Here is a 115343-nt window from a genome sequence, read left to right on the forward strand (position 1 = left end):
AAATAAACATTATTATTGAATATTTTCATGAAAATTTAAATAATAATTGAAAATATAATTAAAATTTTAAATTAAATTAAATTTTACATCTGGAATACAAGGTGTTAAGATAATTTATTTGTACATTTGCAGCAAACACAAGGATTATGAACATTATTTATTTACCAGCCGAAATATTTCGATACGATAAAATCACGGCTATTTAAACCACATTTTTTTCACTCCGTCTTTTTACAGAATTTTTGCAGACTCTATTTTCATAGATGCTTCCTGTAATATCTGTTACTTTTTGCGTAGCACAAATTAACCTTATGCTTATCAAAATAAGCTGTTAAAGCTTTTTTTTGCTATTCAAAGCCAATTCTGTATCAAAAAAACTAAATATCCTGTAAAAACACAAATTGTTCTAGAGAGAGCTAAGTTTAACATAAAATACACACTATGATCAAAAATCATTTCTTATCGATCACTTTTTTATTAATTACTTTAATTTGTAAAGCCCAGGTAGGGATTAATACAGCTACACCAGACAACAGTGCTGCACTTGATGTGTACAGTCAGAACAGAGGAATGCTGATTCCGAGACTGACAACAGCTCAAAGAAATGCTATTACCAGCCCTGCGAATTCTCTCCTGATTTATGACACTGATAAAAAATGTTTAAGCCAGAATATCGGTACTCCGTCTACCCCGGACTGGTTATGCATCAGTGGTAATTCGGTAAAAATGTTTTATATGCCGAGCGTTTCGTTTGATACTTCCAGAAATGCCACTGCCCAGACTAAGGACTTATATACCTTGTACAAAAATCAGTTTGGCTCTCCGAAAGCGAAAAGTACGAGCGCTCCTGCCTCTATTCCCTTCTTTCCATCCAATAAAGACCTTTATTATTATGTGACTGATGCTGATTCCAGTGTATTCAGTAATATTTCAATTTCTGATAGCGGTGTCATGACCTATGATGTAAAAGCAGCTGCTACAGATTGTTCTTTTATTAATATTGTATTTGTTGTGAAATAATCGGGTTATGATAGAAAGTATCTCAATGACAACATTCAAAAAGCTCTTGTTGACTGTAATGGTATTTATCTTTTCTCAAAGTATTACCGCACAGAACGAGCAGGGAACAGGTTATCCTTATTTTGTAAGTTTTACTCAGGGTTTACAGCCTCAGGAAGCTTATAAAGTAACGACAAGCGGGGTTCAAAATGATGCAACGTTTACCACTGACGGTTTAAGGCTTACGCGAAATGTAAACAATACTTCCGGAGGGGTTATTCTTGCAGACAGGATATTTAAAAGTGACCAGGGTATTAAATTTGAATTTGAATATGTCATCTACGGAGGCGGCTCCAATGGCGGGGATGGAATTTCTATATTTCTGGTAGACGGATCAATTCCCAAGCAACAGCTTAATCTTGGCTATTTTGGTGGAGGATTAGGCTATACTTTTGTGATGAGAAACTCAAGACAGGGAGGAAACCTTGAGGGATTGAGAGGTGCCTATTTAGGCATCGGTCTGGACGAATTTGGAAATTTCAAAACAAGATTTCGCCAGGGAGACAGAACCAGAAACGGACTTACGGATGTTTCAATAGCCAGCTGGCGAAGCAATGTAACATTGAGGGGAAAACGGGGAAATCAATATCTTTCATATTCTGAGCCGGCCGGATACAACGGATATCCGTTACTTTACAGTACTGCCACCAATACTTCTCCTGCGAGCAATAACCGATCTGTATATCTGGATGTTCAGACCGGGAAACATATTGGCACTAAAAGTCCTGATTTTAGCCAGTTTAACTTAGAAAGTGGCGGAAACTCCATCCCTCAGAATGATACTGATGCAAGATTCCGGAAAGCCTATGTGACATTGGTTCCAAATCCTTCAGGAGGTTATAATATTACCCTTGAGATACAGCATGGTAATGTTAAAGAAAAGATCATCGATAACTACTACTATCCCACTTCTTTAAAATACACGGAAAATGCAATGCAAAATAACCAGGTCAGAACGCTGGACACTAGTCCTCCTGCAACCTTCAGAATCGGATTTGCGGCATCTACCGGTGATGCCAGAAATATACATTTATTAAAAAATCTGGGGGTAAGTAAGCCCTATGCAGCTGAAGTAACGGATGATTTGTTTGCGGGATGTCCTAAAATAAAATCAATCTACTCACCATTGCTCAATGATGCTGCGTATTCTAAAAAAAATGGACAAAATCCTCCAACGGCTTCATATGATAATATCGATTTCAATTCGTTCCGGTTTTTAGATATAAACGGTAATCCGATCCCTAATATTGTGGGTGGAGTTTATACCAATAACGAAGGTACCTGGACTTATTATCCCGGTACCGGAAAACTTGCCTTTAAACCTGCTGACGGGTTTACGGGGGTAGCTCAGATAAGATATGACATTAAGGGCGGAGGCAGAGACGGCAGTGAGGTTCCGTACAACCAGGAAGATTACAGATCAATGCCGGCATTGGTGCAGGTTACTATTTCAAATTCCAACAATTGCAGCAAATCATGTGTCATTTCCAACAAAAATGTAACTCAGAAGATAAAGACTGAATAAATATACGCAGAAAATACACTGATAAAAGCCGGTACTGATCTGCCGGCTTTATGTTTACAGGATTCTATTTGAGTACAGGATTCAGTAAAAGCCTTATCAATAAATTTCTTTTAAAGTAAAGTAATCAATAGCGTCATGTATCGCCTTATCAACAGGTTGATACCGAACGCCAAGTTCTTTTACCGACTTCTGACCGGAATAATAATTATGAATCTGAAGGGCTTTCATATTGTGGGCAGAAAGATTGGTTTTAATGTTTGCTTTTCTCAATCTGTCTCCCATCCATCCCAGTAGATCCAGAACGGAATCAGGAATCGGGATCATGACCGGTCTCTGTCCGCTAATATTGTTTATTTTTCTGAAAAAATCTTTATAAGTGAGGTTTTCGTTTGCTAAAAGATATTTCTCTCCGTTCTTTCCGCCATCAATTGCTTTTAGTATTCCATCAGCTGCATCTTCAGCATGAACAAAATTTTTCCCGCCTTTCGGATAAAAAATTATTTTCTTTTTCCAGGCCCAGAAGATTATTTTTCCTGAGCTTGGTTTATGATCATATGCCCCGATCATAAATGTAGGACACAGAATAATAACTTCTGTATTTCCCTTTTTTGCAACACATAGTTTTCTGCCTCAAGTTTACTTTGAGCATACAATGATTGTGTAAAAGGATAGCGTGGAGGATTTTGCTCTTCTCCGGGTTTCTCCCTAGTCCCGTAGCCCAGCGTATTGGCCGAACTTATCAATATAAATCTTCTTACCCCAGAGGCCTCTGCCTGGGTAAACAATTTGATCACTGCATCATAATTTACAGTTTTGTACTCCTCATAATCAAAAAGATCCTGTCGGGTTTCTGCAGCAATATGAATAAAGCAGTCAACATCCGTAAGAAGCTCTGAGATATCCGTAAATAAGTCTCCTGTAATCAGTTTCAGATTTTCGTCCTTTTGGCCCAAATAGCTGCTTTCCTTGCGCACCAGAGCAATAACAAAATGACCATCTTTTAATAATTTAATAACAACATTAGCTCCCAAAAGCCCGGTGGCTCCGGTAACAAAGATTTTTTCATGCTTCTATTTCTTTTTTTATCGCCTGGGTCATCAACGGAAGTTTTATCCAGATGGGTAAAATTTTCATGAGCAACCAGCTGATTGGATTCATCATAATTACGGAATCTTTTTTAAATAACTGACGAATACTGTATGATGCCACATGATCCGGATCCAGAAGGGTCAGTTTGCCTAAAAAACCCTGCTTTTCAATTCTTTTACAGACATCTTTGTTTGTTTTCATAGCACCGGGATTCACCACACTGACAAAGACATTGGTGTCTTTTAATTCTTCATGCAAACCTCTGGAAAATGAGTGGATAAAGGTTTTGGATGCCGGATAGACCGTTTTGAATCCAATAGGAGAAAATGCTGCCATACTTGAAACATTTAAAATATACGCTTTGGGTTGTCTTAAAAGATTGGGTAATAACTGATGCGTAATCAATGAGGTTGCAGCTACATTAACCTGTAAAATGGTATTGATGTAATCAGGGGTTGCCTCTGTAAATTTTTTCGTCCCACCCAGACCTGCATTATTGATCAGAATATGAATATTAAAGGATTGATTGATCCATTTTGTAAGCTGCAGCACATTATCATTGACAGAAAGGTCCACTTCATAATAATGGGCCTTTATCTTGTAGTTTTCTTCAAGGTTCCGGCAAACATCCTCCAGACACTGCCCCGGAAGGCTTACCAAAATAACATTGATCTGTTTCTTTGCCAGGTTTTCCGCAAATGCTTTTCCTAAGCCCTGGCTTGCGCCCGTGACCACGGCATATGATTCTTTAGTCTCCATAAGATTAAATTTTATGGTACAAATCTATCATAATCCTTGTCTTTTTATGTTCCGGGTTATCCGGGCGAACTTATTTTTCACCCCAACAGAAATACAACCTAATCAAATGAATAACAATCAGTTAAAAATATCAAAAAGTTAAAGTTTATAAATCGGAACTTATTTTTTAAATTCAGAAGGCGTCAATCCTGTTACTTTTTTAAAAGTGGTATTGAAAGAGGTCTTGGAATTGAAGCCTGATTCATAGGCAATGCCCAGAATGGAAAGTTTGGAATCTGTTTTTAGTAATATTTTAGCATATTCTACTCTGAACTCGTTCACATACTGGAAGAAATTTTTATGAAAACCGGTATTGATTACATAAGACAGATGATGGGTAGAAACAGATAGCATTTCCGCCAGCTTAATGAGGTTCAGTTCGCTGTCGAGATAGGGTTTCTGCAGCACCATAATGTTTTCCAATTGTGTTTTAATCTTTAGTAATTCTTCGTCGGAAATCAGTTTACGCTTTACTTCTTCTTTATCAGAATCCGCATCGATAGAAATCAGCTCATTACGTTGTTGCTCTTCCACGGGGTAGATTTCTTTCTGCTTCAGAGAATAATAAGCTACAAAGTAAATCACCACCAGAAAAACTGCGTTAATGAAAAAATTCAAAGATTTGGGATCATAAAACAGATTATACAGTACGTAAATGATATTTACAATAAGAAGTACGAGAATGATATATTCCAGCCAGTTCAGGTTAATACCTTCCGTATTGGAAGAAAACTGTTGTATTTTCCGCTGATGTTTTCTAATTGTAATATAGGACAATAATGTATAAAACAGGGCCTGAATGAGTATCAATGCAATACTCAGATATTCAAACGGTTTTTCATATCCTAATGCGATGCCCCAAAGACAAATAAGAAATGTAAGCGGTAACAGTAAAAATTTAACGTCTGTAAGCTTAAATGTAAAAGAAGGGTTGGTAAAGAACAGGACACTGAAATAAAAAAATATGGGCGTCATGTACTGTACAAACCTTACAGGAAGCAGACTATGAACTTCAATCGCGGAGCCTGTAATTAAAAATAGAATCTCATCCAGCCAGAATGTAGACCATAAAAACAGGAAAAGTCCAAACCAGAAATTGGCTTTCTTATTTACCTGCAAGGGATTAGCCAACTTGAGTAGAGACAGCAAAACCAATGAACCATAGATAAGTATTACGATGAAACTGTTTAATTCTGATGTGTTCATTGGTTTTGATATTTTAGATTAAAAATAGTCTTTTATCCAATCCGTTTTCTCACAAATATTTCGTAGGCAAGATAAATTAACGGAAGTGACATGATTCCAATATAAAGTCCGTTATTCATTGCCAGAGCAGGCGCATTAATGATCGCATACAGCAGCCCAAGAAATGCACCTCCTAAGTGTGCCGCATGACCGATATTATCATGGGGCCTTGGATTCATCATCATGTATACGGAATAACCGAAATATACCAATCCGAAAATATATCCTGGTATTGCTATGGGAATAAAGAAAATATAAATTCCGATGTTCGGATACAATGCGATGGAGGCAAAAAGAATTCCTGAGACTCCTCCGCTTGCTCCGACTGCAGAATACCAGGTTTGCTTTTGGTAAATATACAGAGAAAGGATGTTTCCTAGCAATATGGATCCTATATAGACTATCAGGAATCCTAAATTCCCGAAATGCTCCATAACAATCGGTGCAAAGAAATACAGCGTCAGCATATTAAATACCAGGTGCATGATATCTGCATGCAAAAAACCTGATGACAGCAAACGGATGTATTCCTTTCTGTAAAGAATATCTCCGACACTGAACTTGTATTTCTCCGTAATTGCCGGATTATTAAAGGCGATAAAACTTATAACAGCAGTTGCTATAATGCACAATATTAAAATATTCATCTTATTTAGTTTTCAGGTTCATCACTCTGAAACAAATCCCCGATCATTCCTCCTTCATCATCTGAATCTCCTGTGCTCTCCGGTTCTTCATAGACCTCAGGTTCTTCTTCTACAGGTTCTGGAATTGTTATATTAATGGCTTTTACTTTGAATTTTGTAAACTGATTTCCAATTGCTTTTATTCCTTTTACGGCAATGAACTCGTCAATATTTACCGTTTCAGGTTCACGTTCTTTTCCTTTATCTTTTGCGAAGATAATTTCTGCAGTGACGTCATTGGCGACAATCACATTTTCTATAAATGATTTAGGATGTTCAGACGGCATAAAAGTCTGCACATTCACTGTATTTTCCAACAGGAACCTTTTGATAAAGTAAATATCTTTTTCTCCGTCGTAATAAATGCAGGTAACCGGTTGTGCAGGTCTCCATTTTTCCAATACCAGATACTCATCGTCAAAACGGTTACCCAGATCGAAAGATACCAGCTTCACTTCTCCGTTGGTATTGATCGTTAGAATTTTATCATCTCCTTTGAAGTTCCCCAGTAAGGTACCTCTTGCATCCGCATTCAGTCTTCGTACCGTATCATCAAACCAGATTTTCCTTGGGGCCAGTGTAGAAACCCCTTCCTCTTTCATATCTACTTTTTTCACCGCATACTTGGTCACCAGATTCCCTTTGGAATCACGTCCTTTGATGGCCAGATCAGAAAAATTAATTTCCATCTTATTTTTTCTGATTCTTGGATTAGGTTTTAAAAGTACCGTTACCGTTTCTGCCTCTCCATTCGGATTGGCTGAAAAATAGAGCATTTCTGATCCTTTTTTGTCTGAAGCCAGCGGATAATCGGTATTTCTTGTTACCCCGGTTACTGAGAAACGTTTCATATAATACGGTCCTTCTCTCCCTTCACGGTAGATCATATTGTATACCGTTCTTTTATCGTTTTTCTTCCAGACTGCCACATGGAGGATATCTTTTCCGATAAAGGTTTTAGCCTCCACTTTTACAACCTTCATGCTTCCGTCTTTTCTGAAGGTAATGATATCATCAATATCGGAACAATCGAAAAGATACTGGTCTTTTTCAGAGAGGTCCCGATGAAACCTTCTTCAAAGTTGGCATAGAATTTCTCGTTAGCCACCGCTACTTTTGTGGCATCAATGGTATCAAAGATTCTAAGTTCAGTTCTTCTCTGTTTATCTTTTCCGTACTTCTTCTGGATATTTAAATAATACTCAATAGCATAGGCAATCAGATTAGCAAGATGATGCTTTACCTGCTCTATCTTGCCTTCAAGGGCTGCAATATTTTCTTTAAATTTATCTAAATCGAACCTTGAGATCCTTTTGATCCTGATCTCTGTCAGTTTCAGAATGTCTTCTTCGGTTACAGCTCTTAAAAGATGTTTGGTATGAGGTTTTAGTCCGGCATCAATTGTTTTCAGGACGTCTTCCCATGTCTTTACCTCTTCAATATCGTGGTAAATCCTGTTTTCGATGAAGATTCTTTCCAATGATGAAAAATGCCAGCTTTCCTGAAGTTCATGAAGCTCAATTTCCAGTTCTTTTTTAAGGAGAGAAACCGTATGGTCCGTATTCATTTTCAGAATATCGGATACATTCATAAACATGGGTTTGTCACCTACGATCACACATGCATTGGGAGAAATGGTAACCTGACAGTCCGTAAATGCGTATAAAGCATCAATGGTCTTGTCGGGAGAAACATCGTTATGAATATGGACAAGAATCTCTACTTTATCAGAGGTATTGTCTTCAATTTTCTTAATCTTAATTTTCCCTCTCTCATTAGCCTTTAAGATAGAATCGATGAGATCGGTTGTCGTCTTGGAATAAGGAAGCTCGGAAATCACCAGCAAATGCTTGTCTGTCTGGGTAATTTTTGCTCGTGCTCTTACTTTTCCTCCTCTGTGGCCATCGTTATATTCTGAAACGTCAAGATAGCCAGCCGTTAAAAAATCGGGAAATATTTCAAATTTCTTTCCTTTTAAATAAGCAACGGAAGCATTGATCAGTTCATTAAAATTATGCGGAAGGATCTTCGTAGAAAGTCCTACTCCAATTCCTTCCACTCCCTGAGCGAGAAGCAAAGGAAATTTAACGGGTAAATCGATTGGCTCATTATTTCTTCCGTCATAAGATTTTGTCCAATCCGTTGTTTTAGGATTAAAGACCACTTCCAGCGCAAAAGGAGTAAGCCTTGCTTCAATATACCTTGCAGCAGCGGCAGAATCTCCGGTGTAGATATTTCCCCAGTTTCCCTGGGTATCTATCAAAAGTTCCTTTTGCCCGATCTGCACCATGGCATCGGTAATGGAAGCATCACCGTGAGGGTGATATTTCATGGTATTTCCTACGATATTGGCAACCTTATTATAACGGCCGTCTTCCAGTTCCCGCATAGAGTGCATGATTCTTCGCTGAACGGGCTTTAACCCGTCAAACACCGAAGGAATAGCCCTATCTAAAATTACATAGGAAGCATAATCCAGAAACCAGTCTTTATAAAGACCTGAAACCTTCTTCAAGCTTTCACCTTCATGCGAGTATTCTTCTGTCGTCATCTGTTTTTTTATCTTTTTTCTCTTTATTAGCTTTCACTACTTTATTCAGAGAGAGTTTTAAATCATTTACTTCTTTTCTGGTCAAATAAGAGATCTGGTACTTCAATATAGTAGAACCGTTATTCTTACTTGAAACGGTCACATATAATCTTTTCACAAAGAAGATACTGACCACATCATATTTTATCAGTTTGTATTTCGGAAATTCGTCATGAAGAGGCTTGCTTAAAAAAGGGATAATATTCCTGTTTTTAAAATTCAATGCTTCTCCGTCACTGTCATATTCAAAAATCTGCCGGCCGTTAAGATGAAATATAATCACCATCAATACGGGAACAATAATCATCAAATAACTTTCACCTCCTAATACATTAAAGCGGTATTTATTGGCTAAAAATCCTGCTATTCCAAATACCACCGCCATCATCAGTAATGTATTTATAAAATTATAAACTGATGCTTTATTACGATTACTTAGTCTCATTTTAAATTTTTGGGATTGTAAGTTTCGAAATCCTTACTTTCATCCAAATTGTGTTTTTGTCTACATCTGCCCTTCTTCTGTGAACGATGTTCTGATGCTAAGCTTTTTTAGTTTTCTATGTCGTTAAGAATTTCTTTTTTATCTATATCTGTATCATCTTCAACGACCAGGTTTTCAAGGATAAAAGTCTGCCTGTCCGGAGTATTTTTCCCCATATAGAACTCGAGAAGCTGCTCTATGGTCTGATCTTTTCCTACCACCACCGGTTCTAAACGAATATCTTTTCCGATGAAATGTTTAAATTCGTCCGGAGAAATCTCTCCAAGTCCTTTAAATCGGGTAATCTCAGGATTTTTGCCTAATTCGTTAAGGGCTTTTACCCTTTCTGCTTCCGAGTAGCAATATCGGGTTTCTTTTTTATTTCTAACCCTGAACAAAGGTGTCTGAAGAATATAAAGGTGCCCGTTTTTGATCAGGTCAGGAAAAAACTGCAGGAAGAACGTAATCATCAAAAGACGGATGTGCATCCCGTCGACATCAGCATCGGTTGCAATAATCACCTGGTTGTACCTCAGGTCTTCCAGACTTTCCTCAATATTCAGTGCGGCCTGAAGAAGATTAAATTCTTCATTTTCGTAGACCACCTTCTTGGTAAGACCATAGCAGTTCAAAGGCTTACCTTTCAATGAGAAAACAGCCTGTGTTTCCACATCTCTTGATTTTGTGATGGATCCTGATGCGGAATCCCCTTCCGTAATGAAGATTTGTGTATCCCCTTTTCTTTCGGCTTTCTGATCGTTGTAATGTTGTCTGCAGTCACGAAGTTTTTTGTTGTGGAGAGACACTTTTTTGGCTCTTTCTCTGGCTAATTTCTGGATTCCGGAAAGTTCTTTTCTTTCTCTTTCTGAGATCAGAATTTTTCTCTGGATCGCTTCTGCTATTTCCGGATTTTTATGCAGGAAATTATCTAGCTTGCTTTTAAGAAAATCGATGATAAAGGTTCTGACGGTTGGTCCGTTGGGACCCATATCATTCGATCCCAGCTTGGTTTTTGTCTGTGATTCGAAAACGGGTTCTTCTACATTGATGGAAATTGCAGCAATGATTGATTTTCTGATATCTGACGCGTCGAAAGTTTTATTAAAAAATTCACGGACTGTTTTCACATAGGCTTCACGAAATGCATTCAAATGCGTTCCTCCCTGTGTGGTGTTTTGTCCGTTAACAAAGGAGAAATAAGTTTCAGTCTGGGATTTATCAGAATGGGTAATCGCTACCTCAATATCTTCATCTTTCAGGTGTACTATCGGATAAAGGATATCACTTTCCAGCTCCTCTTCCAGAAGGTCTTTCAATCCGTTTTCAGAAAAATAGGTTTCTCCGTTAAAGAGAATTTTTAATCCGGGATTCAGATAAGCGTAATTGCGGAGCATTCTTTCGATATACTCTTTTCTGTATTTGAAATGCAGGAATATCTCCCCGTCAGGAATAAAGGAAATTTCTGTCCCGTTTCTATCCGAGGTTTCTTTTTCATCAAAACTTTCGGTGATGATCCCGCGCGAAAATTCCGCGACTTTCATTTTCCCGTCACGGAAAGAACGTACTCTGAAATAATCAGAAAGGGCATTTACAGCTTTGGTACCCACCCCGTTCAAACCTACAGATTTTTTGAAGGCTTTACTGTCGTACTTTCCTCCGGTATTCATTTTGGAAACGGCATCAACGACTTTTCCGAGGGGAATTCCACGTCCAAAGTCACGAATGGTAACTTTACCGTCGTCGAGTTTTATTTCAATTCTTTTCCCTGATCTCATCCTGAACTCATCAATAGAGTTATCCAGGATTTCTTTAAGCAGAATATAAATACCATCATCAGCGGAAGAACCATCACCAAGCTTCCCGATGTACATTCCGGGGCGCAAACGGATGTGTTCCTGCCAATCGAGGGTTCTGATATTATCTTCTGAATAGGTTGGATTTATTTCTTGTGACATATATGATTTCAGCAAACATACAAAAATACGAAATTGTCTAAAATTATCCGAATTTTTTCAAAGTGTTTTTTTTGAATTTCCTCTCCTATATTACATTCTTGTATTCCAAAGTATATCTTTACATTATTATTCATGGTCATGTGAAAAATTTGCTTATTTTTTTTTAATAACCACTGATATTTTCCTTTTATTTTCAATATTTTACGTCCGGATTCCGGATTGGTACGTTAAAAGGAAAATTCCGGATTGAATAGTTCGTAAACCTACACTTTAAACCAGGATTTCAACGGTTTATACGGGAAAAATGATTTTTATCTCTTCAAAAAAGTAGCTAAAACTAGAATTTAAAAACTGCAGGATAATTTTTATAAATGGAGACCAGTCCTGTACCTTACAATTAGCTGCCTTCAAGTTGCCCGATTATATTCTTAAGCATGGCCGGCACAATCAGTTTGTGGAAGGGTCGAACCGGTAAAAAATACAATACTCCCGTCCAATTGTGAAAGGTAACAGTCGTAGAAATTCTCAGGGAATTCTCTTCGTTGGGTTTTTTGGCTCTTATCAAATAACAGAGAAATCCTGAAGTCCAGGTGCTTATCATTTTCTCCAAGAACAATTTCATTACTGGTCTTGTCAAATACCTTGAAGAGGCCCACCCGATCACCGATTTCACATGTAAAATCTCCAATATTCTGATTTTCATCTGCTTTCAAACCGGTTTTCAATCCAAAAAGCGCCACTGCTTTATTCCTGAAGGCAAACATTTTTTTACCCCATTTCGGGCCGCTGGTAAAGAAAGCTTTTCCTATTTTCTCTATACAAATATTTTTATTTTTACCGGTAAATTCTCCTTCAAAACTATCAATATAGTCAAAATCTTTCTTTCTCTGTGCTAGAACGGATTGGTCCGGGAATTCAATTTTCTTAATTTTCATGGTATTGGATTTAAGTGGGTTATTGTTAAACAAATGTAGGTATCTTTCTCCGTATGTCAAGAAGAAATCAAACAAATGTTTATTTAAATTTTAAACTAATTCGACATTCCTTTGAAATATCAAATGGCTGTAAATGGTTACGCATTTTTTTTGTTCCGGTTATATTTTTTAAGCTTTTATCGATTAGAGCTCAAGCATTTTAAATATTTCATTAAATTCGATAGTTAGAAAAATGCTTTTATGATACAACTTCCTCTATCCAAACTTTCCAATGTGGGAACGACAATTTTCAGTCAAATGACCCAGCTTGCCAATGAAAACGAAGCCATCAACCTTTCACAGGGATTTCCTGACTTTATGCCGGATTCCCGGCTGCTTGACCAGGTAGATTATTTTATAAAAAAAGGATTCAACCAGTACGCTCCATTAGGCGGAATGATAGGTTTAAAGGAAGAAATTGTCCGCAAAATTGAAAACAGCCACCAGGCTATTTATCATCCTGACACTGAAGTAACGGTTACTGCGGGAGGTACTCAGGCCATATTTACGGCTATCGCGGCTTTTATAAAGAAAGACGATGAAGTTATTATTTTTGAGCCGGCGTATGATTGCTATGAACCTACTGTAGAGCTTTTCGGAGGGATCGTCAGACGATTTGAAATGAAGGCTCCCGATTACGAAATCAACTGGAAGACGGTAAAAAACCTGGTGAACGACAAAACCAAAATGATTATCCTCAATAATCCCAACAACCCTTCAGGGAAGATTGTAAAGGAAGAAGATATTCAGGAGTTGATTCAGCTGGTAAAAGGGACTTCTATTCTTATTCTCAGTGATGAAGTCTATGAAAATATTGTCTTTGACGGCAAACAGCACCTGAGCATTTGTAAGTATCCGGAGCTTAAAGAAAGAAGTCTTCTGGTCGCCTCTTTTGGGAAGCTTTTCCATGTCACAGGCTGGAAAGTTGGCTATTGTGCGGCTCCTAAAAACTTAACCGATGAATTCCGGAAGGTTCATCAGTTTAATGTATTTTGTGTAAACACGCCTATTCAGCTTGCTTTGGCAGAGTATATGAAAAATGAGGAGCATTATATCCACCTCAATCAGTTTTTCCAGGAAAAAAGGGATTTTCTAAGAAAAGGTCTTGCCGGAACCTCTTTCGAGTTGCTCGATTGTGAGGGCACTTATTTTCAGGCTGTAAAATATGATAAAATTTCAGCCAAAAACGACTTTGATTTTGCGACTGAACTGACGGTCAACCATAAAGTAGCCAGTGTTCCTTTTTCTTCGTTTTACAAAAACAGGCTCAATGAAAATGTAATCAGATTATGTTTCGCCAAAAAGCAGGAAACATTGGAGCGAGCGATTGAAAACTTATCTAATATTTAGAAATAGAATCGTTCACAGCATTATACTTTGTTGTACTGAAGTAATTTAAGGGTTGTTTTTGTATATTCGTCATATCGAATCCCCTAAAACAATACCTATGAAAAATCAATGCTTACCGCAAGGAAGAAAACTCAACAAAAGGAATTAAATACCATTAAAGGAGGACTTAAAATATGTATCCTTCCGGAAACCACGGAATGTGCTTTCTATGGAAATTTCTGCGGAGAGCCTGAGTGCAAAACAAGGCCTTGGTAAATACAGCTCTATTAAGAAAAAGAACTATCCTGCAAGGGTAGTTTTTTTATTGATTTATAACCACTGTATTTAAATTGTATCCAATCCAGGTGAAATATTTCAATTATTTTACATATTTTAGTGAAAATCAAACTAATACTATCAATCATGAGAAATTCTAATGTAAACAAAGGAAAAAAATTAAGTAAATCTGAACTGAAAATGATCCAGGGAGGTCTTGGTACTTATCCATGCGCCCCTAACGGTTATTGTAAATATATAGGCCCCGGGTGCAGAGAAGAGAAATGCCAGCTACCGGTACCTTTAGAACCAATTGATCCTGACGGCCCGATTGTACTTCCGGAGCCGGGAAGTTTATAATAAAAAAGAACCAGCAGTATTGTTGGTTCTTTTTTTCAGTTTTGTTCCTCATTTTATAAAAACATTCCTCCTGACGCTTCAATTCTCTGTCCGTTGATCCATCCAGCATCTTCCGTACACAGGAATGCCACTACACCCCCGATATCATCAGGAAGCCCTACTCTTCCTAATGCCGTAGCACCGGCAACCACCGCATTGATTTCCTTATTGTCTCTTACTCTGCCTCCTCCAAAGTCAGTTTCAATAGCGCCTGGCGCCACTACATTGGCCCTGATCTGTCTTGATCCCAATTCTTTGGCCATGTATTTTGTCAGCATTTCTACACCGGCTTTGATAGATCCGTACACCGATGATCCCGGAGTTGCAAATCTTGCCAAGCCTGAAGAGATATTGATAATACCGCCACCGTCGTTGATGAATGGAAGGACTTTCTGGGTTAAAAGAATACTCCTTTGAAGTGAATATCCACGACATCGTCAAGCTGCTCCTCCGTCACTTCAGCAATCGGTGAATACAAGGCCGTCCCCGCATTATTGATCAGGTAATCGATGTTTGTATTTCCTGTATTTTCCTGTAGATGGCGTGTAACGTCTTTTATAAATGCATCAAAACTTTTGAGATCTTTGGTATTCAGCTGAAAAGCAGCAGCCTTTCTGCCCATTCCATGTATTTCATTCACCACTTCTTCAGCTTCAGCTTTATTACTTCTGTATGTAATGATAACATCTAATCCTTTTTGAGCTATTTTAAGCGCAGAATTTTTTCCTAATCCACGACTTCCTCCTGTTACTAATGCAATTTTTGTTCTTGTTTCCATTTGTCTTGTTATTTTGATGGTACAAAGTTGCGGGATTTTAGAGAAGAACCGTTTGCCTGAATCAATCACATATTTGCAAAATTCAAATCATGACCGGAATTCTAACGGAGTAAATGAAGTTTTCCTCTTAAAGAAATTTGAAAAATGAGCAATTTCTTCGAAACCTAAGGCATATGAGATTTCGGAAACATTCCATTTGGTTTGTTTTAAAAGTATTTTGGCCTCCTGAATCACACGGTCGGCAATCAGTTCGGTAGTTGTTTTCTCTGTGTTTTCTTTCAATTTTTTATTGAGATAGTTCACGTGCACCGCTAATCTGTCGGCGTAATCTTTTGCCGTTTTCAATTGCAGCCTCTGGTTGGGCGATTCAATGGGAAACTGTCTTTCCAGGAGTTCTATAAATAAAGAAACTACCCTCATTGAGGCATCATTAGCCGTTGATATCCTCGTTGCCGGCTGTAGTTTTTGCCCGTAATGAATCAGCTCCAGGACGTAATTTCTGATCAAATCATATTTATACATATAATCTGAGTCTATTTCTTTTTTTATTTTTTTAAAAAGCAGCTCAATCTCATCAGCCAGCTCATCATTGATTTCAAAAACAGGAACTCCCCCGGTTGAAAAATGGGCAGATCTTCCAGATGATTGTAAGAAATTCCCCTGAAAAGAAAATCTTCTGTAAACACACAAAAACTTCCCGACTGATGAGGATCTTCAGGCACCCAATGATAAGGAACCCTGGGAGTGGCAAAGAGCAGAGCATTCCCTTTTATGGAGATGGTTTTATCTGCATACTCGGCTCTGTTGTTTCCCCTGATGAGGCTTATTTTGTAATATTTTCTCCTGTTATAGGGCATTTCAGACGTGAGCTTTGTCTTTTCAATCGTTTGGGCAATATCAAATACATTAAAGTGTCCGATATCCTTATGAAGGCCTTTGGGGAAAATGCTTTCCAGATCTTTTCCGAGCTTGGCAGCCATTTCTCTATAAAAATCCTCTAATGAAGAATGGGCTATTTTTTCCATAGCAGAAGTTTGTAAGATTCAAATATACAAAATGAAGTTTCATTTGAGACAATTATTAAAGGCAAGAGATGTATTCGCTTTATAAAATTATAAATTAATCAATATTCTATTAAAATTATTCTCATTTTTTCTATAAAAAGTGATATACGTTAATTTATTTTTATTACATTCGTTGTAACTAACTTACTAAAAATCAAAACTATGAAAAATCAATTTGCCCAATTCGGGAAAAAACTGAACAAAAAAGAAATGAAATCAATTACCGGAGGAATGTATGACTGTATGGTTCCTGAGCCTTGTGAGCCTTATCCGGGAACATGTGAATCTCATGCCGACGCCAACGGTTGTACCATGATTCACCCAAAATGCGGACAGGCTATTTGCAGACCATGATTTCATATTATCTTTTATAACAAACTTAAAATAAATCATTATGAAAAATCAACATCTAAACAAAGGTAAAAAACTGAATAAAAGGGAATTAAAATCTATCACAGGAGGATTGCTCAGATGTATCGAGCCTACCTACTGTCCGGACCCGCCATGTGAGGCCAGCGGCCGCTGTAAAATCACTTCTCCCTCGTGTGCAGAATTACAATGCAGACCGAACAGTCCTATAGAGTTTTAACAGATTAATAAAGAAGACCATGAACAATCGTATAGTAAACAAAGGAAAGAAGCTTAGCCACAAAGCCCTGAAATCAGTTACAGGCGGTCTGATCAATTGTGTAGATTTAACTACAGGCCGTTGCTATATTACAGGAACAATCTGTGCGGAACGTCAATGCCGCTATGTTCCTGATCCCCATCTTCCTGACTGAGAACTTTTCAAAAAACTACAAACTAATTTTAAAATCATCAAACCTTATGAAAAATCAAACTTTAAACAAAGGGAAAAAATTGAACAAAAAAGAGCTGCGAGTGATCGCCGGAGGAAAAGAAATGTGCTGGCTTGCTGAAAGGGTATGCAGTAAAATTTCTTTCAGTTGTGCGGAACCGCAATGTCAGCCGAGCATTGAAATTGAATAATATTAAGGCAAGCGCTTCTTCAGGAGGCGCTTTCTTTTTACCTGAAAACTAAAACCATTACCATGAAAAAACAGAACTTACATCAAGGAAAGAAGCTTAACAAAACGCAGTTAAAAGCTATTTCCGGCGGAGTAATGCGATGTCCCCATAGTGGCGGCGGATGTGCCCAAATTCACCTTTCATGCTACAAAAACAATGTCGTCCGGAAACAAATGAAGTAAGTATGGTTATTTCCAATACATGTATAAAAAAATCTTTTAGTTGCGTTGAGCTTCCATTCTGTCCGACTTAGAACCCACAATCCTATAATTACAATTGCTTTCTTCGGGAAGCGACTTTTTCCAATATAAAAAACGCTCCCAAATTCATGGAAACGTTTTTTATTACAAACTAACTTTAATATTTTTTCTTTTATACGTTGAATCTAAAGTGCATGATGTCACCATCCTGAACGATATATTCTTTACCTTCAACAGAAAGTTTTCCGGCTTCTTTTACTTTTACTTCAGATCCGTAAGTAACATAATCGTTGTATTTGATTACTTCTGCACGGATAAATCCTTTTTCGAAGTCTGTGTGGATCACTCCTGCAGCCTGAGGAGCCGTCCATCCCTGTCCGATAGTCCATGCTCTTACTTCTTTCACTCCGGCTGTAAAATAGGTTTGAAGCTTTAATAAGTCATAGGCTTTTCTGATCAGACGATTTACTCCCGGCTCAGTAAGGCCAAGTTCATCAAGGAAAATTTCTCTTTCTTCAAAAGTCTCCAGCTCGTTGATATCCGCTTCGATCTGTGCTGCTAAAACAACAACTTCAGCGCCTTCATTTTTAGCCATCTCCTCGATTTTGCCAATCCAGTCATTTCCGTTTTTAATAGAATTTTCATCTACGTTACAAACGTAAAGTACCGGTTTATTAGTCAGCAACTGCACTTCTCCAATGATTGATTGTGTCAAATCGTTTACTGCAAATTCTCTTGCATTTTTACCATCTTCAAGGAATTTTTGAAGGCTTTGCAGCGTTTCATACGCCAGGATATCTTCTTTTTTCCCTGATTTGATGAATTTTTTAGCTTTTTCAACTGCTTTTCCTACTGTTTCAAGGTCTTTCAGCTGCAATTCGATATCGATAATTTCTTTATCTCTCAAAGGATCTACAGAACCTTCAACGTGGACGATATTTCCGTTATCAAAGCATCTTAAAACATGGATGATCGCTTCACACTCACGGATATTGGCAAGGAACTGATTTCCTAAGCCTTCTCCTTTGCTGGCTCCTTTTACAAGACCTGCAATATCAACAATTTCAACTACAGCAGGTAAAACTCTTTCAGGTTTTACGATTTTTTCCAGTTCAAACAATCTCTGATCCGGTACAGAAACCGTCCCTAAGTTCGGTTCAATTGTACAGAAAGGATAGTTTGCTGATTGAGCTTTTGCATTACTCAAGCAGTTAAAAAGAGTTGATTTACCTACATTCGGCAGGCCTACGATTCCACATTTCATATTGTAAAATTCAAAGTTTAAGGTTTAAAGCAACTCAAGGTTGATGCCACGTTAAAAATTGTAGTTTTCATCTTGAATTACGAGTGTGCAAAGATAGTGAAATTTAAGGGAGTTTCATAATAAAAAAATCTGTCAGAAAACTGACAGATTTTCAAACAATTTTGATATACCGAATATATTTACGGATTATCCCCTGTTGCATTCTGAGCCAATGGCACATCATTAGGGGCTTCCTGTAAAGTTTTATCTAAAGTAAATAAAGATTCGTCTGTGGCACGGTCACCACCTGCGATTTTCAATTTATCAATCAGGTTCTGAGCCAGTGTCTCTTCCTCAATCTGTTCCTGTACAAACCATTGCATAAAATTCCACGTTGCCCAGTCTTTCTCTTCCATTGAAAGGTCTACAATTTTGTAAATGGCTGTTGTATTATCCACTTCATGTTTAAAAACGCCATCAAAACAAGCGGTTAAGGATTCCGGATCTGCTGGTGGTGCCGGAATAGCATCTACTTTTGGTTTTCCGCCTCTGTTCAGGATATATTCCATGAATTTAATCGAATGGTTTCTTTCTTCCTGTGCATGTCTGTACAGAAAGTTGGCAATGCCCTGATATCCTTTATCATCCGCCCAAATTCCATAGGATAAAAAAACATGAGATGCATGGATCTCTTTATTCATTTGGTCACTAAGTGCTTTTTCCATGTTAGCGGAAAGTCTTTTAGTATTCATAATGTTATATTTTGGTGATTATTGGGATAATCATGCAAAAATGGTTCCGATAAAGTTTTTATTTTAAATCAAAAGCTTAATTTTTCAGTTATACGAACTGATTATCATTGTTTTAAATTAATAATTTATAGTTATTCTAAAAAAGAATCTCAGGCCGGAACCGCGTAACAATACCTCCGGTTACTGATAACTGCACTTTCTTTGCATCGGCTTTATCATTCCCGGAGCATAAAAAAGAGGTTCAACTTTAAGTCAAACCTCTTTTATATTTATAGAATTTCCGGCAACGAATTATTTCACTTTTTTTGCCATATAATCACTTTCGTTTCCTAGTCTGTCGATCGCTTTAATTGCTAATGCACCAAGTTTTTTACCGTCTTTAAATTTTGGGATATCTTTAGACAGGGTATCGAGGGTCAGAATTTCGGTTTCCCAAACTCCGTTATACTGTTTAAAAAGAACCCATTGAAAAACATTACTCATATTTTTTGAGCTCCAGCTTGTCTGGGCAAAACTTCCGTTATCAGTAATAAACAGCGTTGGAGTCTGTAATGGAACTGCTTTGATCCATGGTGTCTTCGGAATTAATGCTTTTTCACTGTAAGGACCGTTTTTAAGGGCCGGTAGCATATTGGCATTTTTCGTTAATCCTGCAATACTCCAATGAATTTCGCCGGCATCTTTTTTCAGGATATTTCTGGAAATTTCGATCTGATTTTTAATTTCGGCAGGACGATCGGACACTTTGATCTCAACCGTATTCAGGCCTGGCCATAAATGTCTGTTCATAGTATTTTCAGACTGCCACCAACTAAGCAGAGATTCAAAGCCCTGTCCTTTAGAGTCAATCGGCCAGTATAGCTGTGGTGAGAAATAGTCTACCCATCCTTTATTCAGCCATAATTTAGCATCAGCATACAGCTCATCAAACTGAGAAGATCCTACAATTCCTGCAGGGTACCCCGGTTTCCAGATTCCAAACGGGCTGATCCCGAACTTAACGTGGCTTTTTTCAGCATGGATTTCTTTATAAATTCTTTCTACAAATTTATTCACATTGTCTCTTCTCCAGTCAGCTCTTGATAAGTTTCCACCGCTGCTCACATAGGCATTCCAGGTTGCGTTGTCAGGAAAATCTGCCCCTTTGTTATAAGTTGCGTAAGGGTAAAAATAATCGTCAAAATGGATGGCATCGATATCATATCTCTGTACAATATCTTTTACCACATTGGAAACGTGGCCTTGTGTTTTAGGATTAGCCGGATCAAACCAGTACATTCCGTTTTTTAACCTTACCACGATATCAGACAGCTTATTGGCCATTGAAAGACTGTTTACGGATCCTCCGTTGGTGTGATGAGCACGGTAAGGATTCAGCCATACGTGAAGTTCCAATCCTCTTTTGTGGGATTCGTCAATCCAAAACTGAAGAGGATCATAATTAGGGTAAGGAGCTGTTCCTGTTTCTCCTGTTAAAAAGTAAGACCATGGTTCGATATTACTTGTATATAGAGCATCTGCCGAGGGTCTGATCTGGAAAATAGCTGCATTGAAATTGTTATTTTTCAGCATATCAAGCATAGCAATGGCTTCTGCTTTTTGCTGATCTACCGTAAGGTCGTTTCTTGACGGCCAGTTGATGTTGGCTACACTGGCGATCCAGGCACCGCGGAATTCTCTTTTGATCTCAGGAAGATTTGTTCTGAACATTTCATCTGCAGCCGTTGGCGGTGTGACGGGAGTAGGTTTTGTAGTGGCTACAGGAGGTTTAGGCTGAGAAGTATTGTTGTTGGGTTTAGTTGTATTTTTAACAGGAGGAGTCTTGGTAGTATTGTTCTGGACAGAACATGAGGTACTGTAAGACGCAAAAACTCCTAATAAAACGATAAGTTTTAATTTATTCATTTTCATAGCCGCAAAACTACTTTAAATTATATTTTATTATTTGGAAAATTTTGTTGAAAAAATAAACATTTTTTTCAAGGTATCAGAAAAAAAGCCTCGAAAAATCGAGGCTTTGATTTTATCTGTTAGAATGTTATTATGCTTTTGCAGATCTTTCCACTCTTTTTCTTTCTTCTTCAGAAAGAAGTTTCTTTCTCATTCTGATAAAGTTTGGAGTTACCTCAATCGCTTCATCACCTTGGATATATTCCATACATTCTTCAAGAGAGAATAAGATTTTCGGAGCAACACCTGTATCTTTATCTTTTCCTGAAGCTCTCATGTTGTTCAGCTGTTTTGCTTCTACGATGTTTACTACCAGATCTCCCGGTTTGTTTTGTTCACCGATAATCATCCCTGCATAGATTTCCTCACCCGGATCAACGAAGAACTTACCTCTGTCCTGTAATTTAGCAATAGAATATTCTGTAGCAGGTCCCTGAGTTTTGCTGATCAGTACTCCGTTATTTCTTCCCGGAATAGCTCCTTTGAAAGGCTTATATTCTGTGAAACGGTGAGCCATAATAGCTTCTCCTGCGGTAGCTGTCAACATTTGAGAACGTAATCCGATCAAACCTCTTGAAGGAATTTCGAATTCCATGTGCTGCATTTCGCCTTTAGTTTCCATAATGTGAAGGTCACCTTTTCTCTGAGTTGCCAGGTCGATTACTCTTGAAGCATATTCTTCCGGAACGTCAACCACTAAAGATTCGTAAGGCTCACAGCTTACCCCGTCAATTTCTCTTAGGATAACCTGAGGCTGACCAATTGTCATTTCATATCCTTCTCTTCTCATCGTTTCAATTAAAACAGATAAGTGAAGAATACCTCTACCGAATACAAGGAATGTATTGGCGTCATCGGTTTGCTGAACTCTTAAGGCAAGGTTTTTCTCTAATTCTTTAGTTAATCTTTCCTTAAGGTGGTTAGAAGTAACGTATTTACCATCTTTACCAAAGAAAGGAGAATTGTTGATTGAGAATGTCATGTTAAGAGTAGGCTCATCAATAGCGGTTCTCTCCAATGGTTCAGGATTTTCAAGATCTACGAAAGAATCACCGATCTGGAAAGAATCGAAACCAACTACAGCACAGATATCTCCGGCTTGTACTTCAGTTACTTTTTTCTTTCCTAAACCTTCGAAAACGTAAAGTTCTTTTACTTTTCCTTTTACTACTTTACCGTCTGCCTGAGCAAGACCGATCCATTGAGATTCTTTGATCTCTCCTCTTGTTACTTTTCCGATAGCAATTCTTCCTAAGAAAGAAGAGTAATCAAGTGAAGTAATCTGCATCTGAAGATTTCCTTCAGTTACTTTCGGAGCCGGAACATATTGTAAAATTCCATCTAATAATGGTAAAATATCTTCAGTCTGCTCTAATGAAGTGTTGAACCAACCTTGTTTGGAAGAACCGTAGAATGTTGGGAAATCCAATTGTTCTTCAGTTGCATCAAGGTTGAAGAACAGATCAAATACCTGGTCATGAACTTCATCAGGACGGCAGTTTGGTTTGTCAACTTTATTAATAACAACTAATGGTCTTAAACCTAATTCCAACGCTTTCTGAAGCACGAATCTTGTTTGTGGCATTGGTCCTTCGAACACGTCCACCAACAGAATAACTCCGTCAGCCATTTTCAATACTCTTTCTACTTCTCCACCAAAATCGGCGTGACCAGGAGTATCGATTACGTTAATTTTTGTGTCTTTATAAGTAACAGAAATATTCTTGGATAAAATCGTGATCCCTCTTTCTCTCTCAAGATCATTGTTATCCATAATTAATTCCCCACTCTCCTGATTTTCTCTGAAAATGTTGGTAGCGTGGATGATCTTGTCAACCAAAGTTGTTTTTCCGTGGTCAACGTGTGCGATAATCGCAATATTTCTAATGTTTTGCATATAGGATTTTTACGGGTGCAAAAATAGTGATTTTAAATGAATTAATTAAAAAGTTTATGCAATATTTAACAATTTCATAATGAGAATTTTAGATAATTCTATTTTTACTGCACTAAAAAAATATAAGACAACACCTTGTGTGAGTATCCCAAATTCATCCTATTTTTAAAATAATTCCAAAGAATAGTTCATTTAACAATAAACAAGCTGTTCGACAGAGGTTCATGTCCTTTTATCAATGTCTTATTAAACGGTACAGCAATACCAAATCAATCAATGTGACTATAATAAATTTCGTCAGGAAAGATTTCTTGGAGATTTTATGGTTAAAAAAGATCATCCCTGAAGCCGCTCCTATTATTCCGCCAAACAGCGATATTCCCAAGAGCATATTTTCAGAAATCCGCCATTGATGTTTTCGGGCCTGCCATTTATCAAATCCAAAGGCACCAAATGCAATCATATTGATTATTAACAAAAAAGGGATCATTCTAAAATTATTTCCTGCAAAAATAGAGCTTAATTTAAAAACAGAAAGCCCCGGGAAGATTTATTCCATCATCAGCTGAAGATTTTTTACATTTGCCATCTTAAAAATATAAGCAATGACAGTACAAGATCTGGCCGGAACCTATTCTATCAAAGGGAGCAATCAGGAGGAATCTAACGATACTTCTTACGAAGGTATATTATTATTATCTGTTGATGAAAACAACCGCGTCGTTGCCCAATGGATTATTGGTGATCATGTGCAACACGGTACCGGATTTTATAAAGATCAGATATTAGTTCTCAACTTCAATTATGAAGGTGATGATCAAAAAGTTTATAAAGGAGTTGCTGTCTACAGATGTTTAAGTAAAGATATACTGGATGGCTTCTGGTCTGAAAAGCATGGTAATCCTTTATATCTGGGAAGTGAGTATTGCAGGCGCATCCAGAATTCATGGCTGTTTAATTAGTCCAACAATTTTTAAATGAATTTTTCAACACAATAAAAAAAGCCCGGAATCAATAATTCCGGGCTTTCCAATTTTTAATGTGAACTATATCCCTTGTTCTACATGTTTTCCTTCCTTGAATTCTTCCACCATTTTAGCATTAAAAGCAGGAAGATCTTTTGGGGTTCTGCTCGTTACCAATCCGTTGTCTACGACAACTTCTTTATCTTCCCAATGAGCTCCGGCGTTCATTAAATCTTTGCTGATTGAATGTACGGAGGTCATATTCCTACCATTCACCACTTCAGCGTTGATCAGGATCTGTGGTCCATGACAGATAGCCGCAACCGGCTTATTTTGTACAAAGAAATCCTTAACAAAGGAAAGCGCCTGATCATCAGTCCTCAACTTATCAGGATTAAGAACACCCCCGGGAAGCACCAACGCGTCATAATCTGAAGCCTTAACGTCACTCAATGTTCTGTCAACATTATATTCTTTTCCCCAGTCTTTTTCAGCCCAGGCTTTAATAGTACCGGATTCCGGGCTTACAATGTCTGCCGTCCATCCCTGTTGCTCCAGATATTCTTTTGGAGATTGAAGCTCACTTTCCTCGAAACCGTTTGTCGCAAGAATTGCAATTTTTTTTGACATAATATTATCTTTTGGTGTTATAGGGTTAAAAGAGAAAATATGATGCCGTGCTGTACAATAAAATGCTAAAAAAAGTTAAATAAATACCACAAAAAAAGCCGCCTTTCTCAAGGCAGCTTTATGAGTATTGAAAGTAATCTTCAATTATTTTTTTGCTTTCACATCGATAGCAATTTCGATATCTTTACTGATCATCCATTCTGCAGGATCAGCTTCAGATGTACCGAATTTAATTCCCCAATCAGCTCTGTTTACGGTAAACTTAGCCTGAATATCGGCCGAAGCATCTGTAACATTTACTTTTGCAGGGAAAGAAACATTCATTGTTTTTCCTAATAATGTCAGGTTTCCGCTGATTGTTTTATTAGCTCCTGCTACAGCATCTTTAGGTGCATCTTTTACATCTGCTACGCTTGTAATTTTAAAGTCTGACACCGGATTTTTATCCACTGCAAAGAAATCTGCACTTTTAAGGTGTGTTTCAAGGTCAGCCGGTTTTTTGTCTTTTTCAGTTACGGAAGCCGGATCAACTTTAATAGAAGTCATATCTATAGTAAAGCTTCCTGCTACAAGCTGCCCACCTTCAATATTCAGGTCGCCTGATTTTATGTTTAAGGTACCCCAACGAGGTGCAAAACCTCCTTTGTGGAAAGCTTTCCAGTTTACTACAGAAGTTACCGTATCTACTGCTAATGCTTCTCCTTTTCCTTCAGCAACAGACTGTTCAGTAGCTACTGCTGTATCGGTTGTTTTTTCTTTATTGTTACATGATACTGCCAGTAATCCTACTGCTACCAATGCAATTACGCTAATTTTTTTCATATTGAACTGTTTAAATAAGTTTGTTGAAATCTTTGTTGTTTTCGGTTACAAAAATAGAAAAACATTATTATTGACATCTTATCATATATCAAGAAATGCGATAAGACAGTTTATTTGAACTTATGAATAAAAATAATGTGATACTTAGAATCTTATATCATTTTCAAAAATTTATTATCTTCGTGATTAGTCACAGCCATTTTAATGCTTACAGAATCGTCTGATAAGTTGTGAATTGCTTTCAAAAATTATTATCTTCGTGATTAGTCACAGCAGGTAATCAAATGTATAGTTGAAGAAGGGGGTTGTGAATTGCTTTCAAAAATTATTATCTTCGTGATTAGTCACAGCATTTCTAAATCTCTCATTATACCGTCGACCGTTGTGAATTGCTTTCAAAAATTATTATCTTCGTGATTAGTCACAGCTTTGGAAGTTGGTAAATATCACAGATTTCCGTTGTGAATTGCTTTCAAAAATTATTATCTTCGTGATTAGTCACAGCAAACCTATTTTCTGGAAAATAGAAACTACTGTTGTGAATTGCTTTCAAAAATTATTATCTTCGTGATTAGTCACAGCAAACCTATTTTCTGGAAAATAGAAACTACTGTTGTGAATTGCTTTCAAAAATTATTATCTTCGTGATTAGTCACAGCACGCATCTCTCCTATCTGCTTTGCTTTTCTGTTGTGAATTGCTTTCAAAAATTATTATCTTCGTGATTAGTCACAGCACCATCGCCTGCGCCTGTTGGATAATATGGGTTGTGAATTGCTTTCAAAAATTATTATCTTCGTGATTAGTCACAGCCATAACATTATCGATTTCATTTTCTAATGCGTTGTGAATTGCTTTCAAAAATTATTATCTTCGTGATTAGTCACAGCTAGGTTCACGCGTGCTAATTCAGCCGCAACGTTGTGAATTGCTTTCAAAAATTATTATCTTCGTGATTAGTCACAGCACGAGATCGGATTCGATCTGGATTGACTTCGTTGTGAATTGCTTTCAAAAATTATTATCTTCGTGATTAGTCACAGCATTAGTCATCATTTCTACCTTAATCGCAACGTTGTGAATTGCTTTCAAAAATTATTATCTTCGTGATTAGTCACAGCAATATTGCTTCCAATTAGATGGCATTGTATGTTGTGAATTGCTTTCAAAAATTATTATCTTCGTGATTAGTCACAGCTATCGTTATCTAGTCGAATTAAGCGTTTTTGTTGTGAATTGCTTTCAAAAATTATTATCTTCGTGATTAGTCACAGCATTGTTTTTTCAGCCTCAATTCTTTTTGTTGTTGTGAATTGCTTTCAAAAATTATTATCTTCGTGATTAGTCACAGCGTGACTACAGCATTTAAATACCACATCACTGTTGTGAATTGCTTTCAAAAATTATTATCTTCGTGATTAGTCACAGCAGACACTTCCAAGGCATTAGCTATCTCTTGGTTGTGAATTGCTTTCAAAAATTATTATCTTCGTGATTAGTCACAGCAATTACACCTTGGGGACATTGGGCTGTTTCGTTGTGAATTGCTTTCAAAAATTATTATCTTCGTGATTAGTCACAGCTTACCTGTGACGTATCTGATATAATTTCATGTTGTGAATTGCTTTCAAAAATTATTATCTTCGTGATTAGTCACAGCAAAAGGTATTGCAGTTTGGTTAATCAGCATGTTGTGAATTGCTTTCAAAAATTATTATCTTCGTGATTAGTCACAGCTAAAGACAACATAAGGAGTTGCTACCTTCAGTTGTGAATTGCTTTCAAAAATTATTATCTTCGTGATTAGTCACAGCGAATATCCATTTTGAGCAAACAGCACTCCAGTTGTGAATTGCTTTCAAAAATTATTATCTTCGTGATTAGTCACAGCAAATTCGATATTTTGTCCCAACGTGGACTTGTTGTGAATTGCTTTCAAAAATTATTATCTTCGTGATTAGTCACAGCTCATCCAGACCGGAACTCATGAGCTTTTAGGTTGTGAATTGCTTTCAAAAATTATTATCTTCGTGATTAGTCACAGCGTTCTTCGTTTCGCCTTCCATGCTTCGAACGTTGTGAATTGCTTTCAAAAATTATTATCTTCGTGATTAGTCACAGCACGCTGTAGACAGATTTGTTTCGCCGCATGGTTGTGAATTGCTTTCAAAAATTATTATCTTCGTGATTAGTCACAGCGTAGCTTTTATGAAGTAGCACCCGGCGTACGTTGTGAATTGCTTTCAAAAATTATTATCTTCGTGATTAGTCACAGCCAGGCAAAATTTCCCTTAAAGCGTTGGGGTGTTGTGAATTGCTTTCAAAAATTATTATCTTCGTGATTAGTCACAGCCGAACTGTGATTGCTTACCTTCGTTGTTCAGTTGTGAATTGCTTTCAAAAATTATTATCTTCGTGATTAGTCACAGCCGTAATAAACGATACAACTCAATTCTATATGTTGTGAATTGCTTTCAAAAATTATTATCTTCGTGATTAGTCACAGCCACGAACGCCGTACGTTAGGGGGCAGCGCGGTTGTGAATTGCTTTCAAAAATTATTATCTTCGTGATTAGTCACAGCACTCGCCAGTACTTTTAATGCTCTCCCACTGTTGTGAATTGCTTTCAAAAATTATTATCTTCGTGATTAGTCACAGCCTGTGACTTGCTGGCCGCCTTTAGGAAATAGTTGTGAATTGCTTTCAAAAATTATTATCTTCGTGATTAGTCACAGCGGGGCTTTTGATTTCAAAACATATAATGGTGTTGTGAATTGCTTTCAAAAATTATTATCTTCGTGATTAGTCACAGCGATGGGCTAGATGAATATATATATTATACGGTTGTGAATTGCTTTCAAAAATTATTATCTTCGTGATTAGTCACAGCTTGCAACTGTATATCATGAGACAGGTGCTAGTTGTGAATTGCTTTCAAAAATTATTATCTTCGTGATTAGTCACAGCTGCCCGCAGCAATGAAGCTAAGGAACTCGGGTTGTGAATTGCTTTCAAAAATTATTATCTTCGTGATTAGTCACAGCTTGTTCCGGTTCTTCAGTATTGAAAAGCCAGTTGTGAATTGCTTTCAAAAATTATTATCTTCGTGATTAGTCACAGCCTCAAAAAACAATCCACTGAAAATCAGTAGATTGTTTTTGTTTTTTAGGATTTTAAATTTAGAATAATTCAAGCTGTTGAAAAGTTGGAGGAGGTTCTTCTTTATTTCTGGCAAAAAATATTTCAATATCTCCAAATTGTTTATCCGTAATACACATAATAGCAACTTTTCCAGCTTTTGGAAGCATAAATTTCACTCTTTTAATATGAACCTCAGCATTTTCACGACTTGGACAATGCCTTACATACATTGAAAACTGAAATAACGTAAAACCATCATCAAGCAAAGATTTACGAAACCGGTTCGCATCTTTCATGTTAGCTTTAGTTTCTGTTGGCAAATCGTATAATACTAAAACCCACATAATTCGATAAGCATTAAACCTTTCGGCATTCATATCAATTTAGGATAAGAGATCAATCGTTTTTCACCTGTATAGCATTTATATAGAGACATGGCTGTTGTTTTTACTGCAATCAATAATGGTCTGATTTTATCATCTATTTTCACATCTTTAGTCGCAATCTGTAAAATGAAAGCTTTAAATTCTTTAGTTAATTCTTCAGTTTCTGAATTACCAGCCAGCCATTGCATGACTAATAAATCAACAAAAGGACGATAAGGTTCCATCAGGTCATCGGCCAGACAGTAAGGATTGTATTTATTCTTATGGAAAATTCCGAGAACAGGAAGTAATCCTGTCTCAACAATCGCTCTTGCCACAATACTTCTCAAAACCGAATATCCGAAATTAAAAAACTGATTGGGTGAATCTCCAAAACGCTGTCTCAAAAAATCTAGACTAATAAGATGCTTCCAGTAATGCTGTGCAGCAATCCCTTCCATATTAGTAATATCTCCACTTTTCACATTATTCTGGTAATCGCTCATCGGTTCATAAAAATTTCCTAGGCGTTTTAAAACCTCTTTTTGATTTTCAATTTTACATTCAACAGTCTGTTTCCAAAGTTGTTTCTTGAGGGGTTCACTGGCTTCTAATTGATCTTTAATTCGGTCGGAATGTTCTGTATGTCCATAAAGCGGAAGCATAATTCCATGGGGTAAATGATGACCGTCACAACTTACCACTACTACATTATTTCCCATCATTTTCTGAATTAACTGATGTGAAATAGTAATTTGGAAGTGGTCCAACATCAGTAATCCCAAATCTTCCACTGGAACTTTACCTTTCATTTCTTTAGTGGAAGGTTCCAAAATATACATCTGTTCATCTTTAAGTTTAAGATGAGCCGGATTGCCGATGTAGATTGAGCGGGTGATCATAATTATTATTCTCCTATTTTGGTAATTTCTCCTAAATGATTCAATCTTACTTTTATTGGATTAATTCCAACTAATGCACCAACACTTTTAAATCTAAAATATCTTTTCGAATCTTTTGCTGTTGGGATATTTTTCAATTCCGTATTCTTTGTTTCCAAATGATGCCTGAAATAATAATCATTATTAGAAATACTCCAAACCAAATACAAATGTTTACTCAATAAGGATTTATCATTATTTTTTATGGCTTCATCAAATCCCTCTTGAGATAATCCCAAAATAAACATTTCATTTTGCTGCATACTGAATTTTAAATTAAGTTCATCAGCAGGTAATTTATCCAAAAATAAAACCGGAAGTTCTTTATCTAATAACAGACTCCAAACATCTGCTGAATTTTTAATAACAGCAGGTATATTATATTTCTTTCTTTCTACTGCATGCCAAAATGCACAACTGTGCTGAACCAGCTTACTATCTTTATCTTCATAAATGGCAATATGATGATTGTTCCCAGTTAAAACAAAACCAATATCTTTACCATTTTTATCTTTCTTAATTATCTGTAAATTATTAGCATCAGGACGGGCAAACAAACGAACTGTTATAATCGGAATTTGTTTTTCTTGATTAAACCAAAGAATGTCCTTGAAAGCTTCTTTTTCTTTACTTCCAAATTGAGTAAGTCTTTCTTTTACCAAAAATTTCACTCTTTCATCAACAATATCATCAACCTGATTTGCTTTAAGATTTTGCAATTTATATTTCAGTACTGTTGCATCGTTGTAACAAGATGCCTTTTCCAAAATTTCATTTTTTTCTTCGTTAAAAAAAATTGGATTTTTCTTTACTGTTGATAAAGCCTTTTTAGAATTATTTTCATTTTCAGAAAGCCTTGTTTCAACAAGATCTCTAATTCTGGAATTGACAATTTTATCTGGGTTTTCAAACAAATATTTTAAAGGCTTATCTTTTTCAATCACTTTTATTTTCCCGTAAACAGATTGTTCGTGTAAAGCACCTCTTGGAACAATCACACCTGTTTCTTTATTTTTACCCGTTGCTTTAAACTTAGTTATTGTTGCTACTTTTTTACCTGCTTTAAAAGAAATTAAAATTTTGTCAGCCTCTTTCATTACTTCCCGTGTAGTAAAAGGCTTCTGAGTCTTTAAATATTTTTCTAAAAGTGTAGTCTTTTCATTAAATTCTATTTTAGCTTCTTCCACTTCTTTAATCATCAAATCTTTTGTCTCGCTTGAATTTAAAGTATTTATTCGTTGAATAAAACCTTGCTTAGTACAGGCTACTACCAAAGCATCAATGGCATGATGACGATGATCATCTCTTTTAGTCCAGTTTTCTATTTCTTCCTTTTGATGTTTTCTTTTTCCATGCTCACTTGTCCATTCTTTGGTGATTGTTTGTCCTAATTCTTTGTATTTAGGCATTTGTAGATTCATCAAAATATCATCCCAACCCCATAAATTACGAAGCTTTGCAGTAACTCCACCTTCTGTTGTGGTTACATTATTACATACTTTTTGTAAAATTTCCCTTGATTTACGAGAAATATATTGGGTATCTCTCAATTGTCTGTCGATAAAGTTTTCCCAAAGTTTTTTATCTGTTTCTGTTTCCTTTCCAAGTTTTTTCCTTTCAAGATATTCTTTGTGTGAAACTTTCAATCTTTGCATTTTACTGTAAGAAATAATTCCTTTTTTGAACCAGTCATCCACTCTTTCTGAATATATTCTAACTTCTTCTTCGCCTTTTGCAGTAATGTAATCATATGCAGTCTGATTTGTTTTTGTAGAGTTACATTTTCGATGAACAAGAACTTTGTTGGTCTGTGAGTCATCAAACAATAAAGCTTTCGGTACAATATGATCCACATCATAAGCATCCCCATTCAAAGCTTCCGTTAAATTAAAGGTTTCTCCACAATAAATGCATTGATTATTAACGTGAGCATCTTTCAGATTTTTACTAAGAGATGGAAATATGAATTTATATTTTTGAATATACCGTTTGGTTACAGGCAGTCCTAATTCAGCCAGTCTTTTGCCTATTTCTTCATTCAGTTTTTTATTCCTGGAATTTTGTAAATCGGTATCATTTCGTTCATCTTTACTTTGTTTAAGTTCCCTGGCAAGTTCAACTCTAATTTCAGATGGCTTTCCATATTTCTCAAGAATTGTATTAACTACATTAATCATCTGATTCAGAATTTTCTCAACAATAGGCTGCCTTAAATTATTTTTAGGAAGAAGTTCTAATCTTTCCAAAGTAATTTGCGATTCTCTTTCATCTTTTGTTAAAGAATTAGAGTGATTATAGCCTGCCAAACTGCAGGATTCAGAATAATTATAGCCTTCCATCAGAAAAGGAAGAATTTTCCTCATCGATTTATTCGATTTGCTTCCAAAAGCCTGCTTATTAAAATCAATATGGGATAACTTTTCGGCAATGTCTTCATCAAGACCGAATCTTTTAATTAAGGCATTTTTACATTCGTCTAAATCCTTCAGAGAATAAATAGTATGCCAAAATTGATACAATGGTTCTCTTTCCAATGATGCATCAAGTTCAAGACCGGCTCTTTCTTCAAGAATTTCACCCGTCTTCTTATCCACCAATATTGCAGTATGGTCTGAAGTAATTATAGAAACATCAAAATTCAAAAGTTCGTGATCTCCTAAAACATTATGAAGAGCTGCATATGCTTCATTTCCTTTAATACCCTTAAGGATTTGCTTATTCACATATACATCTTCTTTTTTTAGTTCTAAAATTTCGAGAAGTGTACTAAAGCTTAAATTTTCATTTTTAAATAAATAATCTGCTAAAATTTCTTTCTGTTTTAAATTTGGGACTTTTTCACCCCATTTATATTTGCTTCCTTCCGGATTTTTTATTTTTAAGCTAATTGTATTGACTACTTCCCAAATTCGGCAAAGCTGAAACAATGGAGATGTTTTAGGAGCAACCTTCGGCCCAACAAATACCACTTTATTTTTATTTTTTTCCTTGTCATAAACAGTTTTCTCAAAGCCTTCAAGTTCACAGATACTCACTAATCCTTTCTGAGACTTCAACTTCCTTTGAAAATAAATGATTTCATTTCTTAATTGGTGAATTACTTTATCTGTAAGAAAACCGTGCTTATCTTTTTGAGCATTAATTATAGTATCAAACTCTTCTATATAAGCTTCCCTTGGATAAACCTCTTCTTTAACTCTAAAATACTGCTGATTATTTTTGTCTGAAAAAGCAGTAGAAAGCTCTTCATAAAAGTATTGTCCAATGGTTTGTCTTCTATCTTTCAGTTGAGCATAACGCCCTTTTACTGCTTGAACATAATCGGTATCTTTTTTATCTGAATTAGCTTCACTTCTGGCAGACTTATAACCTCTTTTCTGATTCAGCATATATAGAATACGTCCTAATTGTTCTGCGGAAATATCCTCATTAGGATTGGCAGAGTCACTTCTTAATTTCCATAAATCAAGCATTGGAAGTTTCAACAACTCTTCTGATGGAAAAATATTGTATTTTTTCAGAATTTTCTTTAAATCACTTCTCCTTAGCTGTTTTCTATCATACCCTTTCCTTTGGGTACGACTTACTGTTCTATTTTGATTTTTAGTAATTGATAAGCCTCTTTGAAATTCTTCTTTATCACTTGTTGACAAAGGAATTATTCTGGAACCCATTGCAATAATGCGAATAGGAATATTGTTTTCATCAACTTCAATCAAAGCCCAGCCAATAGAGTTGGTTCCTAAGTCTAATCCAAGTATATTTTTAATCATCATTATTAATTTTTGATACCACATAAAATTAGAAATAAAAAAATATCCGAATTACGGATTCCCATAATGACTTCCAGATTTTTTTCTTCTATATTTGTAACAATAATTTTGAAAAGCAATTCACAATAAGGATTATTCCGTTGTGAAAACATTCAAGGCGGGGCAACTCGCCTTTTTCGTTTTAAAATCCTATTTTAGCCTTCCGAAAACAGAACAATGACGACCGTAGAATTTATACAGAAGCAGCTCAATATTTCTGAAAAGAGCATCAACAATACGTTACAATTATTAGCAGAAGACTGCACTATTCCTTTTATTTCCCGTTATCGTAAGGACAAAACAGGAAATCTTGACGAAACCCAGATCGAGCAGATTTCAAAAATCAGCAAACAGTTTGAGGAAATTGTCAAAAGAAAAGAATCGATCTTAAAATCCATTGATGAACAGAAGGCTTTAACACCGGAACTCCGACAAAGAATTCAGGAAAGCTTTGATATACAGGAATTGGAAGACCTCTACCTTCCTTTCAAAAAACGCAAGAAAACAAAAGCTGATGCAGCCAAGGAAAAAGGACTTGAACCTTTAGCCAGAATCATTATGAGCCAAAAAAACAATGACCTATTGTTTCTGGCGTCAAAATACCTGAATCAAGACGTTTCTTCAGAAGAGGAAGCACTGCAGGGTGCCAGAGATATTATGGCTGAATGGATCAACGAAAATATGTATGTGCGTAAAAACCTGCGCCGCATATTTCAACGCAAAGCTGTCATCACCTCTAAGGTGGTAAAGGCTAAAAAAGAAGAAGATGACGCCCAGAAATTTTCCCAATATTTTGAATGGGAAGAAAACCTCAGCAGAACACCTTCTCACAGGCTTTTGGCGATGCTGAGAGCGGAATCGGAAGGTTTTGTGAAAACCAATGTGGGAATTGACAAAGAAGAAGCCATCGATTTTATTGAAAAAGCGATTATCAAGTCCAATAACGAAAGTTCCGAACAGATTGCATTAGCCATAAAAGACAGCTATAAAAGGCTTTTAGAACCTGCTATTTCCAATGAGGCTTTGCAGGAAGCGAAAGAAAAAGCAGACCAGAAAGCTATCGAAATATTTTCTGAAAATCTTGGTCAGCTTCTGTTAGCTCCTCCTTTGGGTGAAAAAAGAATTCTGGCTATTGATCCCGGATACAGAAGCGGATGTAAAGTAGTTTGCCTTGATGAAAAGGGAGATTTACTTCATAACGAGACCCTCTACCCTCATGCCCCTCAGAACGAGAGCGGCATGGCAATGAAAAAAATCCGTTCGATGGTCAACGCTTACAATATTGAAGCAATTTCTATCGGAAACGGTACTGCAAGCCGTGAAACTGAATTTTTTATCAAGAAAATAGCTTTTGATAAGCCATTACAGGTTTTCGTAGTCTCTGAGGCCGGAGCATCGGTTTATTCCGCAAGTAAAATTGCAAGGGACGAATTCCCTTCATATGATGTGACGGTGCGTGGTGCCGTATCTATCGGAAGACGTCTTTCTGATCCGCTGGCAGAATTGGTAAAGATTGATCCCAAATCTATAGGCGTAGGTCAGTACCAGCATGATGTGGACCAGACCCTTCTGAAAAATGAACTGGACTCAACGGTCATGAAATGTGTGAACTCAGTAGGAATCAATTTAAATACAGCGAGTAAATCATTATTAAGCTATGTTTCAGGAATCGGAGAGAAGATGGCTGAAAACATTGTCAATTATCGTGCTGAAAACGGGGCTTTCGAAGACCGAAAACAATTGAAAAAAGTTCCAAGACTGGGAGAAAAAGCTTTTCAACAGGCAGCAGCTTTTGTAAGAATCTCAAATGCAAAAAATCCGTTGGATAATTCTGCGGTACACCCGGAAGCCTATGGAATTGTTGAAAAAATGGCAAAAAAATCTAGGTATTAAAACGGATGAACTTATTGCCAATAAGGAAAAAATCGCTCAAATAAAGGCTGAAAATTATATCACAGAAGAGATCGGAATCTTAGGCATCAAAGATATCTTAAAAGAACTTGAAAAACCTGGATTAGATCCCAGAAAAGCGGCTAAAGTTTTTGAATTTGATCCTAATGTAAAAAGCATCAAAGACCTTAAAGCCGGCATGATACTTCCGGGAATTGTTAATAATATTACCGCATTCGGATGTTTTGTAGATCTGGGAATCAAAGAAAGTGGCTTGGTGCATATTTCCCAATTGAAAGACGGGTTTGTCTCTGATGTGAATGAAGTGGTAAAACTTCACCAACATGTAAGGGTAAAAGTTACAGAAGTGGATGAAGCCAGAAAAAGAGTTCAACTGAGTATGATTCTGTAAAAACACCATACCTTCACCAATTTAATATAATCAGTAAAATACAACCTTTGAAATACAAAAACTTAATTTTTGACTTAGACGGAACGTTATGGGATCCGCGATTGACAATTATTTCAATCTGGAATGACGTGTTACAGAGACACCAGCTTATACAAAAAGACCTGAAACCTGAGGATATGGATCCGTATATGGGATTATTGGCGAAAGATATTGTAAAAGATATGATCACGGGAATCAGCGATGCAGAAGTTCAGGAAATTCTTTCTGAGATCGTTGCTCAGGAAAATAAAATATTACGTGTAAAAGGTGGAACTTTATATAGCGGTGTCGAAAACACGCTAAAGAAATTATCAGAAACGTACAAGCTTTTTATCGTAAGCAATTGCCAGGATGGATATATTGAGTCCTTTTTAGAGCATTACCAATTCAATGAAGTATTTGTAGATTTTGAGTCTCACGGACGGACTCAAAAGAAAAAGGCTGAAAACATCAAACTTATCATGGAGAGAAACCACCTGTTGCCGGAAAATTCCGTCTATATCGGGGATACCCAAACGGATCATGATTCTGCTGCCGCTAATGATCTTCCGTTTATCTTCTGTAGATACGGTTTTGGGAAGCTGGACAATGAAGGATACACCCCTTCAATTTCAAAATTCCCGGACCTGGAAACCTGTATTTAATTAGCTGCCATAATAGTAAACGGCTGCCTCTGCGGGCAGCCTTTTACTTTATCCGATTTAAAAAACTAAAAACTACTAATCAATACAGAAAGAAGGCTGACATTGCGATCCGTCCATGCATACAAGAACACACTGCTCTGTATAACATAAAAGTTCTCCTATTCTACACTGTCTTTCTCCAACACCTCCATTCACTGATTTTAAATCCTCTCTTTTAATTTTTTTTAAATGTTTCATGATAGTTTTATTTTTGATTCGTTATTATTTTTTAAAAATAGTCATTTATCAAACATCAAACACTGGAAACCAATTATTTGACATTCACAAAAAATATTTCAAATCCATCCAGGTATCAATACAAAAAAAGGCCACCATTGAGGCGACCTTTTTACTATTCTTATTAAATATTTGTTTATTTATATTCTTTGGAGCTTCTTCTCGGTTCTTTGGCTTCCGGCCATTTCTCATCTTTTGGCATGGTTCTTTTCTCTCTGTTTGTAAACTCAGGATCTTCGGAAGCCATATATGCAAGGGCAGCGGTTAAAACCACATTATTTTTTACTTCATCAAAAATAATCTTATCATAGGTATCTTTCGTCGTATGCCATGTGTAACCGAAATATCCCCAATTTAAAGAGCCTAAAGAAAATCCGGGTACTCCTGCTGCTACAAATGAGGCATGGTCCGACCCTCCTCCACCAGGCATTCCCGGGAAATCTGTCTTAATGTGTCCTCTCACAGTTTTAGGTACCCCTTCCAGCCATTTTCCGATGTAATCGTATGCTTTTACAAATCCTTGTCCGCTGATATTCACAACACGGCCTGTTCCGTTATCCTGGTTGAAGGCTGCCTGTACTCCTTTGATAATTTGAGGATTATCTGCAACAAAACCTCTGGAACCGTTCAGGCCTTGCTCTTCACTTCCCCAGAGTCCTATCACAATCGTTCTTTTATTGTTCGGATAATATTTTTTCAGAAGTCTCATCGCTTCAAGCATCGTAAGCGTTCCTGTTCCGTTATCAGTGGCGCCCTGTGCTCCGTCCCACGAATCAAGGTGAGCGGAAAGGATAACATATTCATCCGGTTTTTCTTTTCCTTTGATCATACCAATAGTATTAAAACTTTTGGCATCGGGAAGTATTTTTGATTGAGCGTCAATTTTAATCTTAGGCTGAGCTCCTTTTTCTGCCATCCTGTAAAGCATTCCGTAGTCTTCTACATCAATATCAACCATCGGGATTTTTGAGGTTTTTGCTCCAAAGATCCTGTTGGCTCCCATTATTCCGGTCCAGTTTGAAATGGCAATTCCTGCGGCTCCCGCTTTTTCCAGGGCTTCCGGAAGGCTGTTATTATCGTAGCCGATATTTTTTACATATGCTGCAAAATCTTTTGTGGCCTGCTCTTTTTCGGCTTTCAGCTTTTCGTATAATTCCGGAGTTGCAAATTCTTTAATCTGCTCATCAGAACGTCCGACCTTCTGGTATTGTGCCATCAGTACTATTTTTCCCTTTACAGAAGGAAGCCATTTGTCAAATTCCGCCTTTGTAGATACTTTAGGCAGGATAACCACTTCTCCTTCAATGGCTTTTTTAGTAGCCGGGCTCCATGCCAGCTGTGTGGCCGTCAGGGATTTTACTCTTGGATAGACCATGTCTACATGGGTTGTTCCTCTTTGCCATCCTTTCCAGGTTCCGAATTGCTGAAGATTAGCTTCCACACCCCATGAACGAAGCTTCTCTGCACTCCATTCATTGGCAGCCAACATTTCCGGAGTTCCTACAAGACGCGGACCTACCCCATCCAACAGCTCATAAGCCATATTTTCAAGTTGGGAATTGTTATTGATTTCATCCACAAAGCTTTTCACGACAGGATCAAGTTTTTCTGACGGATCTACCTTTACCTGAGCCCATGAAAACTGTGCAGCCAACACTACAGCCGGTACTGCAAAAAATCTATTTATCTTCATAGTATATATTGATTGGTTTAAAGATAACAGAAATTACCGAGATGATAAAGGAATTACATCAAAAAAGCCCTTAAACACTATATTTTAAAGACTTTTAGCTAAAAAAATTAAATTATTTCCTAAAAAAAGCAACACATTAATATTATTTCCTCTAAAATTGCTTTTATTTTGGCCTAAAATCAGGTGATGGCCTGCTGATAAAAGCCTGCTCTTCCACGGAAAGTAAAACCGTATTATTCTTATTCTCACTGACCGAAACATTATCCCAGATATCTTTTGTAAAATCTACTTTAGGGTTCAGTCCTTTTGTATCTGATCTTTTAAAAGTAGTATAGATAAGTTCTCTGCTGATCTTCCGTTCATGCTTCACTCCTTTGTAGTAAGCAACGTATTTATTCCCTTCAAGACTGCTCATGGCAGGAACATACACTCCTCCGTTTTTATAAAAATCAAAAACAAGTATGGCATTTCCCATCTGGTAATCAAATTCTTCACCTTCTCCTGTTCTTCTTTTGACCATAGGATACTGGTCCTGCAAATAATGAATCTCAAAATAGGTGATCACCTTATCAGTTGCATGATACTTCATTTCTCCTGCAAGATCGATTCCCAATCCTGACTAGATTTTAAATGTAATAAATTGTTCATCTCCCTCTTTAAAAAACATCCAGGCGGAAGATTTTGATCCCTTATTTTTTACATGGGCCAGTGTTCGGCTTAATTCAAAATTAAAAAAATAATTTCCCATATATTCGTCGGAAAACCTCTTTATTTTCTGTGTAAAAATACTGTCTGACTTTAGGTTTTTAAAGTATTTGACATTATTCAGCTGCATTTGGAGATTCTTATCAAAAGATTTATTACGATCGTAAAAATTAGTCCTGTTCCATAATTTCGCTTCGGCAATCACTAAAAGATGGAGCTGGTTGTTATCACTTCTTTTTTCTTTATAAAGAACATCATATAGGGAAGGCTCATTATAATACCTCTTTTTATAATTATTATGAACATCCTGAAGTAGTTTTTCGAGGTCTACTTTTACCATTTTTACTTCATCAATATTTTTATATACCCGTTTCAGCTGTACCGGGGAATGAAATTCACGAATTTTCACCTTTTGAAATCCTGAAGCTGAAATTTCGAAGTTGGCCGAACCTGGCTCCACCGCTACATAACCGTCTTCATTGGTATAAACGAGTTGATGTTGCAGAAGAACCCTGGCATTGGAAATCGGTTTGTTATTTTCAGCGTCCACCACTAAAAGTTTTTGTGCCGAAAAGAAGTTCAAAAAAAGAGAAAGAGAAGGTAAGAATGTTTCAGCATATTCTGTGTAATTGATATTTCTAAAATACAAATTATACAGGAGCTTAGCTTTCTGCAATAGAAAATTTAATATTTGAATAAAACAAGAGGTCAGATATTGCTGAATGAAAGACCTTACAGCTATGATACCGCGTTACCCAAGGGTATAAAAAAACCGGCTTCAAAAGCCGGCTAAAGGTGAATTATTTTTTAGCTTCTTCTACAGAAACTTTTCTGAATTCTTTGAACAATTTGCTTAGTTCTAAAGCTGATTTACGAGCTCTTGTACCAGCTGCCTTGTTCCCTTTTTCCGCTTGTTGGTTTGCCTCAGTTGTGAACGCTTCAAATTCTGCGTTGATTTTTTCAATTAGTTCTTTCATTTATTTAAAAATTTAGGCTGCAAATATAGGTTTTATGGTGATTCCAGCCTAATTGTGCTGAAAAAAAATATGATAATTGGTGAAATTTGGTTTACCGTTCCGACATTGAATTTAACTTTTGAAATAAAATCTGAATTTCCCGGGAAATACGATGTTTCACCGGGTTTTTCTCATCAATTAAATTAATATTCTGAAAGGCAGCAGATTAACCGATTACATTTCACCCTAACCCACTGAAAGAAGTGTTTATTTATGAGTGAAAAATTCTTTCACCTTCTTTCCTGCATTTTCCAAAAGAAATAAGTTTTCAGGGGTAATTCTTTCTGCAAAAACAACCCTAAAATGATGACTGTATCTGCTGGTCGGCGAAAATGTATTTCCGGGAGTAAACATGATACTGTTATTTTCACAATAATGATAAAACTTTTTCATATCGGTCTTTTCCGGAAGTTGGCCCCAGATGTTATATCCTCCCTGCGGCCGGTGAAAGTAAGCTTCTTCAGGAAAAAACTTCCTCAGACAGTCTAGAACCACAACGGCCTGATGATTCAGTTTTTTCCGAAAAGACCGCAAATGCCTTTCATAACTGTTTTTTTCTAAAAGACTAAGAATGAGTTCCTGATAAACCGGAGACACCGAACGTCCGAGAATAAATCTGGCTCTTTCAGATTTTGAATAAAAATTACCGGCATACAGCCATCCCAATCGGATCCCCGGTGCCAAAGTTTTTGAAAATGAAGAATACATCATCACAATTCCGCTGGTATCAAAGCTTTTGATACAACTCGGCCTCTTCCCTTCAAAATAAAGATCGGAATACATATCATTTTCTATAATACATACTTCATGTGTTTCCGCTATATTTACTATTTCCTTTTTTGTTTCATCCTTCATCAGGATTCCCGTAGGATTATGAAAATTGGGGGTTACTGCAAGCGCTTTAATATTATGCTCGCTACAAGCCTTCCGGAAATAGTCTGTATCAAAACCTGTCCTGTAATGTACAGGAATTTCAATTACTTTAAGCCCAAGATTGGCAATAACTTCCAGAACGGAAAACACACACGGACTGTCTACCGCAACTACATCCCCTGCTTTTGTCACAGATCTCAGCGCAATAGTGAGTGCCTGCAAAGCTCCGTCTGTAATGATTATTTCATCCGGATTCAGGAGGCATCCATGCATTCTCATTTGTTTTGAAATTTGTTTTCGTAATGCCCCGGATCCGTCGGAAGGATAATATCTCAGAAGTGCGGCCCCTTTCTTACGAATTACCTCCTGCATCGTCCTCAGTATCAATTTTTGTGGAACCAAAAGGTCTCCCGGCATTGTCGTATTAAAAGAAGCCGGTTCGGAAGTTCTTCGGGATGTCAGCAGCATATTTTTCATAAATACCTCATCTCTCACTACTACAGGAAGCATCGTCCTGGTCTCCGGAATATTTTCTTCTTTCCTTTGTGGCACAAAGTAACCTGATCGTAAACGGCTTTCAGCAAGACCTGTGATCATCAGATATTCAAAACCGCTTTGTACAGAGCTTGTACTCAATTGATACCTTTCTTTAATTTCTCTGACGGACGGCAAACGATCCCCTGGCTGTAAAAGACCATTCCTTATCTGTTCTTCAATACTCTTTGTAAAAATTTCGTATTTATATGGTTTCATGATAATGCAGTCATCTGTACCGGGCAAATTTACAAAATAGATTTCTGTACCGATCATATTTTTACCAACTGTACCCTTTATGAATCGATTAATCTTCTAATTTTGGTAAAAAAAATTCATGGATATCATTTCAAAATTTACAGTGGGTTCTGAAGAGGGAATTTCTGATCTTATAACCATTCTTGATTCTTCGGTATATGCTTTACACAAAGACTTTGTTTCAGAAGAAGACATCAAAAAATATAAAAACGGGATAGATCCCAGAAAGATGATCAACGATTTAAATGATCTTTCCAATCAACTTATCATGACATATGCAGATCAGCAACCTGTGGGATACAGCATTATTAAAAGTGGTTCGGTATATCCGGGAATTCAGGAAGGTAAGAGGTCTACAGAAATCAGTTTCGTGATCCTTCCCGGATTCGATTCTCCTGAAACAAGGGATTCTCTGTGGAAAAAATGCAGGTCTGCAGTAAGTTTCACGGATGTACTGTGGATCAATATGCTGTCTCATGATCCTCTTTTGGAATTTTTAAAAGAAATGGGTTTCACTGCTGTATCAGATAGCCAGGCAGGTCCGTTTCAACTGCCGTCACACATCTTAATAATGGATTTGAATAAAGGGTAAAAAAGGGAAATCAATCAAAAGGAATTAAAATACTAAGGCTGGGAGCAGGAAAGGTAATCAGGTTAAAAAACAAACATATTGTGCTAGTCTTTGCAAACTGTTTCATCAAAATTTTTAATCAATAGCAGAAATCTTATACCGGATAGTACTTCCGTCTTCCGCCCCATTTATTTACTATATTCTCCACATTTTGTATCTTTGATTTTTACAATTTCAAAAGTATGAGTGATCAGCTGGAAACCATCGAAGATTATTACAGACGTCTCAGAAAGGATAAGAGTATGGTATTTGATTCAGAGGAATTTGAAACGGGAAAGTCTCATTTCAATATTTCTATGCGCAAATACTGCAGTTTTAAAAGCCCTTACAACCGTCGTGATTATTATAAAATAAGCTTTATCATAGGGAAAGGAACCATACACTATGGAGTTCATCAATTGTACATCGACCGTCCCGCTTTATTTTTTCCTTCTCCCAGCATACCATACTCGTGGGAGTGTGAGAGTGATTTTCAGGAAGGGTATTTTTGTCTTTTTAATCAGGAGTTTTTCAACGGGAATTCGGAATTTAACCTATTTAAGAAAACTTCATTATTTAAAGAATGGAGTAAGCCTGTAGTATTCTTAACGGAAGAACAAACACAGCTGGCCACCCTTTATTTTGACCAGATTTATAAAATGAATAATTCTGCGTATCCGTATCGCTGCAACAGTATCAAAAGCCATCTGGCTTCCGTGCTGCATCTGGCCCTGGAAAACCGGGTTGAAGATGTCAACCCAAGTGAACTGCCAGCTAATGTAAGACTGTACAGATTGTTTGATGAATTACTCAACAAACAGTTCCCGCTGGATTCACCGGCATACCCGCTGGTACTGAGAACACCTGCTGATTTTGCCCGCCATCTGAACGTTCATGTGAATCATCTGAATTCTTCTGTAAAATCGGTAACCAACCTTACTACCACGCAGATTATTAAAGAAAAAATGTTTGAGGAATCTAAAAACCTTTTGAAATATACCAACTGGGATATCGCTGAGATTGGATATACGCTGGGATTTGAGCAACCATCCCATTTTAACAACTTTTTTAAAAAACATGCCCAAACGTCTCCCCTAAAATTTAAAAACTCCTATTAATATTTGAATTTTGTAATTTTTACTTTGTCTTTTAAAACTGAATTCTGTAATTCTTGTGTTATTTTTGCATGGTAAAAAATGATTGACTATGTTGAGAGCAGCGTCTGAAAATCGTATCAGGCTTATTACCATTATGGCTTTTGTGTCTATTCCTCTTTCGGGGTTTGCCACAGATATTTATTTGCCTTCATTTCCGTCGATGGCCAGGGAAATGTCGGTTTCCGAAAAAGATATCCAGATTACTTTAACCACTTACCTGTTAAGTTATGGAATTTCTCAGTTATTTGTAGGCGGAATTCTGGACAGTATCGGCCGTTATCGCCCCAAACTGATAGCATTACTGGTATTGGCAATCAGCAGTATTTTAATTACAATGACCAATAGTATTTTCCTGATTTGTTTACTTCGTATTCTTCAGGGAGCGGCTGTTTCTGTACTTGTAGTGGCAACCCGTGCAATTTTTGTAGATATCTATGATGCTGAACGGGTGAAACATTACCTGAGTTATTTCACTATTGTCTGGTCCTGTGGTCCTATTCTGGCCCCTTTTCTCGGAGGATATCTTGAAAAGCTTTTTAACTGGCATGCCAACTTTTATTTTCTTGCTTTTTATGCAGGATTTATATTCCTTTTTGAATGGTTCTTTAGTGGGGAAAGCCTGCCGGAGAAAAAGAAACTTAACATCGCAGAAAATATCAGCTTATATTCCATGATGCTAAAAAACAAGATTTTCATGTTGGGAATTTTGGTTTTGGGATTAAGTTATTCGATTGTTATGGTATTCAATATCACAGGGCCGTTTATTATTGAAAACACGTTCCATTTTACTCCTGTAGTAATAGGATATTGTACATTGATCTTAGGGTTTTCATGGATGATTGGCGGTTTTATCGGAAAACGGAGACTTTCATTGGATTTCAAACCCAAAATCCTTTACCCGATCCTTCTTCAGTTGATCCTTATTGCAGCGTTGATCATTACAAGCAGTTTTGTAGAAAACCTCTTCATCATGGTTCCTTTTGCTTTTTTTTATTCATATCTGTTCAGGGATTTTATTTACCTCTTTCTTTACCTCAAGTATGTTGTATTTTCCTAAAAATGCAGGTACGGCAGGAGGTTTAATGGGTGGATTGGTGTATGTCATCACTTCTCTTACCAGTTTCATTATCTCCGTTACCGGAAATGTAATACAACAAAAAGACCTGGCGTGGCGCTATTTGATAATTGCTACTATTCTCCTTGGGATTATCCTCATAATGCATAAGACCGTAAAAAAGAAAAAGCAGAGAATTAATCTCTGCTTTTTTATGAAAAATTATTTCCTTCTTTCTTCCATTCGTTGAGTACTCATTTTCTGAACAAAGATCATTCTCCGGAAATGATACTTTCGGACTATATTTAACTAGGCGTCGTCACCTTTTCGATATGCTATTTTTTTAGAATGACGAAGGGGTTGTATTATTCATTTTCACTTCAAACTGTACATCGGCGGTCAGGCTTGTACCATTCAGGTATACCCAATCGGTTCCGGACTTATTATACACCTGAAGATAGTAGGTATTGCCTATTGGCGTTTTATCTTTGAAAGCTACAATATCTCCGTCTTCAATATGGGAAGATGTATTGCCTGCTTTTTTCTTTACAATTTGAATTCTTAAATTCGTAAGTGATTTTCCTCTTTTAGGATAAAGATAATAGCTTCCGCTGTTCATAGATTCCCAATACCAAAAGTTGTTAATGAGTTCGCTGCTTTCTATCCTAACCAATCCTTCTTTTAAATCAAAATAAGAATCTGCCTCTCCTGTATTTACTATATTAAACCAAGTTTTTGCATCGGGTTGCACCGCAGAAACTGTCAGCCAATCATCAGATTTTGAAAGGTTCATATTCACATATTTTCCTGTAGCTACAGATTTCAGTGAAACGCGATCATACTTTCTGAATTTTAAACTTTGTACAGGCGTCGTCTGATCGGAATATATATTACCTTCTACAGGATAATGATCGGAATAATCGGTCCAGTAATATTTGTCCCCCATCATGTTTGTATAGGTCATTAATGTTGATGAAACAGGATCAAATGCTATATTTTGCCAACTGTACGGCACAAGATGATTATTGGAAACAAAGATATAATCGAGATATTCCCGTTGATTTTCCGGATACGGATAATGATAAGATGCCATGGTGTTGGTCTTTGTATCCCAGGTTGAAGATAATCCTTTATAAACCGGGGCATTAACATTAAGGGTTTGTAACATTTTAGGATATTCCGGGCTGTCTTTTATAATGTTAAAATCTCCACCGTAAACAACCATTTCATCAACCGGAATCTTGAGACCGTCAATATAAGATTTTATAATGCCTAACTGCTGTTCACGGATTGTTACCTCTTTTCCTTTACAGGAAGGTTGTGTAGACTGTGTATGTACAGATATAAAATGGATACGCTTCCCGTCTTTAAGTATTCTGGCATAGGCAAAACCTTTTAAAGAGTAGGCATCAAAATCACATCCTGCCGGAAATATATACTGATCCATTCTTTCGATGGGATATTTACTGGCTATCATAACTCCCCCATTTTCAAAACCTCCTGAAGCAGCCTCGCGCCAGTCTCCATAGGTATTGTTCCAGCCATTTTTCGTTTGTCCTACGACGGGGGTCTGATAAGGAAATACGGGAAGAAGCTTTTGCCGTAATTTACCTGCTGCCGCATTGTCAAAGCATTCCTGGAGCAAAAGGACATCATAATTCTTTAAGAAGAGAGCTTCTCCTAGTTTTTCAGCACGGGCCTGCTGAGACCATTGGGTAGTTGATGCAACATTGATATCCCTGAGTAAAAAGGTATTATATGCCAATACTTTTATATTAGGAGAGGTTTCTCTTCCCGCCATCTTTGAAGTTGATGTCGCCGTTTCATCAGTTAATTCCTGATCTGACCCGCATGACAGAAGACTCATAAGGCAAAGTACGGAAAGGAATCTTGAGACCATTTGGTACATGTAATTCATAAGTGCTTTTTAATTTGAAAACTTTCACTAAACTATGGATTAAAACCACCCTAAAAATGAACAATATATTATCTGTTCTTTAAGTTTAATGTACCGTCTGTCTTCAGAAAAAAATCAGCTGAGACTTATGATGATGCGGTAAGACTTTCTTTTTTATATCTTCCAAACGTTTTTTAATGAAATCAGCAGGGCGCATTCCATTTATTTCCTGGAAAATATTAGAAAAATTTGTTCTTGAAGCAATGCCGCATTCTGTGGCTAATGTTTCTATTTTAAAATGTAAGTATTTTTTATCCTCATACAATTTCTTGGTGATATAATGAATGCGGAGTTCTCCGAGGTATCTTTTAAAGTTGGTGCCTTTAGTTTCATTAATAACCTGAGATAAATAGCTCGAATTGGTGTCAAATCTTGTTGCCAGCTTGCTGAGACTAAGACCATTCTCCGTGAATTCAATATTATCTTCAAATTTTTTCAGTTTTAAAATTATATCATTAACGATATTTCTGTCTAAGTCTAATTTATATCCTTCCCTTTCATTTGCAGCAGCAACAGTTTCCTGTTTAGTTTCTTCCAGAAGTTTCTGCTCCAGTATTTTATATTTGTCCTTATTTTCTTTTTCTTTTATATACTTAATAACCAGAACCATTATCAACATCAGAACTATTATTCCCAAACATATCATTACCCAGCTACTTAAAGACGAGTTTTTTTCCAGTTTAGATTTCTCTTCCAACAGGGTTTTTGTATCATATTCTTTGTATATTTTAGATGAGAGATACGCAAAGTCCTTTGAAATGATACGGTCAGCTTTTAGAAGCTGTTTTGTAAAATAAAGCTCTCTTTCTACATTTCCTTCCTTTTTATAATGGGTAATGAGCAACTCATAATTTTCTCTCAATTCCGGAAGTATAAAGTCTTTTTTCGTAAATATGGAATCTGCTTTCTGAAGGTATCCGATTCCCTTTTTCGTATTATTACCAGCTACATATGATTTTCCGATATAAAAATAACTGATCGCCAGCCAGGCAAAGTCATCAGATTCCAATAGCCGGGGCACAGACTTTTCGAGTGAAGAAACTGCCTGGAGGTATTTATTTTCCCGAAATTCTTTAATTCCTTTTTCTTTACAGAAATAGGCATATTCTGTCTGGAATCCCCTGTCTTTGAATGTACCTGTCATCCCTAAGGTCAGTAATGAATCTGCTGTTTTATGCTGTCCCAGGTTTCTGAAACAGACAATCATTTGATGAAGGCTGTTATAATAGCCTTTTTTGTTATTGTAAAGAGTGTTTGGATGGAGTTTTCGTTTTTTTAACACCGATTCATAGTAAAATAGTATTTTTTTAAAATGTACCAATGCTTCATCGTAGTACCCTATGTAGCTCTTAACAACACCGATGTGATAAATAATCTTATTCTTTTCATATTCATCATCAATGGTTTTGGAGTATTCATATGCTTTCAGATATTCGTCAAGTGCCAGCTGATATTTTTTCAGATTAAAATAATAAACAATTCCTTTGCCTGCATAGGCATTACTGATCAAGGTGGCATCTTTTGACAGATGTGCAGCCCAGATCGTGCTGTCGGCATATCTCAGCTTATCATTTGTATCAGCTGAAGAGAAAACCCCATCTTTATATCCCAATACCAGCTTGGAATATTTTTTTTCTCTTTTTGCTTTCTTTATATACTCATTGAGATAGGGAAAAGCCCGGGCATCATTTTCCTTAAAGTCAAAATATTTTTCTCTCAGCAGATAATAGTCGTCGACAATACCCTGGGCTTGAAAATCGGTATAGAAAAAAAGAAGTACTAAAAAGAGAAAAAAGCAACGCTGTATACTTTTCATCAAATCATTTTTTAATTTTAAAAATATAAAAATCCGACGAAATATAAACCCGGAATCCACTATCCGACCTCTTTAAAAACAACGGACCGCAAGTCACTATAAATAAGTATATACTCTGCCATACATTGGTAGTTCTCATGTCTCACGAATTTATTTTTCCGGCTTACAGATTGGCTTAAAATAGTCAACTGTACAAAGCTTTATATTGTAATGTTTTCATACTCTCTGAAATTTTCAATTTGTTTAATATAATCTGAAGGAGTCATTTGAACCCGATCTTTAAATGCCTTGATGAAAGTTGTCGAACTTTTATACCCGATCTCTTCAGCGATGGTCTGAATTGTATATTTACAAAATCTAGAATTTTCGTGAAGCTGCCTGAGTACATAATCTATTCTCAGGTTGTTGGTATACTCTGAAAAAGTAACTCCTTTATGCTGATTAATGATTTGTGACAAGTAAGCCGTATTGGTATTGAGCTGCTTGGCCACATGGGAAAGTTTGAAATTATTTGATAAGAACTTTTCTGAAGATTCTAATGTGTCAAGCTTTCTGAGAATGCGGTTGACCAGTTCATTATCAATGACAATATGATCTGTTTTTTCATTCTTTTCCGGGGCTTCAAAATTATAGATAATATTGATTTTCTGCGGTAACACCAGCGTTGCTGCCTTTTTCTTTTTATAATATCGGTAACCCAGCATAAAAGTAACTGAACCTGAACTGAATAAAATCAGGGCAATAAGCAACAAAGAGTTCTTCCGGTTTTCTTTAACCGTCTCTTCTGAAAGTTTTTTAATTCCCTGCTGCTCATAGCCACCCGTAAAATTCTTGCTATCGTCATCCCATTGCTTCTTTTTAGCTATTTCAGACAAACTCATTTTTGCAAATTCGTACGCTTTTTGGCTGTTGTTCAAATTTTCATAATTGATACTGAGCAAATAGTATATTTTCAATTTGCCTTCATGAGTATATTCAACTCCTGTATGGGCTTTAGCCAAACGATCAATATAAAAAAAGCAGAATCCGGCTGATTAATAAATGTAAAAGCTTCTGCCTTGCGCAGCCAAACGAATTCCCTTGAAAAGCTTTTCTGCATAAATTCAGAATCCTTTTGGCACAGATCAAAAAGTGTTATCGCTTTTGAATATTCTTTCTTCTGCATTGCAATTTCAGCCATTCTGCTCAGTTGTAAGGTTTTTGAAAACGATGAAAAATATGAGGAACTCTGTAGTAAAATATTTGCATTTTCATCATTTAATTTAAGATGTACGAAATCCCATTGATCCTTTTTGGGAGGTTCATCCATTTTCCCTGATTTTTTAAGATTAAAATTATTTTGCGAATAAACAGTAATGCAATAAAAAATTAGGAAGGTCAGTGTTTTTTTTGCAGGTATCATAGTTTTTTTATCGAAATGTGGCGAACTGCCTACCACAAAACTACTTATTATAATTCAAAAAAAAAAGGGAGTAATCCAATATACTAAAATCGTTTTTTACTGATAACGAAAGTTTTTAGACCTTGTACCTAAAGAATATTGAGAATAAAAAAAAAGACAACAAGCAGGCACATAAACCACACAATAACAGTATTTTAAATAGAATTATTTTACACAAAACCGGTTTTTAAATTTATAAATATGAGTATTAATTTCTTTCAAATCTGTAAAAACCCGGGTACCTTTTAATCAAGATTAACATGTACTTATTTAAAAATTAGCACCTATCGATTTATAAAATTATAGTTTCTAAAATAATTTTGATCTCTATCATTGAAAAAGAAAAACAGATTCCATATTAAAATCCACTGATTTAAAAAGGGAACAACATAACCTGTAATTTCCGCTTACAAAACGCAGTAGTTCAATACAGGATATCATGTAAGTGAAGGAATAAGATATTCCAATGCCATTGAGCTGATATCTCATGGTATTGACAACCTTGTTATAACGTGCGTCCCATATTTTTTTTAAGATAAAATACTGTTCATTAATAATATAAGCCCAATTAGTTGGAATTAAAACTAATTTTACGTACATTTGGTAGGAAGCTTCAATCTGGAAACTCAGATTTCACCTTTATTTTTAAAAATATGTCTGAAAACCTAAATAAAAGATCTGAACTGGCCTTAGAACTAGGATGGGCAATGACAGAAATGAAAAGCCGTTTACGGCAAAAAATACAGGCGTGCGTGAATGAGTATGAGCAGGATATTTCTGTTGAATTGGTTGAAATTCTCGGACTTTTAACCAGAAATAATGGGATTAATCAACAGGAAATAGCTCATAAAGTAAGCAAAGACAAATCAAGCATCACCTATCTGATCAATAGTCTTGTAAAAAAAGATTTGGTAGAACGCGTGGCGTATAAAAGCGACAGGAGAAATAAACAGATTTTTCTGACTCCAAAAGGGAAAAAGCTCGTAGAAAAAGTCTATCCATGGGCTTTGGAACTCTATGAAAAAGCTGCCGTTGGCCTCGATGAAGACGAGATCAACACGGCTCTTCTTTTAGTAAAAAAAATGACTGCAAACCTCCAATAACAGGGTTTTAAATATATATCCTATGAGAACAATTCTTGTACCTATCGACTTTACCTCCACTACAGAAAATGCTGTAAAAGTTGCTGCAGAATGGGCAAAACATTATGAGTACCAAAACATTATCCTTCTAAAAACTGCCGGAGAATCTGAGTTTGATTATCTGCATATTGCTGAAGGACATTCATTTGTCAATGAAGAAAATGTCAACAATCTCCTGAAAAGGACAGAATTATTATTTGACCAGTTAACGAAGATTATTACAGATATTTCAAAGGAAGTAAAGGTTTCAAGATTATTAAGTGACTGGGCACTGACCAGAAGTATCAACGAGGTTTTGAAGGACCAGCCCTCGATCGATATGATTATTTTGGGAAGCGATGACGCTACTTCTTCCAATGAAAGTTTTGTTTCGGATAATATTATTAGCATTGCACGAACAAGCGCCGTGAAAACGCTCATTGTTCCGGCAAGCTATCAATACAATACTATTAAAAACATCGTCATTCCATGCGATATCAATGGGATTAAAAAGCTGGAAAGACTCTTCCATCACAAATCGGTTATACAAAAACAGGATCTTCGCCTGTCTTTCTTAAATATCAATACCAAAGAGGGAACCGATATTAATCCTGACAAAAAGAAAGAACTTGAAGATTATATCCGCAACTATTTAACCGATATTCCCGGCAATATCTATTATTCTTATGACGATAATGTGATCAAAGGAATCCTGACTTTTGCTTCCGCCAATGATGCAGATCTTATTATTGCATTACCGGGCAGGCATAGCTTCCTGTATTATATGGCCAGCAGAAGCATTTCCGAAGGGATTTATCAAAATAGCAACCTTCCTGTTCTGATTTTAAAATAAATTAGGACGGATGCAAGGCATCAAAACGGGAACAATCATATGCTAATAATAGATTTTGGTACTATCCAGCTTAACGAGTTTTTGCTCCTCCATTTTCTTGACATATCGGATGACTGTTTCCACCCGGAGGCCGGTTAAGGTAGCAATTTGCTGTCTTGTGTAGGGGATCAGAAAAGAATAGGTCTCTTCAAAACCGAAATAATTTTTAAGATGATCAAATAACTTCTTAAGTTTTACGGTAGGATCAGAAATAGCTAAAAAACTGGAAATCATATACCTGAAGTGCAACCTGTCTGCTGTATAATTACTCAGTTTGAGCAGCAGAGAGGGCTTTTCCAGCAGAACGGGCAAAAATTTACTTTTGGGAAGCTTAATAATTTTGCAATCTGAAACGGCAATAGCATTGACCGCATAGTTATGTTCTGTAAACAAATAGCTTTCCCCAATACAGTGGCCGTCAAAGGGAAGTCCATGAACAAATTCTTTTCCTTCCTCCGTAAAGGTATTCAGCTTTACGGTGCCACCTTTAATCTGAAAATAAAATTTAGCAGAAGTTCCTTCCTGAAAAATATAATCTGCTGCATTATATTCTGTTATTTGAGCTCCGTGAGAAAATAACAGATCTTCACATATAACCATCTTGTCATTAATTTTTAGTAAAAATACTTAAAGAATAAGCTACAATGCAACTTATTGAATACCACATTCAAAAATATAATTAAAATATATCAATCATAAAATATTATTTTTTCATATTTTTCATTTTATACATTCAAAAACCTGTACAAAGAATTCAGATTCCTGAAAACTCTTTACATTTTGCAGAAATACAGTCTTTATCCGGACTTTTAATGAAATGCGGTTATTCTTTTTATTTTAAACTTCCTACTTATCCCTTTTATTGCTTCTTTAAAAAAGTATATTCAAACATCCATACTATAAACTATTACAAATTACTTTCCTCAACATATGTAAACGTTTTCTTTATTTTTATATTGAATCTTTGCTTAAAAATATCATGGAAAATAATACAACTCCACAGTTCATCAACCCTAAAGAATTGTTTAACCCCGGACCGTACGGATTCTCACACAGTATTGCTGTGCAATCTCCTTTTCAAATGTGCTTTATATCCGGACAAAGTGGTGGTCTCGGAGAGCACCATCTACTGGCGACTGATTTTCAAACCCAGGTTCAGCATGCTTTGGAAAATGTAAAAATTGTATTGCAAAACCATTCTATGACATTCGATCATATTGTTAAAATTACCCTTTTGATTGTTGGTCACAACCAGGAAAAACTCCGGATATGGGCTGAAGAAGCTTCAAAAGTATGGAGTTCTGCTTCTCTGCCAACCAGCACTCTGATTCCGGTAAGTCAGCTGGCATTACCTGATATGTTATTTGAGATCGATGCGATTGCTGTGAAAGTGAAATAAAGTAATTCTGCAGAGATGTATTTACAACCACAAGGATAACCATATGGTTTATATTTTTAAATAGGTTACTTGCTACAATATTTTCAGTTGAGCTATAGACGGGAAAGTGTTATTATTTTTCCGTCTTGTCCTGTTCGGATATCAGGTTTTCATATGTTTGATCTATCAGAAAAGAGATCGCTTTTTTAACGTGATCCCGTCCTTCAGGGCTGTTCATGTCTATCCCGCAGAAAACACTTCCATTTAACGAAGAATACATATTGAGATAATAAAGTCCTGCAACAATGATAGCTAAGATTGAGCGATAAACTCCCATTTTTTCTTTAAAGTGCGGGGTCATCATAAGGTCAAAGATATATTCTCCGTTTTCTTCCTGTTCATCAATCATTTTTTTCAATGATTTTCGGGGTTCCGATACACTCCACAATAATAATTTTTGTGCTTCCTTATTATTGTACACATAATCAAATTGTGAAATTAGCATCGCTTCAATAAATGATCTTCCCCCATCCTCAAGATTCGGTTGTATTTTTTCAACTTCTTTACTTGTTACTTTCACCCAATAATCCTGAGTACGAAGATATTCATCGATCAATCCGTCCATCCCGCCAAAATAGGTATAGATCATCTTTTTGTCTACCCCGGCAATAGCAGCAATATCATTGATCTTTAGTGCTGCAAATCCCTTCGTAGTCAAAATTTTTCCAACTGCGTCCAAAAACTTCTGTTTACTTCGTTCTTTATTTCGGATGCTACCCGCTGCTGATTTTCTTTCCATGATGAACATTCAAAATACAAGTTTAAGGAATTTTTTTCATTTTTGAACACCAACAAGTGTCTTATTTCATATATTTGCAATAAATAAATCATTATTTCTGCAGAAAAAACATTCCAATATGCGAAATTCATAATGATTTTAAGCAATAATTTCAACCTATTTAAGCTCAAAAATCCTTTAATATGAAAATTATTGATCTGAATAACAATAACTTACAATAAATTCAAAACTTTTTTCATTTTTTTAGACACTTTCAAGTGTCTTATTTGTATATTTGTCGAAACTAATACCATCCATATATAACAAAAACACTATTCAGGTTGAAAATTAAAAAATTTCGATCACCTTCCTTGATTAGAATAATTAGTTTCGAAATTAGATAATTAAGGTAAAAAAAACTACTGTAAACAGCAACATTAATTTTAATGATGCTGTTTTTTAATGTAGGAGTCACCCAATATGCTGACAGCGAAAGGATTACACAGTTCATATTCTTAGAAAAAAAATACACTGTAAATCAACACATTACTCAATATTAACAAAATTTTATCAATTTTACACACTACACGGTGTCTTATTTCATATATTTGCATAAACTAAAACCAACTACATACATAAAAACACACTTCAGGTTGTAAAAAATTAGTGCAATTGTATTGATGTTCCCTCAACTTAAGACAATTTCGAAAAACAACTAAGGTAAAAACACGACACAAATAACCCCATTAGAAGGTAATGGGGTTGTTTTTTTTATCTGTGAAAAGATAGACTCGATTCATCTACTCCTTCTTCTTCTTCTCCTTATCCTCCAATTTATCATACGAATGGTCTAACATGAAAGATATTGCTTCTTTGATCTGATCACGACCTTCAGGTTTATTAACGTCTATACCGCAAAAAAGACTGCCATTCACCGAAGAAAACATGTTCAGATAATAAAGCCCCGAAACCATTATAGCCATTATAGAGCGAAAAACATTTTCATTTTCTTTAAAATGAGAATCAGCAAATCGCTTAAAAATGTATTCTCCGTTCTCTTCCTGCAGATCAGTTAGTTTCCTCAGTTCTTTCCGGGGTTCAGATAAACGCCATAACAAGAGTTTTTGAGCTTCTTTATTTTTGTACACGTACTCAAATTGTGACAGAAACATTTCTTTGGCAAAAGCTTTGCCCGCATCGTCTATTATTGGGTTTATCTTTTCGACTTCTTCAGCAGTCATTTTACTCCAGAAATCCTGAGAACGGATATATTCGTCCATCAGCCCATCCATACCGCCAAAATAAGTATAGATCATTTTTTTATCTACACCGGCTGTAGCCGCAATATCATTTATTTTTAATGCCGTATAACCCTTTGTTTTCAGAATTTTTCCAACTGCATCTAAAAACTTTTTTTTACTGCGTTCTTTGTTTCTAACACTACCTGCTGCTGATTTTCTTTCCATTGTAAAAATTCAATATACAAGTTTAAGAAAATTTTTAAACATTTTGCACACTACTTAGTGTCTTATTTTGTATATTTGCATCAACTAACAACCTTTTCATACATTAAACATGACACTCAACAGCAGCATTAGACCTCTAGTGATGCTGTTTTTGTTTTATGCAAACAACGTATTCATAGCACTTACATAAGATTACGCCTGTTTTATTGCTCTTTATTCAGGTTGTAAAAGGATTTCTTTTATTCCATAGAAAAATTCTATGCATTAGTCTGATTTTTGTAAATTTTCATAGGTCTGATTTAATAAAAAGGATAATGCCTTTTTTATTTTATTACGTCCTTCAGGAGTATCAACATCGATTCCGCAAAAAATGCTGCCGTTCATCGCAGCGTATAAATTCAGATAGTACAATCCGGAAACCATTATGGCCATTATCGAGCGGATGTCATCAGAATGTTTCCCGAAATCAGAGCCATTCATAATTTTAAAAACATATTCCCCGTTTTCTTCCTGGATATCAGTCATTTTCTTCAAGGATTTCCGTGGCTCGGATAAACGCCACAGCAAAAGCTTTTGGGCTTCTATATTCTGATAGAGATAATCAAACTGATTGTGCAGCATATCATGCATAAATGATTTTCCTCCGTCATCTGTTCTCGGTTGCATTTTTCCGATTTCCTCGGCAGTCACCTTACTCCAGTAATCCTGAGAACGCACATATTCGTCCAGCAAATCATCTAATCCGCCAAAATATTTATAGATCATTTTTTTATCTACTCCGGCGGTAGCTGCGATGTGGTTTATCTTTAATCCTGTATATCCCTTCGTTTTTAAGATCTTTCCGACTGCATCCAAAAATTTCTTTTTGCTGCGCTCTCTGTTGCGAATACTGCCTCCTGCTGATTTTCTTTCCATGGTGAAATCGTTCAAGATACAAGTTTAAGAAAAATTTCAATATTTTACACACTTCGTAGTGTCTTATTTTATATATTTGTACAAACTAAAACCAACTCTATAGAAAAAAACACGATTTTACGTTGAAAGTAAAATTTTCGATTGCGTAATGTTCCCTTTAATACAGTTAGTTCGGACATTAAGTGATTAAGGTAAAAACACTCATTGTGACAGCATCATTAGATTTCTAGTGATGCTGTTTTATTATAATGAAAAATGAAAATAAAGGATCAGGTGCAAAAGTTTGGTTCATCTGAAGAGAAAAAACGTCCTGTCTTTTATACCTCCAAGTTGTATCCTAAGTTTTACAAAACGTAAAGACAGGATGCGATTCTTATTGAGGAGGGAGCTAAGAAGCGACAAAGTCGCTGATGAAACTTTATGGATATGCGTACGCTTAGAAAAAATCAATGAAGTTGATTCCATCCTTTGCTTACCTAGAATAATTTGCAAGAATAGTGAAAACTTTGCGTTACACAACCACCCCAGTTTTTGAGATTGATCCGTGAAAAGGATTATCAGAACCAAAGTTACTACCAGTTCATGTATTTACGGAAACCCGTAATCAACTTTAGATTACAGATACTATTTTTGATTTGAAATAATTCATTAATCATTAAAAACAATTAGTATGAGTGACGATTTAAACAAAAAAAGACCACAGGATGCCTCTAAAATAAATATTCATGAGGTGTGGGAAGTCCAATACTGGACCAGAACATTAGGAGTTACCGAAGAGCAATTGAAAAGGGCTGTTCAAGCTGTTGGAACATCAGTCGCAGATGTTAGAAGATATCTCGGTAAATAGTCAGAAAAAATGGCCTACAAAAAAAAGCTGCCTCATTATTGAAGCAGCCTTTTCTGTTTTGTGATAAACAGGCATTTTTTAATTAATGCATCGTATCAGATTTTATTTTGATTCGCCTCTCGCTTTTTCATCAGTAAAAAACTGAAATTTATCTTTTTTCTCAATAAGTTGCATCGGATATACTGCAGGATTATATTCCCCGTTCAAGATTTCATTCAAGGCATGTTTCTTAGATTCACCAAATGCCACTGCCAGAATATTTTCTGCTTTATTGATCAATGGTGCGGTTAAAGTAATTCTGAACATTTCCTGGGGCTTCAGATAATAAGCTGCTACCCATTTTTCTTTCTCCTGTAAAACTTCTTCACCGGGAAATAAGGATGCTGTATGGCCGTCATCCCCCATTCCTAAAAGGATAAAATCAAATATTCCTTCCTCACCAAGAACTTTTCTTATCTGTTTTTCATATACTTTAGCATAATCTTCGGGAAGAATACCATCCTGATACATGGGGAAAATATGATCTTTATCTGCAGGAACGTGCTTAAGCAGCGCTTCATCCGTCATACGGAAATTGCTTTTATCATCATGTAAAGGCACCCATCGCTCATCAACCCAAAAAAAGTAAACCTTATTCCATTCAATTTGCTTTGCGTATTCTTCTGTAGCCAGCAATTTAAAAATAGCCTTGGGAGAAGAACCTCCGCTTAAAGCTACAGCAAATCGGTTATGTTTCTGAATAGATTGTTTTGAAAGATTTACAAAGGTATCAGCTGCTTTTTTATACAGTGTATCCAAATCATCAAATACTGTAATATTCATTTTCTGTCTGTTTAGTTTTTATTGTTTTACACCCAGTTATGCCCTTGTCTTTCAACCAGTGTATTGCTGTCTTCCGGGCCCCAGCTTCCAGCTTTATAATTGGGAAATGATGAGTCTTTATTATTTTCCCAGGCTTCCTGGATAGTGGTGACAACGTCCCATGCCTCTTCCACCTGGTCAGAACGCATAAATAAGGTAAGGTCACCAAGTAATGCATCCTGTAATAAAGTTTCATAAGCTTCAGGAGTATCTTCCTGACAGGCAAAATTATCAAAAATCATTTCCACAGGTTTCAGATCCATGGCAAGTCCTGGCTTCTTGGCCATAAACAGAAGCCTGATATCCATCATGGGCTGGATGTTAATGATTAACCTGTTGGCGGATAAATGATGTGGAGTATCTGAAAATGTTGAATGAGGCAGCGGTTTAAACTGAATGGTAATATAGGAATGTTTTTCTTTCATTTTCTTTCCGGTACGAACGTAAAAAGGCACATCCTGCCATCTGTCGTTGTCCAGATAAAATTTTATAGCAGCAAATGTTTCTGTGTTTGAATCAGAAGCAATTCCATTTTCCTGGCGATATCCTTTTACTTCGGTTCCGTCGATAATACTTCTCCCATATTGGCCTCTTACAGCGTAATGATCAACCTGATCGGAAGAAATTCTGCGAATTGCTTTTAAGACATCCACTTTACGATCTCTGATTTCACCGGATTTTAAAGAAGCCGGAGGTTCCATAGCCACCATGCACAGAATCTGCAACAGGTGATTTTGAATCATATCTTTCAGGGCTCCGGTTTGTTCGTAGAAAGCGCCTCTTGTTTCAACACCTACTTCTTCTGCCACCGTAATCTGCACCGATTCTATATATTTATGATCCCAAAGCGGCTCAAAAATAGAATTTCCAAATCTGAAAGCGAGTATATTCTGTACGGTTTCTTTCCCCAGATAATGATCGATACGGTAGATTTGTTCTTCTTCAAATGTTTCTGCCAGAAGACTGTTCAGCTCAACGGCAGATTGCTTGTTGTGCCCGAAAGGTTTTTCGATAATGATTCTGTCTTTTTTTGAATCTGAGGCTAATGAAGTATTTTTGATGTGATTGGAAATCGTGGAAATAAAGTTGGGCCCGATTGACAAATAGAACAATCGATTGGCTCTCATTCCATAAACGGTATCGAAATCCTTTAATTTCTGATATAAATCTTTATAAGACTGTTCTTCATCCAGCTGGTGCTGAAAGTAGGTAATATGAGCCTGAAAACCTGCCCAGTCTTCGGAGGTTACCTTCTTTCTTGAAAAATCTTCCAGATTTTCTTTAACGTAATTTCTGAAATTTTCGTCTGTATTTTCGGCTCTTCCCAGGGCAATAATATTAAAGCCTTTGGGCATCCTTCCATCTATATATAAATTATAAAATGCCGGAAAAAGTTTTCTTTTGGCCAAATCTCCTGTAGCACCAAAAATAATGATTGTAGTGGGCTGCAAAATTCTATTCTCGTTCATTTTTACCCGGTTTATTGATTTACACTCTGCCATGATGTATGGAAAACGCCCTCTCTGTCAAGGCGCTGATAGGTATGTGCCCCGAAATAATCACGCTGAGCCTGGATTAAATTGATAGGAAGATATTCTGTGGTATACGCATCAAAATACCCTAAAGCTGTCTGAAGTCCTAAACCTGAAACTCCGCTTGAAACCGCAAAGGCAGCTGTTTTTCTTAAGGAACCTATTTTTTCTTTCACTATCGCGGCAATATCAGCATCCAATAAAATATTAGACAGATTCGGATCTTTGGTATAAGCTGTATAAAACTTTTCTAACAGGACGGAACGAATAATACAACCTCCTCTCCAGATTTTTACTACATCTTTTAAGGGAATCTCAAAGTTATATTCTTCAGAAGCCTTCACGAGTAAGGCCAATCCCTGAGCATAGCTTATCAGCGTAGCCAGATATAAGGCATCTCCTACTTCTTTAATGAATTGGTCTGTATTTTCAGGGGTTGCAATTTCTGCTTTAGGATACAATTGAGAAGCCTGAACCCTCTCCTCTTTATATGCTGATAAAATTCTTGAAGTCACGGCAATATCAATGGTCGGAATGGAAACTCCGATTTCCATGGCTTGCTCGGAAGTCCACTTTCCGGTTCCCTTTGCCCCTGCCTTATCCAAAATCTGATCGATAAGATATTGATCTGTGAATGTATCTTTTTGCTGGAAAATATCTCTGGTGATTTCAATCAGGAACGAGTTCATTTCTCCATTGTTCCATTCTCTGAAAACCTCATACAATTGATCATTATTGAGTTTCGCCCCTCTTTTCAGCAAATCGTAGGCTTCACTGATCAGTTGCATGATTGCATACTCGATTCCGTTGTGTACCATTTTCACATAGTTTCCGGCAGAACCTTTCCCCATATAAGCTGTACAGGCTTCATTATCTACTTTTGCAGCAATTGCTTCAAGCATTGGTTGTAGAAGGTTGAAAGCTTCTAAATCACCTCCGGGCATTATACTTGGGCCTGTTCTCGCTCCTTTTTCACCTCCCGAAACGCCCATTCCCATAAAGTGCAGGTTTTTTGAACCCAGATCAGCAATACGTCTGTTTGTATCTTCAAAGTAGGAATTACCGGCATCAATTACGATATCTCCTTTGCTTAAAAGCGGGGTAATATTTTCGAGTACTGCATCTACAGGCTTTCCGGCGGGAACCATCAGAATAATTTTCCTTGGGCTTTCCAGTGCAGCTACAAAATCTTCTAAAGATCCTATACCTTTTACTTTCATTGTTGAAGTGGCGCCTTCTTCTAATTCGTTTACTTTTTCTTCGTCGAGGTCAAATCCTGCGATTGAAAAACCATTATCGGCAATATTATAAAGAAGATTTCGCCCCATTACTCCAAGGCCAACCATTCCGTAATTATATCTCTCCATTGTATTGATATTAATATGAATTCTATTATACAGAGAATAAAATTACGCAAATGCTTAGGAGGAAAAAAATAAAGCAGGTAAAAATTTTCAACTGCTTCTACTTATCGTTCATTTATAAGTTGATACAATGGTATTATTTTTTTCGTGTTTAAATTTTTATAAAAAAATAAAAATATAGTTTTTTCTGTACAATAGTTTCCTTTATTTGATCGGAGCCCCTAAATATCAATGTTTTACCACAAAAAACTTTATTCCATAATACCGTATTTTCAATAAACGGAATAAAATTCAATCATTATAATGGGAATGATCTATTAAAATGGTACTAGTATTTGAAATAATTAAACTTATCTTTACAAAAATTTAAATTAATGAACTACAAGCTTGAGCTCAATACTCAGGAGCCTAATTCTAAAATTGTTTTTAATACCATCATATTTGATTCTTTTAAAATTAATATCGTTGAAAGATACATTGGGTCTGCAAAATCCCGTCCTACATTGTGTGAGGCTCTGTTTAAAGTGAGAACTTTAGATGACCAGCTCGTTCAGAGAAGAGATGGAAATACGAGAGTAAAGATCAAAGGAGATGATTTTGAAACGTATCAGGGATTATCAAAAACCCTGAATTCTTATGAGTACAAAAACAAACTCCTTAGCAGAAAAGATGCTGATCAGGATTATGTTCACTTTATTTTGAGATTAGTTATTACCAATTACGATCTTAACTAGTACTTATTGCAATCTTTCTTTACACTTCAGAAAAATGAATGCCTATATTCATTTTTCATGTGTTATTCTCCGGATTGAAATCATAGAGCGGGGCTGGCTCCGTTTTTAATATAAGAACAAATAAAAGCATAAAACCCGGAATTTCTTTTCTAGAAATTCCGGGTTTTATGCTGTAATATATCCGTAAGAATCAGTACTGTCCGTGATCTTTAGAAACCGGAGTATTTATACTTATTTCTATTTTTACACCTTTTCAGAAGTCTTAAAAAACGCATGAAAAACATGCCCTTGCTTATAGAAATAAAAAAAGACGGAAAAAGATTTTCCGTCCGGTTAATGATATTATCTCATTGCAGACCTTCTTTGAAAGAAAGTCCGGGGCTTTTAGTCCTTATTTTACCACTCCTTTGAATGAAAGTGTTTTAGGTGTTTTGCTTTCGCTTGTCGTAACATTTACAGTTTTCATAAATGGTCCTGCCGCGGCTGCATTAAAACTTGCTTCTACAAATCCTTTTTTCCCCGGCTGGATCGGAGTTTTTGTGTAGTCTGCTGTGGTACATCCGCAAGAAGGTGCTACATTTTGAATAACAATGGGTTTTGAACCGGTATTGGTAAATTCAAATCTGATTAATTTCGGTTTTCCCTGAGGAATTGTTCCTACATCGATAGATTCTTTATTCCATTTGATGGCATCAGCCAATAGGTTAACAACAGAAACTCCTCCGTCAGCGATAACATTTGCATAAAAAGGAGAAAAGGCCAAGACAGCAAGAAGTGCAGTGATTTTTAAATTTTTCATGAGTATATATTTTAATTATTAAACTTACATGACAGGTTTTACGTTTGTTTCAGCAAATGTAAAACCCAATGTTGAGAGAAGTTGTTAACCACTTTCAAACATTTGTTAATGAGTTGTTAATAGCTGGCAATAAATAGATATTTTTGGATAATATTGCTTCGGCTAATGGAAATAAAGAAACTTAATATCATCATCACCCTGGGTTTTGTGGCTATTATCGGTATTTTAATAGCTCAACTTCTCTGGGCCCGGCAAGCCTATACGCTTGAAGATCAGAAGTTCAACCAGAAAGTAAATATTGCGTTGATGGAGGTGGTAGAAAAATTGTCAGGTAAAGAAAATTCCTTTACCGAAAATCCGGTACAGAATATTGCCAACGATTATTACCTTGTCAGCATCAATAAAGAAATTCATCCTACCGTCCTGGAATATTATTTGAAAACATCATTCAACCGTTTTCAGATCCATACCGATTACGTGTATGCTTTATATAACTGCCATAATGATAAGATGATCTACGGAAAATACATCTCTTCTGCCCAGGAAAGTTCTAAAACCAAAGTAATCCGCTTTCCGAAACATAAAAATCTGGTGTACTATTTTTCGATCCGTTTTCCTGATAAAAACACTTATCTGATCAGCTCTCTCCGGTTCTGGTATGTTCTTACGTTTGCCCTTATCATTATTTTGCTGGTCTATGTATATTCTATTTATACAATTATCCAGCAAAAGAAATTTTCTGAGCTTCAGCGCGATTTTATCAATAATATGACGCATGAGTTTAAAACGCCGTTGTCATCCATCCTGCTGGCCTCGGAATCTCTTAACAAACAATCTGCCGTGCAGGAAAATACGAAACTGCAAACCTATACTTCGATCATCATCAATCAGAGCCTGAAATTGAACAGCCATATCGAAAAAATACTCAATATTGCTAAAAATGATGCTTCAGGACTTTCTTTAAAACTACAAAAAATCACGTTACTTCCTTTTTTGCAGCATATTGCGGAATCTGTAAAGCAGAAAAATGAAAATGTGAGTATTGAAATAGCTATTGACCCCGGTATTTTCATTACTGCTGATGAATTTCATTTCAGCAATATCATCTACAATCTTCTGGATAATTCCGTTAAATACTGCGAGATTCAACCTGAAATCATGATTTCGTCACATAAAACGACCAAAGGCATTTATCTATCCTTTAAAGATAACGGAATGGGGATTCCTGCTAAAAATATTCCTCATATCTTTGATAAATTTTACCGAGTAAATACAGTGAAAAGTGACGAGATTAACGGTTTTGGATTGGGCCTTTTTTATGTAAAAAAGATTGTTCAGCAGCACAACTGGAAAATTTCCGTTGAAAATAATCCGGATGGAGGAATTACGACCACGCTTTTCATTCCTTTTTAAAATATCTGACATGGAGAAATCAAAAATTTTATATGCTGAAGATGATGAGACAATCGCTTTCCTGATCCAGGACAGCCTGGAAAATTATTATCAGATCAATCATTATCCGGATGGAAAATCGGCCCTCAACGCCTTCAACAGCCAGAATTTTGATATTTGCTTGCTCGATATTATGATGCCTGAAATCAACGGTTTTGATCTGGCTAAAAAAATCCGTGAAGAGAATTCTGAGATCCCGATCATTTTTATTTCTGCCAAAGCGCTAAAAGAAGACAGAATCAAAGGATTAAAAATTGGTGCTGATGATTATCTGGTGAAGCCCTTCAGCATCGAGGAATTAATCCTTAAGATCGAAGTTTTTCTGAAACGTTCCAAAAAAACACAGACTGTCCCTTTGCAATACAAGGTCGGAAAATTTGATTTTGATCCTAAAAATTACACGCTGCAATGTGATGAATGCTCTGTCACCCTTACCCAAAGAGAATCTGAGCTTCTCCTGTATTTCATCCGAAGCAAGAATATTGTATTAAAAAGACAGGATATTTTGCAGGCCATCTGGGGTGATGACGATTATTTTTATGGGGCGAAGCCTTGATGTATTTATTTCCCGGTTGCGAAAAATATTAGTCAATGAACAGAATATACTCATTGAAAATATACATGGAATAGGTTTTAGGTTTTCGGAGAAGTCTTAAAAAGCCTATGAAAAAACCTTTGCCAATACTACTCCCACTACCAGAGCCACTACAGCAGCGATAACAATTCTGGTATAATCGGTTTTGCTGTTCTTTATTTCCGTATTCAACCGGGAATTCTCCTGTTGAAGAGATTCCATTCCGGCTTTTAAAGAGGCGGTTTTTTCATTGATCGCTGATTGTATATTTTTTCGTGAAGGAGGGCAATTTCTTTTTTATAGCTTTCCATTTCTTCCTGACGCTGTTTCTGCTGTTCTGCAAAGTTCTTTTGCGTCTCCTGAAGTTGTCTGGCTGATGATTCCTGAAATTTCTGGAATTCTTCGGTTCTCTTTGAAAGCTGTTCCGTCAGCGTTTTTATTTGTTCGCCATGTTTTTCTGAAAGATCTTTTTTCAGCTTCTCTACTTCTTCATTCCGGACTTTAAGCTGTTCTGTAAATGTTTTAACCTGATTTTCGGCCTGCTCTTTGAAGGTTTTCTGGGCTTCTGTAAATTCGTCGTTCTTTTTTTTAAGCTGCTTTTCCAGTGTTAAAACCTGTTCCGCAAATTGCTTGGTGACATCTTTTTTAACCTCATCAATCAGCAACGCCCTGGAATTAGATTTTTCATGTGAGAGTTTCTCTACTATTGCATGAAGGCCTGCACCATAATCATGAGGCAGATGGAATCTTTTATCGGCCAGCTTATCCAGCAGGGTTTCATCCACTGTATGTCCGATAGCCGTTACCGTTACTGCCTGTAAGTCAATAAATAGCTCAGACAGAACAATATCATTAAAAGTTTCCATACTCTGGCGGTCTCCTCCTCCCCTTACCAATGCAATGATATCATAATCCAATACAGAAACCTCCTCCAGTTTTGAGACTATCGAGGTAGATGAAGTAATACTGCAGGTATATTCCGAAATCTGAAAATACTTCTGTGAAACATCCAGACCTTCGGCAAAATCACGCTGAACAATCGCATTATTTCCATAAATATTGGCAATTCTGATCGGTTCATCTTTTAAAATTTTGTCCCTGATCATAGATTCAAGATCTTTAGAGCCTTTTTCAAGTTTTTTCTGGATCAGCTCATATCGCTGCAGCTCTTCTTCTGAAATGGCTCTCTCTTCCTGCTGAATAATCTCGTCCACTACAAAACGCAGTTCTACTGATGAGTTCTTGATACTTTTTTCAATATATCCTCTCAGGGTATAGACTTCATTATTTTCAATCTTACTTCTTAATAGGGCCGAAACACGTACCCCGATTGAAATATTATCAGATTCTGAAAACAAATTGTCATAGTAATAGTTTCCATAGGCTTTCCCACCTCCAAAAGCATACCTTCCTTTGAGATAAATGAGATTAATTGTTGCATTCAGTTTTAAAGCATTGCTGAATAAGCCCAGGACAGATCCGGGTGAATATATCTGATAAGCAAGTTCGTTTCCCTGCATGGTATGAATAGAGAATTAAATGATGTCTTCAAAGGTATTGCTATTTTATGATATTAGGGAGTTTGTGGTTTATAAAATAAGTCATATGAAAACATTTACTTCAATTTTTTCAATCATATCCTATGGAAAATATTATTATTTCATCTTATCCTTTTATGTTATAAAAGATAATCTGTCTTTCCTCATTTTCTTAGTTCCGGAATTCTTTGTAATTTGCATTGAGCTTGTTTGTTGCAGATCTGGAAACAAAGAAAGGCTCTCTGATGATCCGGACACCATATAAAACCGTAAAACCAAATGCTTTTAGAAAAACTCCTGAAGGAATTTAATGTACATGAAAACCTGTTCAGTACGGAAGAATCCAGAGTATTTGATCAATATTTTGAGCAGATACAGGTTCCGAGGAATACGTTTTTGGTTCAGGAAGGGGAAATAGAAAAATACAGCTATTTCATATTTAAAGGTATCGCCCGTTGCTGGACATTAAATCATAAGGGGGAAGAGCAGGTCTTCTGGTTTTGTAAAGAAGGGACCTTTTCCATGTCTAATATCTCATTTACCCTGCAGCAAAAATCAACCTTTACTGTACAAACTGTTGTAGACAGCAGTATCTACAGAATTGACAAAGAGAAAACAGAACAGTTATATACAGCCCTACCGAATGTAAAAAATGTATTTGGTGATTTAACTGCGCAGCTCCTGAACAGATTGCTACAAAGAAATATTGACCTGATTAAATATTCACCCGAACAGTATTACCTGCAGATGATACATGAGTATGGAATCACTTTAAATTATATTCCTTTAAAAGATATTGCATCCTATCTCGGGATTACACCACAGGCTTTAAGCAGAATCAGGAAACGTATTTTTTAACCTGGGTTCAGCAGAGAATATTGATAAAGACCGACCTTTGCTTTTCAAAAATTACCATTATGATTAGAGAGATTACAACATCAGACTACCCCCGTTTGATGGAAATATGGGAAAGTGCGGTTGTACATACCCATGATTTTCTGAAAGAAGAAGATTTTACGTATTACAAACAGGCCATTCCCGGTTATTTTGAACATGTTATCCTTTTCGGGATTGAAGAAAACAATCAGTTAGCCGGATTCATCGGTGTCAGTGAGGGAAATATTGAGATGTTATTTATTCACAATGACTTCCGGGGCAAAGGATTGGGTAAAAAACTGATTATCTATGGGGTGGAATATCTTGGAATCACTCAGGTGGATGTGAATGAACAAAATATTCAGGCTGTTGGATTTTATAAGCATATGAAATTTAAGGTTTTGAAAAGATCTGAACTGGATGGACAAGGAAAAAGCTATCCGATTTTGCATATGACGCTTAGCAAAGACTAAATAAGGGTTTTCCGAAAATAACAAAAGAGACTTCAGAAGTCTCTTTTGCCTTAAGGAGATAGTAAGATTTTCCCGGCTCTGCCGGGAAAATATCCCCAGCATCTTATATAAAAATTCGAGCAAAAATTAAGATGATATAAGATGAATTTCTTTATTGCTCCACAATGGTAAGTGAATTATAAGCGCCACCTCCTGAAATATCGAATTGACTTATGGTACCGTCAAAGGCTACGGTAATCCAGGTAAACGGTCTCAATTTGTCTCCTTTATTTAAGTACACACTTACGGTACAGGCTGACCCCACCGGAACGGCATTAGGACTTCCTCCCGTATCAGAAGCATAGCCATTATTTGTTTTTACCCTTTGTGTAATGGTACCGGCAGGATTCCTGACTTCCCATATCGCTTCTGTCTGATTGTTTCCGCCTGTATTCACCTGGCTCGATTGAAGAGCAAAGGTAAAGGTAGCAAAGTAAACGCCCGTTCTCGGTGCAATAAACTCTCCTGTAGCAGGATCAAAATTATTTGTGGGAACTCCGGAATCGGAATCCAGTTTTTCCGACCAATTGGTCAAATAGGAGGATCTTCTTTGTACAATACCTGATTTGGCACCAATTTCTGAAGGTGTTGCACTTTCAAATACATACGTATCCTGACTGTTCTTATTGGCCATGACCACGATACGAGGCTTTCCTTTCGGAAAAAAACTCACCCAATTGGTGCCGTCAGAAAATTCCAGATACCCTTTTACTCCGATCGCAGGGCTGGCCACATAGCGTAAGGCTCCGGCTCCGGCCTGTACAGCCGTTTTATTTGTATTTCCTATGGCTATTGCGCCATTTGTTCCGCTTCGTAAATCTACGGCAACTTTCGGGTTGGAAACCAGTACTCCCAATCTCCCGTTTTTATCTACAATAACTTTACCTGCGTCAGTTTTAATTTCAACCGGATTGATTGGATCCGGGATCCCCAAGCCTATTTGTGCCTGTGTATATCCGCCCCAAAAAGGAACGGCACAATGATTCTGATTACCTTATTAAGCTCATTATATTTCATCATTATCTGTTTTTAAAGTTCACTAATACTCAGGTTATTAAATTTCCCGTCATTCAAGGTATTTCTCGCAGAACCTATATTGTGTTTAACACTAAATTTAATTGTGTTTCCTGCTTTAAGGTTAAAAATTGCATTACAGTTTCCGCTGATATAATTGCTTACGGTACCGGCCTGAAATGCAGGATAAGAATTGACTGTTTTAAATATTGGAATATTTTCTGTGCTACGGTCACTTTCGATTGCTGTTTCTATAAAAGTATTCTTGGGAATATTTCCGTTGGCGAGCGTAATGTTGAAGGACACCAGATAAAATCCGTCCCTTGGAGCAGTAAAAGTACCGGTTGCAGGATCAAAATCACCACTTGTCCCACTTCCTGAATCTACGGTTTCAGTCCAGCCTGTCACATAAATGGTGGAATTGCTTCCAATTCTTTGTGCAGAAGCTTTACTAGCATTAACAAGTGCTTTTACCGGTGGGGCAAGGGGCAATGCTATCCACTGTTCTCCATCCGAATATTCTAAAAAACCGTTGCTGTTATACCGTATCGCCCCCGCTCCCGCTTCTACTGGTGTCTGAGTGCCTGTTCCAAGACCTACAAGCCCTTTATTATCTGTTGAGCGAAGATCCATTTTGGTAACAGGATTTAAAACACCGATTCCCACATTTCCGGCAGCATTTACCACTATGTCATTTGAAAGTTTCTGGCTATCAGGTGCAGTACCGTTATCTTTTGCAGCATCTATCTGCAAAGGATGAATGGAATTGGCAGTAAAAAAACCTACCTGAGCAGCTGTGTACACGGAAGAAAAAAACAGAATCCCGGCAAGCAGCTGATGCGCCTTATTGATTTTATGTTTCATACTGATCTATTTCTAATGTTCTATGATGGTTAAATTATTAAATCCGTCATCCGGATTGGTAGGATCCGCGGGATTGGTGGTTACTCTCAATGCCACGGAGCCAGTTGATACAAGGTTATGCCAAAGCCTTGTTGCTACCTTGGTACCCGCAAGTAACGTCAGGGTGACTGTACTTGATCCTCCGGCCTGTGTAGCACGGGTCGCATTGGCATCATCTGCAGTTCCTGTCATAGACTGCCCGAAAGTCTTGTAAACACTTGCCAGGACAGTATTCGTTGTGGTATTATAAAATTGAGATTCTACCCTGGAGCTGTCATTAATAACTTCACCGTTAAAATTAAAGGTCAGTAAAAAAGTATACGTACCGTCGCGGGGTGCTGTAAATATTCCGGTTGTACCATCAAAACTATTACTCATATCCCGTACCACATTCCAATTGATGATATTGGTAGCCAGATTCTGAGTGATCGACTGGCTCGATACTTTACGGGCAACAATAACCACTTTTTGAGGGGCTACATATGCTTTATGCCATACCGATCCATCCGATACTTCGATCTTAGCACCTACCGGTGTATTCACTACATCATACCGTACAGCTCCTGCTCCGGCATCAGAGGCGCTCATTGTTGTTGTACTGAGACCCAGCGCATTTTCCGGTGCTGCAGATCTCATATCCAGTTTTACCTGCGGATTAAGAACGCCAACTCCAATAAAACCTGTTGTCTTGTTAATAATAAAGTCATTGGATATCTGCGCGGCGCTTGGTGTCCCATTCGCAGGGTTATCTTTCGTACCATCTACATGTAAAGCTCCTTGAGGATTTGAAGTTCCTATCCCAATTTGGGCACTAACATGATCGACACAAACATACAGACCTCCTAAAAAAAGCAGTGCAATATGTATTCTTTTTTTCATTTGTTTTGATTTTTATGGAAATTATGTTTTGAAATTTTGGATATTCCTTTATCATTAATTGATAACTGAGAAATAAAAAAAGGTATGAAAGTAATTAAACAAGAAACCGTTGAAATGTTTTGCTGACAAGTATCCTATCGAATGGTGAAGTATGATTTTGAGATGACCGATTACGGCATATCATTCTTTTTATATTGATGCCACTATTATATAACTCTTTACAGTCACATGTGTTTTTCATAGTTTTTTCTCATTTTGGTTTCGCACCAAAAGTACTATATTTGAAGGAGATACCATTCATTAATCTTATAGATATAATTCGATAAAAGGATAATATTTATGTTTTAAAAACACATCTTCTTTTTAAGTGGTTCCTGGCTGTTTTACTAAAATTATAAGCATGCTTGGCATTTTAATTTTTGTACAGGATAGGAATAACGGAGACTGTTACCCTGAATGTATAAGGACAATATTTGCATATTTTTCACTCCCGGAGATTTCTGTGATGAAATTCAGGCAGCTGATACAATTCTACAGTATCTCACTCACCGAACAATGAGCTTAAAAAAACGATAAACGGAATCTTCCTTATCTAACCTGTAGTATGACTTTATTTTTTGGTTTTACTCCTTAATTTCCAAAATTCACAAAATGAGGGATATCTGCTGCAAGATTATTGATTGGTAAAAGATTGTTGCGGTTGCTGTTGAAATCAAAAACAGAATTATTATCAAAAGGAACACGGGGATAATACATGAAGGAAATCTGAATTCTGTTGAAAACCAGAAACGGATTATTGATCAAAACCCCGATGCCGATTTTGGTGTTTGCTTTTGTTTTCAGAAGGGTATCATTAGGCATCCCCAACCAACCCACTGCTGCCGTTAAATAAGGACTGAAGTGAAAATTCTTCCATGTTTTATTGATAAACATCTGAAGCTGATATCTTAGCACAAGTTTTTTGGTTCCAATATAATCTGAGCTGTAAACGGGAAACTCATTCTGGGAAGTAAGCGTAATCCTGTCTTTATAAGAATAGTTGTGCTGCGGATTTCCCAATGCCAGAGTGGGAGAAAAGAAATGTCTTACTTTAGCAAATTTCCAATCGGTAAGATGGGTAAAATAGGTCCCGTCAAGACGGAAAGACTCACGGTTTTGATTGTCTTCGTTAAAGAAGCGCCCAAACTGGGCTCTTACGTTAAAATAGCCCAGGCCTGTAAACGTACCGTAGGAAGCAGAAATTCCTACATAGGGCTTCACCTCATTACTTCTTGATAATCCTCCGGCAGTAATAGTAAGCGATTTCCCGTAAGCGATATCTTCCGGTAAATCATATTGAAAAATATTTCTCTGAACCGAAAAGCTCCTGTTAATGAATCCAACAGACATCAGAAAACTGCTGTACGATTTGAAATATTCATACCTGTCAATTCCCGGGCTGTCCTTATATTGATAATTCTGAAATCTACCGATCACCGCAATATTACTGGAGACCTTCTGGCTGGCATCAGAGGAAACAGGAATCTGATAACCACCCCACAGGTCCTGGTTGTATACCTTGATTTGAACCTCCGGATAAGCCGTATCTGCTCCAATAGGCAGCAAAACATTCCGCATAAAATACTCAAAGGTAAAACCTCCTGCCCATTTTGTTAAAGGGGAGAAAAAGTCTCTTCTGACATTGAAATTAATTCTTTCATTTCTAAAAAAATCCCTTTCTCCTAAAAGCTGCGCATTGATATAGGTACCGAAAAGGTTATACGCCGTGTAACTCCCCAAAAGATAGTTTTGTTTCTCTTTGGAGTCATTTCTGTACAGGAAATCTAATGTATGGCCTAATCCCAATACATTTTCTTCAGTTAATCCCAATCCAATCTTGCTTCCTGAATAGCTTAGTCTTGGTTTTAAACTCCAGGAATCAAGTACTCTTACAACAACATCAATAGAATCTTTAGCCGATGGATCCTCTGAAACACTGATATTCACTCTGTTTACAAAAGGCATTGCTCTGAGCAAACGCTCGGACTCGTACAGCTTCTGGGCATTGTATTCTTCACCTTCCTTAAAAAGTAAATAATTATTAGCCGTCGAAATTCTGGTGGTGGAATGAAGGTGATCTTTCAGCCAGTCATACCACTTGAGCCTTTCTTTACTGTCTTGTGAACCATATCCAAAAGGATCAATAGGCTCAATGCGTATCTTTCTGATGTATTTTTTATTGTATGTATCCTGAGACAGCTTCTCCGTTATTGACTTTACGGAAGTGGAATCTGCCTCTCTACGGAATATCAGACGATGAATGAATTTAGTCACTTTCCTTTGATCCGAAAATTCTTCTATTTTGTAATACAACGAGTCTTTTTTTTTCCTGTGCCTGTAAAAAGAAAAAACCGCATAAAAAGAACAGTAAAATTGTAATTGATTTAGTCATTAGCCATCGAAATTCAAGAACTTTATGATATCAATTTATAAGCCAATTGAGATGAAAAATATACTAATGTTCAGAAATATTCTGAGGAAAGATGGATTTCTTTCTTATTGTTTAAAGTAAATTTATATTTCTATGATAAGTAACGGCATACGATATGATGTAAACTCTATATTCTCTCACTGATTCTTACAATGACTTAAATAATTGATCTTATGAAAATTGCTACTTATAATGTGAACGGAATAAACGGCCGGCTGCCGGTCCTGCTTCGATGGTTAGAGGAAGCTCAACCCGATATTGTCTGTTTACAGGAATTAAAAGCTCCTCAGGAACGTTTCCCGATTACAGCCATAAATCAGGCCGGTTATCAGGCCATCTGGAAGGGACAGAAAAGTTGGAACGGTGTTGCCATACTGGCAAAAGATCGTGAAATCATTGAAGTGCAGCGTTCTTTACCCGGTGACGATGATGACGTGCAAAGCCGCTATATTGAAGCGATTATCGACCAGATTGTCATCTGTTGTTTTTATGTTCCCAATGGCAACCCGTATCCCGGTGAGAAGTTTGACTATAAACTGGCATGGATCAAGCGGCTGCAAAAACGCAGTCAGCAATTCATAGATATGGAACTTCCCGCCATTCTCATTGGTGATTTCAATATCATTCCAAATGCGGAAGATGTCTACAAACCGGAACGCTGGGAAAATGATGCCTTGTACCGGAAAGAAGTAAGAAAAGCCTATCGGGAGCTCATCAGGAAAGGCTGGACTGATTCCATCAGAAACCTGTTTCCCGAAGAAAAAATTTATACATTCTGGGACTACCTTTATAAAGCATACGAACGCAATGCGGGAATACGGCTGGATCATATCCTGTTGAGTCCCTTACTGAAATCAAGGCTAAAATCAGGAGGTGTCGACAAATATGTACGGGGATGGGAGAAAAGCAGTGACCATGCGCCGGTATGGATCGAATTAAATAAAAAATAGAAGCAGACCTCACCTTTTCGTTTACCTTTTCTCCATGACATATTTAATATCATTTAAAAAACATAATATATTCCGGAAACGGGCTTTTACACACATTCTTTTTTACTTATTTTTACTTCAAAATATATAATAATAAATGAGAAAAATTGTATTCACGGGAATAGCTGTATTGGGAGGGCTGGCAGCATCACATGCACAATGTAAAACGGTATCCGCAATTACGGAAAATTTTGATACCTGGAAGGATATTAATAAATGCTGGACTGCTCAGTCCGGAAAAGGAATGCTGTATGCCAGTGATAAAAGAATTATCTTTTATTCTATGAACAGTCCGGGAGAAAATATGTACCTGGTGACGCCGAAAATTAAAGCAGGAACTTATACGCTTTCTCTAGATCTTTCTGACAACGGAGGAGAAACAACATGGGAATTCTTCTCTATCAACAGCACGACTGATCCTAAATCATATGTCTCAATTGCAAAACCTTCAAAAATAACAGGAGACAAAAAAACACTCCATATTTCTTTAAAAAAGGACTCCTTCCTTGGTCTGAAAGTTATGTTGAATGGTGTACATCAGGCCGTTTATGTGGATAATTTTTCTTTAAAACCCAAACAGTAAATTGCAAAAAGATATTCAGTAAAGAAAAATCCTTAGTATGTCAAAAAAGTAGAAAAGTTCGATTCAGCGCGTCTTTTCTTATATGTAGATCATCGAACTGTATTTTACTCCTTCTGATGGTTCTTCATTAATTCAAAAACTAAAAACCTACCGCGGCAAACATTCTGTTATGCTCCCTGATTCCTTTTTTCGGTCACAACTTTACTTTTTTCTGATATTTAGCTTATTTTTAAAATTAAATTGTACTTTTGTTTCTCAATTATGCAAAAATTTCTCAGAGTCTTTTTGTCTTCTCTTTATTCCTGATATTTATTTCTAATGTCAGTGCTGTCAGTACATGTTTCAATCATGCACAGCACTCGAAGAGTAAGTTGATCTATAAAAAAGGTTCTAAAGAAGAAAAAATCCCCACTATTTCTCAGGACGACGAATGCCAGTGTGCCCTTCATATGCACATGAACAATATTCTTCTCCCTGAACCTTTGGATATGGATTTTGCGATCAGTACCACTAATGACAGCGAAATGCCACAGCCCAAAGCTGTTTCTTACCGTTGTCTCCTGGATTTCTTCAGTTCCAGGGCTCCCCCATCTGCATTTTTCACGGTAGCTTAAATTAATCCTGCCGGAATTCTATCCATACAGATTTTTTAGTCTGTATCACTACTTTTTGGATACATACGGTTTTATGGCTGTATAGGTCCTTATTATTAATGGGGTGTATTCAATGCCCGTTCAATACGATTCATGATTACCAATAATTTTTATTATCAGGGGATAATTCACTTTATTCCCCAAAGTCCTGTGAGGCTCTTCAGTGTAGCATTCGTCACAGTATCCACAGTATTTCATTCTCAATCCCGCCATCCGGATACTTTATCAACAGCGGTACAAACTGTCGAAATCATTGGAAGAAAGTCTAAAGACTATACTTCAGATTATTCTTTTGCGGCGACTAAGATTGCTATGAAAAACAAGGATCTTCCTTTAAGTCTTAACACCGTTACAAAGGAACTGATCACAGATCGCCAGGCCTTCCAGCTTGGAGATGTTATGAAAAATGTAAATGGAGTATCTCCTTCCAGTTATTATAATCAATACAATATCAGAGGCATCAGCCAAAATGAAGAAGGACAGATTATCAACGGAATGCGAACAAGGCAGTATTACTTTTTACAGCCTATGACTTCCAATATTGAACGCGTGGAGGTTTTCAAAGGGCCTGCAAGTATTACCATGTCCAGTGCCGATCCCGGAGGAACCATCAATATGGTAACAAAAAAACCGCTGTCAGTTTCCAGGCATGAGATCAGCTTATCAGGGGGCAGCTATGACACCTTTCGTATAGCAGCAGACCTTACCGGGCCCTTAAACAAAAGCAAAACCCTTCTCTACCGTTTTAACGGAGCCTATCAGAATGCGCAGTCATTCAGGGAGCACGTCAAAAACAGTGGTATTCTCTTCTCTCCTTCCGTGACATTTGTTCCCAATGAAAAAACATCTGTCAATGTGGAGATGATTTTTAATGATCTGTATGGAAATCTGGACCGTGGGCAACCTATTTTTGGGGCGGTAGCCGGTAAAACTGACCTCAACAGTACGCCCAGAACATTGAATCTCGGTGCTCCGGACGACTTTTTTAAAACCAGAGATCTTATGATCATGGGAAGTGTAGCTCATCATTTTAACCGATCAGTCAGCTTCAATGCCTCTTATATGAAACAGTACTGGCGGGAAAACCTCCAGGAACACAGAACAACCAATTCTTTTGTTCCGGATATGAATAATAAACCTATATCGAATCTGGCTATGATGCAGTTTGTTCAAAGGAAGCAAAAATGGGCCGTAGATAATATCAATGCTTATTTTAATTTCACTTTCAAAACCGGACCTGTACACCATCAGGCATTAATAGGATATGACAACCAGATCTGGGAAAAACGGAAGGGAGGCCAGCAAAATGCCGCAAGAGGTTTTCTTTTAAAAGACGGGTCTGTAGTTTCATCTTACAATCCTGCAAAGGCTGCTGATTATCAAACCGTCAATTACAACGGGATCCTTTTGCCTAAACCCAATGTCGATCCGTTTGATCTGACGCCGGGAGCGGAGAATCATCAGGGAGCGGATTTTAACACAATTAATATCACTACAGCGCTCCCTTCAGCACTTACCACTACCCACGCTGCTTATATACAGCATCTTCTCACCTGGAAAAAGTTTAAAATATTATCCGGCATACGTGAGGAATGGTTTCAGGATACTACGAATTTCAGAGAGAACAATGAATCTTCTTTTAAAAATAACAAATTGCTGTACCGCTTCGGAATCACTTACAGTTTGACGGATCATCTTAATCTGTACGGGACATACCTTACCGGCTATCAACCGCAATCCAATACGGTCACCTTAATGCCGAATACCTCTTCTCTTTCCGGTTCTGAATCTGCAGCAAGATTTAAACCTTTAACCTCAGACCTTAAAGAACTGGGTATCAAAGCTCAGCTTTCCGGAAAGATATCATTGAATATTGCAGTATATGAAATTAACCAGAGAAATATTCTGATTAATGCCAATAATCCGTCAGAACCTGATGAACTTGTACAGCGTGGTGCGGACCGCAGCCGTGGATTTGAAGCCGAGCTGACAGGATATATTCTTCCTCAGTGGCATATTTACGGAGGATACAGTTGTATTGATGCTAAAATACTGGATGATACCAATCCCGATCTTGTTGGAAAAAGAAAGGAAAACACATCTAAACATTCTGTCAATGTGTGGACACGCTATAATTTTTCCGCAATCAATGCTGTAAAAGATTTTGGAGTTGGTATAGGTGTACTTTACCAGAGCTCCAAGGTACCATGGTTTACGAGAAGCTTTGAAATTCCTGCTTATACAACAATAGATGCGGCCATCTATTACAGTCCTCCGTCATCTCATATTCAACTGTCTTTCAATCTGAATAATATAACCAACAGGGTATACTGGATCGGAGCGCAGAACTACCTGAGATTATTTCCGGGAGCCCCAAGAAATTACTTACTAACTGCTACTTATAAATTTTAAATTATGGCGATTTCAAATGTAAAACTGATCGTAAAAAAGACCTGGCAGGACCTGTTTAACGGGAAGCAAAACCTGCTTATCACGATCACTGTACTCCTATTCTGTATGCTGAGCATTGGCATAGGATATACAAAGTACACTGATAATTTTTCAAAAATAAAAGAATACCGGAAAGAGGTCCGGGAAAACTGGGAACACAGGCCCGATAAGCATCCTCACCGTATGGCACATTATGGTTATCTGGTTTTCCGTATGGGTCATCCTCTGAGTATTTTTGATAACGGACTGGATGATTATCTTGGAAACGTCATATTTCTGGAGGCTCATAAACAGAACACCGCCAATCTTTCGGAAGCCGCAAGCTCAGGCACTCTGGTCAGATTCGGAGCATTCAGCAGCGCATTTATCCTGCAGAGTATAGTTCCTCTGATTATTATTTTTTCCGGATTTGGCTTAGTTGTACAGGAACGGGAGAATGCAACTTTAAAAATCATCAGTGTCCAGGGGGCTTCAGGAAGAGATCTTATCTGGGGAAAAATACTGGGACTCTGGTTCTTTTCTCTATGTTTCCTGATTCCGGTGATTCCCGTTGTTTTTTTAGCTGCATCCATGTCAGGGACTACAGGCCTGGCTGATATTTTACAAAGATTGTCTTTTTTGTTACCGGGTTATATGATCTATTATTTTTTCATCAGTACGTTGACCGTTGTTGTTTCTGCCAACAGTAAAACTACTTCTTCAGCACTGATCAGCCTTATCGGTTTCTGGCTTCTTTTCATCATTATTTTACCGAAAGGAATTCAGTTTGCCGCACACAACCTCTATCCGGCTCCTTCCCGAATTGCTTTTGAGACCCATCTCGAAAAGGATATTTTAAAAGCAGGAGACAGTCATAATCCCGATGACCCTCATTTTAAAAAAATCAAAGATTCTTTACTGGCTTATTATAAGGTAAGCACGACCAACGAGCTCCCTTTTAACTATGGAGGATTTGTAATGAAAGAAGGGGAAAAAATAAGTTCATCCATCTATATCAGGCACCAGAAAAAACTGCAGGACCTGTATCAGCAACAACAGGATCTTACAGATATTTCAGGGTTTATCAACCCGGCAATTGCCATCAAAAATTTTTCCATGATGGTTACAGGAACAGACTTTTTCTCTTATACCCAATTTCAAAAACAGGCTGAAAAATACCGTTATCAAATGGCTCAACATCTAAATGATCTGCAGATTGAGCACATCAGCAATATAAAACCGGAAAAAGGCGGTCCGCCTGCGATCATTGATCATGATAACTGGAAGAAATTCCCGGATTTTGATTATCAGTATACTTCTTTGTCTGATAGTATAAAAAAACAGTCAATACCTGTAATTGCATTGCTTGTATGGTTGATTATATGCATCACCGTAATTGAAATAAGTGGAAGAAAATTAAAATTAATCTAAATGAATCATTATTTATATACCCAATTTTATCGCAATAAAGCGTACACCATTGCTTTGTTATTTTTATTTCTGGCAGGCCTTATGGCAATTTTCACCGGGAAAAAATTTCTGGATCGAAATGAGGATGTCATTTCAAAAAGCGGAACATTTCAAAGGGAAAGTATCGAAAGGAATACCAGATTTCATAAGGATGATCTGGGTCTGGTTCTTTATTACATCAAATTTAACCTGGTTAATGAAACTCCCAGACTGGCTGCTCTAAATATCGGCATGAGAGACCTGAATCCTTCCATACAGGGAGTAACCATCCGAAATCTGGAGGAACAGCGATACAATTCAGATTTTTATAATCCGGCTAATGCTGCGGCAGGAAATTTCGACTTTAGTTTCGTTGTGGTTTTCCTTTTTCCATTGGTTATTGTGGCGTTTTGCTATAACCTGATTTCTGAGGAAGAAGAAAGGGGAACGTGGAAGCTTCTGGCCGTACAAAGCGGAAATTTAAAAAAAATAATGGACCATAAGATGTTGATACGGTTTCTGGCAATCTCTTCAGTTTACGTGGCTTTGCTCATTATTGCTTTAGTTTGGATAGAAATACCTTTAAACAAATATTGTATCGCTTTTATGGTCAGTGGATGGCTTTATATTGTATTTTGGTTTACCTTGTGCCGCTGGGTTATTTCCTTTAGAAAATCATCTGCCCAAAATGCATTGATACTGCTTATTGTATGGGTAAGCATGAATTTTATTATTCCCATGAGCAGCAATATTCTGATTCAGAAGATGTATCCTGTGCATGAATCGCTGAAAGCGGTAATACAGCAAAGAGACGGCTATCATAATAAATGGGATGAGGCCAAACGTCCTACTATGGAAAAGTTTTACAAAGTGTATCCCCAATACAGAAATTTTATCGTTGAAGAAAATGACTCTTTCAGCTGGACCTGGTATTACGCTATGCAGCATATGGGTGATCTTGAATCTTCAGAATCTTCAAAAGAGTATACGGAGAAAATGCAAAAAAGAAATGATGCCGCTGTTTATCTTGGCTATCTGCTCCCGAATCTTCATACTCAGCTTGTGGAGAGTCACCTGGCAAAAACTGATATGAACAATCATTTACAATATTCTTCTGCAATGAGAAAATTTCATGAAGAAAAAGATTATTCTTTTATCCGCTTATTTTTTCAGGAAAAAATGCCGATTCTATAGACTGGAGCCGGCAGATTATACAAGTATTCAGTGCTTCTGAGCGCTTAAAGCTTATACCACTTTTCCTGCCTTATCTGATTTTCATTACCTTATTTATCATCCTTTCACAAAACAAATACAGAAAACTATGTTAAAAACGACCTACTTACATAAAAAATACAACGACTTTACAGCCCTTCATTCCCTTAATCTGGAAGTAAAGAAAGGGGAAATATTTGCGCTTCTGGGACAAAACGGAGCGGGCAAAAGTACTACAATCAATATTATTCTGGGACTGATTAATGCCACATCCGGTGATGCATTTATCAATGGTATTTCGGTAAAAGATCATCCTCAAAAGATCAAGCAGCATTTAGCCTATATTCCGGAAACAGTACTTTTATACCCAAATTTGACAGGAATAGAGAACCTTGACTTTTTCTCTAAAATTGCTGGATTTACTTATCACAAAGAAGAATTATCAGCATTACTGCTGCGTACCGGCCTTCAGGAAACAGCGCATCATAAAGCATTGGGAGGATATTCAAAAGGAATGCGCCAAAAAGTAGGAATTGCCATTGCTCTTGCCAAAGATGCAAAAGTACTTCTCCTGGATGAGCCTACGAGCGGACTCGATCCGATCGCTACTGCAGAATTTACAGAAATTGTGCGTCAGCTGGGCAGAGAAGGCAGAACGGTTCTGATGGCAACTCATGATATTTTTAATGCAGCAAGTGTAGCCACGCATATTGGGATCATGAAGCAGGGTGAACTGGTGCAAAATGTACCTTCCAAAGCATTTACAGCACAGGAATTACAGGAGCTATATCTTAAAACAATGTAATCCCTGTTTCTTTTCACAGCCTATTCATCTATCAGATGTTACCATTAAAAATGCCAAACGGGAAAACCATTTGGCATTTTTTACGGCTCATAAGTTTTAACAATTAACCGTATTAATTTTCATACGGGTCAGTTTTATCCCATAGAGTACTCTTCATATACTTTTGCTATAAGCTCATTAGGTTGTATATTTCTGGAGAAAATCGGGTAATGAAAACGATCCAGTTTATTCAGAATACGGATGAGATCCATCTTTTCATGGTGGGAAAGGTTTCCCGCAACAATATTGGTCGCTTTACGAATTTTTTCCATCTGCCTTTCTAAGGCAACCAGCCCAGCTTCTGAAATATGAATAAGTTTACTGCGTTTATCGATATCAGATTCAATCTGTTCTACCCAGCCCTGGCGGAGCAGTCGGGCAATGATCAACATTCCTACAGGTTTATCGTGAATATTCTTTTTAATGAGTTCCATTTTGGTCATCTGTCCGAAAGCCTTCAGATTGATCAGATAAATAAAGTCTTCCTGGGTTGAAAATTCAGAATTTGCAATGGCCGATTTTGAATAGGTCTTTGCGTATCGGTTGAGATGAACAAGTAACGTATTAATGGCACTTTCAGGGGTACGCCCATTTTCTTTGCCTTCCCAGTAGGGTTCATCCGGATTGTCCTGTAGTACGGGATTTTCTTTATCAAACATCCATGTCTTAAATCCCTGAAGAGTCCCGGGATAGGAGTCTGGCCGGGCCTGAACTTCTGTTTCAAACTCTTCCAGCAATACCATAAAGTCTTTGATAAGTGTATAATTCATTTTAATTAAATAGTTTACAAATATACTTCTTTTATAGTTTATAGTTTATTTTGTATTTAATATTATTCAAAATCTTCAATATCGATTTATATTTTTATGTAAAACTAACAAAATATGGTATATTTTTTACAAATTCTTACCGGCTATGGTTTATTATTTGTAATGTCTTGTCTATAATTTTTAACGTAACAATCATTATTAACCTCTAAAAATTTCAGACATGATAATAAGTGAAGATTTATTATTGGCCTATGGTGCAAATTATGAAACCTTTGAAGCAAATGAAACTATTTTTCACGAAGGTAATCTGCCCAAGTTTTATTTTCAGATTAGTCATGGTATTGTTGAACTTAATAATTATCATGAAGACGGCAAGGAGTTTACCCAAAATATTTTGTCTGACGGTCAAAGTTTTGGAGAATCGTTTCTATTTGATGATAAGGTCTATCCTACCAACGCCACAGCTAAGACGGCTTGTACCGTCATTAAGCTCTGCAAAACAGATTTTTTCAACTTACTGAATCAGAACCAGGATGTGTCTTCCAGAATGTTTAAATGTATTGCAGACAGGTTATATTACAAATATGTGATGCTGTTTAATGTATCCTCACCGGATCCGGTACTAAAGATCAAAACAGTAATGGACTGTCTCAAAGGTGATCATGATCATCATAAACATTCTTTTCAGATTCCGCTTACCCGCCAGCAATTAGCCAACCTCACCGGCTTGCGTGTCGAAACTGTGATCAGGACCATTAAGAAAATGCATAACATCAATCTGGTAAAAGTTCACAACAGAAAAATATTTTACTGAAATGTACAATTGCCTAAGATTGATCCGGCGAAAAGAGCTATATCCAATAGAGATATAGCTCTTTTTGTACTTTCATATACAATAAGCAAACGCTGTTTACACCAGATAAAACTGATCGAGTTTTTCTTCGCATAAGGTTTGAATAACCTTGATCCAGCGGTCTTCATCATTTAAACACGGGATATACGTAAAGGTTTCGCCTCCCGCTTCAATAAACTGTTCTTTTCCTTCTACAGATATTTCTTCCAAAGTTTCCAGGCAGTCGGAAACAAAAGCCGGGCAGACTATTGCCAGGTTCCTGATGCCTTTGGCAGGAATGGTTTCCAACGTATGATCTGTATAAGGTTCGATCCATTTATCTTTTCCCAATCTCGATTGAAAGGAGACAATAACTTTATCTTTTGGAAGACCTAATTTTTTAATAACAGTTTCGGTGGTATTAAAGCACTGGTGACGATAGCAAAAAGGGTGGCTGGGATTAGTTTCTTTGGAACAGCAATCATTCAGATTACAGGTTCTGGTAGGGTCTGTCTTGTAAATATGACGTTCGGGAACGCCATGATAAGAAAATAATAAGGCATCAAAATTTAAGGGAAGTTTCTCACGAATGCTTTCTGCCAGACAATCGGTATACAACTCGCGATGGTAAAAAGGCTGAATATAATTAATCTTCACATCAGGAAAATGTTTCTCCCTTACTTCTTCCGCTTTTTCAATCACCGTTTCAGTGGTACTCATCGCATATTGCGGATACAATGGGAAAAGAACAATCTCTGATACCCCTTTTTCAACCAGGTTTCTGATTCCTGTTTCAATACTCGGTTCCGCATATCGCATGCCAATTTCTACCGGTACATCCACTCTTTTTTGAAGTTTTTGCTGAACTTTTTTGGTGATCACAATCAGAGGAGAGCCTTCGTCTGTCCATACCGTTTTATATGCTTCAGCGGATTTTGCGGGCCGGGTTTTCAAAATGATTCCCTGTACCAGAAGTGCTCTGAAAATCCAGCGATAATCAATTACCTTTTCATCCATCAGGAATTCGTCAAGATATTCCTTTACATCTTCTACAGCCGTAGATCTTGGGGACCCAAGATTAATCAGTAAAATTCCTTTTTTAGCCAATGTTTGTATTTTTTAATAGTCAATTTATATTTAGTCTGCCAAAGCGTCTTTGTAGGTTTTCAATGCCCGTTCTCTTGCAAGTGTATGTTCTATAACCGGTTCTTCTTTATAATTTTCGGGAAGCCATTTTTTCACATATTCGGCGTTTTTATCAAACTTTTTTGCCTGTTCATACGGATTGAATATTCTGAAATAAGGAGCGGCATCACAGCCACAACCGGCTGCCCACTGCCAGTTTCCATTGTTAGCTGACAGGTCATAATCCAATAATTTTTCAGCAAAATAGGCTTCACCCCAACGCCAATCGATAAGCAAATGTTTGGTAAGGAAACTTGCTGTAATCATTCGTACCCTGTTGTGCATAAATCCTGTTTCATTAAGTTCCCGCATTCCGGCATCTACGATGGGATATCCGGTTTTACCTTCGCACCAGGCCTTAAAATCTTCTTCATTATTTCTCCAGGCTATATTTTCATATTTCTTTTTAAAACAATGATGTACAACTTTTGGAAAATGATAGAGAATCTGCATAAAAAATTCTCTCCAGATCAGTTCATTAAGCCACACTTCACTATGCTCAGAGGCATATTGTACACATTTTCTGATCGAAACAGTCCCGAAGCGAAGGGCGATCCCCAGATGTGTAGTATGGTCCAGGGCTGGAAAATCACGATATTTTCCGTAATAATCTATTATGTTTTTATTCAAAACAGGCAAAGTATATTCAATATCTGTTTTTTCAAATCCGATTTTTTTCAACGAAAGAATTTCTGAAGAGCCTTTATACGATGCAAAATTTGTCCATGTATTGGTAACAGATTCAATCTTTTTTAACTTCTCTTTCCATCTTTTTGAATAAGGAGTAAAAACGGTATAGGGAGAGCCATCATTTTTTACAATATCATTTTTCTCGAATATAACCTGGTCTTTGAAATCTTTGAAATGGATCTGATGTTGAGAAAGCTGTTCCGCAACATGCTGATCACGCAGAATAGCCTGCGGCTCATAATCCCGGTTACAAAAGACAGTATCAATGGGAAATTCATCCTTTATTTTTTCAAAAACTTCGGCGGGAGTTCCGTGATATACATACAATCCGGACTGATGCTGTAGCAATTCTTCATGAATATTCTGCAATGCCTGATGAATGTAATCTACCCTTTTGTCGCTTTTATCACGGAGCTGATCGAGAATCACCGTATCAAAAATAAAAACCGGAATTACCTTCAGCCCCGAATTAAGCGCATGGTGAAGTCCTATATTATCTCTGAGCCTCAAATCTCTCCTGAACCAAAAAACATTTACTTTATTCATAATTTATTCAATAAAAAATCTGAGTTTACCGTTCTGTATTCAAAGGTTTTGTAAATTGAGATACAAATATACTATTAAAACTAATTAAAAGTTTAGTAATACACTAATTATTTTATACGGTATAAAATTTGATGAATAATTAATCAGACTAATAATTATAATATGGATAATATAGAAACTGATCTCGTAGATCCGGTGAGAGACAAAAATATTATTGATGAATATTTCCGTTTAACAGTCAAAAAGGAATTGAATCTTGATATTAACCTCAGCGATGAATACGTCATTGCACAAAATATTGTCTCAAAAAAATTAATTCTCGTCAAAACATTTTCTGAGGTTATCATTATGAATCCGGACCTTTATTTTTTAATGCAGTCCCTGATTCATAAAATAAATACCGGACTTCTCAGCAAAAACCAAGTAACAAAAACGTTAGAACTTCTGAAAGACGGGGAATAAATTCATAAAGAAATCCCTCAAAAATTTGAGAGATTTCATATGGTCAGCCTGTATAGATTTTTTATGCCTGTTCTTTCATATGCTTGGCAACAATTTCTTCCAGATCATCCAGATTAAAAGGTTTTGAAACATAATCATCCGCCTGAGCTTCAGCTGCTAAAGCAACGATGTCGTTATTTGCCGTTACGTAAATCACGGGAATATGCCTGAACTCCTCATTGCTCTTAAGAAGTTTCGTCGCTTCCACTCCTCCGATTTTCGGAATCCAGTTATCCATAAGAATAACGTCCGGCTTGTACTCTGCAACTTTCTCAATAATATCATGAGACGTCTCTGAAATCTTGACATCATACCCGTTCTCCTCAAATATGATAGTCACGACTTCTAAAATAGCAGTGTCATCGTCAAAAATTAAAATTCTCTTTTTACTCATTTTATTTATATTGTCTTTATTCAGTTGTATGATAATCGATTGATGTAATCTGCCAAGTCAGCGGGTTTTATAATGAGATCATAATCAATTTCTTCTTTGGCATGTCTGGGCATGTAGTCCACTTCTGCGGTTTCCGGATCCTGTATCCAGACCTTTCCGTTGTTTCTCTTAATATGACTTAAACCTTCCACGCCGTCAGCATTAGCTCCCGATAAGAGGACAGCAATCATATTCTCGCCGTAAATCTCTGCTGCCGACCTGAAGGAAACATCTATAGACGGACGGGAATAATTCATCTTTTCCGAACTGTCGAGTGACATATTTTTCCTATTCTCAAACAATACGTGATAATCAGCAGGAACAATATATATGGTATTCTCCCTGACCTCTGTTTTATCTTCAATTTCTACAACCGGTATCCTGGTAAACTGCTGCAGTAAAGTCTGCAGAATATTACCTGACTGGGCTTTGCGGTGAAGTACCAGTACCATCGGAACTGTAAGGGTGTCATTCAATTTCTTGATCATCTCAATAATGACCTGCAAACTGCCTGCGGATCCACCGATGATGATCAGTTCTATGTTTGTTTGTGGCTTCATGGCAAAGGTATTAATGATGATCCAGCTTTTTCCAGATTTTCTGTTCTTCTACTTGATGATAATTTTCATCGATCGTGGAAAATCTAAGTGTTTCCTTAGCACCCAAAGCCAGAAAACCCAGATTTTCAAGGCTGTTGTCAAAGAGTTTAAAAACCCTTTCCTGCAGTTCTCTGTCAAAATAGATCAAAACATTCCGGCAGATAATCAGCTGAAAACTGTTAAAAGAACTATCTGATACGAGATTATGAGTGGAAAGAATGAGTTTTTCCTGCAAACTCTTATCAAATTTCACACTGTCATAATTGGCGGTATAATAATCAGAAAAGTCTTTTATTCCACCTGACAGGATGTAGTTCTCAGAATACAATTTCATTTGCTGCAGAGGAAAAACGCCTGCTCTCGCAGTTTCCAGTACCGAAGGGTTCAAATCGGTACCATAGATCAATGATTTATGGTACAAGCCTGCTTCTTTGAGCAGAATAGCCATAGAATACGCTTCTTCCCCTGTAGAGCAACCGGCGATCCAGACTCTGATCAGCGGATAGGTACCCAGCTGGGGTAAAATTTTCTCTCTTAAAGCTTTAAAAAAGGCAGGGTCACGGAACATTTCGGTAACATTCACTGTAACTTCCTCCACAAAACGTTTCAGATATTCCGGATCGTTCATGATCGTGTATCGAAGTTCAGCGAAACTTGTAAAGCGGTCCAGCAGGCAGATCCTGTTAACTCTTCGTTTAAAGGAAGCTCTGCTATAACCCGAAAAGTCATAGCCGTACATCTCATAGACATCGTTGATCAGGTGTTCTACTTCTTCATCTTTTACAATACTCGGTTCCAGCATTTATGTCAGTTTTTCTATTGCTGTTATTAAAAGATCCACATCAATTGGTTTAGACACATAATCGTTGGCCCCAACATCAATGCATTTCTGACGGTCTTCAGGCATAGCCTGTGCAGTAACGGCAATAACAGGAATATCTTTTATTTCTGGTGTACTTCTTATGATCCTGGTGGCTTCATAGCCATCAATTCCGGGCATCATCATATCCATCAGGACCACAGAAAACTGTGAGTCCGACTTCAGGATATCGAAAGCTTCCTGAGCCATTATACAGCTTTCAATAGCATATCCGCGAGCCTTTAAGGTAAGCTTTAATGCAAATATATTGCGTGGATCATCATCCACAATTAAAATTTTCTTTTTCATCAGAATTTTATCTGTTTAACTTTCATATAACCAAACGCGAAGTAATGACAATAACTGATCAATATCCACCGGCTTGGAGATATAATCTGAAGCCCCTGCAGTGATACATTTTTCACGTTCGCCGATCATCGATTTCGCCGTCACTGCTATAATTGGCAAGCGCTTATAGGCTGGCATCTTCCGGATTTCTTTTATGGTATCGTAGCCGTCCATTTCCGGCATCATCATATCCATTAAAATCACATCAATATCAGGGTTTTGCTGAATCTGCTTAAGAGCATCTTTACCATCCATGGCAACAATGACATCAACTTTGTACTTTTCGAGTGCTTTGGTTAACGAAAAAATATTGCGGACATCATCATCGGTAATCAGGACTTTTTTCCCGCTCAACACTTCGGTTAAAGATCCTAATACTCTTCCAGAATTATTTTCAGGGGAATTATTTTTTTCTTCCACCAAATGTAAGAATAAACCTACTTCATCCAGGATTCTCTGGTATGAATGTGCTGTTTTTACGACGATAGAATCTGCGTATTGTTTTATCTTCAGTTCTTCTTCCCTGGATAGGTTTTGTCCTGTGAAAATAATAATCGGAAGGTTTTCAAGTCCTTCATTACTTTTTATGGATTCAATAACCTGATATTCGTTTCCTTTTGAATTTCCGATATCCAGAATGACACAGTCCACCGCATCGGAGGTTAAGGCTTTTACGCTGTCTTCGACATTGTGTTCCACGGACAAAGAAATATTAAAGTTGCTGAGGAAATATGACAGAGCACTGGCATGTTTAGCGTTTTCTTCAACGATTAATACTTTTTCAGGCCCTTTCTTAAGGGCATCTTCAATTTTTCTGAATACATCCGTCATTTTATCGAGAGCAACCGGCTTATTGATAAAATCGACAGCGCCTTTCATCAGACTTTCTTTTTTGAGATGCAGTACAGACATCATATGAACGGGAATGTGTTTGGTAGCAGCATGAGATTTTAGCTCATCCATTACCTCCCATCCGTCTTTTACAGGAAGCTGAACGTCAAGCAAAATTGCATTCGGCTTATACTTCTGTGCAGCAGACAGTCCATGGTCTCCGCGTACAACGACAATTCCTTTATAATTTTGCAGATGGGCATATTTTAACAGCGCTTTTGCAAAATTGATATCATCTTCAATAATCAGAATAACTCTGTCGCCATCCTGGATATGGTCTCTGTCATCGGCTACATCTTCAGGAATTTCCGGAGAATTCAGGTGAAAATGCTCTGTATCTTCATCTCCGAGAATATGCTGAATTTCTTCTACATCTTCGCGGATGATCTCTACCAGATCCTGATCTGTCTCGTTGTGAACAATTTCGGTAACGGCATGTACCGGAATGATAAAACTGAACTCACTGCCTTTGTTAAGTTCACTTTTCAAAACCAATTCTCCTCCAAGAAGTCTTGCAATTTCTCTGCTGATAGACAGTCCTAAACCGGTACCTCCAAATTTTCTTTTTGTGGATCCGTCTGCCTGCTGAAAGGCTTCAAAAATGATTTTTTGTTTATCTTCAGCAATTCCTACTCCCGTATCTTTCACGGAAAACATAATAAAATTGGCTTTTTCAGCATGCTTTCTGATATGTAAACCAATGCTTCCCTGCGTGGTAAATTTCAAAGCATTGGACAATAAATTCCTCAATACCTGATCGATTCTCAGACGGTCGCTTTCAATTACCTTCTGAACATCCGAATCGATCTGAATATTAAACTGAAGTGCTTTTTCCTGAAATACGGGGTTGAAAAGACTTTTTAAATCTTTTACCACTTCCTCAATCACTACATCCTGATATTCAAGGGTCATTTTACCGGATTCTATTTTTGCCAGATCAAGGATTTCATCAATAAGAGTTAATAAGCTTGTCCCTGAGCTTTGAATCACATTGGCAGATTCAATCTGGTCTTCATTAAGATTCTTATCGGGATTTTCGGCCATCAGTCGGGATAAAAGCAGAATCGAATTGAGCGGAGTACGCAATTCATGGGACATATTAGCCAGGAATTCGGATTTGTATTTGGTACTCAGGGCCAGCTCCTCCACTTTTTTCTGAATTTCATTATTACGTTCGGCAATCAGGTGATTTTTCTCTTCCAGTAATCTTGAGCGCTCTTCTAATTCTGCATTGGCCTGCATCAGTTCTTCCTGCTGCACCTTTAATTCTTCCTCTGAAGCCTGAAGTTTCTGTGTCTGTGCTTCCAGTTCGGTGTTCAGGTTTTCAAGCTCGGAATGCTGAACCTGTAATTCTTCGGATTGTGCCTGGGTTTCTTCCAGTAACTGTTGTTCTTTTTCCCTGCCTTTTGCAGCGTTTAGAGCAATTCCTATGTTGATGCAACATTCTTCAAAATAACTGATTCTGTCTTCGTCAAAGTTGGATGTGGATCCTAATTCCATTACGCCAATGGCATGGCCGTCTGCAAAAACAGGAATTAAGAGTATGCCGTAGATCTTGATAGAGCTGCTGGCAAAGGTTACGACAAAATCTTCCTGATGAAGATTGTTATAGACCTGTGTTTTAGCATTCATAAAAGCCTGGCCCACCATTCCTTCTCCCGGCTCAAATACCTTTTTCATATTCGCTTCCAGTCCAAATGCTTTATTAAGCTTCAGAAGACCTTCGTCATAAAGGTATAATGATCCGTTAATACACTTTCCGTAGTCGATAAGCTGGCTTAGCGCTCTGTCTGAGACTTCTTTCACCGATTTGTTGCCCACAAGGGATTCATTCAGTAAAGCAAGGCCTTTCTGGCGCCAGTCGCTTTTATTTATTTTTTCAAAAGAAGCTTTCAGGGATTCAGTCATATGATTTAAAGACTCTACCAGGTCTCCCAGATCATCTTCGGCATTATCAACTACTTTTTCACTATAATCGCCATTGGATACCCTGTTGGCAATTTTTTGGATAGCGCTTACACGCCTTGTCATTTCCTGATCTTTATCTCTCAGTATTTTTTCAAGCTCATCCCTTCTGATAAGGTCTGCCCGCATTTTAAAGTAGAAAAATGCCGTCACTACCACCGCTGCTACGGCCGAAAAAATGATAAAAAGAACAGTTGTATTGGAAGATCTGCTTAAGTCTTTATTCTTGAATTCAACCTGATTTTCTTCGTATTGTATAAAATCACGAACCAGCTTACGGCATTCATCCATATTTACTTTACTGGTGATGATCTGCTGTTGGGTCATTATAATACCTCTTCGTCTGTTTTCAACGAGATTTTTCAGATTATTCATTACCTGCCTAACAGCTGTTTTTAAAGCGGTAAGTCTTTCCTGCTGATTTTTATCCTGTACGCCTAAAGATTCAGCAAGCACCAACGCTTTTGAATATTCTCTTACTCCCCGTTTATAAGGTTCCAGGAAGTCTTCACGACCGGTAAGCTGATATCCTCTGTTTCCGGTTTCGGCATCCAACAGAGCAACCAAAACATCTTTTACAGCCGTTACCGAACGTCTGCTTTTGGAAAGACTTTCCCTGTGATTCATCTGGTTTTGAATACTCCAATAGGAAGCCACTGAACTTGCTATTAAGATCAAAAGCGAAAGACCAATTCCGACCTGGAGGTTCCGTATAATTTTTTTTGGCATAAAATCAATTTAATGGTAAGGTAAAGTAAAAGGTAGAGCCTTCATTAATAATACTTGAAACTCCCACACTTCCGTGATGTTGCTTGATAATTTCAGAACAGATAAACAATCCGATTCCCATCCCCTGGAATTGCAGTGAAGATTCTTCTACACGGTAGAATTTCTTAAATACGGCTTCCTGTTTGAAGTCAGGGATACCGATTCCAAAGTCCGTTACGTTGACTCTTACTTCCTGGGCTTCCTTATCCACAAAAGTAGTGACAATCACCTGGTTATTATTGGGAGAATACTTGATGGCATTGGTTAAAAAGTTGATAAGCACCTGTTCGATCCTGATTTCGTCAAGCGGAATCAATATATCCGGTTTTACACCATGGCGTTCAATTTTCACTTTATTTTCATCATGAGTCTGAAGAATGGTATCAATTGCATTACTGATGACATTTTCGAGATTAACCGGTTTTTTATTAATTTTCAGCTTGCCGTTTTCAATTTTGGAGACATCGAGCAGGTCTGTGATCAGCGTATTGAGTTTTTCAATCTGATTTTGTGCTTTTGCTACGAATCCTGCCTCTGAACTGTCTTTATCCAATTTCAGTTTCCTGTCAAGCAGCTGAATGTAAGCTTTAATGCTGGTTAAAGGTGTTTTTAATTCATGACTCGCAATGCTTAAAAACTCGTCTTTTTCCTTCTCGGCCTTCTTTTGCCCGTCAATATCGGTGAAGGTTCCTACCCAGTTTTTAATATGGCCTTCATCATGCACCGGAGTAACACGAAGCAAATGATATCGGTAATCTCCGGAACGTACATTTTTAATTCTCACTTCCAGCTCCAGAGACTTTCCTCTCTTTCTGGCTCTTTCAAACTCTTCCAGAATGTCTAAATCATCGGGATGAGTTTTGGGAAAATGTTGCTCGGAATCTGAATAGTCGTACCATTTGCCATTAACAAAATCAATGTTTCCATCTGCCTTTACAGTAAATGCAATCTGAGGAAGAGATTCCAGCATCAGATGAAAATGGTCAAGCTGAGACTTCATTGTCACCTGGGATTCCCTTCTTCCTTTTACTTCAAGCTCCAGGTTCTGCTGCGTTTTTTTCATCGCAATATTCTGTTCCTGAAGGTTATAAAATGTTTTCACCTTCAGCAATAGAATTTCAGGATCTACCGGTTTTGTCACATAATCTTTAGCTCCGGAGGCATAACCCCGTGTTATAAATTTTTTATCTGTATTAACGGCAGACAAAAATATAATGGGAACTTCTTTGGTTTTACTGTAATCAGCCAGCGTTTCAGCTACTTCAAAACCATCCATATCCGGCATCTGAACATCTAAAATAATCAGAGCGTAGTTATTTTTTAGTGCTTTACCAAGAGCCTCTTCACCGGAACCTGCTGTATCTACATGGAAATCCTTAGATTCAAGTAACTTTTGCAATGAATACAGGTTACTTTGGTTGTCATCAACAATTAAAATCATAGAAGTTAAAATCAATAATTAGTTATAGCTAATTTAGCTTCAAAAATACTGACAATATTTCAAAAAACAGTAATTTTTAAATTATTATGAATAGGCATTTCATACCACATTTTGCAATAAAAATATGAATGGCATAAGGATTGAAATTGTTTACTGTAATTTTTAGAAAAAATTTTATCTCCGGAAAAAATACGACTATGAAAAAAACAATCAGCTGCATGAATATCGATGAAAATATTCTTCGATCATTTGGTGGAGAAAACATCAGATTTAAACCGAAAGAGTTTATTTACAAAGAAGGTGAGCATTCGCTTTATTATTTTCAGATTACCAGCGGAAAAGTAAAGCTGAATACATTTCATGAAAGCGGAAAAGAATTTATTCAGAATATTCTGGGCAAAAATCAAAGTTTTGGAGATCCGCTTTTGTTCATCGACAGGCTTTATCCTACTAATGCGGTAAGTCTGGAGACTACGGAACTCATCAGAATGCCGAAAAGTAATTTTTTGCAAATGCTCAAGGAAAACCCTGACATTTCTCTGGAAATGAACGCCTGCTTATCCCAAAGACTGTATTACAACAGTCTGATGGTACGCCATATGGCTTCTTCGGATCCGGTTCATCGTTTACAGGGTCTGATGGAATATCTGAAAAGCTATTATGACAAAGATTGCCAGCAATGCTTTCCGGTAGAGCTCACCCGCCAGCAAATCGCTGACCTTACGGGCTTAAGAGTGGAAACAGTAATAAGGACCATCAAAAAAATGGTCAATAATCAAACGATAAAACTTGACGGACGGAGGATTCTTTATTAATTCGAGGGGATCATTGAATTTACTTCATCATTCTACTGATCAAAGAACAGAAAGCTAAGGATAAAATAGGTCTTGTAGTCAACGAGAATGACGTATGGATTTTAGATAATAATACCGTATGTCATTATTTCCGTCTTTTCTGCATTCTTTTCTTCCTGTGAAATAATCTTCCATAAGATGATGTGTCTGGAATATTGTATAGCCAGTTTATGCACTCATTTAATCCGGGATCATATAAAAGTAAACCACATATCGTATGAATATGTGGTTTACTTATATGAACATTAATCTTCCTGCTCTGCTTCAAAATTGATATAGTTTTCGGCGATTTCGGTAAGATGTTCATCTGTATCTTCTTCTTCCACTAATGTTTGTTCCAGAAGATCTGCAGCTTTGTCATATCCAAGGGTAAGGGCAATCTGAACGAGCCCTCCATAGGTTGCAATTTCATAATGTTCTACTTTTTGTGCTGCGATTATCAAAGCAGCATCGCGGGTCATTGAGCCGTCGTCTGTAGATTTTATTATTTCTTCCCCCTCTTTGATGATCCCTTTTATTGCTTCACATTCTTTTTTCTCAGCTTTTTCTTCGAGGATTTTAAATACTTTTTCCAATCGGCTCACATGTTTTTTGGTCTGGAGCTGGTGATCTTCAAACGCATCCTTTAATTCTTCTGTGGTAGCTGCTTCCTGCATTTTATCCAAAGCTTCTATAATGGCATCTTCAGCAAAATAAATATCTTTTAATGCTGAAAGGAAAAATTGATGAAGGCTGGAATTTTCATTTGTTTCAGTATCTGTCTTGGCCTTTGTGGCTGAAGGTTTCTTGGTGGTAGCAGAAATGCTTTCCGATGCTCCTGTTATGCTGTTGGTGTCTAATATTTTCGTTGCCATAATATTAATAAATGTTGTATGAATTAAAAAGATTACCTCTTTATAATGAGTAAAGAGGTAATCTTATAAATGGTTTATGAATTGTTACGTCTGCCGCCAAAACCGGATCTTCCTGACCCTGATGACCTTCCACCTCCGTGGGATGCCTGTCCGCCCATTCTTGCAATTCTGGTACGTTCTGCTTTACTCATAGATGCAAAACCTCTTCGTGAAGTACCGTTACCTGAGTTTGAGCCACGACCTGAACTGTTACCGTTACCGGAACCGGATCTTGAACCTCCTCTACCGGAGTTTGAGCTTCCTGAATTTGATCTTGAGCCTGAACCTGATGATCTTCCACCTCCATGAGAGGCTTCCCCACCCATTCTGGCAATTCTTGTACGTTCAGCTTTGCTCATAGATGCAAAACCTCTTCTTGAAGTACCGTTTCCTGAAGAAGATGATCTACTCCTGCCGCCTGAACGTGAGCCAGAGCCAGAACCGGATCTAGAGCCAGAACCCGAACGTCCGCGGGAACCTCCTCTTCCTCCTCCGGAAGTAAATCTACCCTGGCTGTCTCTCTGCTGATTTCCATTTCCTCTGTTTCCACGGCTTCTTCCACCCCGGTTATCATCGTCGTCGTCATCATCATCTTCATCTTCATAATCGTCGTCATCATAATCGTCATCATAATCTTCGTCATCATCGTAATCTTCGTCGTCATCATAATCGTTATCGTAGTCGTCATCAAAATAATTTTCATAATCTGAGAAATCATCATCATAATCTTCATCCTGAGATGCATCGTTATACCCATGATCATATCCTAATTGATAAACTTCCTCAAGATTACTTGATGAATTTGATCCTCCTCTTGAACTGCGGTTTCTTGAATTTCTAGTGTTCATAACTGAATTTTTTATATTAATATTTAGTGATGATTATTGCCAGCCGTGACTAGTATTAGACAGCAATAACAGTTGGATGTTCTATCATTATTTATGTAATGCCCGACCTTATGGCATTTTTCAAAAAGACCGCCGAAAAGAAAACTACACGGTCTTTTACATTTAGATTAATGATGTGTACGTAAATACTCCGTAGACAACATAGGTATTATAAGTACTTTCATAGTAAATAAATTTTGTAATGTGTGTGAGTCAAAGGTAGAGACTTCAGACCTCACGCTTTATGATTACTATCATAATAATGATTTATTTTTCACACATATACCACAAAAACTCATTTTTAACATAAAAATTAACATTATGATTGTACTCATAATGCATAAAATACATTATCAATACATTTGATATTACTAAATTTTCATCATTACTTTTTGTTCTAGCACTGATAAACCCTCCTTTTCCGGAGGGTTTATTATTATACAACTCACCCTGATATATCGGACTTATGATCACGATCATAGGCTGTGATTTTAAAGTTCTGTAGCTTTGATATTCATTGATATTGCAGCTAAAGCTTTCGGAAATACTTATATTAGGGATTACTGTCGACCAGATGATACAGACAGCATTACAGTCCATTAAACACCTTTAAAATAAATAATATGAACAATGAAAAAACAGTGTCAGTACTCAATGATTTACTGAACATTACCAACGACAGGATTGAAGGATTTAAAAAAGTGGAAGATAAGGTATGGAATACCCACACATCACTAAAAAGCGACTATGATCAGATGGTAGCACAATCTCAGGTTATGAAAACTGAACTCATCAGGCTCATCACTGAACGCGGAGGCAATCCTGATAATACGACAAGCACAGCTGGTGCATTACACCGAGCATGGATTGACGTAAAGAATTCGTTCTCCGGCGATAAGACTGAATCTACCTTAGAAAATGTAGTTTTTGGAGAAAAAGCAGCGATTAAAGCCTATGAAGACGCTTTAGACAGTGGTGATCTTTGTCCTCAAAGCACAACGGTAGTGAGTGATCAGCTTCATCATCTTAAATCTTCCTACAGAAAATTTGAAACCCTGGAAGAAAGCAAATAAATAAGACTTACAGAAAAAAATACGTGAGCCGTGATACAGCTCACGTATTTTAATCAATATCTTAAACCTTAAAAGTTTATAATTTTTGAAGTCTAAGATGATTTGTGATGGTATTGACAACCTCCAGCTTCCCTATTTCTAATTTTTATTTCAAAATTTTGCTATGTATATTCTGGAAAAAATTTGGGGTATAGGAACTTCATTAGATACCGTTCAGATGGGAACTCGCGGAATTGCTGTGTTTATCATTGCGCTATTGCTAATACGGGTTTCCGGTCGCAGATCTTTTGGAATACGCTCCCCGTTGGACAACATTATCGTCATTCTTCTTGGCGCCATTCTAAGCCGGGCGGTTGTTGGCGCTTCTCCCTTTATACCTGTGGTCTCTACCTGCCTGATGATTGTATTGCTGCATCGTTTCATAAGTTGGCTTAAAATAAAAAAAGCATCTTTTAACCATATAGTAGAAGGAAAAAAGATATTGGTTTTTAAAGACGGACAATTTTTATTTTCCAATATGAACAAAGCCCTTGTATGTAAAGAGGATATTTTACAGGGTATCAGAAAATCAGCTTTAACTGACAATCCGGAACTCGTCAAATATGTTTATGTAGAATCTACCGGAGAAATCACAGTCGTAAAGAAAAACGTCTAAATGATTATATAACAACATAATAAAGTTATAAAATAATATTACAGCTACTACTTTATTTATATTCAGAAAAAAATCCCATTAAAAAAAAACATATGGACAATCAGAAAAACATATCAGTACTCAATGATCTGCTTCATATCATGAATGACAGAATTGAAGGTTTCTCAAAAGTGGAAGGAAAAATCTGGGAAATGTACCCCGATATCAAAGATGATTATGACCGGATGATTTCTCAGTCCAAAATTATGAAAAACGAACTCATCAACCTGATTATCGAAAAAAAAGGAAGTCCCGAGGATTCTCCTTCCATCAGTGGTACTGTTCACAGGACCTGGATTGACATTAAAAATTCATTTACCCTAGGCAACCTGGAAAATTCTACGTTAGAAAATGTGGTATTTGGTGAAAAAGCAGCCATTGAAGCCTTCCAAAATGCAATAGACAGTGGAAATCTTAGTGAAAAAGACATCAGCATCGTCTCTGAGCAACTTCATCAGCTGAAGCAATCTTATGATCAATTTAAGAAAATTGAAGAATATAAAAAGAAATAATAAATAACCTGCCGAAAAGATACGCCTCATTGCCCGGATATCATTCGCAATATAGCATAAGAACTCCCCTTAGAAAGAGGAGTTCAATATTTGATATAAGATAATATTCAGGGAATTCAATAATAAAAAGATATTATTGACTCGACCCATTATAAAAACACATTATTTCACGGCAGCTTTAGCCTTTTCTGATTCTTTTAAATGATGTTCTAGTATCGGAAGGGTTTTAGACGCAAAGGATTTCAGTGCCGTTTCTGTACCTTCAGAAGCTTCTTTTTTAAATTCTTCTATATCTTTTTGGTGGTCCGACACCATAAGATCTGCATAAGCCTTATCGAAATCTTTACCTTTTTTAGCTTTCAGGTCATCATACATTTTTGTTTCTCAGTATCAAGATTTGCCGGTAAATTATAATTTACTGTGGATGCCCACTTTTTGAGCTCATCATTAGCCTGAGTATGATCCTTAACCATCATTGCTCCTAATGCTTTTACCGCTGGATTAGAAGCATTGGTTTCTGCCAGTTTGCCAAGCATAACTTCCAGCATCCCTCCTTTTGCAGCATCATCTGCAAATTCCTTATCCTGATCGCTGAGAGAATTGATTGTATCAGTTGGGGTTGAGATCTTCGTCGAGTCACTTACCGTCATCCCTGATTCAGCTGATGGAGATACAGTGGTATTTCCGGAAGACGGGGTTTCGTTTTTTTGCAGGCTACCAAAGCGGCCAAAGCAAAAATTGCTACAACAAAATTTTTCATAATAATAAATTTAAAGTGGTGATTTTTAAATACTTCCATTTAAATCAACAATTAATCTGCCAAACTCATCAAGCTTGTACTACGCAGAAAGAATTTCCTTCCGGATCTAGCAACACCACATAATCAGCGTCCTGTTCATAATTCCAGCCTTCCATTTTCGTTGCTCCGATATTCAGTAAACGTTTTACTTCATCTTTTTGATTTTCAGTAATGAGATCCATATGGTGTCTTCTAGGTTCGTCTGAAGCAGTCAGTTTCAATGACAACTGCATACCCGGACCGGAAATGGGAATCAAAATTGCAAAGTCAGGTTCAGGATCAGATTTTAATCGATAATTTAAAGCTTTCGACCAAAAGATAATCGCTCTCTCGAGGTTTTTTACACCCCAGACTATTGAAAGAATTTTTAAATCCATATCATTTAATTTTAATTTGTTTTAAAAGACAAGTTAACCCTCACAATTGGAGCAAAAAAAATAATGCAAACCTGGTGTGATTTATTATGATCATGCTCATATAATTGTAGAGAATAAATAGTGAATTTTGAGTCATTAAAATTCTTACACCTTAATTTAATATTATATGAAAAATCTGTTCTTATCCATTATTGCCATGTTTTTTTTGATTTTGGCATGCAAGAAAAATGACGCACAAAACAATGTGTCTGTTACCGATTCAACCACAGTGCAGAAAAGTTACACTGATACTGCAACTCCTACGCCGCAAAATTCTGCGGACAGTACAAGGGCCAAAGATAGTATTAACACCAAAACCCACATAGGAGGCAGAAAAACCAGTAATAACAACACAGGAAATGCCAGTGGTAACATCAATGCTGCGGTATCTGACAGTGCGCATCCTCAAAACAAGAGCAAATAAACGATCACATGTAGAGCATAAATAAACTAAAGATATATATTTATTATTTATAGGCTCAAGCACAAAATAAAGCCAGAATTCTGAGAATTCCGGCTTTTTATCTATACATAGTGTTTTGCTTAATCGGTTTTCTTAATAAAATTCATTTGCTGAACAGTCTTTATTTTGAGAATTATCCATATTTTTTTCTTCATTTTTGGATAATTAAAAATAGTTGTACTCAGTAAAATATAAATTTTATTAATCAAAATCTTCTTTTTGAACAAAAAAAATTGATTTCACTTCTTTTTTCAGAATCTGATTTTATACTTCTCTCTTTAGTGATATCTCCCTACAGAAGAGGATTCAGAGACGTGTAGTATGTATGTAGATGTTAACTAAAAGTTAATTTACAAAAAAAATTAAATGTAAAAATGATTTTTTATTATAGATTTGAATAAGAATAATTAAATTATATCGTTATTTCATTGTCAATTATATTAAGATTTACCCACACATTTAACTAAATAAAACATTACAATTATGGAACTACACAAGAAGATCCTGTTTGGATCATTTATTTCACTTGCTATGATAGCATGTAATACTAATGAAAATGTAGAAGAAAAATCCGCGGAGGTACAAAATGTATCAGAGCTGCAAGCGGTACCAAAAGCAGATATCCCCGCAGGTTTTGAAAATACACAAATGTGTAAAGATGTTTATCTTCCGGGAGAAGGTTATATTCCCGGAACGGCCTCTAAGGGAGCAGTCGTTACCAGTAAAAAATGGCCTAACGGTACTGTTCTGACAGTACTTCTGTCCGGTGGTACTACCAAGGTACGCAATAAAGTAATGCAATATGCACAACAATGGTCACAGTATGCTAACATTACTTTTAAATTTGTCACCAGTGGATCGGCACAGATTCGTGTCACTTTTACATCCGGAGCAGGCTCTTATTCATATATCGGTAAGGATGCTCTTAATATTGCATCCAATAAGGAAACGATGAACTTTGGCTGGTTCAACGACAATACAAGTGATACAGAATTCAGCAGAACAACGATCCATGAATTCGGACATGCTTTGGGTATGATCCATGAACACCAGCATCCTTTGGCGGCTATTCCATGGGATAAGCCAAAAGTATATGCCTATTATGCAGGATATCCGAATTACTGGACTCAGGCTCAGGTAGATAATAATCTTTTTGCAAAGTATTCCACTTCACAAACACAATATAGTGCTTACGACAAGTTGTCAATTATGCACTACAGCATCAGCTCTGATCTTACTACAAACGGATTCAGTGTAGGAAACAATACGGTTTTATCTGCTACCGATAAGCAGTTTATTGCATCGGTATATCCGAAATAAGAAATCAATTTAGTCAACTATTGGTCTACCTTGTGTATGCAGGGTAGGCTTTTGTGTTTACACAAGTCCATAAAGAACTTTAGATTCTTTTGAAATATAACAAACCCTCGCTTTTGCAAGGGTTTGCTCTTATTGTAAGATCAAAATAAGGTAACATATCAAAAAAACCTTAAATCTATTTTGACTTTAAAATTTCAGCGAAGTCATCATATCCTATTTTTAAGTAATTAATATTATTTGTCTGATAGTTTATCACAAAGCACTCTTCACAATAATCATTAAATTTAATTACATATTTTATAGTTGAATGACTCTTTAGTAATAAAATTCGATTAAAACCAATAGGACATTGTGGTCTCGGCCGATATTTTTGATAACTAGTTCTAAAAAAAATAGAATCAATCGTCGAATTGGCAATAATCGATCTTTTTAAACTATAATTTAATTTTGCCATTTTAAAATACAGAATACCGTCAGATCTGTAATCCCTATATAACTTATTATTGCTTGCGTCAGCATTCCATGGCTGTCCGTTATATTCATAAAGTTCAATAACATTATATCCGTTTGGGCTTTTATAACTTTGATTGCATGATAATAAAATCAAAGGAATCAAGAAAAAAATAAGCTTTCATATTATTTATTGTTTATACCTTTAAGATCTTTGGCGTTAGGTTTCCAATTCCAATTATAGCTTTTAATGATTTTTCCACTTTTATATACATTCCAGCTTCCTTTTTTTCCTGTTTCTTTATTCCAGGTTCCAATTTCTCCATTTTTATTATAAAAAACATTTTGGGTAGCTCCAACAACTAATTTATCTGGATTTTCTCTTGATATTATATCCGCTACAGAACCTTCTCCTGACCCTGCAAAACACCCATGTAAAATTATATTGCCACCTTTATTGTCTAGAAAATCAGTACTGACTTTATCAGATTTCAGCAAACTTTTAAGCTGTTCAGTATTAAATTTTGCAGAAAATCTTTCACCTTCTTTTTCTCGTTTGTCATACATGGATAAATACGTTCTGTTTTTAGTATAATATCCATGAGAAAATATATGTGTTGTATTTTTTTCAGATTGCTGATTTAAAGCTGCAACAGCTATATATCCTCTGGCATCTGCATCATGTCGTTCTTCAGAGCTCATATTTTTCGAATACTTTAACGTTGTAAAGTTTTCATTCATTAAAACTCCTTTATTAACAACATCTGTCTGTTTTCCATTAGGGTCAACATATTTAATAGGATTTTGATAAGTATAAATATAAGGGTTAAGATTCCCCCAGAAATATACTCCTCCATTATGTTCTCCATCCCCATAAAATTGAGTTTCCATTACAGGATTATAAACAGCCAGCGGATCCACTCCATACCAGATACTCAATCTCGGATTATAATATCTTGCTCCATAATAATACAGTCCTGTATCTTCATCCAATTCCTTTCCATTGAACTTGTATGGATTGTTATAGGATCCATCCATTTGTTCCAGCATGGTTTCTCCGAATGGTAAATTTAAGAAAAATTGTGTTGTATCCCCGTGAGAGTTGGTTACAAAATTTGCTGTTCCCAAATGATCTCCATGCAGATAATATAAACCTGTATGTTGATATTCCTCTCTTAGTTCAACAGAGACGTTTCCTCCTAAATCCGTTTTCTCAAGATACGTTTTAAAATCTGCTTCTGCATCCGCTTTCTTTTCAGGTTTATCTCCTGCTGTTCTATTAGTGTATAAAACGGATGGGTCTTCAAATCTTCTGGTATCATCGATTAGTCTGCTTGCAAATCTTTTTGAGCCATCATAATAATGTTTCGTATACTGACCTGAGGAACTCACTGTTATATATGGATTCGGATACAGTTTATAATCAATCAATCTTAAATCATCGATACCTACAGGTGCTCCGTTCTGGTAGAGCTGCGCCGGAACTTCCAATCCGTATTTAATTGCTCTTTCCCCTTTGTCATCATAGGTATAATACTGATAGACTCCTGTATTATCATTATAGAATGCCCGCATACGGTCCTGCTCATCCCAGAACATTTTTCTTGTTCCGTTCGGATCTTTATGCTCAATGACATTTCCATTGTAGTCATAACCAAATAATTCAATATTTCCGGTTGAAGCGTCATCTACCCTATCAAGTTTATGAGTACTATCAACATATTTATAATGGTTTTCATAGGTATTTTCAGCTACAACAACCTGGTCTCTTTCGTGATGCTGTCTTTTTCCGCTAATACCTCCAACATTATTGTAATGCATCTCAAGTTCATACGTTGACTGAGCAAAATTAGAAGTAGGTATCGGTTGATTTTCACCATCTAAGATGATTTTCCTTGTTCCTGTTCCAACCAGCCTGTTTAAGGTGTCATAACCGAATTCGAAATCAAAGGCTCCTCCCATACCATTCCCCTGAGGATTTGCAATGTTTGTAATTTTAACAACATTTGAATACTCATCATATTTGTACTTATTCTGCAACATTTGAGAAGACGGGCCATTTAGATTATAATAATCCAGTCTCCTGTTAGCGGAATTGTATCCGTATGACTGAGAAGTTCCGTTACCGTAAGTAATTGCTAAACGCTGATCAAAATAATCGTAGTTGGCATTGTTTATATAGGTTTCTCCGTTATTATTATTCACAGATTTAAGCATTCCGCCTTTATCATAATGGTAAGAAACAATCTCATCATCCGGATACTTGATTTTCGTAATACGATTCCAACTGTCATAGTTAAATGAAGTTTTAAAATACATCTCAGGGATATGATACCCTCGTATCACTCTTACTTCCGAAAGGACTTCACCCATTCTTCCGTACGTATATTTTGTACTTCCTGAACCTTCGTCTTTAATACGAAGTCTTCCTGCATTATTCCCCGGTGTTGAAGGATAATATTCGTAGGATACATTGTTTGGATTGGGATCGCCGGATGGCAAGTCAGGTAAAACAATTCCCACCAACCTGTTGTAATCATATTTATACTGGATAAAGTGTGTACTGATACCAGGATCATTAATCAGGTTATCAGTTTCTAATTTCACCAGATTTCCGGAAGGATCATATTCATAAGTAGTTCTTCCTTTATCAGGATGCTCCTGCAGAATGCGTCTTCCGGCAAGATCATAAGAATATCTTGTTTTAATTCCTTCGGGATCTCTTACCTCGACAAGTTCACCAATTGTATTGTACCCGAATAATGTTGAAAGCGGCGTAGAGTCCAGATAATCATCTTTCTGTACTATTTTTCCTTCTGCATTGGTGTAGGTTTCCGATTTTTGGTTTGATGTCTCCTGTGTTGTTTTGAAGAGTTCATTATCAATACCATAATTGGTTTTTGTTGTCACACCATCTTCATCTGTAAATGAAACTACTCTATCCCGGCTATCATAAGCACTATTCGTAGAAGCACTATTACTTGCGGCATTCAAAGCCTGATTCGTCAACGCTTCCATTACAGGATGGTATTGTTTAACTGCTCTTCCCAGATCATCATACACTGTTCTTCCTGATACTGATCTTGATTCATATCCGGACCATTCAAAATCTTTTTTCGTTTGTACAATTCTTCCCAGGAAGTCAGAATAGGTATCTGTCATGATGGTATTACCTGAGCTGGCATATTCCGGATCGTAATTGGAAGTAGAGGCTCTATACAATTTTATGGCAGAATCGCTATTGAGAATATCTGCATGATCAAACCAGTATCTATACTTTACGGTCGGAACTGTAGCTCCACTGGCTATTTCATTTGGTCCCATGATCGTTCTCGTTCTTCCGAAACCATCATAGGTAAAGACCATAGCATTTCCTCCTGTATCAACTTTTCTCGTTACAACATCGAAAAGCGGGTTATATGTTGCTGATGATTTAATATTGAAAACATCTTTAACCTCTGTCACATACTTGCCTGTTACGGCATCATCATAGGTATAATTAATTGAATACCTTTGTACAGCGCTTGTGTTGCTGTTTTCCGGATAGGTAACTTTTGTAATGTTTCCTGCATTATTGTAATTGACGTCGGTAATGATATCAACAGATCCGTCAAACATTTTATATCTTCCCACATCGCCGTTGCTCAAATTGATATTTTCAGCACTTCTTTTTCTTAATAATTGTGAATTGGTAGCTCCTTCATACACCTCAACAAGGGTAGGAACTCCAATAATATTATTATCAATAGCCTGATATGTTATTCTGGTATTATAAGATGTGGAAGGGCTTGTATACTGATACTTTTCAACAAGGCCTTTTGTGGTATAAGTAAATTTTTCTTTAGTAACGATACTTCCCCCGGATTCATAAGCTGTTTTCACTTTTTCATCCAGTAATGCGATGGCCATTTTTCTCCCTTCTCTACCGCCACTGTCATAGTCAAAAGGTAGATCTGAGCTTAGATTGATCAGTGTCGTACTATACATAAATTTTCTCAATTTGTAATTATACTTCACATCAGATAAATAGCTTCCATTCCCACTTTGTACGGTACTCTGCTTAATTAAACCATTTAACAAATAAGTATTATTAAAGTATAAATCAGTAGAGAGTCTTTCCGTTGAACCATTATTGATCTCTTTTTTAATGACTGTATCAAACCCGAAATCTTCTCTTTCTCTTCTATCATATTTCCTGTTTCGGAACTCATATCTGGTTTGCATTTTAGACCCGCTCTCCGTTGTATAACTTTTTGAAAATGCATCGGGATCTAAAATGCTGATGTCTTTTACAATTAACTTAGCATGTGGATTGTCATAATTTGCTCTGGAGATCTGGTAATCCATTACGAAGGTTCCTTTTGAGAAGGAATTAGTAATTGTTTTTAATTTGTTTGTTCTTCCTATTTGCGAGTAATTAACGATAAATCCACTGTTTGTATCCTGAACTAAATCTGTAAATCCGTCACCATTCATATCCCTGAATGTTTTTCTTGTTTCGGTAACATTCATTCCCAGGTTTACATTGGCACCACCTCCTGCTTTAATCCAAAGAATCAATACAACGACAGGTGGAATAAGGGTAATGGGCCCCATGTTGAACATATAGTTTGCACCGAAAGAGAAGGATCCGTTATATGATCTGGTTTCGTCAGAAAAGTCAATATTTCCTCCGCTTTTTATCAAAGGCATTCCGGTATCGAATTTATTTCCAAGGTTGTACCTTACTGTTGTCGCACCGTTTGACGCAACCTGAAGAAGATCAATCAATCCGTCTCCGTTTATATCTTCGTATACCACATCCGCAGTTCCTATTGAGGCTGAAGCACTTACACCGGCACTAATCCCAAATCCAAAACTTGACAAAGCCCCCAGATTGGCAGAAGATCCAAGCCCTCCACCCAAAGAAATACTAGCACCAGCTTTTGGGTGAGAACGATAAGTAAGGATATTTGGATAAATTGAGGCTCCCCCTAAGCTTTTGCCCAAATTTAAAGCAACTCTCATATATTGGGTATTCCCTCCCGTGACCCTGTCAGGAAGCCCGTCTCCATTAATATCCATCCAGAATGATCCGCCTGCATCATAAGAATCATAATACTGATTAAGACTGGCACTTACCGATGCACTTCCGGACCATGGAATTCCGGTATCAGGCTGTGTGGAAGTTCCATTACTGCCATGTGCTCCGATTCTTCCTGTTACTGAGAATGCATTATAAGAGAATCCGGCAGAGTTATTTTTTTGATAACTTAAAGACTGGGTTGGCTCTCCGTACGAATTAACCTGGATATCTTCCAAACTTCCTGTAGCGTTGGTAAATTGCATCGATCTCGGATAAACTATATCAGGATATCCATCACCATTCATATCAGAAAATGTCTGATTTTCTACGCTATAATCAAGGTCGGTTATCGAGTTTCCTCCACTCACAGGACCTAAGCTTCCCCCTTGTGTTTTATTTCTTGCCCTGCTTCTTTGATCTTTGTTGATAGCCTTCATGGTAGTATCTACAGAAAGCTGACCTGAAACATATGTTGTAGGGACTGCCGTTGGTACGGTAGGAACCGGATCAATAAAATAACTTACATTGTCGTTAGTACTGAAGCCACCACCTGATGAATTTTGGCCAGGTGCCGAACCTGCCCAAACCTCCATTTTAAATCTACCGACTCTTGTAAATGCCGGTTTCATCAATATTACAGATGAGAAAATTGCATTATTACCTGCATTGGGGTTCGGTGTTTCATTTAAAATACAATTTACCAAAGCATCGTGATTATTAGCAATACTCGGATCTTGGCATGCCGGATATGTATTCTGATTCGCGGTTGGCGTATCAAAAGCTCCATAATTAATAGGCCACCCATACAGATAATCTGAAAGGTTACCCGCTTTGTACACAAATTGCCCCCAGTTATTAAAAAAGAAAGATTTTGTATTATACATTGCAGTATTAACAGCTGTAGCAGTAGTAGTGCCATACAAATTGACATTATCATAATATACATTAAATGGTCTTCCTGAAAAGTATTCAGAATATTTATTAAATAATGCATAATCTCCTCCTGTTTTACAGTATACCGCTACCGTTACCAAATGACTAGTATCACCTGGAAAAAAAACAGATTCTCCTGTATAAAATACAATAGGATTAACCCCAGAGACAGGTTGGCCAGCTATCATATCTTCTTCAATAAGAGTATTATTGGTATGAGAAACAATAACCCTTCTTTTAGCAAGAACCTGGTTTCCTTTCTTGATGATATAATAGAATGAGCCTGTTCCTAAACTGGAGAAATTGGTAACATTTTTATTAATCTGGATCCCAAAATTATAGCTGCCGCCTAGTAAAATATTGTGTGGAACATTGTTGATATCCAATTGGGGTTCTAGTTTTGTAACAACAAAAGATGGATACTCTGCAACGCCCTGCCAATTAGCAGTCGCACTGCCAGTACCATAATTTACGGAAGCGATATAATTGACCGTGATATTATTCCAATTCGCACCGCCAAAATTGGTAAAAGAATCAGATTCAACAATAAATCTAAGATAAACAGGTTCACCTGCATTTACTGTTAGATTTAATGTATGAGCTTGTGTTATAAGATTCGATTGATTATAAATCTCAGGAGTAATTAAATCAGTAATGGTTCCTGAGTTAACCTTTTCAGTTACCACTCTGAATTTTACATTATCAGATAAATAAGGGAATGTAAAGGACGGTATAGTAATAGCAACAGTTCCGGGAGCATCCAGAAGAATCGGTGCAGAGGCATTGTTTAGTAAAAAATTATTGCTGTAATCTCCGTTATTTAATAGAAACTGATCCTGAGACAATTCAGTTGTATTGAGAATATCATTACCATGTTGATCTACATAAGTAATGATAGGATTTGAATATACAGGAATATCCTTAACTGTATTTTTATGCACTCTCACATAAATCTTCTCTCCACTTTTTACAAACAATCTATCAGGATTATTGATACCATTCGGAATAGCATAATTAGAATCTACCTCAACGGACTGCATTTCAGAATAGAAGTCATTGTATTTGTTGATTACAATATCCTGGGCACCGAACGTTGAACGAATTTTCTTTAAATATATTCTGGTATTCGTAAAAGTATCTGTTGTTCCACTCATCGGAGTAGGATTTTTTATCTCGACACTATAATACATTGAGCCAGACCTATCAAACGGGCTTGATTCTATTGAAACAGTATCCGCAAACCTGACATACCCATCTTTTGGTGCTACCCATACTTTTACAACATCATTAATATCAATCAGGTTTTTTACCGGTTCCTCAGGGCAAGGATACGGATATTGTCCCGGATCTCCACACTCTCTTACCGGAGCCTGGATTGCCTTTGCTTTTACTACCATATTTTCTGTGTACTCAGAATGCTGAGTCATTTCAGATTTTCCGGAACTGAATCTGTTGAACCATACCTGTCCATCGTTGACAATATCCATAAGACCATCGGAATTGGCATCAATCAGATAAGTCTTTGTGGTACCTTGAGTTGATGATCCGATTTCAGATTTGCTATAAACCATTGCTCCCATATCCCACCCACTATTACTGGTACTGGTTTCTGTGTAATTAAAATCACCTCCGGTATAATTTCCGATTCGCTCAGATTTATTAAAACTCAGATTTCCTGCATCATCTAATTTCCCGGTTCTCAGGTACAACCCATCATCAGGAACCCTGTAGATCATATCCTGGATACCATCTCCATTGAAATCTACCAACTGCTGAGCATTTCTTGCTTTTGCCTTCGAGCTTCCAAACGGAAAACCAAACATCAGATGTCCATAAGGATCACTTGAAGGTGTATAGAAATTTAATCCCGCGGCAATTCTGGCGTTAAATCCGGTTTCAGAACTGATGTTTCCATTAATTTTAGAAGGAGTAACTAAAGATCGTACGAATCCTGAATACGCTTCTTTATCATTCTGGAGACTTATTCCGGTATCAGGGCCAAAGATTCTAACATTTCCCTGCGCGTCTTTTACATCATCATAGTATTCAAAAGTATAGCTGTCTGAAATTTCGTTACAAGTAGGCTCAATACCACCAGGACCACCGCCTCCGCCGCCGGTTCCGTCATCCATATCTCTTTCTCTGCTTGCAGTGCCTGTATTTTCAGTCTTTTGGGTTTCCGAATCTTTACCATCACCGGCAGATTTTGCAAGAGGAAGCGTTGTAGAACACGGATTATTCGGGACAATATAAATTCTCTTTAAAAGTGTTTTAAAGAACTCGCCTTCAATGTAATCCATTTTATAGGTTCTGACCAGCTCGGTTTTGTATTTTACCTCAACACTTTTTAGCAAATAAGGTTCCGATCTTATCATCCCCTGTTTTGCATTCGTAGTCACATCCTGTCTGGTAATGCTTGCTTCTTTGTTGAAGTTGACCGTATAATCTTTATTTTTCCCGTAAGCGATCTTTTTAATCTGAAAAAATGTTCCACCGCCTCCGGATTCATTATAATAGGTAAACTCCATCGTATTACCATGGGCATCTTCTACCATTCGAAGTCCCCAATGGGCAATACCGCTTCCTGAATAAAGCACAGCGTCTGATGAACCTCCATAATATCTTTTGGTTCCGTCGGTAGAGGTCACTTTCCATGTGTAATTATTGGGGCTCGTTCCTATTCTTTCAATAAGGGTAAAATCGTGATTCTTTCTTAAGTAAAATTGCTTTACACTATTATTGCTGTAAGAAGTTCTTAGCTGCTTTTCTGTAGTAATGGCTGCATTGTTTTCACTTACATCATTATGCCTGTGAGGAAGATATTCGTTGGGATATACGAGCATCTCACCATCTAAAGAATATAACTCTGTTTCCTTACCTCCGTCAAATACCGGTGTGCCCCATCTGGCATCAACCGTGATGGCTGACAAACCATTGATATTCCAACCATCTCCCATCCATCCGTTTCCTCCTGCACTGGTGTAGCCAATCGATAGTGAAGGTTGTAATCCTCCAATCCCTGAAGGTACACGGATTGGGTAATTGGCACTGGCATCACCTTTCTGTGTTGCTGTAGGCACTTCCATCAATTGTAGGCCCGCTGTTGGATCAGCAGCTTTCAATCCGCTAATGCTTGTTGGAGCAAACGCTTCCAGTTTTGAAGATTCCGGAACCGAGATCACTCCATTAATATAGTCGGTGTCTCCTTTTGTTTCAACAGTAACGACTTTTTTATCGGTGTCAACCTTACTTGTCGGGTCAACACGCCATTTTTTTGTGGTGTAATCAAAATAAAAAGCCTTTAATTCTTTTGCTGACCTTGCTCCTAATTTCTTTTCATCATAAGGGAATGAGAAAGTCATCATTTTTGTAAATCCTCCCAGCTTGTTTTCTAAACGATAGGCTGTAGAATTTGCTGTCATGTTTTTAATCTCCCCGGAAATGGCGGGATAATCTTTCTTTCTTAGTTTAAGAATCTGAACACTTGCAATATTTTCTACTGAATTTTTTTCAATAGAAAGTGTTGCCTTTTCATACACCTCCGTATGTTCCGTATCTTTTGAAATACTGATAACAGCGGGCATATACTTTTCTTCACTCAACGTCTTGAAAGAAGATGTATTTTCAGGAATTTTATATTCTTTAACTCCGGTTGAGCCGGCAATCCTAACAAAACCTTTTGCTTTATCAGATTCTGACAATTCAATTAAAGTTTCATATTCACCTTTTACAGATGTTATCGATTTATCATTAATATGTACTGATCCGTTTTCAACACCTTTGATGTAAAGGTTATTGCCTGATAATAATGATGAAACATGATCTGTTGATGTAAAACTGTTCTCAAAAACAATCTTTACATTTTTCACCTTATATTTTACGCCATTCAAAGAGGAAGTGAACAGGATTGTATTTTTTCCTTTTTCTAATGAATGTAATGGAATTTCTTCTTTTGACTACTCCACTTGCTGCCTGCCACAATAATATCTCCACCAAAAGCAATATTCTTATTGATTGATCTGGAAACGGAATGGTAAGAATCCAATCCGAAAAGATCATACACAAGGTATGCTTTTACATTCTGTTTCCCTATTTCAGGAATGGTAATGGTAAAGAAGTTATCCTTGGCATTATCAGATTCCTCATCGGAAAATTCTCCGATTGTTCCCTGTTTTTCTTCGGAACTAAAAATGTTTTCCAATTTTTTATGGTCCGGAAATATAACTTTGAATGGAGTTTCTGCCTTTGTCTCCTCCTTATTTTCCTTTTTAATGATATCAGCATTCTTATGTTCAGGATTTTTATGTTCTAAACTTTCTGCTGAATCTGTATCCGTTGGTTTCGAATGATAGACATATTTTTCCATCATGCGAAGTTTAAAGGACCGAACTTTCTGCCGGTCTTCTTTCGTAAAGCTCGCAAATATGAACATACTTGCAAAAAAGCATACGAAGAGCACTGATCTTTTTGTAAAAGACTCTCTGTTAATATGTATTTTCATGGTTAAGCTTAGTCAACGATTAGTTTAAAAGTTTTTATATTTTTTCCGTTCTGAGTAAGGTTGATTAAATAAGCACTTTGCACAGGAAGATGATGGGTATATGAACCTACAGAACTGCTTATTTTTTCCAGTTTTATTAACTTACCTCCTGCATCATAAATTGAAATAACCAGATTGTCCATCTTAGGAAAAACAATGGTAAAATTCTGATCTTTTTTTACCGGATTAGGATAAAGATTTATTGAGCTTACGTCTAATGAAAGATCTTTTTCCCCATATAAGTTTCCGGAACCGGAAACAGATCTCGGATCCTGTTCTTTACCTTTCTGATCCTTCGGACCAACCGCAAAAGTAAAGTAAGCTTTATTTGCCGAGTCGAAAGCGTCCACGAATTCTACTTTGTTGAAAGTGACATATTTTTCATTCTCCACACCTGGAATTCGCTGAATCTTTCCGTTATCTATTTTAAGTAACATCCAATAAGCAATTGGAAAGGATTTCGGATTGACTGCATCTTTTAAAATCCTTACACTGTAATCCGCTTTGGGGACTTTGTTTCCAATAAAATCAATTTCCCAATTTCTTTCCAAAACTTCTAAGTCCCGATCTGTTTTTAAAGCCATTGCTTTATTATCGTCCGACCACATTACAAAATTATTGTTGTCAAGTGTGGTCGCATTTTCAAAATTGGTTCTGGCAATACCGTTCATCCCGATGGTCAGAAACAAATCTGCCTGATTTGTAGATTGCTTCTGATAGAGCTCATTTCCATCATCTCTTCCAAGACCTGTGGGTCGATAGTTGTAATCTTTATGTTTTTCCGGATCCCAGATTACTTTAGCGTCACTGCCGTAGTATTTTCCTTTTTCCAAGGAAATCCCATATTTGATAGACAGATACGAATGGATTTTATTAAGATCCATTGCCTTTGCTTTCTTCGTGAAAAAAATCATTTCATAAAGATTCTGGTCTTCAAATTTGATTTTCAAACTATCCACCTTTTCTCTTTGATCGGCATTCGCCAAAAAGAAAAAAATACTCGGACGCCTACTCAATTCTTTGGAGTTTTTACCTTTTACATAAGAATTATTGCTTAGAGAAACGTTCTTATCAGCATTATTCCAGATAAGTTCATTCTCCTTTGAAGTATGAACCAGGCTTATTGTATGGCTCTTATTTTTACTGTATTTAATATACTTTTTGAGAAGTTTGTCCTTGATGCCGCAATGAAAGTTTAATAAATTCTCATCCGGACATCGGGTGGCTTCCCGCAAGCTGGAATTAGTTTTTTCCCAAAGCTGGACATCAGATCCTACCAATTGGGAATATGCAGAGAAAGAACACGACAGCATAGCCATCATGAAAATTCTCCTACAGGAGATCGTATTCATATAAATGGTGGTTTTAATAACAACACAACAAGGTCTGAAAAGAGCTTAAAGTATTGTCTGATGATTATTTTTTTAATGTAATAATAACAGTTCTCAACTATTGCAATAGGAGAATTGTCAAGTTTCAGAGAAATTTGAGTGTAGAATGTTCTTCATGAGTTTTTGGTTTTTAGTTTTGTTCAGTAAATGTAAACAAAAAATCAATTGAAAATATAAAATTTTGTTAAAAACAGTTAAATTAAAAGTAAAAATCCAAAAAACACCTATAAACACTGGTTTTATTCACAAATATAGTTAACGGATTTCAGAATATAATAATATAATCCATCATTTTTGCCAATGCAAGCAGCCGGAATCTTCATGATGCGACCTTAGTTCTAGCAAGGTTTATGACTTAAGAATAATGTATGTATAGGTTTTAATTAAATAATAAGAGCGGACACCATGAATTCCTGCAATAAATCATTAATAAAAACTGAATATCAACTTGTCAATCCTGCTGATCTCCCAACATGATTTGCCGCGGAAAACTGAGTAATCAAAATAATAATAAAAAGACCACCCAATGATAAAAAAGTATCAGGGACTACAATAAAATGATTGGAGGTTGCCTTTTTCCGGTGCTTACGTATGCAGTTGATTTATAAAACGCCGGGTATAAAAACAAAAAAGCCCCTTAAAAAAGGAGCTTTGTGACCGCAGAAGGATTCGAACCCTCACTGTCGGAGCCGAAATCCGAAGTTCTATCCATTAAACTATGCAGCCGTATTCATTAGTAATGAATGATAAGTAATGAAAATAAGACGATTACCTATCATTCACTGCTTTTTTATGACTTAGAAAGTGATCTTCACTCCTCCCAGAATCTGAGCACCCAAGACTTTATATCCTTTGTACGTCTGGTATTTTGAGCTTAGAAGATTATTTCCGAGTGCGAAAATACTGAAATTTTTGTGAATTTTATACTCTGCGGAAAGATTTAAATCAGCATACCCCCCAACTTTATCATTCGTGTTCTCCGTAGACTGATAAATTACATTAGGAGCGCCTATACCTTCGATCGCATAAGAGTTTGTTGTTCTGTCACTTGCAAAGATTCCTTTGAAGCCCAGTAATAATTTTTTATCCAGCATTGTATATTTAGCTCCGATGCTCGCATTGAACAAAGGAACGTTATAAATATTGTCAAAATTCTTTAAATTATATTTTGTAAACCTTAAATCCCCGTCAATAATCAAGTTTGCTAATGGGAAATACTGAATACTACCTTTAATATCGCTCACATTTCCATCATCATAAACGGCAGAGAATGTATTGGCAAAGTTATATGCGGAACGATTCACTGATGTATTATCAAAAAGTCCGTTAGCCCTGAAGAACATAATGTCTTTCATTTTTCCGAATCCTGCAGAGAAGTCATATTTCAATGTTTCATCGATATCTCCTCTTAATCCCACATAGAAATGATATTTCGTTTCTGTTGGCTTTAGATACTGGTCAGAAACAAGAAAAGGATTAGCCTGTAAAAGATCAGAATACGTATTGAGTTTAAGACCACCGTCTACTCCACCATAGAATTTAAATTCTTTAGCAGCAGCTACCTGGAATTCAGCCTGTGGAAACCAGTACGTTTTATTGTTCTTCAGCTCATCCATTTGTCTGTTTGAGTTTTTAGCATTCAGGAAAGAAAATCCTGATCCTAACATCAAATAAGACTCGCCTTTTCTGAAAGTTACTTTCGGAGTTAAATTGGTATTAAAGAAATTGGAAGAGTTTTTATCCAGCAACTCAAAATCTGTTTTTACAGACTCAAGTCCTACTCCT

88 protein-coding genes, 1 tRNA gene, 10 pseudogenes and 1 CRISPR repeat array (1 of these 100 only partly in view) are annotated in these 115343 nt (G+C 36.9%); of the genes and pseudogenes, 38 read left to right on the forward strand and 61 right to left on the reverse strand.

Annotated features, from left to right (window positions below; translation table 11 throughout):
* Positions 1–441 precede the first annotated feature (441 nt).
* Both H3Z85_20815 and H3Z85_20820 read left to right on the forward strand, forming a co-directional pair.
* Positions 442–1020 carry a hypothetical protein gene (locus H3Z85_20815; protein QPQ51650.1) on the forward strand — a complete coding sequence of 193 codons (579 nt, stop codon included), beginning with the start codon at positions 442–444 and terminating at the stop codon, positions 1018–1020.
* Positions 1021–1078: 58 nt separating this feature from the next.
* Positions 1079–2584, forward strand: a complete 1506-nt coding sequence (locus H3Z85_20820) for a hypothetical protein (GenBank protein ID QPQ53965.1) — start codon at positions 1079–1081, stop codon at positions 2582–2584.
* Between the two features lie 96 nt (positions 2585–2680).
* On the opposite strand, the pseudogene H3Z85_20825 reads toward H3Z85_20820, so the two are convergent.
* The 8 genes and pseudogenes from H3Z85_20825 to H3Z85_20860 all read right to left on the reverse strand — a co-directional run bounded on the left by H3Z85_20825 (position 2681) and on the right by H3Z85_20860 (position 12366).
* A pseudogene (locus H3Z85_20825) lies at positions 2681–3642 on the reverse strand (NAD-dependent epimerase/dehydratase family protein).
* Between the two features lie 4 nt (positions 3643–3646).
* The gene (locus H3Z85_20830; GenBank protein ID QPQ51651.1) at positions 3647–4432 is read right to left on the reverse strand and encodes an SDR family NAD(P)-dependent oxidoreductase; all 786 of its coding nucleotides are present in this window, start codon (positions 4430–4432) and stop codon (positions 3647–3649) included.
* A gap of 159 nt (positions 4433–4591) precedes the next feature.
* On the reverse strand, positions 4592–5677 hold the full coding sequence (locus H3Z85_20835; GenBank protein QPQ51652.1) for an AraC family transcriptional regulator: 1086 nt from the start codon (positions 5675–5677) through the stop codon (positions 4592–4594).
* Positions 5678–5709: 32 nt separating this feature from the next.
* Positions 5710–6363, reverse strand: coding sequence for a rhomboid family intramembrane serine protease (locus H3Z85_20840; GenBank protein ID QPQ51653.1), 654 nt, complete (start codon positions 6361–6363; stop codon positions 5710–5712).
* Between the two features lie 5 nt (positions 6364–6368).
* Positions 6369–8953 (reverse strand): annotated as a pseudogene (locus H3Z85_20845) (DNA gyrase/topoisomerase IV subunit A).
* Positions 8928–9377: a hypothetical protein gene (locus H3Z85_20850; protein QPQ53966.1), complete on the reverse strand. Its 450-nt coding sequence runs from the start codon at positions 9375–9377 to the stop codon at positions 8928–8930. The pseudogene H3Z85_20845 and the gene H3Z85_20850 overlap by 26 nt, the downstream one beginning before the upstream one ends.
* Before the next feature lie 167 nt (positions 9378–9544).
* Positions 9545–11431: a type IIA DNA topoisomerase subunit B gene (locus H3Z85_20855; protein QPQ51654.1), complete on the reverse strand. Its 1887-nt coding sequence runs from the start codon at positions 11429–11431 to the stop codon at positions 9545–9547.
* Positions 11432–11828: 397 nt separating this feature from the next.
* Positions 11829–12366: pseudogene (locus H3Z85_20860) on the reverse strand (DUF2867 domain-containing protein).
* 240 nt (positions 12367–12606) lie between these two features.
* Between H3Z85_20860 and H3Z85_20865 the strand changes: the two are divergent.
* Together H3Z85_20865 and H3Z85_20870 are read left to right on the forward strand one after the other, a co-directional pair.
* Positions 12607–13755, forward strand: a complete 1149-nt coding sequence (locus tag H3Z85_20865) for an aminotransferase class I/II-fold pyridoxal phosphate-dependent enzyme (protein QPQ51655.1) — start codon at positions 12607–12609, stop codon at positions 13753–13755.
* 402 nt (positions 13756–14157) lie between these two features.
* Positions 14158–14370, forward strand: a complete 213-nt coding sequence (locus tag H3Z85_20870) for a hypothetical protein (protein ID QPQ51656.1) — start codon at positions 14158–14160, stop codon at positions 14368–14370.
* A 53-nt stretch (positions 14371–14423) separates the two neighbouring features.
* Here H3Z85_20870 and H3Z85_20875 read toward each other — a convergent pair.
* Together H3Z85_20875 and H3Z85_20880 are read right to left on the reverse strand one after the other, a co-directional pair.
* Positions 14424–15187: pseudogene (locus H3Z85_20875) on the reverse strand (SDR family oxidoreductase).
* 87 nt (positions 15188–15274) lie between these two features.
* Positions 15275–16212: pseudogene (locus H3Z85_20880) on the reverse strand (helix-turn-helix transcriptional regulator).
* A gap of 201 nt (positions 16213–16413) precedes the next feature.
* Here H3Z85_20880 and H3Z85_20885 point away from each other — a divergent pair.
* The 4 genes from H3Z85_20885 to H3Z85_20900 all read left to right on the forward strand — a co-directional run bounded on the left by H3Z85_20885 (position 16414) and on the right by H3Z85_20900 (position 17462).
* Positions 16414–16605: a bacteriocin gene (locus H3Z85_20885; protein QPQ51657.1), complete on the forward strand. Its 192-nt coding sequence runs from the start codon at positions 16414–16416 to the stop codon at positions 16603–16605.
* Between the two features lie 40 nt (positions 16606–16645).
* The gene (locus H3Z85_20890; protein QPQ51658.1) at positions 16646–16840 is read left to right on the forward strand and encodes a bacteriocin; all 195 of its coding nucleotides are present in this window, start codon (positions 16646–16648) and stop codon (positions 16838–16840) included.
* 19 nt (positions 16841–16859) lie between these two features.
* The gene (locus H3Z85_20895; protein ID QPQ51659.1) at positions 16860–17033 is read left to right on the forward strand and encodes a hypothetical protein; all 174 of its coding nucleotides are present in this window, start codon (positions 16860–16862) and stop codon (positions 17031–17033) included.
* 270 nt (positions 17034–17303) lie between these two features.
* Positions 17304–17462, forward strand: coding sequence for a hypothetical protein (locus tag H3Z85_20900; protein QPQ51660.1), 159 nt, complete (start codon positions 17304–17306; stop codon positions 17460–17462).
* 190 nt (positions 17463–17652) lie between these two features.
* Here the strand turns inward: H3Z85_20900 and ychF are convergent, their stop codons facing one another.
* The 5 genes from ychF to H3Z85_20925 form a co-directional block, all read right to left on the reverse strand.
* Entirely contained in the window at positions 17653–18744 is a 1092-nt protein-coding gene (ychF, locus tag H3Z85_20905) for a redox-regulated ATPase YchF (protein QPQ51661.1), read from the reverse strand.
* A gap of 179 nt (positions 18745–18923) precedes the next feature.
* Positions 18924–19475 carry a ferritin gene (locus tag H3Z85_20910; protein QPQ51662.1) on the reverse strand — a complete coding sequence of 184 codons (552 nt, stop codon included), beginning with the start codon at positions 19473–19475 and terminating at the stop codon, positions 18924–18926.
* Positions 19476–19766: 291 nt separating this feature from the next.
* Positions 19767–21386: a family 10 glycosylhydrolase gene (locus tag H3Z85_20915; GenBank protein ID QPQ51663.1), complete on the reverse strand. Its 1620-nt coding sequence runs from the start codon at positions 21384–21386 to the stop codon at positions 19767–19769.
* A 130-nt stretch (positions 21387–21516) separates the two neighbouring features.
* Positions 21517–23322: a translational GTPase TypA gene (typA, locus tag H3Z85_20920; GenBank protein ID QPQ51664.1), complete on the reverse strand. Its 1806-nt coding sequence runs from the start codon at positions 23320–23322 to the stop codon at positions 21517–21519.
* Between the two features lie 235 nt (positions 23323–23557).
* On the reverse strand, positions 23558–23812 hold the full coding sequence (locus H3Z85_20925; protein QPQ51665.1) for a DUF1294 domain-containing protein: 255 nt from the start codon (positions 23810–23812) through the stop codon (positions 23558–23560).
* A gap of 115 nt (positions 23813–23927) precedes the next feature.
* Between H3Z85_20925 and H3Z85_20930 the strand changes: the two genes are divergently transcribed.
* On the forward strand, positions 23928–24284 hold the full coding sequence (locus tag H3Z85_20930; protein ID QPQ51666.1) for a hypothetical protein: 357 nt from the start codon (positions 23928–23930) through the stop codon (positions 24282–24284).
* An 84-nt stretch (positions 24285–24368) separates the two neighbouring features.
* Here the strand turns inward: H3Z85_20930 and H3Z85_20935 are convergent, their stop codons facing one another.
* From H3Z85_20935 to cas9, 5 genes are all read right to left on the reverse strand, one after another.
* Positions 24369–24917, reverse strand: a complete 549-nt coding sequence (locus tag H3Z85_20935) for a type 1 glutamine amidotransferase (GenBank protein ID QPQ51667.1) — start codon at positions 24915–24917, stop codon at positions 24369–24371.
* 144 nt (positions 24918–25061) lie between these two features.
* Positions 25062–25739, reverse strand: a complete 678-nt coding sequence (locus H3Z85_20940) for a YceI family protein (GenBank protein QPQ51668.1) — start codon at positions 25737–25739, stop codon at positions 25062–25064.
* 1305 nt (positions 25740–27044) lie between these two features.
* A CRISPR array of direct repeats spans positions 27045–28862; the repeat unit is 47 nt; unit sequence GTTGTGAATTGCTTTCAAAAATTATTATCTTCGTGATTAGTCACAGC.
* Positions 28863–28920: 58 nt separating this feature from the next.
* A complete protein-coding gene (gene cas2 / locus H3Z85_20945) occupies positions 28921–29259 on the reverse strand; it encodes a CRISPR-associated endonuclease Cas2 (protein ID QPQ51669.1) in 339 nt (112 codons plus the stop codon).
* Complete coding sequence (cas1, locus tag H3Z85_20950; protein ID QPQ51670.1) at positions 29256–30149, reverse strand: type II CRISPR-associated endonuclease Cas1; 894 nt, start codon at positions 30147–30149, stop codon at positions 29256–29258. The genes cas2 and cas1 overlap by 4 nt, the downstream gene beginning before the upstream one ends.
* Before the next feature lie 5 nt (positions 30150–30154).
* A complete protein-coding gene (gene cas9 / locus H3Z85_20955; protein ID QPQ51671.1) occupies positions 30155–33964 on the reverse strand; it encodes a type II CRISPR RNA-guided endonuclease Cas9 in 3810 nt (1269 codons plus the stop codon).
* Positions 33965–34177: 213 nt separating this feature from the next.
* Here cas9 and H3Z85_20960 point away from each other — a divergent pair.
* Together H3Z85_20960 and H3Z85_20965 are read left to right on the forward strand one after the other, a co-directional pair.
* Positions 34178–36302: pseudogene (locus H3Z85_20960) on the forward strand (RNA-binding transcriptional accessory protein).
* A 47-nt stretch (positions 36303–36349) separates the two neighbouring features.
* Entirely contained in the window at positions 36350–36985 is a 636-nt protein-coding gene (locus H3Z85_20965; protein ID QPQ51672.1) for an HAD family hydrolase, read from the forward strand.
* Between the two features lie 412 nt (positions 36986–37397).
* Here the strand turns inward: H3Z85_20965 and H3Z85_20970 are convergent, their stop codons facing one another.
* The 5 genes from H3Z85_20970 to H3Z85_20990 form a co-directional block, all read right to left on the reverse strand.
* A complete protein-coding gene (locus H3Z85_20970; GenBank protein ID QPQ51673.1) occupies positions 37398–38954 on the reverse strand; it encodes a M20/M25/M40 family metallo-hydrolase in 1557 nt (518 codons plus the stop codon).
* A gap of 163 nt (positions 38955–39117) precedes the next feature.
* Complete coding sequence (locus H3Z85_20975) at positions 39118–39567, reverse strand: hypothetical protein (protein ID QPQ51674.1); 450 nt, start codon at positions 39565–39567, stop codon at positions 39118–39120.
* A 6-nt stretch (positions 39568–39573) separates the two neighbouring features.
* Positions 39574–40335, reverse strand: coding sequence for a carboxypeptidase regulatory-like domain-containing protein (locus tag H3Z85_20980; protein QPQ51675.1), 762 nt, complete (start codon positions 40333–40335; stop codon positions 39574–39576).
* Between the two features lie 124 nt (positions 40336–40459).
* On the reverse strand, positions 40460–40636 hold the full coding sequence (locus tag H3Z85_20985) for a histone H1 (protein ID QPQ51676.1): 177 nt from the start codon (positions 40634–40636) through the stop codon (positions 40460–40462).
* A gap of 246 nt (positions 40637–40882) precedes the next feature.
* The gene (locus H3Z85_20990; protein ID QPQ53967.1) at positions 40883–42301 is read right to left on the reverse strand and encodes a PLP-dependent aminotransferase family protein; all 1419 of its coding nucleotides are present in this window, start codon (positions 42299–42301) and stop codon (positions 40883–40885) included.
* 118 nt (positions 42302–42419) lie between these two features.
* On the opposite strand from H3Z85_20990, the gene H3Z85_20995 reads away from it, so the two are divergent.
* The 3 genes and pseudogenes from H3Z85_20995 to H3Z85_21005 all read left to right on the forward strand — a co-directional run bounded on the left by H3Z85_20995 (position 42420) and on the right by H3Z85_21005 (position 45411).
* Entirely contained in the window at positions 42420–42932 is a 513-nt protein-coding gene (locus H3Z85_20995; GenBank protein QPQ51677.1) for a hypothetical protein, read from the forward strand.
* 221 nt (positions 42933–43153) lie between these two features.
* A complete protein-coding gene (locus tag H3Z85_21000; protein ID QPQ51678.1) occupies positions 43154–44068 on the forward strand; it encodes a helix-turn-helix transcriptional regulator in 915 nt (304 codons plus the stop codon).
* Positions 44069–44156: 88 nt separating this feature from the next.
* Positions 44157–45411, forward strand: a pseudogene (locus tag H3Z85_21005) (Bcr/CflA family efflux MFS transporter).
* 93 nt (positions 45412–45504) lie between these two features.
* Here H3Z85_21005 and sph read toward each other — a convergent pair.
* The 4 genes from sph to H3Z85_21025 all read right to left on the reverse strand — a co-directional run bounded on the left by sph (position 45505) and on the right by H3Z85_21025 (position 50243).
* A complete protein-coding gene (gene sph, locus H3Z85_21010; GenBank protein QPQ51679.1) occupies positions 45505–47079 on the reverse strand; it encodes a sphingomyelin phosphodiesterase in 1575 nt (524 codons plus the stop codon).
* 103 nt (positions 47080–47182) lie between these two features.
* Positions 47183–48934: a helix-turn-helix domain-containing protein gene (locus H3Z85_21015; GenBank protein ID QPQ51680.1), complete on the reverse strand. Its 1752-nt coding sequence runs from the start codon at positions 48932–48934 to the stop codon at positions 47183–47185.
* Between the two features lie 200 nt (positions 48935–49134).
* A complete protein-coding gene (locus H3Z85_21020; GenBank protein QPQ51681.1) occupies positions 49135–49851 on the reverse strand; it encodes a helix-turn-helix transcriptional regulator in 717 nt (238 codons plus the stop codon).
* A gap of 35 nt (positions 49852–49886) precedes the next feature.
* Entirely contained in the window at positions 49887–50243 is a 357-nt protein-coding gene (locus H3Z85_21025; protein QPQ51682.1) for a hypothetical protein, read from the reverse strand.
* Between the two features lie 785 nt (positions 50244–51028).
* Here H3Z85_21025 and H3Z85_21030 point away from each other — a divergent pair.
* Positions 51029–51478: a MarR family transcriptional regulator gene (locus H3Z85_21030; GenBank protein QPQ51683.1), complete on the forward strand. Its 450-nt coding sequence runs from the start codon at positions 51029–51031 to the stop codon at positions 51476–51478.
* Positions 51479–51500: 22 nt separating this feature from the next.
* Positions 51501–52349 (forward strand): universal stress protein, encoded by an 849-nt coding sequence (locus tag H3Z85_21035; GenBank protein QPQ51684.1) that lies wholly within the window; start codon positions 51501–51503, stop codon positions 52347–52349.
* Positions 52350–52391: 42 nt separating this feature from the next.
* On the opposite strand, the gene H3Z85_21040 is transcribed toward H3Z85_21035, so the two are convergent.
* Positions 52392–52988: a Crp/Fnr family transcriptional regulator gene (locus tag H3Z85_21040; GenBank protein ID QPQ51685.1), complete on the reverse strand. Its 597-nt coding sequence runs from the start codon at positions 52986–52988 to the stop codon at positions 52392–52394.
* A gap of 379 nt (positions 52989–53367) precedes the next feature.
* Between H3Z85_21040 and H3Z85_21045 the strand changes: the two genes are divergently transcribed.
* On the forward strand, positions 53368–53787 hold the full coding sequence (locus H3Z85_21045; GenBank protein ID QPQ51686.1) for a RidA family protein: 420 nt from the start codon (positions 53368–53370) through the stop codon (positions 53785–53787).
* Positions 53788–53899: 112 nt separating this feature from the next.
* On the opposite strand, the gene H3Z85_21050 is transcribed toward H3Z85_21045, so the two are convergent.
* The 3 genes from H3Z85_21050 to H3Z85_21060 all read right to left on the reverse strand — a co-directional run bounded on the left by H3Z85_21050 (position 53900) and on the right by H3Z85_21060 (position 56925).
* Positions 53900–54565 (reverse strand): TetR/AcrR family transcriptional regulator, encoded by a 666-nt coding sequence (locus H3Z85_21050; protein ID QPQ51687.1) that lies wholly within the window; start codon positions 54563–54565, stop codon positions 53900–53902.
* Positions 54566–55344: 779 nt separating this feature from the next.
* Positions 55345–56010 (reverse strand): TetR/AcrR family transcriptional regulator, encoded by a 666-nt coding sequence (locus H3Z85_21055; GenBank protein QPQ51688.1) that lies wholly within the window; start codon positions 56008–56010, stop codon positions 55345–55347.
* Between the two features lie 264 nt (positions 56011–56274).
* The gene (locus H3Z85_21060; protein QPQ53968.1) at positions 56275–56925 is read right to left on the reverse strand and encodes a TetR/AcrR family transcriptional regulator; all 651 of its coding nucleotides are present in this window, start codon (positions 56923–56925) and stop codon (positions 56275–56277) included.
* Between the two features lie 670 nt (positions 56926–57595).
* Here H3Z85_21060 and H3Z85_21065 point away from each other — a divergent pair.
* Positions 57596–57772 carry a DUF3606 domain-containing protein gene (locus tag H3Z85_21065; GenBank protein ID QPQ51689.1) on the forward strand — a complete coding sequence of 59 codons (177 nt, stop codon included), beginning with the start codon at positions 57596–57598 and terminating at the stop codon, positions 57770–57772.
* A gap of 102 nt (positions 57773–57874) precedes the next feature.
* Here H3Z85_21065 and pgl read toward each other — a convergent pair whose 3' ends face one another.
* Genes pgl through gndA form a run of 3 tightly spaced genes read right to left on the reverse strand, consistent with a single transcriptional unit; the run spans position 57875 to position 61532 of the window.
* Positions 57875–58594, reverse strand: coding sequence for a 6-phosphogluconolactonase (pgl, locus tag H3Z85_21070; GenBank protein QPQ51690.1), 720 nt, complete (start codon positions 58592–58594; stop codon positions 57875–57877).
* Positions 58595–58620: 26 nt separating this feature from the next.
* On the reverse strand, positions 58621–60102 hold the full coding sequence (locus tag H3Z85_21075) for a glucose-6-phosphate dehydrogenase (protein QPQ51691.1): 1482 nt from the start codon (positions 60100–60102) through the stop codon (positions 58621–58623).
* An 11-nt stretch (positions 60103–60113) separates the two neighbouring features.
* Positions 60114–61532: an NADP-dependent phosphogluconate dehydrogenase gene (gene gndA / locus H3Z85_21080; GenBank protein ID QPQ51692.1), complete on the reverse strand. Its 1419-nt coding sequence runs from the start codon at positions 61530–61532 to the stop codon at positions 60114–60116.
* Between the two features lie 371 nt (positions 61533–61903).
* On the opposite strand from gndA, the gene H3Z85_21085 reads away from it, so the two are divergent.
* A complete protein-coding gene (locus H3Z85_21085) occupies positions 61904–62263 on the forward strand; it encodes a prevent-host-death protein (protein ID QPQ51693.1) in 360 nt (119 codons plus the stop codon).
* Between the two features lie 391 nt (positions 62264–62654).
* On the opposite strand, the gene H3Z85_21090 is transcribed toward H3Z85_21085, so the two are convergent.
* Positions 62655–63062, reverse strand: coding sequence for a DUF1573 domain-containing protein (locus H3Z85_21090; protein ID QPQ51694.1), 408 nt, complete (start codon positions 63060–63062; stop codon positions 62655–62657).
* 165 nt (positions 63063–63227) lie between these two features.
* Here H3Z85_21090 and H3Z85_21095 point away from each other — a divergent pair, with 165 nt between their 5' ends.
* On the forward strand, positions 63228–64475 hold the full coding sequence (locus tag H3Z85_21095) for a HAMP domain-containing histidine kinase (protein ID QPQ51695.1): 1248 nt from the start codon (positions 63228–63230) through the stop codon (positions 64473–64475).
* 10 nt (positions 64476–64485) lie between these two features.
* A pseudogene (locus tag H3Z85_21100) lies at positions 64486–65170 on the forward strand (response regulator transcription factor).
* Positions 65171–65318: 148 nt separating this feature from the next.
* Here the strand turns inward: H3Z85_21100 and H3Z85_21105 are convergent.
* Positions 65319–66608: a hypothetical protein gene (locus H3Z85_21105; GenBank protein ID QPQ51696.1), complete on the reverse strand. Its 1290-nt coding sequence runs from the start codon at positions 66606–66608 to the stop codon at positions 65319–65321.
* A 297-nt stretch (positions 66609–66905) separates the two neighbouring features.
* Between H3Z85_21105 and H3Z85_21110 the strand changes: the two genes are divergently transcribed.
* The gene (locus H3Z85_21110) at positions 66906–67484 is read left to right on the forward strand and encodes a Crp/Fnr family transcriptional regulator (GenBank protein ID QPQ51697.1); all 579 of its coding nucleotides are present in this window, start codon (positions 66906–66908) and stop codon (positions 67482–67484) included.
* Positions 67485–67543: 59 nt separating this feature from the next.
* Positions 67544–67975 carry a GNAT family N-acetyltransferase gene (locus tag H3Z85_21115; GenBank protein QPQ51698.1) on the forward strand — a complete coding sequence of 144 codons (432 nt, stop codon included), beginning with the start codon at positions 67544–67546 and terminating at the stop codon, positions 67973–67975.
* A gap of 151 nt (positions 67976–68126) precedes the next feature.
* Here the strand turns inward: H3Z85_21115 and H3Z85_21120 are convergent, their stop codons facing one another.
* From H3Z85_21120 to H3Z85_21135, 4 genes and pseudogenes are all read right to left on the reverse strand, one after another.
* Positions 68127–68948 (reverse strand): hypothetical protein, encoded by an 822-nt coding sequence (locus tag H3Z85_21120; protein ID QPQ51699.1) that lies wholly within the window; start codon positions 68946–68948, stop codon positions 68127–68129.
* Positions 68949–69043: 95 nt separating this feature from the next.
* A complete protein-coding gene (locus H3Z85_21125) occupies positions 69044–69892 on the reverse strand; it encodes a hypothetical protein (protein QPQ51700.1) in 849 nt (282 codons plus the stop codon).
* A gap of 12 nt (positions 69893–69904) precedes the next feature.
* Positions 69905–70798: a hypothetical protein gene (locus H3Z85_21130; GenBank protein ID QPQ53969.1), complete on the reverse strand. Its 894-nt coding sequence runs from the start codon at positions 70796–70798 to the stop codon at positions 69905–69907.
* A 642-nt stretch (positions 70799–71440) separates the two neighbouring features.
* Positions 71441–73241: pseudogene (locus tag H3Z85_21135) on the reverse strand (hypothetical protein).
* 212 nt (positions 73242–73453) lie between these two features.
* On the opposite strand from H3Z85_21135, the gene xth reads away from it, so the two are divergent.
* From xth to H3Z85_21170, 7 genes are all read left to right on the forward strand, one after another.
* Positions 73454–74230, forward strand: a complete 777-nt coding sequence (xth, locus tag H3Z85_21140) for an exodeoxyribonuclease III (GenBank protein ID QPQ51701.1) — start codon at positions 73454–73456, stop codon at positions 74228–74230.
* Positions 74231–74366: 136 nt separating this feature from the next.
* Positions 74367–74852 carry a hypothetical protein gene (locus H3Z85_21145; protein ID QPQ51702.1) on the forward strand — a complete coding sequence of 162 codons (486 nt, stop codon included), beginning with the start codon at positions 74367–74369 and terminating at the stop codon, positions 74850–74852.
* 248 nt (positions 74853–75100) lie between these two features.
* Positions 75101–75466: a hypothetical protein gene (locus H3Z85_21150; protein QPQ51703.1), complete on the forward strand. Its 366-nt coding sequence runs from the start codon at positions 75101–75103 to the stop codon at positions 75464–75466.
* A gap of 132 nt (positions 75467–75598) precedes the next feature.
* Positions 75599–77917 (forward strand): TonB-dependent siderophore receptor, encoded by a 2319-nt coding sequence (locus tag H3Z85_21155; protein ID QPQ51704.1) that lies wholly within the window; start codon positions 75599–75601, stop codon positions 77915–77917.
* A 3-nt stretch (positions 77918–77920) separates the two neighbouring features.
* Positions 77921–79366: a DUF3526 domain-containing protein gene (locus H3Z85_21160; GenBank protein QPQ51705.1), complete on the forward strand. Its 1446-nt coding sequence runs from the start codon at positions 77921–77923 to the stop codon at positions 79364–79366.
* A complete protein-coding gene (locus H3Z85_21165) occupies positions 79367–80578 on the forward strand; it encodes a DUF3526 domain-containing protein (protein ID QPQ51706.1) in 1212 nt (403 codons plus the stop codon).
* 127 nt (positions 80579–80705) lie between these two features.
* Positions 80706–81401 (forward strand): ABC transporter ATP-binding protein, encoded by a 696-nt coding sequence (locus H3Z85_21170; protein ID QPQ51707.1) that lies wholly within the window; start codon positions 80706–80708, stop codon positions 81399–81401.
* A 134-nt stretch (positions 81402–81535) separates the two neighbouring features.
* Here the strand turns inward: H3Z85_21170 and H3Z85_21175 are convergent, their stop codons facing one another.
* Positions 81536–82210 (reverse strand): MarR family transcriptional regulator, encoded by a 675-nt coding sequence (locus H3Z85_21175; protein QPQ51708.1) that lies wholly within the window; start codon positions 82208–82210, stop codon positions 81536–81538.
* 220 nt (positions 82211–82430) lie between these two features.
* Here H3Z85_21175 and H3Z85_21180 point away from each other — a divergent pair, with 220 nt between their 5' ends.
* Positions 82431–83024, forward strand: a complete 594-nt coding sequence (locus H3Z85_21180) for a Crp/Fnr family transcriptional regulator (protein ID QPQ51709.1) — start codon at positions 82431–82433, stop codon at positions 83022–83024.
* Between the two features lie 96 nt (positions 83025–83120).
* Here the strand turns inward: H3Z85_21180 and hemH are convergent, their stop codons facing one another.
* A complete protein-coding gene (hemH, locus tag H3Z85_21185) occupies positions 83121–84149 on the reverse strand; it encodes a ferrochelatase (protein QPQ51710.1) in 1029 nt (342 codons plus the stop codon).
* 30 nt (positions 84150–84179) lie between these two features.
* Positions 84180–85463, reverse strand: coding sequence for a deoxyribodipyrimidine photo-lyase (locus tag H3Z85_21190; GenBank protein ID QPQ51711.1), 1284 nt, complete (start codon positions 85461–85463; stop codon positions 84180–84182).
* A 162-nt stretch (positions 85464–85625) separates the two neighbouring features.
* Here H3Z85_21190 and H3Z85_21195 point away from each other — a divergent pair, with 162 nt between their 5' ends.
* The gene (locus H3Z85_21195) at positions 85626–85925 is read left to right on the forward strand and encodes a hypothetical protein (protein ID QPQ51712.1); all 300 of its coding nucleotides are present in this window, start codon (positions 85626–85628) and stop codon (positions 85923–85925) included.
* A 61-nt stretch (positions 85926–85986) separates the two neighbouring features.
* Here the strand turns inward: H3Z85_21195 and H3Z85_21200 are convergent, their stop codons facing one another.
* From H3Z85_21200 to H3Z85_21225, 6 genes are read right to left on the reverse strand one after another with little or no spacing between them, the layout of a single operon-like run.
* On the reverse strand, positions 85987–86358 hold the full coding sequence (locus H3Z85_21200) for a response regulator (protein ID QPQ51713.1): 372 nt from the start codon (positions 86356–86358) through the stop codon (positions 85987–85989).
* A gap of 20 nt (positions 86359–86378) precedes the next feature.
* Positions 86379–86957: a chemotaxis protein CheB gene (locus tag H3Z85_21205; protein QPQ51714.1), complete on the reverse strand. Its 579-nt coding sequence runs from the start codon at positions 86955–86957 to the stop codon at positions 86379–86381.
* 10 nt (positions 86958–86967) lie between these two features.
* Positions 86968–87798, reverse strand: coding sequence for a protein-glutamate O-methyltransferase CheR (locus H3Z85_21210; GenBank protein ID QPQ51715.1), 831 nt, complete (start codon positions 87796–87798; stop codon positions 86968–86970).
* On the reverse strand, positions 87799–88164 hold the full coding sequence (locus H3Z85_21215; GenBank protein QPQ51716.1) for a response regulator: 366 nt from the start codon (positions 88162–88164) through the stop codon (positions 87799–87801).
* A gap of 15 nt (positions 88165–88179) precedes the next feature.
* Positions 88180–91788: a response regulator gene (locus H3Z85_21220; protein ID QPQ51717.1), complete on the reverse strand. Its 3609-nt coding sequence runs from the start codon at positions 91786–91788 to the stop codon at positions 88180–88182.
* A gap of 4 nt (positions 91789–91792) precedes the next feature.
* Positions 91793–93268 carry a response regulator gene (locus H3Z85_21225; GenBank protein QPQ51718.1) on the reverse strand — a complete coding sequence of 492 codons (1476 nt, stop codon included), beginning with the start codon at positions 93266–93268 and terminating at the stop codon, positions 91793–91795.
* Positions 93269–93486: 218 nt separating this feature from the next.
* On the opposite strand from H3Z85_21225, the gene H3Z85_21230 reads away from it, so the two are divergent.
* Positions 93487–94083, forward strand: coding sequence for a Crp/Fnr family transcriptional regulator (locus H3Z85_21230; GenBank protein ID QPQ53970.1), 597 nt, complete (start codon positions 93487–93489; stop codon positions 94081–94083).
* Between the two features lie 284 nt (positions 94084–94367).
* On the opposite strand, the gene H3Z85_21235 is transcribed toward H3Z85_21230, so the two are convergent.
* Positions 94368–94976, reverse strand: a complete 609-nt coding sequence (locus tag H3Z85_21235) for a ferritin-like domain-containing protein (GenBank protein QPQ51719.1) — start codon at positions 94974–94976, stop codon at positions 94368–94370.
* A gap of 74 nt (positions 94977–95050) precedes the next feature.
* Positions 95051–95863 carry a hypothetical protein gene (locus H3Z85_21240; protein QPQ51720.1) on the reverse strand — a complete coding sequence of 271 codons (813 nt, stop codon included), beginning with the start codon at positions 95861–95863 and terminating at the stop codon, positions 95051–95053.
* A 662-nt stretch (positions 95864–96525) separates the two neighbouring features.
* On the opposite strand from H3Z85_21240, the gene H3Z85_21245 reads away from it, so the two are divergent.
* The 3 genes from H3Z85_21245 to H3Z85_21255 all read left to right on the forward strand — a co-directional run bounded on the left by H3Z85_21245 (position 96526) and on the right by H3Z85_21255 (position 98181).
* Positions 96526–96975 carry a PA2169 family four-helix-bundle protein gene (locus H3Z85_21245; GenBank protein QPQ51721.1) on the forward strand — a complete coding sequence of 150 codons (450 nt, stop codon included), beginning with the start codon at positions 96526–96528 and terminating at the stop codon, positions 96973–96975.
* A 163-nt stretch (positions 96976–97138) separates the two neighbouring features.
* Complete coding sequence (locus H3Z85_21250; protein QPQ51722.1) at positions 97139–97630, forward strand: DUF421 domain-containing protein; 492 nt, start codon at positions 97139–97141, stop codon at positions 97628–97630.
* Positions 97631–97722: 92 nt separating this feature from the next.
* Positions 97723–98181 carry a PA2169 family four-helix-bundle protein gene (locus H3Z85_21255; GenBank protein ID QPQ51723.1) on the forward strand — a complete coding sequence of 153 codons (459 nt, stop codon included), beginning with the start codon at positions 97723–97725 and terminating at the stop codon, positions 98179–98181.
* Positions 98182–98343: 162 nt separating this feature from the next.
* Here H3Z85_21255 and H3Z85_21260 read toward each other — a convergent pair whose 3' ends face one another.
* The 3 genes from H3Z85_21260 to H3Z85_21270 all read right to left on the reverse strand — a co-directional run bounded on the left by H3Z85_21260 (position 98344) and on the right by H3Z85_21270 (position 99357).
* Positions 98344–98556, reverse strand: coding sequence for a DUF4142 domain-containing protein (locus tag H3Z85_21260; protein QPQ51724.1), 213 nt, complete (start codon positions 98554–98556; stop codon positions 98344–98346).
* A complete protein-coding gene (locus tag H3Z85_21265; GenBank protein QPQ51725.1) occupies positions 98541–98831 on the reverse strand; it encodes a DUF4142 domain-containing protein in 291 nt (96 codons plus the stop codon). The genes H3Z85_21260 and H3Z85_21265 overlap by 16 nt, the downstream gene beginning before the upstream one ends.
* 178 nt (positions 98832–99009) lie before the next feature.
* Positions 99010–99357, reverse strand: coding sequence for a VOC family protein (locus H3Z85_21270; GenBank protein ID QPQ51726.1), 348 nt, complete (start codon positions 99355–99357; stop codon positions 99010–99012).
* 166 nt (positions 99358–99523) lie between these two features.
* Here H3Z85_21270 and H3Z85_21275 point away from each other — a divergent pair, with 166 nt between their 5' ends.
* Both H3Z85_21275 and H3Z85_21280 read left to right on the forward strand, forming a co-directional pair.
* A complete protein-coding gene (locus tag H3Z85_21275; GenBank protein QPQ51727.1) occupies positions 99524–99820 on the forward strand; it encodes a hypothetical protein in 297 nt (98 codons plus the stop codon).
* A gap of 522 nt (positions 99821–100342) precedes the next feature.
* Positions 100343–101179: a peptidase M12 gene (locus H3Z85_21280; protein ID QPQ51728.1), complete on the forward strand. Its 837-nt coding sequence runs from the start codon at positions 100343–100345 to the stop codon at positions 101177–101179.
* 636 nt (positions 101180–101815) lie between these two features.
* Here H3Z85_21280 and H3Z85_21285 read toward each other — a convergent pair.
* From H3Z85_21285 to H3Z85_21305, 5 genes and pseudogenes are all read right to left on the reverse strand, one after another.
* Positions 101816–111496 carry a hypothetical protein gene (locus tag H3Z85_21285; protein QPQ51729.1) on the reverse strand — a complete coding sequence of 3227 codons (9681 nt, stop codon included), beginning with the start codon at positions 111494–111496 and terminating at the stop codon, positions 101816–101818.
* 56 nt (positions 111497–111552) lie between these two features.
* The gene (locus H3Z85_21290) at positions 111553–112128 is read right to left on the reverse strand and encodes a hypothetical protein (protein QPQ51730.1); all 576 of its coding nucleotides are present in this window, start codon (positions 112126–112128) and stop codon (positions 111553–111555) included.
* 8 nt (positions 112129–112136) lie between these two features.
* A complete protein-coding gene (locus tag H3Z85_21295; protein QPQ51731.1) occupies positions 112137–113519 on the reverse strand; it encodes a T9SS type A sorting domain-containing protein in 1383 nt (460 codons plus the stop codon).
* A gap of 693 nt (positions 113520–114212) precedes the next feature.
* Positions 114213–114284, reverse strand: a tRNA-Arg gene (locus H3Z85_21300).
* A 71-nt stretch (positions 114285–114355) separates the two neighbouring features.
* Positions 114356–115343 (reverse strand): annotated as a pseudogene (locus H3Z85_21305) (TonB-dependent receptor); it runs 775 nt beyond the window's last position.

The sequence above is a fragment of the Chryseobacterium indologenes genome, from assembly GCA_016025055.1.
Taxonomy (GTDB): Bacteria; Bacteroidota; Bacteroidia; order Flavobacteriales; family Weeksellaceae; genus Chryseobacterium; species Chryseobacterium indologenes.

What these genes read in the sequence shown, in the direction of transcription:
- H3Z85_21040 (QPQ51685.1), bottom strand. Translation starts at nt 52,988, where the DNA reads ATGGTTATATGTGAAGATCTGTTATTTTCTCACGGAGCTCAAATAACA.
- H3Z85_21115 (QPQ51698.1), top strand. Translation starts at nt 67,544, where the DNA reads ATGATTAGAGAGATTACAACATCAGACTACCCCCGTTTGATGGAAATA.
- H3Z85_21125 (QPQ51700.1), bottom strand. Translation starts at nt 69,892, where the DNA reads ATGAAACATAAAATCAATAAGGCGCATCAGCTGCTTGCCGGGATTCTG.
- H3Z85_20900 (QPQ51660.1), top strand. Translation starts at nt 17,304, where the DNA reads ATGAAAAAACAGAACTTACATCAAGGAAAGAAGCTTAACAAAACGCAG.
- H3Z85_21065 (QPQ51689.1), top strand. Translation starts at nt 57,596, where the DNA reads ATGAGTGACGATTTAAACAAAAAAAGACCACAGGATGCCTCTAAAATA.
- H3Z85_21290 (QPQ51730.1), bottom strand. Translation starts at nt 112,128, where the DNA reads ATGAAAATACATATTAACAGAGAGTCTTTTACAAAAAGATCAGTGCTC.
- xth (QPQ51701.1), top strand. Translation starts at nt 73,454, where the DNA reads ATGAAAATTGCTACTTATAATGTGAACGGAATAAACGGCCGGCTGCCG.
- H3Z85_20820 (QPQ53965.1), top strand. Translation starts at nt 1,079, where the DNA reads ATGGTATTTATCTTTTCTCAAAGTATTACCGCACAGAACGAGCAGGGA.
- H3Z85_20925 (QPQ51665.1), bottom strand. Translation starts at nt 23,812, where the DNA reads ATGATCCCTTTTTTGTTAATAATCAATATGATTGCATTTGGTGCCTTT.
- H3Z85_20890 (QPQ51658.1), top strand. Translation starts at nt 16,646, where the DNA reads ATGAAAAATCAACATCTAAACAAAGGTAAAAAACTGAATAAAAGGGAA.
- H3Z85_20990 (QPQ53967.1), bottom strand. Translation starts at nt 42,301, where the DNA reads ATGAAACCATATAAATACGAAATTTTTACAAAGAGTATTGAAGAACAG.
- H3Z85_20915 (QPQ51663.1), bottom strand. Translation starts at nt 21,386, where the DNA reads ATGAAAATGAATAAATTAAAACTTATCGTTTTATTAGGAGTTTTTGCG.
- H3Z85_21000 (QPQ51678.1), top strand. Translation starts at nt 43,154, where the DNA reads ATGAGTGATCAGCTGGAAACCATCGAAGATTATTACAGACGTCTCAGA.
- H3Z85_21240 (QPQ51720.1), bottom strand. Translation starts at nt 95,863, where the DNA reads ATGAACACTAGAAATTCAAGAAACCGCAGTTCAAGAGGAGGATCAAAT.
- H3Z85_21210 (QPQ51715.1), bottom strand. Translation starts at nt 87,798, where the DNA reads ATGCTGGAACCGAGTATTGTAAAAGATGAAGAAGTAGAACACCTGATC.
- H3Z85_21165 (QPQ51706.1), top strand. Translation starts at nt 79,367, where the DNA reads ATGAATCATTATTTATATACCCAATTTTATCGCAATAAAGCGTACACC.
- H3Z85_21050 (QPQ51687.1), bottom strand. Translation starts at nt 54,565, where the DNA reads ATGGAAAGAAAATCAGCAGCGGGTAGCATCCGAAATAAAGAACGAAGT.
- H3Z85_20855 (QPQ51654.1), bottom strand. Translation starts at nt 11,431, where the DNA reads ATGTCACAAGAAATAAATCCAACCTATTCAGAAGATAATATCAGAACC.
- H3Z85_21170 (QPQ51707.1), top strand. Translation starts at nt 80,706, where the DNA reads ATGTTAAAAACGACCTACTTACATAAAAAATACAACGACTTTACAGCC.
- H3Z85_20885 (QPQ51657.1), top strand. Translation starts at nt 16,414, where the DNA reads ATGAAAAATCAATTTGCCCAATTCGGGAAAAAACTGAACAAAAAAGAA.
- gndA (QPQ51692.1), bottom strand. Translation starts at nt 61,532, where the DNA reads ATGGAGAGATATAATTACGGAATGGTTGGCCTTGGAGTAATGGGGCGA.
- H3Z85_21095 (QPQ51695.1), top strand. Translation starts at nt 63,228, where the DNA reads ATGGAAATAAAGAAACTTAATATCATCATCACCCTGGGTTTTGTGGCT.
- H3Z85_21295 (QPQ51731.1), bottom strand. Translation starts at nt 113,519, where the DNA reads ATGAATACGATCTCCTGTAGGAGAATTTTCATGATGGCTATGCTGTCG.
- H3Z85_21110 (QPQ51697.1), top strand. Translation starts at nt 66,906, where the DNA reads ATGCTTTTAGAAAAACTCCTGAAGGAATTTAATGTACATGAAAACCTG.
- H3Z85_21250 (QPQ51722.1), top strand. Translation starts at nt 97,139, where the DNA reads ATGTATATTCTGGAAAAAATTTGGGGTATAGGAACTTCATTAGATACC.
- H3Z85_20940 (QPQ51668.1), bottom strand. Translation starts at nt 25,739, where the DNA reads ATGAAAAAAATTAGCGTAATTGCATTGGTAGCAGTAGGATTACTGGCA.
- H3Z85_20910 (QPQ51662.1), bottom strand. Translation starts at nt 19,475, where the DNA reads ATGAATACTAAAAGACTTTCCGCTAACATGGAAAAAGCACTTAGTGAC.
- H3Z85_21215 (QPQ51716.1), bottom strand. Translation starts at nt 88,164, where the DNA reads ATGAAAAAGAAAATTTTAATTGTGGATGATGATCCACGCAATATATTT.
- H3Z85_20895 (QPQ51659.1), top strand. Translation starts at nt 16,860, where the DNA reads ATGAACAATCGTATAGTAAACAAAGGAAAGAAGCTTAGCCACAAAGCC.
- H3Z85_21245 (QPQ51721.1), top strand. Translation starts at nt 96,526, where the DNA reads ATGAACAATGAAAAAACAGTGTCAGTACTCAATGATTTACTGAACATT.
- H3Z85_20870 (QPQ51656.1), top strand. Translation starts at nt 14,158, where the DNA reads ATGAGAAATTCTAATGTAAACAAAGGAAAAAAATTAAGTAAATCTGAA.
- H3Z85_21175 (QPQ51708.1), bottom strand. Translation starts at nt 82,210, where the DNA reads ATGAATTATACACTTATCAAAGACTTTATGGTATTGCTGGAAGAGTTT.
- H3Z85_21075 (QPQ51691.1), bottom strand. Translation starts at nt 60,102, where the DNA reads ATGAACGAGAATAGAATTTTGCAGCCCACTACAATCATTATTTTTGGT.
- H3Z85_20930 (QPQ51666.1), top strand. Translation starts at nt 23,928, where the DNA reads ATGACAGTACAAGATCTGGCCGGAACCTATTCTATCAAAGGGAGCAAT.
- H3Z85_21060 (QPQ53968.1), bottom strand. Translation starts at nt 56,925, where the DNA reads ATGGAAAGAAAATCAGCAGGAGGCAGTATTCGCAACAGAGAGCGCAGC.
- H3Z85_21200 (QPQ51713.1), bottom strand. Translation starts at nt 86,358, where the DNA reads ATGAGTAAAAAGAGAATTTTAATTTTTGACGATGACACTGCTATTTTA.
- H3Z85_20840 (QPQ51653.1), bottom strand. Translation starts at nt 6,363, where the DNA reads ATGAATATTTTAATATTGTGCATTATAGCAACTGCTGTTATAAGTTTT.
- H3Z85_21235 (QPQ51719.1), bottom strand. Translation starts at nt 94,976, where the DNA reads ATGGCAACGAAAATATTAGACACCAACAGCATAACAGGAGCATCGGAA.
- H3Z85_21030 (QPQ51683.1), top strand. Translation starts at nt 51,029, where the DNA reads ATGTCTGAAAACCTAAATAAAAGATCTGAACTGGCCTTAGAACTAGGA.
- H3Z85_20815 (QPQ51650.1), top strand. Translation starts at nt 442, where the DNA reads ATGATCAAAAATCATTTCTTATCGATCACTTTTTTATTAATTACTTTA.
- H3Z85_20995 (QPQ51677.1), top strand. Translation starts at nt 42,420, where the DNA reads ATGGATATCATTTCAAAATTTACAGTGGGTTCTGAAGAGGGAATTTCT.
- H3Z85_21105 (QPQ51696.1), bottom strand. Translation starts at nt 66,608, where the DNA reads ATGCAGGGAAACGAACTTGCTTATCAGATATATTCACCCGGATCTGTC.
- H3Z85_21045 (QPQ51686.1), top strand. Translation starts at nt 53,368, where the DNA reads ATGGAAAATAATACAACTCCACAGTTCATCAACCCTAAAGAATTGTTT.
- H3Z85_21230 (QPQ53970.1), top strand. Translation starts at nt 93,487, where the DNA reads ATGAATATCGATGAAAATATTCTTCGATCATTTGGTGGAGAAAACATC.
- H3Z85_21090 (QPQ51694.1), bottom strand. Translation starts at nt 63,062, where the DNA reads ATGAAAAATTTAAAAATCACTGCACTTCTTGCTGTCTTGGCCTTTTCT.
- ychF (QPQ51661.1), bottom strand. Translation starts at nt 18,744, where the DNA reads ATGAAATGTGGAATCGTAGGCCTGCCGAATGTAGGTAAATCAACTCTT.
- H3Z85_21195 (QPQ51712.1), top strand. Translation starts at nt 85,626, where the DNA reads ATGGATAATATAGAAACTGATCTCGTAGATCCGGTGAGAGACAAAAAT.
- sph (QPQ51679.1), bottom strand. Translation starts at nt 47,079, where the DNA reads ATGAATTACATGTACCAAATGGTCTCAAGATTCCTTTCCGTACTTTGC.
- cas9 (QPQ51671.1), bottom strand. Translation starts at nt 33,964, where the DNA reads ATGATGATTAAAAATATACTTGGATTAGACTTAGGAACCAACTCTATT.
- H3Z85_20865 (QPQ51655.1), top strand. Translation starts at nt 12,607, where the DNA reads ATGATACAACTTCCTCTATCCAAACTTTCCAATGTGGGAACGACAATT.
- H3Z85_20830 (QPQ51651.1), bottom strand. Translation starts at nt 4,432, where the DNA reads ATGGAGACTAAAGAATCATATGCCGTGGTCACGGGCGCAAGCCAGGGC.
- H3Z85_21160 (QPQ51705.1), top strand. Translation starts at nt 77,921, where the DNA reads ATGGCGATTTCAAATGTAAAACTGATCGTAAAAAAGACCTGGCAGGAC.
- H3Z85_21085 (QPQ51693.1), top strand. Translation starts at nt 61,904, where the DNA reads ATGAACTACAAGCTTGAGCTCAATACTCAGGAGCCTAATTCTAAAATT.
- H3Z85_21225 (QPQ51718.1), bottom strand. Translation starts at nt 93,268, where the DNA reads ATGATTTTAATTGTTGATGACAACCAAAGTAACCTGTATTCATTGCAA.
- H3Z85_21275 (QPQ51727.1), top strand. Translation starts at nt 99,524, where the DNA reads ATGAAAAATCTGTTCTTATCCATTATTGCCATGTTTTTTTTGATTTTG.
- H3Z85_21220 (QPQ51717.1), bottom strand. Translation starts at nt 91,788, where the DNA reads ATGCCAAAAAAAATTATACGGAACCTCCAGGTCGGAATTGGTCTTTCG.
- cas1 (QPQ51670.1), bottom strand. Translation starts at nt 30,149, where the DNA reads ATGATCACCCGCTCAATCTACATCGGCAATCCGGCTCATCTTAAACTT.
- H3Z85_21015 (QPQ51680.1), bottom strand. Translation starts at nt 48,934, where the DNA reads ATGAAAAGTATACAGCGTTGCTTTTTTCTCTTTTTAGTACTTCTTTTT.
- H3Z85_21190 (QPQ51711.1), bottom strand. Translation starts at nt 85,463, where the DNA reads ATGAATAAAGTAAATGTTTTTTGGTTCAGGAGAGATTTGAGGCTCAGA.
- H3Z85_21280 (QPQ51728.1), top strand. Translation starts at nt 100,343, where the DNA reads ATGGAACTACACAAGAAGATCCTGTTTGGATCATTTATTTCACTTGCT.
- H3Z85_21155 (QPQ51704.1), top strand. Translation starts at nt 75,599, where the DNA reads ATGATTACCAATAATTTTTATTATCAGGGGATAATTCACTTTATTCCC.
- cas2 (QPQ51669.1), bottom strand. Translation starts at nt 29,259, where the DNA reads ATGAATGCCGAAAGGTTTAATGCTTATCGAATTATGTGGGTTTTAGTA.
- H3Z85_21270 (QPQ51726.1), bottom strand. Translation starts at nt 99,357, where the DNA reads ATGGATTTAAAAATTCTTTCAATAGTCTGGGGTGTAAAAAACCTCGAG.
- H3Z85_20970 (QPQ51673.1), bottom strand. Translation starts at nt 38,954, where the DNA reads ATGAAGATAAATAGATTTTTTGCAGTACCGGCTGTAGTGTTGGCTGCA.
- H3Z85_21055 (QPQ51688.1), bottom strand. Translation starts at nt 56,010, where the DNA reads ATGGAAAGAAAATCAGCAGCAGGTAGTGTTAGAAACAAAGAACGCAGT.
- H3Z85_20835 (QPQ51652.1), bottom strand. Translation starts at nt 5,677, where the DNA reads ATGAACACATCAGAATTAAACAGTTTCATCGTAATACTTATCTATGGT.
- H3Z85_21180 (QPQ51709.1), top strand. Translation starts at nt 82,431, where the DNA reads ATGATAATAAGTGAAGATTTATTATTGGCCTATGGTGCAAATTATGAA.
- H3Z85_21255 (QPQ51723.1), top strand. Translation starts at nt 97,723, where the DNA reads ATGGACAATCAGAAAAACATATCAGTACTCAATGATCTGCTTCATATC.
- H3Z85_21035 (QPQ51684.1), top strand. Translation starts at nt 51,501, where the DNA reads ATGAGAACAATTCTTGTACCTATCGACTTTACCTCCACTACAGAAAAT.
- H3Z85_20850 (QPQ53966.1), bottom strand. Translation starts at nt 9,377, where the DNA reads ATGGCGGTGGTATTTGGAATAGCAGGATTTTTAGCCAATAAATACCGC.
- H3Z85_21260 (QPQ51724.1), bottom strand. Translation starts at nt 98,556, where the DNA reads ATGTATGATGACCTGAAAGCTAAAAAAGGTAAAGATTTCGATAAGGCT.
- H3Z85_21025 (QPQ51682.1), bottom strand. Translation starts at nt 50,243, where the DNA reads ATGGATGAACCTCCCAAAAAGGATCAATGGGATTTCGTACATCTTAAA.
- H3Z85_21265 (QPQ51725.1), bottom strand. Translation starts at nt 98,831, where the DNA reads ATGACGGTAAGTGACTCGACGAAGATCTCAACCCCAACTGATACAATC.
- typA (QPQ51664.1), bottom strand. Translation starts at nt 23,322, where the DNA reads ATGCAAAACATTAGAAATATTGCGATTATCGCACACGTTGACCACGGA.
- H3Z85_21205 (QPQ51714.1), bottom strand. Translation starts at nt 86,957, where the DNA reads ATGAAGCCACAAACAAACATAGAACTGATCATCATCGGTGGATCCGCA.
- H3Z85_20985 (QPQ51676.1), bottom strand. Translation starts at nt 40,636, where the DNA reads ATGAAAGAACTAATTGAAAAAATCAACGCAGAATTTGAAGCGTTCACA.
- H3Z85_21145 (QPQ51702.1), top strand. Translation starts at nt 74,367, where the DNA reads ATGAGAAAAATTGTATTCACGGGAATAGCTGTATTGGGAGGGCTGGCA.
- H3Z85_20935 (QPQ51667.1), bottom strand. Translation starts at nt 24,917, where the DNA reads ATGTCAAAAAAAATTGCAATTCTTGCGACAAACGGTTTCGAGGAAAGT.
- pgl (QPQ51690.1), bottom strand. Translation starts at nt 58,594, where the DNA reads ATGAATATTACAGTATTTGATGATTTGGATACACTGTATAAAAAAGCA.